Consider the following 94,289-nt stretch of genomic DNA (forward strand, 5'->3'; position numbering starts at 1 on the left):
TTGCCTCTCCTGCGGAACCATCGCATGGGCGGATAATAATGGCGGGGATCGGGACCCCTCCCCAAGCTGGGATAGGGCGTCAGATGGCGCGTTCGCAACTGCCGCCCACCGCTGCGTGGCCCTGTGACGAGCAGCAGCGCCGCCAGACGTCGGTAGGCGCCGGTTTCCTCGGCCAGCTGGGGGTTGCACCCTTCCGGGCAAGGCGCCTGGTCATGAGGCAGCTACTTCAGCGACGACGACACTTCGAACAACTGGAGCCGGAGCGGAACTGCTCCGCGCCCTCAAGACCCAGAACGTGCAGGACGTCACGCTCCAGGGAACAGGGCAGAGCCGCTCCGCCGACACCGCCACCATCCAGGGGCTCTTGGGCAGGCTGCAGTTCCTGGAGATTTCAGAGGACGAAGAGGTACGCGAACGCCTGAAGATACTCGGGCCGGCTCAGCGCGATGCGCTCAAAAAGGTCATCAGCGACACCGGCGTCCTGGAAGTGCTGGCAGACGCCACGCTACGCGATCACACCCGCGAGGCCGTCGCCCTCAACGCGGAACAGACGTCCGCACTCACCGCAGCAGCCCGGCATCCCGACCTCCTCGACGCCCTCCACTCGGACAACGTCCGCCGCATCGCCCTCCACGCCGCCGGCCTCTCCGAGCCCAGTCCCCGCCCCGTCTTCGCCATGATCGACCACCTGCGCCAGGTAGAGGGCTCCCCCGACATCACGAATTCAATCTCAGTAGCGGGGCATCACGTGCATTCGGCTTGGGGGTTTACGGGCGTCCAGTCTGACGGGCCTAGAGCGCCGACCGCCCGGACTTGGAAGCACGCTCTGTACACTATGGGCTGGTGCCAGCTGGTTTTAGTGGTGTTCGGTGCCAGGCGAGCGACCTGGCCCGTAGTGACATTGCGGACTTCGTAACCGGTCTCGTTGGTTGCCGAGTCAGCCCACTCCAGAGAAATCCTGTGACTATCTCCAGGGACGCGGCTGGCGACGAGGTTCGAAGGCTCAGGCGGTGGCCCGTAGTTATGGCGAATGATGAATGAGGCCGCTGCAGAATCAGGCGAGTTGAATTCATCGTTCGGCGCATACAGAGTCACAAACCGCCCTTCAGCCTCGCCCACTGATGAGAACCGATAGTCTTCAGCATCGAGATCGAGGTTGTCACAGTGAGTCTCTTCGAAAAGTCTTAGTCTTGCGCTTGCGACAACCCGTTCGGCGTTAGTGAGCTGGAAGTTGATGGATAGTTCAGCCGTAGCCTGATCGCCTGCGCATACCTTCTGTACCAATTTCCCTCTCGGTCGCTGGTGTGTAAGGTGGTAGGGTCGGGTGAAATTGAATTCTTTAGTGTCACTTCCTTCGAACAACGAGCAACAGTTGAACGCGCGCACCCAGCCTTGGATAGTGACGGTGTGGACTTGAGCTGCCGCAGCGCGCTCCGTCATGCCCACGAACGGGATCGGTGCCAGCAGAACCGCCGCCGACATGAGTCGTGCAAGCTTCATCTTCGAACCTCGCGGATCTTGAAACCTAGATAGGTGGACACCGCGTCGTCGACAAGGGCATTCGATGCAGCCGCTTACCGTCAGAATCCCACTGCGGCGATTCTTGTGCATCTCGGGCGTCGCACCAGGTCGTGAGGAGCACGAACCGATCCTCGATGCCGGCCAGGTTCTCGTTCATCGGGTACGGGAAGACGGCCCGCGCGGCCTTCCGCTACGGGCGCCCCATCGGCGGAGGAGGAGCACGCCGGGGCCAATGACCGGAGCCGCTACTCGTCGGTCTTCCGCAGAAAGAGGAGGTCGCGGAGTCGCCCCTCGACGGCGGTTATCCGGGCCGCCTTCCTCACGGCCGCGCCCTCATATGGCCTCGGCCCCCTCAGCGGGTGCAGTCCCTTCTCATCCTCCATGGCGACCTCGCCGAAGATGTCGGCTGGGAGTGTCGACTCGGGCATCTGAATAAAGGTCTCCAGTGTGATGGGCGCGATCCGTTTCGTCCCCGATGCGGCGAGGTGTGGTCCATGCACTGCCCGCGGTTGTGATCATTGCAGGGTCATCGAGGACCGCGGCCCCGGTGAGGTGCCACTCAACGACCGCCGTGCACCACACGTGTTCACCGATCTGGTACGTCTTGATGTCCGTCACGGACCTGAGGCACGCCACCGTCAGGAACCACCCGAGAGCCTGGGTATCGATGCTGTCCAGCCCGAGGTCACCGACAACCGCCGTGCACCAGAAGCGGGTCAAGCGCTTCCGCGCCTGGTTCACAAGGGTGCGGAGTGCGGGGTCTGAGGAGAGGATCGTACGGACGAGCTCCTCGTCAGTCTCTACCTCTTCCGTGAACCGGGAGACAACCTCATCCAGGCTCGTCAAGTGCACGAACCTCTCACCGAGTTCCGCAATGTCCCGGTCCATCGGGGCCCGGTAGGACGATCCGTCCGTGAAGTCTTTGGTGTTCGAGCTGACGAAGTAGACCGTCTCGGCAGGGTGCTCCCGCGCATACTCAACCGCGGAAAGCCAGATCGCGGCATCCCTGCCACCCTTCTTCGGATCCTTCGGCGACGACGACCCCTTGCACGGGGGTAGCGCGTTCGCCTCCCGGAACAGCGCTTCACGCAAGGCCGTTTCGCTCGTCGGGATCGTGGCAGCGATCTCCCCGTACACCTTGCACCAGTGCTCTCGATAGCGCTCCAGGTCGCACGGGGCGAGGGACGCCTCCAACTCCCAGGGCGTGAGCCGGGAGACCGAATCGATGGCCGCGGCTGCCGCCGCGTGCATTTCGGCGTACTTCACGGCCTTCTGAGCGACCAGCTCCTCCATCACCATCCACGGGACGGCAACGTCATCCGCGCCTGCGGAAACGGCGATTCCGTCGCTGGCGATGGCTCGGATGGTCCGGAGGAAATCAGCGCTGCTGTCCTCCAGGGAGAGGCCCCGGAGGATGCACGTGTCCAAGATGATCAACGCTAGCTCCCCGCCCTCAACACGAATTAGGGTCCGTCTTCAAAGATCATCGGGTGGTGGATCATGGTGGGATGATACGTCGTCATGAACTCACCGATCAGGAGTGGGAGTTACTCGCTCCGCTGATACCGCGGGCTGTGACGGGCCGGCCGCGGGTGTCGGACCGGCAGGTCATCAACGGGATGGTCTACAAGATCCGGACCGGGATATCCTGGCGTGACCTGCCGGAACGCTACGGTCCATGGCAGACCGTCTACACCCGCTTCCGCCGCTACGCCCTGGACGGCGTGTTCACCCGGGCTCTTCAGCAGATCCAAGCTGGTGCGGACGCGGCCGGCGACATCGACTGGCTCGTCCAGATCGACTCCACCATCGTCCGCGTCCACCAGCACGCGGCCGCCACCGGCCGAAAAGGGGGCACCATCGGCCGGACGAACCGGACGATCACGCCCTCGGTCGATCCCGAGGCGGACTGACCACCAAAATCCATCTCGCCTGCGACGGCAAGGGGCGCCCGCTCGCAGTCCTGGTGACGCCAGGGCAACGTCACGACAGCATCTGCGCGCGCCCTCTTCTGGAGCGCATCCGTGTCCCTCGCACCGGACCGGGCCGACCCCGTTGCAGGCCTGATCAGGTCATCGCAGACAAGGCCTACAGCTCCCGCGGCTTCCGCGCCTACCTGCGTAAACGCGGCATCGGGCACACTATCCCGGAGAAGACCGACCAGCAGCGACACCGGCACAACCGTGGCGGTCGCGGCGGGCGGCCACCGGTGTTCGACCGGCAGGTCTACCGTCAACGCAACGTCGTCGAACGCTGCTTCAACCGGCTCAAAGGCTTCCGTGGAATCGCCACCCGATACGAGAAGACCGCCGCCTCCTACGAAGCAGCGGTCACACTCGCGTCATTCCTGCTCTGGGCAAGATCCGTTTGAAGACGGACCCTAGTGCAGTCGTTGCGGTTCCCAATCCGGCCCCCGTGCTGACATGTCAGCACGGGCTAGCGATCCGTTGCAGTCATGATTCCTGGCCGTCTCACTCTGCGCGGCACCCTTCATATTCCAGGAATCGCACGTCGTTGGATCGCGAGTGCTAACGCAAACCCCGTCCGAGCCTTCGGGTACACCACCGCGACGCGTCACACCGAGCGCCAGGCACCCTACTTCGGCCATAACGGAGCAGATGTGGGAAGTTCGCCTGGGCAGAATGCGTGTCGGCGGCGATTGAATCATTCAGACGGCACCAACGAGTGATCGGCCGTCAGACTGGATGTCCACCGACCACCCGACGAGAGATCTCTCAAAGGCCGTTGACACGCAGAGTCCCCGACGCTCTACGCGACGTTTGGCTGGGACCATCCCCGCGGGTGCGGGGAGCACTCGCTCACAGGGAAACACACGCTGGCGGTGCTGGGATCATCCCCGCGCCCGCGGGGATAGCCCTCCGGCGAACTGGATGAAGAAGACCACGGGTTGGTGCTCCCCGCGGACGCGGGTCCCAAGGAAGACTCACACGGCGGTGACCCGAAGGCGTGCTCCCCGCGGACGCGGGGATGGTCCCTCATACCGGCCCGCATCCCGGTGCCACGGGTCGTGCCCCTCCGTTATCTTCTTCGCGGTCCTGCAAGAGGGCCGCTGGCCTCCGGGCCCGGCATGGCTGGTCCCCCCTGTCGAACGGATGACCTGGGGGGTGGTGCCACCGGGCCCGAGAGGTGCCGTTGGAGACGCTGATGAGTGCCTCTGTGTGTCAAGCGGCCGAAGTGAGAGCCTTGTGGCGGTCGCGTTTAAGGGTGCGATAGACCACGTTCGAGAGACGCCGCTTGAGGGCCCTCCGTGCCTCCGCCGGTGTCTTGCCCTCGGCGATCTTGCGCAGGTAGTACTCCTGTCCACGGCCGCCGTCACGCCTCTGTCGAGCCACACCGCGCGCGTGCCGGCCAGCGGCGGCAAACTCATCATGAGCCAGCCCGAGTTGGAGCGGCATGAGGTCACGCGAGCCCATGCTGACCGGCACCCTGGACGCTACGGCTGCAGACCGTGCGTCTGGGCCCGATTCAACAAGTCAGAGGTCCGACTACCGCCCCGCCGAGCGCAAGGCCCGGCAGTACGCGGGCGGCAGGTCTGCATAACGTGGATGCGCGCACGACGCCGACGCCCAGGCCAGCACGCACGACATCCGTTCGGGAGGACGGCTTGAACGACAGCGACGAGATAGGCGTCTTCCTCGGTCTGGACGTCGGCAAGACCGCCCACCACGGCGCACGGGCTCACCCCGGCCGGCAAGAAGGTCTTCGACAAGCAGTTGCCCAACACCGAACCGAAGCTGCGGGACGTCTTCGAGAAGCTCAAGACCAAGTTCGACACCGTCCTCGTCGTGGTGGACCAGCCCGCTTCCATCGGCGCCCTCCCGCTCACGGTCGCCCGGGACACCGGCTGCAAGGTCGCCTACCTGCCCGGGCTGGCCATGCGGCGGATCGCCAACCTCTACCCCGGCGAGGCGAAAACTGACGCGAAGGACGCCGCGGTGATCGCGGACGCGGCCCGCAACATGCCGCACACCCTGCGCTCGCTGGAACTCACCGACGAGATCACCGCCGAGCTGACCGTGCTCGTCGGCTTCGACCAGGACCTGGCGGCCGAGGCCACCCGCACCTCCAACCGGATCCGCGGCCTGCTCACCCAGTTCCACCCCAGCCTCGAACGGGTCCTCGGCCCGCGACTGGACCACCAGGCCGTGACCTGGCTGCTGGAACGCTACGGATCCCCGGCCGCACTGCGAAAGGCCGGACGCCGCAGGCTGGTTGAGGTGGTCCGCCCCAAGGCCCCGCGCATGGCGTCACGACTGATCGACGACGTCTTCGAGGCACTCGACGAGCAGACCGTCGTCGTCCCGGGCACCGGCACCCTCGACATCGTGATCCCCTCCCGGGCTCGTAAAGACCGGCGTGGATCGCCCGGAACAGGCGCCCACCCCGCTCACCGGGCGTACAAACCAGGTCAAGTAGGCGCCACACCCGCTCAACAATCGCAGGACGCCATCATGGTCATCGCGTATCGGGCCGCGGTAGCAACGGCCTCTGTAGCTCTAGCGTTCGGAACCGCGGCCTCTGGTATCAGCGCCGCACAGCTCGTCTCCCAGACAGACAGCACTGTCAATGAGGCCGCCCGGGACAAGCCACGCCCCACGCAGCCGCTACATCCTCCCGGGCTCGGGCAGTCTGCTGACAACCGCCCGGACCAGGCGAGCACCCCGGAAGAACCGCCCTTGACCGGGCGAATTAATCGGGTCTTCGATCATCCTTCCCAGGGCCACGGGGCAACTCCGTAGAGGCAGTGGCGACAGCAATAACGGGAGTGGCGCCAAGAGTGGAAATAGAGAAACCCCCGACCCAACAGGGTTCGGGGGTCTTCTGCGATGCGGCCTGCTGCTCTTCCAGGTCTTCGATCGGGATCACAGCGTGAGGGGGTCGGTGAGTGCGGCCCTTCCGCGCATCCTTCGGCTCAGGCTCGGTGCCGAGTTCGCACGCCTCGATGTCGCCACCGAGTGGCCATCAGCCGTGAGATTCTGCCACTGGATCTGAGGCCCCGCTGACCACATGCGGGGTGCGCGGGGCGCTCGTAGGCTGGAGCTGCTCGGGGTAGTCGCGGAGGTCTGCCATGCCCCGAACCGTGTGGTCAGGTGCCATCCCGTTCGGCCTCGTCACTTCTCTGAACTAACACTCGCGTCCGCTACGGTGGCGCTCGTTCAGGTGCGCACAGAATCCGTACCGCCGCCGACCCTGATCTCTGGACACTGCGACAACGGCCGCCTGCCACGGGGGATAGACGGGCGGCTTCGCTTTATTCGTCGGCCCCTTCGCGCTCCGGCGCGGCGAGTTCGATTCCGCGGATGCAGCGGAGCCAGCGCGCTAGCTGTGCTGTTCGGGCACGTTGGTGACGGCACCGTGGTCTTGCATGGGTGAGGGCCTTCTGGATTCGGTGGGGATTGCGACATCGTCCGCCGACCGCAGGAGGCCCTCATGTGCCACCGTAATGCCCCGCTGACGCCTACCGGCAGACTGCGTCTGGCCTGGTGCGTGGTCGAGGACGGCTGGCCGTTACGGCAGGCAGCCGAACGGTTCCAGATCAGCCACACCACCGCGAAAAGGTGGGCCGACCGCTACCGGCTGCGGGGATGGGCCGGCATGTACGACCGCTCCAGCCGCCCCCATCACTCCCCGCGCAAGACTGCGGCCGCGGTCGAAGAGCGGGTGGTGCACCTGCGGCAAGAGCACCGGATCGGACCGCTCAGGCTGGCAGTGCGCACCGGTGTGGCCGCTTCCACCGCCCACCGCATCCTGCGTGATCACTGTTTGCCCCCGCTGGCAAGTCTGGACCGGGCAACCGGCCGACCGGTGCGCCGCTACGAGCGCACACGCCCCGGCGAACTGGTCCACATCGACGTCAAGAAGCTCGGCCGCATCCCTGACGGCGGCGGTCACAAGGTACTCGGCCGGGCCACCGGCCGGAGCAACCAGGCCCGCGCAGGCCACGGTTACCTGTACCTGCATACCGCCCTCGACGACCACTCCCGCCTTGCCTACACCGAGCATCTGCCCGATGAAACGGCCCCGACCTGCGCGGCCTTCCTGGTTCGGGCCACCGCATGGTTCGCCAAATACGGCGTCGTCATCGAGCGGGTGCTGACCGACAACGCCTGGGCCTACACGAAGAACACCTGGCGCAAGATCTGCCACGAGCTGGGTATCAGCCCCCGGTGGACTCGCCCCTGGCGGCCCCAGACCAACGGCAAGGTCGAACGCTTCCACCGCACCCTGCTCGACGAATGGGCCTACCGGCAGCCCTACACCTCAGAAACCGAACGCCAAGCGGCGTTTCCCGACTGGCTGGACTGGTACAACTACCACCGACCCCACACAGGAATCAGCGGCCAAACCCCAGCCAGCCGCGTCACCAACGTGTCCAAGCAGCACATGCGGACCACGAGCCGCCGCCCGTTCTCGTCCCGCTGGTCAGCCAACTCGGCTATGTAGAAGTTGACTTTGGCCTCCAGCGCGGCGGCCAGCATCCGTCGTGCGCCCTCCCGGACGATCTCGTCGATCAAGGAGGAGCCGTTGGCGGCGATGCCGTCGTCGTTCACTACTCTGAGCACAGACGCGCCTTCCCGACCGGTGCTGCAAACACCGGTCCTGCTCGGTGACCAATCGATCAATCACCTGGGAAGGTACGTCCTTCCCAGGCTGATCCACAGGTCTTGAGCATTGCTCCCGCTTCCGATCGCAGAAACTCGTCATTGGCTGTACCCAACGTTCCTCAAGGTGGCCTGGCAGAGCTGTCCGCGTTACATGCGCCATAACACCGCCTACAGTTCGTGCACCGCCGCACTCATCCCCCCGGGTACGCGTCGCGCCGCCGAGTGCGTGCCTGCGCGGCCTGGGCCGCGTGTGTGGTGATCTCGGCCTGCATCCGCGCAGCCCTGATGGCAACCCGGCCAGTGACCGACTAGCGGGGCTCACCGTGAGTCCCACTCTCTGGCCGCGAGCGGTGTTCCGTGGGCTTGGCGTCCTGTCTGACGGTCAGTGGTCTTGGGTCCTTTTGTGTTCCGGCTTCTCCAGGTACTCGGGGCAGTCGGGGTTGTGGCAGGTGCCCGGGCCCCACACCGGCACGAAGATTCCTAGAGTCTTGTGCCGTCCCTTGATGGTCATCTCGAGGGGGTGCTTGCAGACCGAGCACACCTGCGTCCTTCGGGAATCGGTCTCGCGCGCGATTTTGCTCATTCTTTAACAATAGGCTGTGTGGCCGGGGAAGGGGACGGGCCGCAGGGCCGTTCACCGCAGCGATGATCAGTGCGTCGACCGGGGTGTCACCGGGGCGGATCATCCGGCTGCTGGTCCTGTTCACCATGTGCGCCGGCAGGTCCGGGGTTCTCGGTTGGGGGGTCTGACAGGGAGGGTGCTTTCTCATCCTGTGCGGCGGGTGTCAGGTGGAGGGGGGCGGGTCGCCGCAGGCTGAATATGACGGATGCGGCCAGAACAACGACGATGACCGCGAGGCTGATCGGTGAGGGGATTTCCGGGATGCTGGGGCTGATCGTCTTGTGGGATGCCTGGAGGATGAGCTTGACGCCGATGAAAGCGAGGATGATCGCCAGGCCCTTGTTGAGGTAGTGGAAGCGGTCCAGCAGGCCCGCGAGCATGAAGTAGAGGGCGCGCAGGCCCAGGATGGCGAACGCGTTACTGGTGTAGACGATGAAGGCGTCGTCGCTGACAGCGAGGACAGCGGGGACGCTGTCGACGGCGAAGATCAAGTCGGCTGCCTCGATCGCGGCGACTACCGCGAGGAGCGGGGTGGCCACACGTTTGCCGGCCTCCCTGACGAAGAACTTCATGCCGGCGTACTCGTCCCGGACCGGCATGATTTTGCGGAGCATCCGCACGGCGAAGCTCTTGCCCGGGTCGAAGCTCTCCTCCTCGTTCTTGAGGAGCTTGTAGGTGCTGTAGAACAGGACGGCGGCGAAGGCGAACAGCACCGCGGTGAAGCGGCTGACGACGGCGACACCGAGCGAGAGGAAGATCCCGCGGAAGACGAGGGCGCCCATCACGCCGAAGAACAGGACTCGGTGCTGGTAGGCGCGCGGCACCTTAAAGTAGGCGAAGATCACCGCGAACACGAACAGGTTGTCCACCGACAGGCTCTTCTCCAGCAGCCACGCGGTGGTGTACTCGGTGCCGGCTGTCCCGCCGAGAACGAGGAAGACGACACCGGCGAAGACCAGAGCGAGACCCACCCAAAGGGCGCTCCAGGCGGCAGCCTCCTTGAAGCCGATGACATGCGCGGTGCGGTGGGCCAGCAGATCCACCGTCAGCGACACCACCACCGTCGCCGCGAACGCCCCCCACAGCCAGAACGGGACCTCAGGCACAACCCGTCACCTTCTCAGTGGCCCACACCGATACGGGCCCCTATACGGGAGTCTGCGACATTTCACTGGACCAGGCGACATCAGGGCTGGAGGCGGAGCATGTCTGGCTCGCCAGCTTCGCGGTGAGTGCACGCCACGAGGCGAGCGGCGCTCGGTACCTGGAGGTCTCCTGTCGCCGGGCCGGGCACCCCGGAGGACTTGGCGGTCGCGGGCGGTCGCGGTACACGGGCTTCTCGCTGTCCGAAGTTGATCAGCGGCGTACCGCAGGCCACGGCGGTTGCCCTGCGGGCATGCGGGCGGTGGCGAAGAGAGGCAAGGGCAAAGAGCCGGGTATAGCCTGAATTGCCGATTGATTGGCATGCGTCACTCAACACGCGGGAGAGGCTCATGACCTTCGTCCAGCTCATCGACTGCAAGACCAGCAATGTCGATCAACTCAACCAGCTCATGGACAGCTGGGTCGAGGCGACCCAGGGCAAGCGGACCGCCACACACTCGATCGTCGGGCGGGACCGCGCGGACTCCGCCCATGTCGTCGAGATCGTGGAGTTCCCGTCCTACGAGGAGGCGATGAAGAACTCCAACCTCCCCGAGACCAACCGCATCTTCGAGGAACTTGTCGCCGCCTGCGAGGAGACGCCCACCTTCACGGACCTCGACGTCGTACGGGACGAGCAGCTCAACAAGCTCGTCGTCCGCCGCTTCTTCGACGAGGTCATCAACGCCAAGAACCTCGACCTCGCCGACGAGCTGTGCACTGGCAACTACCGGGAGCACGACCCCTCCCTCTCCTCTTACGACGTGGACCTCGCCCAGGCCAAGCGGGAGAACGGCGAGATCCTGGACGCCTTCAATCCCCGGCTCACAGTGGAGAGCGTGATCGCCGAGGGCGACCTGGTGACCTGCCGGATCACCTTCCAGGGCCGGCACACCGGCACCTACCAGGGGCTGGAACCCACCAACCGGGACGTCGCCGGAACCGGGCACGCCACGTTCCGCTGCCAGGGCGGCAAGGTCGCCGAGAGCTGGTGGAACTGGGACGACCTCGGCCTGATGCGGCAACTGGGGGCCGTGGAAGCCTGACCCGTCCCAGGCTCTGGTTGCGTGAGGCGGCACGCCGAGTAAGGGGCGGTCCTATGCAGGCCGCCCCTTACTCGTGTGCCGTGGCCGTCGGTTACGGCAGCGGCGAGGAAACTCGCGATGTGATCAGCGAGCGCTCGGCCGTCGCCCGGCACGCTGTAGCACCTGTCCTGCGACGACACCGAGGGCCGCAACGCCTTCGACGATCCCGCGGGCGCCTACGGCCTATGGCCCTTCGCCGGGTTCGTCGACCTGCTGGCGGACGCCTGCGCCGCGAACCTTGTCAGCGACGACCGGTTCGCCTGCGCCGGCCCCGGCCGGCTGCTGCGCGAACTCTCCTGCGCGGTCGCCCGCTTGCCCTGGCCTATCAGGAGGCACCGCCCAATTGTTCCAGCTCCTCCACATCGACCACATCGACTACGTCCTCAGATGATGGAGCGGTCGCCGAAAGGCTTGTCGTAATCGGCCAGCGTGAGATCGCCGGGCTCGTCCCCGCCTTTTGTGACGACCCTGAGGATGTAGGGCTCGTCCTCCGTGGCGACGTAGGTGTTCGTGGTGGCGCCGTCCTCTTCCTTGGTCAGTGTGATGGCGTTCTGCCGCCGCGCTGCTTTCGCTGACAGAAGGACAGGCTCGACTGCACGTTGGCCCGCCTCGCCGGTGAGCGGCGCGAGGCGGGCCAGGCGCGGCCGACGACGGCCCGGGTGGCGCGTCTCACTCTGGCACGGGCGCTGTGCGCGCCGCGGTACCTCCGGTCGCGGCACGCCTTTCGGCGATGTCTGTCACCTGGTCGGGCCGTGTCAGGTGGTCTGTCCGGCTGCCAGCCGGACAAGCTGTCGTCGTCGCCGACGTCGGCGGTCAACCGCATGCCCGGCAGGTCGCTGACAGAGACCCCAACCGCGGCGGCGATGACCGCCGGCGGATGGCGCTCCGGCTCGCCGCGCTCGGATGGAGGGGTCGGCGACAATCTCGGCTTGATCACCGAACAGCAGCAGGACGCGGACGGTGATGCGCTCGGTGGTCATGGACGCCATTCCTTTCGGTAGCCAGGGTGGTGGGCGTAGCGTGACGCGCGCAGCCGGACGGCGGTCTCCAGACGGAGCACCCCGTACACGCCAACACCGTCGGGCAATCGGGGCGCGCAAGGGGCAGTGGCGAGCACGCACGCCGGCGCTGGGCGGGCCGAGCCTTTGGGGCCTGTCAGCCCCAGTGCCCAGCGGCACTGAACCCACTTGGACTTGGCGGAAGGCCGAAACTGTGACGACCCACCAGACCGTTTGCGTTTCGGTGTGCTGTCGGCCACATTTAGGCAGGTCACACCTGGTTCTCCAGCCGGAAACGGTGCTGGCCTTCATTGTCGGCGCCAAGGTTCGGGACCTCGCCCTGGGTGTGGCCACCGAACGCCTAAACGAAGTGGCTTTGACCTGCGCAAACGCGCTAACAAAGGAGGCTGGCTGCGTTATTCGGGACGCTACGCGACCGGAAAAGAGCAACGGTCAAAAGACAGTGTGCGTTTTGGCGTGTGCGGACGCGAGTCCGGACATTTCTCCCGCGACGGTGGCCGAGTTCTGCCGAGTTCTTCGGGGGCGTCTGCGTCGACCTGGGAGCGGAGGAAGCCATCGCTCAAGCCCGTACCTTCGCTCCCGATCTCATCATCGTCGAATCGGCCGACTACCTGGGGCGCTTCGCGGCGGCCGTCCTTGATGTACCTGTGGTCACGCACGGCGTGGGCATCGCCATCGAGGAGCAGCTGGCGCACGCCATGGACGCCGCCGCGGGCGCCCGGCTGTCCTCGCTCGAACTGACCCTTCCTGAGCCTCGCGCCTCCGTGGACCCGTGGCCCGAATGCCTTCAGCGGGACACCTGGCAGCCCCCCGTCGGGCGAATCGCGATCCGGTCCGAGGCGCATGAATCGGAGCCTCACGCGTCCGAGGCTCACGAAGGGGAGGACGGAAGCGAAGGGTCGAAGCCGGCCTTCCCTGGCCCCGGCCGTCAACACCTGCCTCGCGTGCTGGTCACGCTGGGTACTGTCCTCGACGAGCCCGAACTCCTCGCCACGATCGTGGACTCGCTGGCCGGGCCGGAGGTCAATGTCGTTGTCGCGGTCAATCCGTCCGCGCGGGCCGACACCGCGCCGACCGAACGTACCGGGGTCCGGGTCGTCGGATTCGTTCCTATGCGCCGCCTCCTCGAAGGCGTGGACGTCGTGGTCGCCTCGGGCGGAGCCGGCACCGTACTCGCGGTCCTCGGCTCCGGGATTCCCATGGTGTTGCTCCCCATGGGGCTGGACAAGCCGCTGAATGCCGAACGTGCGTCAGCGGTAGGAGCCGCGATGGTGGTGGACAGCCCCGATCAGATCGGTAAGGCGGTGACGAAGGTCCTGAGCGATGAGTCCTTCGCACACAGCGCGTCCACGGTGGCACAGGAGATCGCGGACATGAACTCCGCGGAGACCGTCCTCACCCTGCTGCTCGACCATGTGAGCTGACTCCGACAGTCGCCGCCAGCGACGGCGCGGCTGCGCCGTCGCTGGAAGGTACCCCGCATCCGCGCCGGTGAGCCATCACAGGTGACCGTCCGGTTGGGCATCACGGTCAGCAAGAACCGTGCTCCGCATGGCCATGGAGGTGCCGCGCAGATGGTGGATCTGTTGCCCGTGAACTAAGAGCAACCAATGGTTGCGCATACTGGAGGAAGGGTCTACAGTGATGTGCAACCAAAGGTTGCGAGATGGTGGGAGAGTGCGATGGAGTACGGCAGCATCGAGCGGGAGATCCACATCGAAGCCACGCCCGAGGTCGTCTACGAGGTCATCAGCAGGCCCGAACATCTGCGGGAGTGGTGGCCGGACGAGGCAGAGCTCGAGCCGGTGCCCGGCGCTACTGGGGCCATCTCGTTCGGCGACAGGACTGCGCCGGAGGCGAAGGTCGTACCACTCACCGTGGTGGAGGCCGACCCGCCCCGGCGGTTCTCCTTCCGCTGGGTGTACGACGAGGGGGAGGCCGCGACGTCGGACGACTCGCTCCTGGTGACCTTCGAGCTGGTCCCGTCGGGTGCGGGGACACTGCTGCGCTTCACCGAGGAGGGGTTCAGGGAGAGGGGCTGGGAGGTCGCCGTGCTCGAGGAGCAGTACCGCGAGCACGTCACCGGCTGGGACTACTTCCTGCCCCGCCTCGTCTCGTACGTCGCCCGGCTGGTGTCGACGCCATGAGCGTGACCATCGACGACGAGCTCTGGTCGGCGGTGGGGGACCCGACCCGGCGGCGGATGCTCGACCTGCTGTTGACCGACGGCGGCGGGACGGCGACCACGCTGAGTGAGCAGCTGCCGGTCACGCGGCAGGCGGTCGCCAAACACCTCGGCGTACTTGACCGGGTGGGGCTGGTGCACGTCACGCCGTCCGGACGCGAGCGCGTTTACCAGGTCGATGAGGCCCAACTCACCCGCGCAGTCGCGCAGTTGTCGTCGGTCGGGGCTGCCTGGGATGCCCGACTGCAACGCATCAAGCGGATCGCCGAAGCAATCCAGCGCGGCCAGGAGGGCTGACCCGCACGAACGAGCGCGCCGCCTCATCCGGGGCTGCGCTGATGAACCGCGCCCGCATGCGGGCGCCTACCCGAGGAACGAGGCATCGAGATGGTGGACATCCTGCACAGGATCGGAGTCGAGTCGTCTCCCGACGACGTCTACGCGGCCTTGGCCACGGTCGACGGTCTGGCGGGCTGGTGGACGGAGGACACCGACGGCGACACCAACGTCGGGGGAGTGATCCGGTTCCGCTTCGAGCCCGGCGGGTTCGACATGAAGGTACTGGAGGCCCGGCCCGCCGAGCGCGTGCTCTGGGAGGTCGTCGACGGTCCCGAGGAGTGGATCGGCACCAACATCCGCTTCGAGCTCAAGCAGGAGGACGGCTTCACGATCGTGCTGTTCCGGCACGAAGGCTGGAAGGAGCCGGTGGAGTTCATGTATCACTGCAGCACCAAGTGGGCGACCTTCCTGATGAGCCTCAAGAGGCTGGTCGAAACCGGCAAGGGCGAGCCCGCACCGCACGACGTCAAGATCAGCAACTGGCACTAGACCTTGCCCGTCACGTCTGTGCGAGCGTCAGGTGGGACGGCCCACCGGCTCGGGCCGCTGATCGTCCCGGGGGGCCGTCATCGGGAGATCCCGGCGCTCGTCCGCAGCAGCAAGGTCCGCAGCACCAGGGCGGCATGACGGGCGTTGGCATCCCGGCGGACACCATCTGCCGCGTCCTTGCCGCTGGGCGTGTTGTACGCCGATCGAAGGCCCGAACGGCCGTCATCCGCGTGTCCTCAGTAGGGGTGGCCTATGGAGTGGCATGGTCCTTGACGCTCTTTGCCGCGAGGGCCTGAGGTCGCCACACTCGGACCCTCGCGGCAGAGGCCCGCGTGACGCCGGCAGGGGAGGGGAGACCGGAGAAAGGGCAGCGCGCTCCTGGCGCGGTGGACGCGTGGGAGATCATGGTTGTACGGACGCGCGTGAGCCATAGTCGCCAGTTGTGGATCAGGTGATGCGGGGCGATGCGCAGTCGGCCCTGAGGGCCTGCTGATTCAGGCGTGTGCGCCGTGGGTGCCCGGGTCGCTGGGGTGAGTGGTGGCGCGGCTGCCGTGGGTGCACAGCGTAGGTCAGGTGCGTCACCCGCGACGACGGCTCCGAACGGACCGGCTCCAGTGCGATCCTCGGCCTCGCGGGCCTGGTCGAAGGCGTGCTCGATGCCGTCGTTGACGAAGTGGAACGTGGTGCCGCCGGGCCGCTCCCACGGGTCACGCTTGGTGTGCGTGACGACGAAGACGGGGGTGTGGAACGGCGCCTCTTCCGGCCAGGACTGCTCGCCGAGGTCGAACATGCGCCTGCCCATGACGCTCGCGCCGGTGCGCTCGCACATCTCCCGCGCGATGTCGTTGTCGCGGCCCTCCTCGCCGCCCTCGCCCAGCTTCAGGTTCTCCCGGAAGAACCGCAGCGGAAAGGCCCACTGCTGCAGCTCCGTCCACTGCGCCATCCAGCGCTGAACGTCCGGGTCCTGCCGCTGATCGAGTGCGAACAACTCGTCATCGGGCACGGACTCGGGCGCGACGCAGCCGTCCAGCGACATCGACACGCTGAAGAACACCTTCCCGGCCATCAGCCCTCCACCCCCTTCCGAACGATCTCGGTGACGTAGGCCGCCAGGCCGCTCAGGGTCTGCTGGCCGCCCTCGATCGCGTGGTACTTCTCGACCGCCTCGTCGCGCAGGTCAGAACCGACTCGAAGGCGTTCGGGTCGTCGCGGGACTCACCGTGCAGCAGCACGATCCGCTCCGGCGGGGCGATCCGCAGCCAGCGGATCCACTCGGAGTAGTCGGTCCCGTCCGGCCCGTGCAGCACGAAGTCCCACTCCCCGCCCTCGCGAAACACCGCGTGGTGGTGGTGAACCCTCCGGACCCCACCACCGCGACAGGTGCCGGACCTCGGTGAACGCCTCGAACACCAGCTCCCGCGGGGCGTCGATGACCCGGGAGATCACGATCTCCCGGTCGGCCGTCGCCGGCTCCGCCCGTTCTTGTCTCGCCCCTGCCATGGGTCAGTCGTCCTGCCGTGTCTGCTTGAGGTCCTGCACGTAGGTGTCCAGCCGGTCGAAACTCTCGTTCCAGAACCGCTCGAATCCGCCGACCCACTCGTGGACCGGCCGCAGCCCGCGGGCATCCAGGCCGTAGAGGCGCTGCTTGCCCGCCCCGCGGACCCGCACCAGCCCCACCTCCCGGAGCACCCGCAGGTGCTTGGACGCCCGCGGCTGGCTCATCCCCAGCTCCTGTGCCAGGTCGGTCGCCGGCCGCTCACCCGCCCGCAGCAGCGCCAGGATGTCCCGGCGCTGCGGCTCGGCGATCGCGTGGAACGCGTCCGATGTCGTTGCTGCTCGTGCCATGCCAGCGATCACATTCCCATATAGGCATGCGTCGACCCGGGGTGGAGCGGACGATCGACAGGCCCAAGGAACGTCCGCGCACCTCGACACGTCGGCCTACCTGTGGCCTCGAGAGTCGGGGTGCACGCAGAGGAGTCCGTAGGAGCCAGGGGCAGTCGTCGCCACATGGGCCAACGGGCCCGCACCATCAGGCGACCAGCGGTGATGGGCATGGCCTTTCCGGTGGACGAGGCGAGGGGCCTGCCGTCTGAGCGGTGCGAAGCCGACGTGCATCGGCGATGTGCTCGCGATCGGGCCTCGGGCTCGTCAACTGCGCTCCCCTTGACGGTGATTCAGCCGCGAGTACTCGACGGTGGCGCTGATGCGGCCGGGCCGCCGCGCCCGGCCGCAGGAAGATCCGCCGGACACGCCTAGAGCGTGTCTCTTTGATGGGTTGGCCGGTTGATCGAAGGTGTCTGTCCGGTTAGTCATCACTGATGCAATGTGGGACCGGATCAAGCCGCTGATGCCGGCCGATCCGGTTCGCGGACGGCGGTGGGCCGAGATGGGCTGAAGACGGCACCTGGGAACGGATCTTCGCCGCGGTTCTGGCCGCGGCGGATGCGAGAGATGACGTGGCGTGGACTGTGTCAGTGGACTCGACAGTCTGCCGTGCTCACCAGCACGCGGCCGGAGCCAGAAAGAGGGGGGCGCTTCTCCGGCTCGAACCCGACGATCACGCACTCGGACGCTCCCGTGGTGGCTTGAGCACCAAGGTCCACCTAGCCAGTGACAGCGAGGCCCGACCTCTGGCCATCCACGTCACTGCGGGCCAGGCCGGTGACGCGCCAGCCTTTGAGGCTGTCATGGGCAGGATCCGGATTCCGCGAAGCGGGCTCGGGAGGCCGAGAACCCAACCTGCCGCTGTCCTCGCGGACCGCGCTTACTCTTCTCGCGCGATCCGCGGGCATCTCCGTCGGCGAGGCATCCGTGCCGTCATTCCGCAGCCGGCCGACCAGGTCGGTCACCGCCTGCGGCGGGGTCGAGCAGGAGGTCGCCCGCCCGGCTTCGATGCTGAGGCATACAAGCAGCGCAACACCGTCGAGCGATGCATCAACCGCCTCAAGCAGTGGCGCGGCCTGGCCATGCGAACGGACAAGCTCGCCATCGCCTACCAGGCAGCGCTGCACCTCGCCGCCATCCTCATCTGGACCCGACGCTGACTGAGGAGCCAGAACCTATGACAGTGGCTGACCGCCAAGGCCCGTCTTGTTGACGCCCCGGGGCGAGAACGTCATGGGCCCTATCCAGCCCTGGCGGATGAGGGCGACTTGGGAAGGCAGCGGTGACACCGGGTCGATTGCCCTCCCGCGTGACCAGTTCTCCAACAGCCCCTCCGTCGTCTCGACAGCGGACACCACCATGGTCACCTTCAGGTTCCCGTCGCGCCAGGTGTTCCACAGCGCCCAGCCCTCAGACCTCGGCTCCACACCGATCCGGGCGCACACCTTCTCGTACCCTTCCTCCACCCCGGCCGGCATGGCCCCGGGCTTCAGCACTGAGGCTCCGACGAGTCGGACCAGAGGCCGGTGCTCCTCCGTGCAGCCATCGCCCTTGAAGTGGTAACTGCGCAAAGTCCGCGCAAGCGCGTTTACGCTGCGCTGGAGTGGTGTTGACTCTTCCGGATCTGCCTGGAACGAGAGCCATCCTTCGTTGGATGCCTCCACGCTGACGCGGTTGGCGAGGCGCTCAATCTCCCGGAGATAGTCCAGTTCGCTGAGCTCGGGTGAGGTCATGGCCTGAAGTTTCGCACCAGGCCAGTCGGCGCCGACACAAATTATCGATCCAGCATGCATCACCCATGCACACCACAGGTTCCAAGAGACAAGCCTAGCGGTGGGTGAGGCCGTCGATGATCAGGGTGAGGGTGAAGTCGAAGCGGTCGTGGCTTTCGCCGGCGGTGAGTTCGGCGGCGTGGCGGGTGGTGTGGGGGAAGGTCTCGGCGGGCAGGGCGGTGAGGCGGCGCAGCAGTTCGTTCCGGTCGTGGACCCAGATGGTGTCGTCGTGTGCTGCTCTCTGCCGGGCGATGGATGCTTCGAGGCAGTGGGCCGCCACGTACAGCAGGAGGGCGTCGGTGGCCCAGGCGGCGGCCTGCGGGGGAACGCCGCCGGCGAGCAGGATCGCCAGCATTCCTTCGCTGACGCGCAGGGTGTCGAGGTCGGTGGGGGCCATGGCGAGCGCGGCGCGGGAGATGCCGGGGTAGGCCAGGTACTGGTCGCGCAGCTGGGTGCACACGCTGCGGATCTGCTCCCGCCAGGCCGCGGGGTCGGGCTCGGGCAGGGCGAGTTGGGCGCACAGCCGGCCGATGAGCAGTTCGTCGAGGTCGGCCTTGTTGACCACGTGGGCGTAGAGCGAGGCGGGACCGGTGTCGAGGGCGCCGGCCAGCCGGCGCATGGTCAGTGCCTCGTAGCCCTCGGCGGCGATGACGGCCAGTGCGGTGTCGATGACCTGTTCCACGGTGATCGGGGCCTTGCGGCGCCGCGGCCTGGGGCCGGCTTCGGCCTCGGGGGTGGGCGGCTGGTGGCGCGCCGCGCGTCGCTCTCTGGGGTTCACCAGGCCACTATAACTTGTCACGAACATCGTTCGTTTATAGAACGCTGTTCGTGACAGTGAATATGGATCAGGATGTGGACGTGACCGTGGTCGGAGCCGGGCCGGTGGGCCTCGTACTCGCCGCGGAACTGGCGCTCTGCGGGGCGACGGTGCAGATACTCGAGCGGCGGGCCGAGCCGGACGAGGCCGTGAAGGCGCAGTCGATCAACCTGCCGACGGCCGAGGCCCTCGACCGCCGCGGCCTGCTGCCGGCCGCGAGGCGGTGCAGCGGGAACTGCTCGACCGCGTGGGATCGTTCGCCCGCACGGCCGACGACCCACCACCCGGTGGCGGCGGGCGCGCGCCCGAGGCACGGTTCACCGGGCACTTCGCGGGAATGATCCTCGACGCCGACCTCGTGGACTGGTCAGATCCCGACCTCACCGCGCACACAGCGGCCGGCGGAGCGAGGATGGTGCCGCAGCGCGAGCTGGAGGCGCTGCTCGCCGGACACGTTGCGCGACTCGGCGTACCGGTGCGCCGAGGGGTGGAGGTCACCGCGTTGGACGACACCGGCGACGGTGTGCTCGTCGGTACGAGTGCCGGCACGGTGCGCACCGGGTGGCTGGTCGGCTGCGACGGCGGGCACAGCACCGTGCGCCGCCTCGCGGGCATCGGCTTCTCCGGCACCGACCCCGAACTCACCGGGTACCAGGCCGTCGTCGACGTCGCCGACCCTTCGATGCTCGGACACGGCTGGACGTGGACGCCCAAGGGGGCCTACCGCTACGGGCCGCAGCCCGGCCGGGTGGCCACCGTCGAGTTCGACGGCGCTCACGCCGACCTCCCACACGCTCGGCTTCGCTCGCGCGGGACCCCCATGGCGCCGGTCACGCTTGAGGAGGTGCAGGCCAGCCTGCGCCGGGTCTCGGGCACCCACGTCACGCTGGCCGCACTGCGCGCCACCTCGACCCGCTGCACCGATGGGCTGGCACGCCGTCGTCGTAGCCACGACGGTCTTCGCCGGCGCCCCCACTTCCCGCTGCATATCGTCCAGGCAAGCCACCTAGTCTTCTGAGTCAGGAATTCTGTTCAGATAGCTGGCGAGGCATTCGAGGATCTGGTCTGCGGTCTTCGTCCAGATGTAGGGCTTGGGGTCGGTGTTCCATGCGCGCTCGTAGCGGCGGATGACCTGCCCGGTGGGCCGGTCCAGGGAGGCGAGTCGGCTCAGACCGTGCCGGACCAGGATCCGGTGCACGGTCGAGGCAGGCAGGCCCAGGATCGGACCCAGGCGGGCGGGACCGGGTTTTCGCTCCCGGCGCAGTCGGCAGACGCGGGCCTCCAGCGCTGAGGCGGTTCGCTGGGGCGTGGTCCGGGGTCGGCTGGACCGGTCGTGCAGCCCCGGCTCGCCCTCTGCCCGCCAGCGGCGGATCCACTTGTGGGCCGTGGCGCGCGAGATGCCCATCTCCGCTGCGACATGCGCAACCGGGCGGCCGACGCGAACACGCTCGATGAGCAACCGCCTGCCGTGAACGGTCAGCCGGGCATTACGGTGGGACACGAAGACCTCCGTGCGGTGCAGTCCTAGACAGCTCCACCACACCGGAGGTCTTCGCCATGATCAAGCCCGCCCAGTGTCAACAACGCTCGTGATCAATACACCTAGGCGCGCTCGAACTTCCAGGTGATGCTGGAGGCGTCGGCCTTGACGACGGTGACGGGGATGGAGAGGTCCTTGCCGTCGCCGTCCTTCGCGGTGCACGTCACCTCGGTACCGGCCACCGCCTTGAGGGCGGGGCACTTCACGATGGACGTGTCACCGCCGATCCACGGTAGCGGGCTGTACTTCGACGAGGTGCGGCCTGTGACGGTCTCTCCGCTGAGCGCCTTGTGGCCGTCCACGGTCACGGAGGTGGACTTGTCGAGTCTGGTGGTCGACTCCGTACCGCTCATCGCGTACGTGAGGGCTCCGCCGCCGACGACCACCGCCGCCACCGCGACGCCGGTAATGATGAGGGGCTTGCGTTCCATAAGGTGCTCCTGGTGGAGAGAGGTGGGGTTGCGGCACCCAATCTCTCCCGGCGGCAGGGGCGCCCGCCTCGGCCGAACGGCCAGGCTTCACGGCCCTCCCGACGCATTCCCTCAGCCGTACGGTCGATACGGGGGCTACCGGAAGTAACCCGGATCCTCAACGACGTACGGGACCACACGGTGAAAGCCGCGCCCCGCTGACGGCCCGTCGTTCCACGGCCAGGTCCTGTATGGGGTGGTGATCTGGGCTCGCGGGCCGTGGCACGTGCGCTCGCCGCGTTGACGGAAGGTCCCTAGGTCGCATATTTGGTTGCGATCAAGGAGTGGCTGGCGTGAGGTCCTTGATCCACATCATCGAAGCGCGGAGGTGGAGGCCAGCGAGGTAGCTTCCCGGGGTTTTGTCGTAGCGGGTGGCGATGCCTCGCCATGCCTTCATCCTGTTGATGGCGCGTTCGACAGTGTTCCGTTCCCTGTAGAGCTCGGCGTCGTGACTGATGGGCCTGCCGCCCCTGCTGCCCTTCTTCCTCCGATTGGCGGCCTGGTCATTCTTCTCCGGGATGACCGCCTTGATGCAGCGTTTGCGCAGGTAGGCGCGGTTGCCGCGGGACGAGTACGCCTTGTCCCCGGCGACCGCGTCCCCCCGGGTGCGGGGACGGCCGACAGGTCCGCGCACCCGAACCTTCTTCAGGACGGGGATGAATTGCGGGCTGTCCGCCGCCTGGCCCGTAGTCAGGACGAACGCCAGCGGGCGGCACTTCCGGTCGGCGGCGAGGTGGACCTTGCTGGTCTGCCCACCTCTGGAGCGCCCGAGGAGGGCAGCCTTCAGCCGGAGTTTGTGCCGACGCCGGACACGCCGTCGCTCTTCCCGCCCGGGATCCGCTTCGGCGTCCTGCCCGTTTCGTTCTTCGGCACTGCCCCCTTTGACCTCGCTTTCTCCTCGGCGGCAGCCTTCTCCAGCGCGGTGATGACGTCCTCGCCCAGGTGCATCCCGGCAGCGTCGTGGTGGGCCCGCGCGGTGGTGGAGTCCACGCTGACCAGGGACAAGTTCACCTCACCTCGCTTCGCGGCCTCAGCGATCAGTCCCTCCAGCAGGGGCTTCGAAGACACCGGCGTCCCACCACTGCCGGAATCGGTTGTGGACGATCGACCAGGCGCCGAACTCCTGCGGCATCTCCCGCCACTGCCCGCCCGTCTTGAACCGCCAGAGCACTCCTTCGAACTGCTGCCGCAGCCGCTCGGGATACGGGCCGTACTCGCCGATCGGCAGGTACGGCTCGATCAACTTCCACTCTTCGTCCGTCAGTTGCACTCGCGTCACGCAAGAACGTCTACCGGTCCCGGCCCCGCCACGAGAGCAAATCCCCCAGACTGATCACGACTCGATACGCGACCTAGTGGCGGTGCGAGCCGCACGAGCGGGGCGGCCCCCTCCCGCACAATGGGGCTGTGAACGCTCTCAATACCGGCCGGGAACTGGCCTGGACGTGTTGTCGACACCGAGAGAGACGCATCAGGCAGCTTCCCGATCGGGCATGTGGCTGTCAACTGTTGCGCATCAAAAATCCGCTGCACTCACGAGTCCGCAGCAGCGATGCATACACCTTCTATGGGCAGCCGCCGAACCATCAGAGAGATAGGCGCAGTTCAAGGCGCCTTTCCCGCCGACTCGACCAGCGTGGCAGGTGATCCGAGGCATCCACGACGCTCGAATCCACACAGAGACGAACAGCGAATGCCGACACAATCCTTGACGATCCATCAGTGGGGTACTTAGCCTCACTGCTCTGGGAGCGTTCCCACAAACCGAGCGAACTGCCCTGTTCACGCCGCCTCTCCGGGCAACCCGCGGGCGTTCACGCCCCTCCCCCCACATGGAGGTCATGGTGACCCACTCGAACGGGCACTCCTGTGCAGCGCCCCGCTTCGCGTCCCTTTCCCGCTTCATGGCCTGGGCCGCGGTCGCCATTCTCGCGGCCGGCACTGTCGTTGGGATTGCGGCTCCCGCCCAGGCGGTCAACACGACGTACTACGTGGACTCCGCCAGTGGCGCCGACTCCAATACCGGCCTTGACCAGTCCCATCCGTGGAAGAGTCTCAGCAAGGTCAATGCGACGACCTTCGGCGCAGGCGACCGCATCCTGCTCAAGGCCGGTAGCGCGTGGACCGGGCAGCTGTGGCCAAAGGGCTCCGGGGCAGCGGGTTCGCCCATCGTGATCGACTCCTACGGCAGCGGTGCCAAGCCTCGGATCAACGGCGCCGGCACGGCCGCCGACGCGGTACGCCTGTTCAACCAGCAGTACTGGACGATCCGCAACCTCGAGGTGACCAATACCGCCCCGTCGACCGGCACCCCCGGGGCCAACCTGGGCGACTTCCGCGGCATTCACGTCGGCGGCAACAACAGCCAGACCCTCGATGGGTTCGTCATCGACGCCGTCAACGTTCACGACGTCACCGGCCAGGTGAACTGGATCGGCGGCGACACGGCCGACAACAAGCCGGGCATCACTTTCCAGACCGGTTGGGACGCCTCGAAGAAGACGGGCGGGATCGTCTTCGACACCACCGTGCCGAACACCGCCGCGCCGCCGAGCACGCCGACCATCCTCAACGACGTGACAATCCAGAACTCGAGGATCTCCAACACGTCGTTCGCCGGCATCGTCGTCAAGCAGTACACGGGTTCGAGTCCGGGCGCGGTCTCGACCGGATGGGGCACCCGCACCAGCGCCACGGACACGAGGTTCAAACCCCACACCAACTTCACGATCCGGGGCAACCACATCACCCAGGCCGGCACGGCGTATGGCTGTAATGGCATCTACCTCACCGACGTGCGCGGTGGCACGATCGAACGCAACGTCGTGGACAAGACCGGCACTTCCGGCATCGAGACGTACTTCGCCGACAACGTCACGATCCAGTTCAACGAGGTCTTCGGCACCTCGAAGAAGGCGGGCGGGGCCGACTCCAACGGCATCGACCCCGACAAGGGCACCACCGGCCAGGTCGTGCAATACAACTATGTGCACGGCAACGGCGACGGCATCCTGCTGTGCCAGTTCGCCTTCGGCAACGTCGTGCTGCGCTACAACGTCATCACCAGCAACACCCGCTACCAGATCTACCTGCACTCCGACGCCGCCGCCAGGGCGCAGATCTACAACAACACCCTCTACAACGACGCCAGTAACTATCTGATCTACGGCTACGGCAAGTACCTGGCCTCCACGTATGCCATCAGCAACAACATCCTCTACTCGACCAGGGCGAACGCCACCCTCTCGACCAGCTCCACCATCACCTACAGGAACAACCTCTACGGTGGAGCGACCCTGGCCGTCCCCGGCGGAGACTCCGGGGCCGTCGTGGCGAACCCGCAGTTCGTGTCCGCCCCGATCAACGCCCCCTCGGGCACGCCCGACACCGGTCCCGCTTTGGCCGCCGCGTACGAGCTCAAAGTCGCCGCGGGCTCCCCGGCGGTCAACGCCGGCGTGAGCATCGCCGGCAACGGCGGCCGTGACTATGAGGGGAACGCGCTCTACAACGGCGCCCCGGACATCGGCGCCTTCGAGCAGCCGAGCGGCGGTGGCTCGGCTACTCGTTATGAGGCGGAGACCTCGCCGGCGGTGTGCACGGGCACGATTGATGCCAACTGGTCGGGCTATTCCGGCAGCGGGTTCTGCAACGGCGACAATGCTGCCGGTGCGTACGCACAGTTCACTGTCAATGCGAGCACGGCGGGGACGGCGACGGTGAGCGTACGTTTCGCCAACGGGAGCACGACCGACCGGCCGGCTGATCTGGTGGTGAACGGCTCGACGGTGCAGACGGTGTCACTTCCGGGTACCGGGGCGTGGAGCACATGGGGCACCAAGACGGCTACCATCTCGCTCGCTGCAGGCAGTAACACGATCCGGCTCAGCCCGACCACGACCGGCGGCCTGGCCAACATCGACTACCTCGACGTCACGACGCCCTAGCCATACATCGCAGTCGAAGCGTCGGGTTCCCTTAGGTTGCGTATCGAGTCGTGATCAGTCTGGGGGATTTGCTCTCGTGGCGGGGCCGGGACCGGTAGACGTTCTTGCGTGACGCGAGTGCAACTGACGGACGAAGAGTGGAAGTTGATCGAGCCGTACCTGCCGATCGGCGAGTACGGCCCGTATCCCGAGCGGCTGCGGCAGCAGTTCGAAGGAGTGCTCTGGCGGTTCAAGACGGGCGGGCAGTGGCGGGAGATGCCGCAGGAGTTCGGCGCCTGGTCGATCGTCCACAACCGATTCCGGCAGTGGTGGGACGCCGGTGTCTTCGAAGCCCCTGCTGGAGGGACTGATCGCTGAGGCCGCGAAGCGAGGTGAGGTGAACTTGTCCCTGGTCAGCGTGGACTCCACCACCGCGCGGGCCCACCACGACGCTGCCGGGATGCACCTGGGCGAGGACGTCATCACCGCGCTGGAGAAGGCTGCCGCCGAGGAGAAAGCGAGGTCAAAGGGGGCAGTGCCGAAGAACGAAACGGGCAGGACGCCGAAGCGGATCCCGGGCGGGAAGAGCGACGGCGTGTCCGGCGTCGGCACAAACTCCGGCTGAAGGCTGCCCTCCTCGGGCGCTCCAGAGGTGGGCAGACCAGCAAGGTCCACCTCGCCGCCGACCGGAAGTGCCGCCCGCTGGCGTTCGTCCTGACTACGGGCCAGGCGGCGGACAGCCCGCAATTCATCCCCGTCCTGAAGAAGGTTCGGGTGCGCGGACCTGTCGGCCGTCCCCGCACCCGGGGGACGCGGTCGCCGGGGACAAGGCGTACTCGTCCCGCGGCAACCGCGCCTACCTGCGCAAACGCTGCATCAAGGCGGTCATCCCGGAGAAGAATGACCAGGCCGCCAATCGGAGGAAGAAGGGCAGCAGGGGCGGCAGGCCCATCAGTCACGACGCCGAGCTCTACAGGGAACGGAACACTGTCGAACGCGCCATCAACAGGATGAAGGCATGGCGAGGCATCGCCACCCGCTACGACAAAACCCCGGGAAGCTACCTCGCTGGCCTCCACCTCCGCGCTTCGATGATGTGGATCAAGGACCTCACGCCAGCCACTCCTTGATCGCAACCAAATATGCGACCTAGGTCCTGTCTCCCCGATCACAAGTGGTCCTCACGAGTGGGATGTTCCGTATGAACCGATCAAGCGGGCCAGCTGTCGGCTCGTCGCCCGTAGTGGTTCCTCACTGCGGTTGACCTGTGCCGTCACTTCGGCGCCTTCCAGGGCGCTGATGATGGTGGTCGCCAACTCCCGGGCGTCACGGGCCTGGAAGCCGGAGCGCAGGAGCTTGTCGGTGACGATCTGCTCCCAGCTGCGCAGTGCGTCGGCACATGCCTGCTGGATCCCGGATTCGGTTCCCAAGGTTTCCAGTGCCGCTGCCGTGACCGGGCAGCCGTCGGTCCAACCCGACGCGCGCAGTCCTTCGGCGAGGACCCGGGCGCAGGCCTGAACGCCCGCGCCCGGGTCCTCCTCGCTGTCCAGCGCGTCGCGGAGGACCGCCGCGAACTCCTGGTCGCTGTACTTGATGGCGGCGACCGCGACGGCCTCTTTGCCGCCCGGGAAGAAGTGGTAGACGGAGCCCAGTGTGGCCTCCGCCTCCTTGGCGATCTGCTTGATGCCCGTGCCGACATAGCCCTGGCGCTGCAGGAGGCGCGCTGCGGCGATGACGATCCGGTCCCGGGTGCTGGCCTGTCCCATGTGCACACCCTACTGGTTAGAGCGTTCGTTTTAGAGCCGTGCTACATTGCCTCCGCACTCTGGATAGAGCGTTCGTTTTAGTCGCCTCGTCACTCGTACCGCGGAGGTCTTCCCAATGAGCAGCAAGCAGTCCGTGACCGTCATCGGACTCGGCCCCATGGGGCAGGCCATGGTCCACGCCTTACTCGGCAAGGGGCACCCCGTCACCGTCTGGAACCGCACCCCATCGCGTGCCGATGCCCTCGTCGCGCGCGGCGCCGTACTCGCAAAGAGCGCCGAAGACGCCCTGACCGCCAATGAGCTGGTCGTCCTGAGCCTTACCGACTACGACGCGATGTACGCCGTGCTGGAGCCGGCTTCCCACGCCCTGGCCGGCCGCGTGCTCGTCAACCTCAGCTCCGACACCCCGGAGAAGACCCGCGCTGGGGCGCGGTGGGTGTCCGAGCACGGCGGGGTCCACCTCACCGGTGGCGTCAACGCCTCGCCTTCCGGCATCGGACAGCCCGGGTCGTCCACCTTCTACAGCGGGCCGCGTGAGGTGTTCGAGGCGCACCGGTCGATCCTCGAAGTCCTGACCGACACGGACTACCGGGGCGACGATCCCGGCCTGGCCGCGCTCCTGTACCAGATCGTCGTGGGCATGTTCTGGACGTCCGTGCTCGGATACTGGCAGGCCATCGCGCTCGCCGACGCCAACGGCCTCACGGCGGCTGACGTCCTCCCGCACGCCACCGAGCTGCTGACCGGGATGCCGGGCTTCCTCTCCTTTTACGCTGAGCGCATCGACGCCGGCGAGCACGGCGGCGACGCGGAGCGGCTGGCCATGGGCATGGCCAGCGTCGAACACGTTCTGCACACCAACGCCGACGCGGGCGTCGACACCACGCTGCCGGCCGCCGTGGCCGCTCTGTTCCGGCGCGGCATGGACGCCGGACACGGGGCGGACAGCGCCTCCAGCCTGGCGGAGCTGATGAAGACGGCCAAGGCATAGCAGCAAGTCGGCGAGATACCCGTTGGTCTGAACATGATCAGCAGGGGTGACTTGACCGACGTTGAGTGGGCCGTGCTGGAACCACTGCTGCCGGTGACCAACAATCGGTGCGGCCGGTGGCGGGACCACCGCCAGGTGATCAACGGGATCCTCCACCGGCTCAGCACCGGGGCGCAGTGGAGAGAGTTGCCCGAACGCTTCGGCCCGTGGAAGACCGTGCACAAGCGGCACTTACTGTGGTCGGCCGATGGCACCTGGGAAATGCTCCTCCAACACGTCCAGGCCCAAGCCGACGCCGAGGGTGACATCGACTGGGACATCAACGTCGACTCCACCTCTGTCCGCGCCCACCAGCACGCCGCTGGGGCGCCCAGGGCGGCACCGTCCACACCGCCGGGTTCTTCAGGGGCTCCGCGAAGATCAGTTCGCGGAGCCGACGAGGGCGAGTCCGCGGCTCCTCCTGGAGGAGGCGGTGCGGCGGGCGAAGCCCTCGGCAGGTCCCGTGGCGGACTGACCTGCAAGATTCATCTGAGCGCGGAGGGACACTGCCGTCCGCTGTCCTTGCTCATCACGCCGGGGCAACGAGCCGACTGCACGCAGTTCGAGCCGGTCATGGGCAAGATCCGTGTCCCCCGGCTGGGTCTCGGGCGTCCGCGCCGCACACCGAACAGCGTTGCTGCCGACAAGGCGTACAGCAACCGCAAGACCCGCGTTTATCTACGGAAGCGCGGGATCCGGCACGTGATCCCGGAGAAGAACGACCACAAGGTCGCCCGTCTCCGGCGTGGTTCACGTGGCGGACAGCCATCGGGTTTCGACAAGGACCGCTACAAGAAGCGCAACACGGTCGAGAGGGCGATCAATAAGCTCAAGCTGTTCAGAGCCGTGGCCACCCGCTATGACAAGCGCGGATACGTTTACCTGGGCACCGTCACCGCCGCGGCACTCCTCATCTGGCTCCGGTCGTGATCGGAGAGACAGGACCTAGTGCTGTGACGGCATAGCTTCGCCGGGTTGGTGTCGCTGATGGGGCTCTCTCTCCCATGCTCAGGTTCTCCTCATCCATGCTCGCCTTTGCTCCCCAGGTGGGACGGCGACCTGCGATTGGACGCCGTAGCTCTGGATTTACCTGAGAGCAGGTCGGGCCCCAACTGGCGAGCGAGTCTGGGAGACGTCCTTCTACTCCGAGCCGTCCGCGTCGCCTGTGGCACGGCTGGCCAGTCGTTCGTATCGCTGCCTGGCGGCTTGCGGAGTGCCAAGCCCGAGTCCGAAAGCGATCTCCTGCCAGGTCATGCCGCGGCCCCGTGCCATCTGGAGGAGTCCGGTTTCCAATTCGTCCATCTCCCCGCGAGCCAGTGGGACGAGGCTCAATGCAGCGGTGATATCAGCGTGGTCCACCTCCGGTTCGCCGTCATCGGGCTGTGCGGCTCCGCTGAGCAGGAACGACACAAGCCTGACGGCCTCGTGCGGCCCGATGACCGAAGGATGAACCTGTCGGCGGCGTTGCTTGTCAGTGGTCGCGTGGCGTTCGGCGATGCGAAACAGGGACGCGTAGACGCGGTCTGCTCGCGCCTGCTCCGGCTGCGGAGGCGTGAAGAGATCGGCCTGCTGATCAGGAGTCGAAGGCATGAGATGAGGATGAGATGCGCACGACTCAATGTCAACTATGCGTTGTAAACAATCTGTTTACTTGCTGCCGCTTCATGCGCCCGGTGCCCCCTTGGCTGAACCGGCGGGCGGAAACCCTCGTCATCGTGACGGCTGGATATACCGTGACGTCCGATCCGACCGCCGGAGGCGCGGCGGCTGAGCCTGTTCGTGTGCGCATCGCAGGACATTCAGCACCGCCCGGCCCCGGTTTGAATGCCGCACCCAAGCGGAGCGAGCGTATCCAGCGGCACGTCATCGGGCACCTTGATCGCGTTGCGCTCCGTGACAAGGGCATAGGTCGTGAAGGACGACTGACCGAAGAAGTGCCCATGCAGCGGTGTATCCCCCTGCCGCAGAGTGGGCTGCCGTCCGGACGGGCACCGGCAGCGAAATTGAGCGGCAGGAAATGGGCACACTGACTGGGCAGACCCATACGGTAGCGAGCGTAGGCACCACATGAGGCGAAGGTGAGAACCACCCTGTCGCCGTGGTGAAGAGAGGTGACGCCCGCCCCGACCTCCTCCACCACATGTCGACTCCTACCGTACGTCAGTTGCAGGTCGTGAAAACGGGTCGTAGCTCCCGACCCAACGGGACAGACGAGATTAAGGGCCCCGCTCTCTGACACAACGGGGCCCTTAATTGTGATGTTCGCTTCGTGGATCAGTACCAAAGGTACAAGATTCAATGGCCCTCTACGTCTGGGCGGCAGTCGTAGGGATAACCCAACCACTTGTAGAACCATTTACCATCGTCTATGCAGTCGTTGATATTTGGGTAGCCGCCGTAGAAATGCCAATCTGCGGGCACGGCCGAGGAAGCCTGAACGGAGCTCCGCTCTGCTGCCTGCGTCGCGTCCGCGGGTGTCGCCGCTGCTACTCCAGCACCCACCAATGGCAGCATGCCGACGGTGACTACGGTCGCCACGACCGTCACCACGCGGCGGGGCCATGTAGCTCTCTTCATGTCTTCGTCCCTTCATGTGGTGCCGGCCGGAACCGGTACCGTGACAGCTGGATTAGCGATGGAATGCCTTCAGACCGTCGCGGCTTCCCTCGATCAACCTGGCAGACAGCCGCCGATGCAGGGGCACGTCCACTATCTGGGTGGAGGTCAGCCCGGACTCGATGGGGGAAGCCTGCTCAGCCTGCACCGGCTGAGCAAAAGGGCGGCGGCCACTTCGTGTTGAAGCGTCAGACCCAGTCTTGGTACTGGCCCCCATTACACCTGGCGGTGCGGAATCCGCTGTCGTCACTGTCGTCGATACAGCGGTCGGTGGCCTGGTTCCTGAAGGTGAGGCGCCCTTGATGATGACGAATGACGCCCCAGCTTACGTTCTCTGAGCTGTCGCAGGATTGCGTGCTGAATCCCCGAGGGCCGTCGTAGATGCATCGTTGAGTCGCCACGTTCTGGAAACGGCGTGTGCCGTCGTTGAAAACGTGGACGTTCCAGTTTTGGAAATCGCTGCCGTTGCATGGGAAGGTCCGAAATCCCAGGTTGCTGTCGTCCATGCACCTATCTGTGCCCAGGCTGTGGAAGGTGTTCACGACGAGCACAGCGGTAGCATTGTCGCCGGACGCCCCTGCGGCTTCGGCGGTGCCCGGGGTTCCGAGCAGCGCGCCAGCACACAGTAAAGGCATCAATAATGCCGTGATCGATTTTCTCGTTCTCATCGAGTTACCCCGTCGTCGATGTCTCTGATGGCCGAGCGGCCCGAGGGCTCATTTGACTGTCTACCACCAGTCCGTGCACACGATCTGCCCGCTGGCCTCGCCACAAGCCCGCATCACGCGACTGTTGTCGTCGAAGGCGGCGGTATACAGGCCTGTGTCAGTTCCCAGCATGCTGAAGCCGAGTCGGGGCTCCCACCTACCGGCGCCCGCCTCGTGTATGTTCCGGGCGCGGTCCAGCCATATCGAGTCGTACTTGCGACCGTTCGAAATCCGACCCCAGGCACAGCCGGTGCCATCGTGGTAGCGCAGCTCGTACAGCACACCACTGGCCGACCGTACCGATCTCGCGGTCGTTGGATTGGCCAGCCCCGACGGATCGCTCCAATCCGTACAAGCCTGCTGCTTGGCTGGGGCAGCTTGAGCCGATGGCGCCATCAGCATGCCACCGATGGCGGCACTCGCCGCCAATGCGATTCCTGCACTACGAAACAGAAAACTCATCGATCCCCTCTACTTCGGTTCTGCCCTAGCCATGATCTTTGCGAGCTCTGAAGTGTTCGGCTCTCACCGAACGCCTGCCTGATTGATTCACCAGTTCGCATCGCGTCACCGGCCAGGGCGACTGATTCGGTCTTGAGGGAGACCATGACCACACGGCGGTTGTCAGGCAAGGGGGAGCGCCCCTCTCTGGACAATCAAACACTCCGGACAATTCTCTGACCAGGCGTTCTGTGCTTGAACGGGGTTGCGGACGTACCGCTCGGGATGTGCGGTCATTGACATCACGCTCGTTGTCGCGGACGCCGGATACGGTGATGCCTCTGCCTTTCGCCGTGGCCTGGAGGAGCGCAATCCGCCCTATGCGGTGGGAATTTCCTCCCGCCACACCGCCGACCGCCAATGTCCGGCCGGTCCAGCCTGCCTATGCGGGTACCGGTCGGCCACCGAAAATGCAGTATCTCGACCGGCCCCGGAGTGTGAAAAAACTGGTCATCCAAGCCGGCCGGGCGGCCGCGAGGCGGGTGTCCCGGCGGGAAGGCTCCCGGCGGGGCAACAGCCAAAGCGGCTTCAACCGCATCTACTCACGGTTCGTGGCCCTGCATATCCGCCCCGCCGGACGGGGCATCCCCACAGCTACCCATGATCCCGAGCTGCCCGAGCGCTGGCTGCTGGCGGAACGGCCGGCCGGCGAGAGCGAGTCGGTGCAGTTCTGGCTGTGCCCTTCTGGGCACGACTACCGCGAGACGAAACAGGCCCTGGGATTTGCCTACTTCGAAGGGCGCGCATGGAAAACGGCTGGCACCACCGCGTCATGCTCGTCTCCGCAGCCCACGTCTTCTGCACTCTGCAACGACTGGCGCACCGCCCAAAAGACACAGGACCGCCTGCCCCGCCTGCACCGCGACATACCCACATGCGTCAGGTGGAGACCGGGCCAAGGCGTGTCGCGTGCTGTGTCAGCGGTCGGTAGGGCAGGGCGGGTCGTACGCGATGGCGGGGAAGTAGCGGCGCCACTCGGCGCGCGTGATGCGGGGATGGGCCAGGACGCAGATCCGCGCTGCCGTCGGCTGCAGGCGGGTTGGCCACAGCCGGGCGGTCCGGTCCTCGCTCGATGTGAGTAGCGTGCCGTCGTGCGGGGCGAACGCGACGGCATATACCTGGCCGGTGTGGCCGGTGAGCACGGCGTCGGCCCGCGGATGGCGCAGGTCGCTGACGTCCCACAGGCGGGCGGTGCCGTCCTGGCCTGCGGTGGCGAGGGTACGGCCGCCGGGTGCGAAGGTCACGCCCTGGACACCACCGACGTGGCCGGTCAGCATGGCGAGGGCGCGAGGCCGTCCCGAATCGCCGACGTCCCACAGGCGGGCGGTGCCGTCGAGCCCGGCGGTGGCCAGCGTGCGGCCGTCGGACGCGAACGCCACGGCCTGGACCGTGTCAGTGTGTCCTGCCACCGTGCCCAGACGTCGTGGTTTGGAGGGGCGGCGGACGTCCCACAGGTGCACATCGTTCAAGGTGGTGACGGCCAGTACGCCTCCGTGCGGGCTGAACGCCACGGAGATGGAACCGGCGTCCTCTTCCAGTACGCCGGCGGCTCGCGGCCGGCGCGGGTCGCTGGCGTCCCAGAGCCGGATCCGGGGGACGCCGCCTCCGGCGGTCGCGATCAGGTGGCCGTCCGGCGAGAGCGAGACCGTCCGCACGTCCGCACCCGTCCGGACGGACGCCACGCGCATCGGTCGGGTGGGGGACGTGACGTCCCACAGCCCGACCGTGGTGTCGATGTTCCCGGTCGCCGCTGTGCGGCCGTCCCGGCTGAAGGCCACGGCTTTGACCTGCCCGGTGTGCCCGGTCAGGGTGGCCATCGGCACGGGTCGCCGGTCGGGGCCGTGGATGTTCCACAGTCGCGCGGTGTAGTCCTCGCTGCCGACGATGGCAAGTCGCCCGTCAGGACTGACGGCCGCAGTCGACAGGGCCTCTCCGTGGCCGCCCAGCACCGCCCCGGGTACGTCGGTGAGGGCGACGGTGTGATCCGAACTCGCCGAGGCCAGCGTCCGGCCGTCTGGACTGAAGGTAAGAGACCAGATGTTGTTGGTGTGGTTGGCGAGCTGTTCCAGGGGGCGGGGCCGGCGGCGGTCGGATAGGTCCCACAGCCGTACAGCCTGGTCCCAGCCGCCGGTCGCCACCGTCCGCCCGTCCGGGCTGAAGGCGACGGCAAGGAAGGGCGCGGTGTGCCCGGTCAGCGGAGTACGGGCAGCCGGCTCGGCGCGATCAAAGACGTCCCACAGCTGGACCTGGTGGTCCGCGCCGGCCGCCGCGAGCGTACGCCCGTCGGGGCTGAACGCGACCCCGGACACCGCGCCTTCGCGCGTCGGCAGCCAGGCCACTCGGCGTGGTCGGCGGGAGTCCGCCACGTCCCACAGCGCGGTACGGCCGTCATCCGAGGCGGTCGCCAGCGTCCGGCCGTCCGGCGCGAAGGCGACCGCGCCGACGGTCGCCGTATGACCCGTCAGCAGTGCCAGCCGGCGCGCGGAGCGCGGCCGGGAGACGTCCCACAGCCCTGCCGTGCCGTCCGCGCTCGCCGTGGCCAGGGTCCGCCCGTCCGGGCTCAGCACCACGCGGAACACGGCCTCGCGGTGCGCGGGGAGCCCGATCAGCAGCTCCAGTGTGTCTCCTGCGGCGACGTCCCAGATCCGGACCGAGCCGTCGTATGCCCCGCTCACCAGGATCCGGCCGTCGGCGCTGTACGCCAGCGACTCGACGTCCTCCGGCTGGTCCCCGGGGGCGGTCGCGATCACCTTCGGGGGTCGGGTGACGTCCCAGATGCGGATCTTTCGGTCGTCTCCTCCGGTGGCCATCCGCCGGCCGTCGGGGCTGAACGCCACGGTGTTCACCTCGTGCCGCAGACGGGTGGCCATGGGCGCGGCGAAACTGCTCAGCAGCGCGCCCCGGGCGGCGAGCGTGGGGGACAGGCGGTACGCGGCCAGGCTCAGCTGGGCCGCCAGCGCGGGGTCGACCCGACGCAGGTCGGCGGCCTCTTCGGCGACCTTCTCGGACAGGGCGCGATCCCGCTGGTCGTTCGCCGACCGCTCGGCCCGCACCGCAACCACGGCCGCGACGAGGGCCAGCACCAGCAGCACCGCCATACCGCCGGTGACCTGGCGGGAGCGGCGCGTGCGCCTGCGGTCGCCGACGGAGCTGGCAGCGAGGAAGGTTCTCTCCAGGTCGTTCATGCTGCTGCCGTGGCGCTGCGTCCAGCTCTGCGCGGCGGCGAGCCGGCCGCCGCGGTAGAGCAGCTCCCGGTCGTGGTCGAACTCGTCCCAGGAGATGGCCGCCTCGGTCAGTCGGCGATGGGTGAGCAGGTCCTCGCGGTCGTCGGCGAGCCATCCGCGCAGCCGCGGCCAGGCGCCGATCACCGCCTCGTGGGACACCTCCACGCTGTCCGCGCCGTGCTCGCCGAGGGTGACCAACCGTGCGGCGGCCAGCGTGTCGAGCAGCCTGCCGACGGTGCCAGGGTCGGCGAGTCCGGCCAGCTCGGCCCGGGAGATCCGGCGCCGAGTGTCCTCGGTGCCCTCACCGAGCGCGGTCAGCCGCAGGAAGACGGTGCGTAGGACCTCCCGCTCCCGCTCGTCGGCCGACGTGTACACCGCTTCCGCGCTCTGGGCCACCGCGCCGCGCAAGCCTCCGCTGGCCTGGTAGTCGGGCGCCCGCAGTGCCGGTCCGCTGCCTCGCAGCCAGGTCTGGCGCAGTACGTGCGACAGTAGCGGAAGCGATCCGGGTCGGCCGTCGGCCTCGGCGAGCAGGGTGCCGACCAGGTCCGGATCGACAGTCACGCCCAGGTGCGTGGCCGGTCCGGTGACGATCTCGCGCAGCTCAGCGCCAGAGGGTGCCGCGATGGGCAGCTGCCGGCTCTCGCGCAGCACGCCCGCAAGGCTGGGATGTGCACAGCAGTGGGCGTAGAAGTCGGCGCGCACGGCCAGCAGGACCCGGATCCCGTCGTCGGGGACACCGCCCAGGGCAGCCACGGCGGTGAGGAAGGCGTCCCGCTCGGCCGCGTCCGGGCACAACGTGAACACCTCCACGAACTGGTCGATGACCAGCAGGAGTCCGTCGTCCTGCGAGCCATGCCCGGCCGGCCGGATACTCAGTTCGGCACAGAGGGCAGCGGGGTCCTCGCTGAGGCGTGAGGCCAGTGACTGGACCGCTTCGTCGCGGGACCTGCCCGCTTCACGCCCGGTGGTGTCCGGCCGGTCTGCGGGTGAGTCCGCCACCGGCGCCCGGTCAGCGTGCTCGTCACGCTCATCCTCAGCCGGTCCGGCCGCCGCGTGGGTCAAATGCACGGCTGCTCGGGCCAGTTCGCTCAGCGGCCGGGCACCCGGCGTCAGGCGGTAGTGGCGCAACCGCGGTCGTAGCACAGGCAGCACCCCGGCATGGATGAGGGAGGATTTGCCGCTTCCGGAGGCCCCGAATACCGCGGTCAGCGAGGTCTGGCCCGGGCGCTCGACTGCCAGGACTGTCTGCTCGACCAGCCCTCGCCGGCCGAAGAACACCTCGGCGTCCCGCTCGGTGTAAGCGGCCAGCCCCGGGTAGGGGCAGGGCGGTCTCTCGTCGGCAGTCTCCTCGGGGGCCTGTTCGGGCACGTCACGGTTCAACGCCTGCGCGGCCGCAAGCCACCGCGCCTCCCACTCACCGGCATCGCCGCCGCAAGCCCGCACATACGCGAGCGTCACCTCCAGCGTAGGGAGCCGGTCGCCCTTGGCCGCGTCGGCCAGGGTGCTCGCCGCATAGTGCGCCTTCTTCGCCAGGACCCGATAGGCGGGCGAGCCCGCGAGCGCCCGTAACTCCCGCAGTCCCCACGCCAGTTTGGCCACCGGTCCGGAGGACGGGTCCACCGGACGCTGTGGTCGGCCGACCCGGGGGCGGTGCTCGCGGCCGGCTTCACTCATCGGTGCACCCGCCACGCCCCGGCTCCACGTGGTGTGGTGCCCCAAGTACCGCCGTCGCGTGCTCGGTGGCAGGGTCGCGGTCCGGCTGCGTGAGCTGATCGAGCAGAAGGCCGCCGAGAAGGGCTGGGAGATCACCGCCCTTGAGGTGATGCCCGATCACGTGCACCTGTTCGTCAAGCGCGATCCGAAGGCTTCCGCCTCCTACGTCGCGAACCCGTTCAAGGGGTTCACCTCCAGCGTGCTGCGGGAGGAGTTCCCGCACCTCAAGAGCCGTATGCCCACGCTGTGGTCGTCGTCGTTCTTCGTCGCCTCGGTCGGCGCGGTCAGCGCGGACACGGTGGAGAAGTACATCAACACGCAGTGGGAACGGCCCTGGACGAAGAAGCAGAAGGAGGGCAACGCGTGATACGCGCCTATAAGTTCCTCCTTCGCCCCACCACCCGCCAGGCTCAAGCCTTGGGCGAGATGCTGCGGGATCACTGCTCCCTCTACAACGGGGCCTTGCAGGAACGCCGCGACGCCTACCGGCACGCCTCGAAGACCTCGATCAAGTACGGGCAGCAGTCCGCGCCGCTCAAGGAGATCCGGGCGGTCGACCCCGAGCGTCAAGGCCGCTGGTCGTTCTCCTCGCAGCAGGCCACCTTGCGCCGCCTGGACAAGGCGTTCCAAGCCTTCTTCCGCCGCGTGAAGGCCGGTGAGAAGCCCGGACATCCCAGGTTCCGGGGCGTGAACTGGTTCGACACCGTGGAGTTCCCGAAGGACCGGGACGGCTGCCGGTGGGACTCCACCCCACACGACCCCGTCACCCGAGTACGGCTGCAAGGCGTCGGGCACGTCCGCGTGCACCAGCACCGGTCTGTCAAGGGGCGGGTCAAGACCGTCAGCATCAAGCGCGAGGGGCGGCAGTGGTACGTCGTCCTCGCCTGTGACAACGTGCCCGCCGAACCGCTCCCGGCCACGGGCGCGGTGACTGGCATCGACATGGGTGTCACGCACTTCCTCACCACGTCCGAGGGCACGCACGTCGAAAACCCTCGGCACGGCAAGCGCAACGCCGACGCCTTGGCCGAAGCTCAGCGCGCCCTCAAGGTGTTCCCGCGCCGGAAGCGGGAGAACCGCACCGCCAAGCACCGCCGGGCAGTGGAGAAGGTGGCCAAGCTGCACCGCAAGGTGCGCCGTCAGCGCACCGACCACGCGCACAAAGCCGCGCTCGCCCTGGTCCGCGACTACGACCAGATCGCGCATGAGCGGCTGAACATCGCGAACATGGTTCGCACCCCCAAACCGAAGCCCGACCCCGAGACCCCCGGCGCGTTCCTGCCGAACGGCGCCGCCTCGAAGGCCGGACTCAACCGCAGCATTCTTGACGCGGGTTGGGGGGTATTCCTGGGATCTGCCCGAGCGGCGCGAGATCAAGAAGATCGCGAAGTCCAAGCCGACCGAACACGACCTGCCCTTTTCGACCTGGAGCCTGACCAAGCTGGCGGACTTCCTGGTCGCCGAGGGGGTGGTCGACGACATCAGCCACGAGGGACTGCGCATCCTGCTCCGCGAGGAAGGCGTCTCCTTTCAACGCCTGAAGACCTGGAAGACCTCCCGCGACCCCGACTACGGGGCCAAGAAGGCCCGCGTCGAACACCTCTACGCGATCGCCGACGGCGAGGTGATACCCGAGGAGGACGAGCCCGAAGTCGTCTTCTGCATGGACGAGTTCGGACCGCTCAACCTGATGCCCCACCCGGGCCGGCAGTGGGCCGAACGCGGGGGCAAGCACAAGGACCCCGACCGCGAACCACGCCACAGGCGGCGGGCGACCTACAACCGCTACGGCGGAGTACGTCACCTGTTCGCCGCCCTGGACCTGGCCAAGGACAAGCTCTACGGCCACATCAAGCCGGTCAAAAAGCGCACTCAGTTCCTGGAGTTCTGCCGCTACCTGCGTAGCCTCTACCCGCCCGAGGTCCGTATCGCGATCGTCTGTGACAACTTCTCCCCGCACCTGACCACGAAGAAGTGCCAGCGGGTCGGCACCTGGGCGGCCGCGAACAACGTCGAGATCGCCTACACCCCGACCAACAGCTCCTGGCTCAACCGCATCGAAGCCCAGTTCACCGCCCTGTGCTACTTCACCCTTGATGGCACCGACCACGCCAGCCACAAGGAGCAGGGCAGCATGATCCGCCGCTACATCATCTGGCGAAACCACCACGCCGACGACCGGCGCCTGCGCGCCGTCGTGGACAGGGCCAACGTCGCCTGAAACCGCATGAAGGCAGGGAAGATGACCACACACACCGACTGTGTCGACCACGAACTGATCCGGGCAGCGGCGCACGTCGCGGCCACACGCTGCGGGGGCGACAACCACACCATGGCGGCTGCGGCCCGCGCCCGGGACGGCCGGATCGTCACCGCGGTGAACGCCTACCACTTCACCGGAGGCCCCTGCGCGGAGCTGGTCCTGATCGGCACCGCTGCCGCCCAGGGTGCCTATGACCTGGACACCATTGTCGCCGTGGGTGACCGTGACCGAGGCGTCGTGCCCCCATGTGGCCGCTGCCGCCAGGTCCTTCTTGACTACTTTCCAGCCCTCAAGGTCATCGTCGGGACAAAAGACGGACTCCGAACGGTGCCCGTCACTGACCTGCTTCCCGAAAGCTACATATGGGCGGACCACCAGCTCGACGCGGAGGAGAGCGCACCACTCAGCACGAACTGAGGCCCCAGGCGGTTACAGGGCAAACGTTGCCTGCGGCGGCACTAGCTGCAGGATTGCTCGCACGCTGAAGGTGGGGGAGGGGAGCCCGGCTCCCCGGGACGCCGCGACCGTCATCCGCCGTACCGCCGCCGCGAGTGGTGTTCCTGCGCAAGCCGCCTCAGAGCCAGCAGTGCGGGCTCCAGCAGGACGGTCAGCAGGACGGCGCGCTCCGCCTGCTCCAGCGGATCGCCCGCGTCCTGGAGCTGGTCGAGGTCCAACGCGGCGGTGCGGTCGGCGAGTTCGGCATACGGCAGCAAGGACCGCCAGTCGAAGTCCACTCCGAGTGCGCGCAGCGTCTCAAGCGTCTCGGCGACGACGAGGGCCGCGGGCGGGTGCGGGGAGGTCTGCCAGCCCATCTCCGCGGTCAGCGCCGCGACTTCGGACAGCCCGGCCGTATCGGCGCCACCCGAGTCATCCGGTTCGTCCGGCGTGCTGCGGCGCTCGGCGGGCACGACCCCCAGCACCAGCCCGAGCAGCACATGCACATCCCCCAGATGCTCGTCCACGGCGGCCAGTACGTCCTTGGTGGCACTGACCGACAGTCCGCGCACCCCGATCAGCGAGCGGATCAGACGCAGTCGGCGCAGATGGCTCTCGTCGTAGTCGGCCTGGTTGGCGGCCGTGGCCCGGCCGGGCGGCAGCAGCCCGTCCCGCAGGTAGTACTTGATCGTGGGGATGGAGACACCACTGCGACGGCTCAGCTCGGAGACCCGCATCAGGCACCGCCCCTTCCCTGTCCCGCTGGTGATTCCACGGGGTCCTGAATCCCGCTGGCTAATGGATAGTGTCGCTGCCTACTATGGATAGTGTCACTCACCACTCCCTGAAGGCGAGGCCACCGTGCCGACACTGCCCTGGACCATCCCGAATCCGCCCCCGCCGCACGGCACCGCGTTCGTCATGGCATCCCGCTTCGAAGTCCGGTCGGCCACAGACGTTCCCCGCTTCTTCCTGCGCTCCCTGGCCGCCTGGAGCCAGGTACGCAACGCCCCGGGCGCATACGGCGCCTCGCTCATCGCCCGGCCGCTCAAACGCGTGTTCTGCACGCTGTCGGCCTGGGAAGACCGCGATGCGCTGTACACGTACGCCAGAACCGAACCGCACCGCGGCATCATGACGTCCCTGCGCCCGACGATGCGCACCTCCACCTTCACCTTCTGGGAGGTCGACGCCGGTCAGCTGCCCCTTACTTGGGCCGAGGCCGAACAGCGCCTGACCGAGCAGGCCCGCAACGACGCGGCGGGCAGCGGAGCCGCCGGCTGATCAACCAGCCCTCGGCTCCGGGGTTCCCGCACCCGGGCACCGCCGACGCCCGGCGTGCCCTTCGCGTCGTACCGCACACCGTCTGCACGCTGCCGAGGGTCCGCGGGCATCGTCCTGCGCCTGACCGCAGCCACACAGGCCCTCGCGCCGCGCCCGTGGACACTCGCCCGGGCGGCGGCGCACCCGGGCACCTTCGGGCGAACGCCTCGAACTGGCCCGCGCCTACGCCGATTTCGCCCCCGCTCCCGGTCTTCCCGGCGACCCCGAGCGGCCGCGACCTCCATCAACGCGCCCGTCTCGATCACCAAGATCCCGCGCTGGTGCATCACCCGAGACCGCCGTATCAGCTCCCGTCATCGGGTTTTTGGGCCAGGAAGCCGGCGACCGTCCTTTTCGCACCGTCGCCGGGTGCCTGTACGAGCCGCGCGGTGACGACGAGCCCGGCCTGCTCGAGCAGTTCGGCAAGCTGGTCCGCGGGCTGCAGATACGACGTGAACGACACCGGATGACCGCCGTATGCCGTCTCCGGCCGCAGCCGCTCACCGTCTCCCGCGTATCCGGCCATGAACAGCCGGCCCCCGGGTGCGAGGGTGCGGTGGAACTCGGCGAACACGGTCGGCAGCAGTTCCGGCGGCGTGTGATGGGTGGAGTAGTAGGCGAGGATCCCCCCAAGCCCACCGTCCTCGATCTCGAGCGCGGTCATCGACCCCACCAGAAAGCGGAGCTCCGGATAGGCCTCACGGGCCATTTCGACCATCCTCGGCGACACATCGACACCGAACGCCGGCACGCCCAGCCCGGCCAGATACGCCGTCACCTTCCCGGGCCCGCACCCCAGATCCGCGACCGGTCCCCGCCCGCCGCCCTGCATGAACTCGGCGAAGACCCCCAGCATCGCCCGCGACAACGGATCCAACTCACGCGGGTCCGGGACGCGTTCGGTATAGGCGGCGGCGACGGTGTCGTACGACTCACGGACAGCAGCGAGGTAGGACGGCTCATTCATGAGGGGAATCTAGGCGACAGCACTGACACCCGACCGCCGGCCCATGCCTTCCCGCCGTAGCCCGCTTCAGTCGATGGCCGCGCCCGGCATCAGTCGATGACGGCGACGGCCTCGACCTCGACCAGATGCTCAGGCACATCCAGTGCCGCGACGCCCAGCAGTGAGCCCGGCGGGACCGGGGTGATCCCCAGCCTCGCCGCCGCCCGGCCGAGCCCGTCCAGGAGGAGAGGCATCTTGTCCGGGACCCAGTCGACGGCGTAAATGGTCACCTTCGCCACGTCGTCGAAGGTGGCGCCGGCCGCGGCCAGGGCGGTGGCGATGTTGAGGTAGCACTGCTCGACCTGAGCGGCGAGATCGCCTGCGCCCACCGTGACCCCGTCGGCGTCCCAGGCGACTTGACCGGCGATGAAGACCAGCTTCGACCCGGTCGCGATCGACACCTGCCGATAGGCGTCGACCTTCGGCAGTCCGTCGGGGTTCACCAGAGTGATGGCCATGCTGCCTGCCTCCGTTGCGAGAAGAAATGCTCTCTTGTGGTTACTCAGGCACCGTAGGAGAGTGAGCGATGACTTGGAAGAACGCACTTTTCGGTGACTGGGGAACCTGATGGTGACCAAGCGGCTGCTCAAGGGCTTGCCCGAGGACGCTGACCTGCGGCGCGCGGACTCCCTGGCGCGGCAGACCTTCTCGGACGTCGCCAACAAGATCGAGGGTGTCGGCACCAAGATGCTCACCCACGCTCTCGGTGCGTGCTTTGGATGGCTGCGCCGCAAACACCGCCGCGCCACCTGGAAGGAACTCCGCCGCAGATTCGCCTGCGACGGATAGTGGCCGCCACCGGCGATGTGGTCTTGTTCGACCCGTCCGCGGTGAAGATCACTTACTACCGCTACCGGGGAACGAAGTTCCCACCGCCGTGGCCGAGCACTGCGTGAGGAACACCGGCAGGTTCGCCGGGACTTGTGGAGAGCCCGGTGCTCGGTAACGGGCACGCCGGGTTCGGGAGGTTCGGGGAAACCCACCGGTGGAAACACCGACAGGGTGCCCCGAACCGAGCTCACCTGCTGCTGGATTCGTTGTTACGGCAGGGCGGTCGACGGTCCGAGTCCGACACGATCGCTCCGTGCGCCCGCCAGGGCACCTGCCCTGCGCTGAACGCGGCGGGTGGCTACCGGGAGCGCCAGTAGTCGCCGGTGCGGTCGGTGGTCTTGAGGACGCGGTACGGTCCCGGTTCGGCCGGCCAGACCTGCAGCAGGTGCTCTTCCGGCTCGTCGCCCTCACCCGCGTCGGTGTCCGAGCCCCACAGGGTCATGGCATCGCCGGACCAAGGGAGGGAGGCTTCCGCGACGTTGTCCCAGGAGGCGTCGTCGACCGGCGGTGATACGGACCAGGTCTCCGCGGTGATCCGGACGTCGCCGATGTGCGTGCCACAGGTCACCGATGCCGCCGTCGCGCCTTCCTCGGTGACGGCCACGACGCCGGCCTCCACGGGATTGACGAAACGCCGGGGTGGGTCTTACGGGTTGACGATCGCATAGGTGTTGCTCTCGACGAACACAAGCTCGCTGGCGCGCGTGAGTGGTCCTGTGCCCTCAGATCCCCCGGGCATGGTCTCGGCCATGGCTGCGCACCTCCTTGCCGGCTTCGAGGGCCGGGACGCACCGCGAGTGGCACGTCCCGGCCATGAGCAGTGTCTCGGTCGTCCCGGCCTCGGCCGGGTCCCGCCGGGAGCGTACGGTCAGCTCTTCGAGGGGGCAGCCAGTCGGGAGCCGCGGCCGCGCCGCCGGGTGGGAGGATGACGCGCACCCAGAACCGGTCGTTCTCCAGCAGGCGGTTGTCGTTGTACCAGGGTCTGCGGTAGTCCCGGCCCCCCGCGACGTTCTGGCCCGCGTCGATCATGTGCCAAGAGAAGTCCGTGGCCGAAGGCAGCGCCCACAGGCGCACTCCGCGATCGGTGCCGACACACACGCGGGAGCCGTCCGGCGTCACCACCAGGCTTCGCACGCTGCCCTCGACTCCGGACAACGGGTCGGATCGGCTGGAACCCATCCGCAGTCCAGTACCGCTCGGCTCGCGCGGGCGAGGGCGCTCAACTCGGCGAACGCGCGCTGCTCGACGGGGTCAGCGGGTGTCCACTCCGCCTCGTCGAGCATGCGCAGCATCCGCCCTCCCCAAGCCGGCGGTGCTGCGAACGCCAGCCGCCACAGGGACTCCCACCGCTCCGTCGCGCCGAGAATCCCGGCGATGGCCGACCAGTCCCGGTCGGTCACCATGGCAAACCGCCTGGATGGCCGCCCGCCCACGACCGCCCGTACCCACTGCAGGCACGTCTCGTCGCGGGCGCGTTCGGCCAGGTGGAAACGGAGCATGTCGTCGCCGCGCTCGTGCACCTCGCGCAGCGCCGTCCCCGTCGCATCGAGCCTGCGGTATCGCTCGACGTCGCCGGTCAGGAACGACAACACCGCATCACGCTGACCATCCGAATGCCGGTGGCCGGCCTCCTTGACCAGACGGGCGAGCCACGGATCGCCCGTCTCCAGCAGCGCATCGCAGGCCGCATCCACCAGGGGCTGCTCGGCAAGCCCGGTGAACGCCGTCCGCGCGCTGTCCGCGACCTTGGCGTCCCTGTGAGACACCAAGAGGGACACGGCGATCACCGCAAGAGCCCGGACCGAGGTCGGCGTTTGAAGCTTCGAGAGCCGCCGCACGGCTCGGCGGCGCTCCCACCAGCCGCCCGACTCCACCCGCTCGACGAGGACCCCGACACTGTCCATCCCGCTCCGTCAACTCGCTGAACACGAACCCACGTCACTGACGCTATGGCCGTGTCTGCGGGACCGGTCCCGCAGACAGCCGAGCGACAACTTGCCGAGCACCGTCCCGTCCACGCCCTGATCTGGGGCATGGCCGGGAAGGGAAGCCTGCGCCACCGGCGCGCCTTACGGGACGCGTTCCTGGCCGCCGTGAGCACCGGCCTCGCCGCGGAGCCGGACGGGCATCGTCATGAGCTGGTCACGGCCACAGGCCGCGGGCGCGGAACTGCATCACCCGGTAGGGCCAGTTGTCCTCGCTGTGCCACTGGCTGACCGCCAAGTGCAGGTCGTTCAGCGTGGAGCCCGGGATGACGTATCCGCCGTACAGCTGCGCGACGTGCGTGTCGTCCTCGTTGCCCCAATCCGTGCCCCAGATAAGGGTCTGGCGGAGGGCAGTGGTGAGGTCGGAGGTCGGGGTGTCCATGACGATGGCGTCGATGCGGTAGTCACCGGCGTTGAACCAGGTAAGGATCCACTTCCCTTCTGCCGGCATCGGGCGCAGGCACAGCTCGCCGAAGGCGCCCTCCAGGATGGGCGTGGGCGGGTTCCCCCAGGCCCATGCTCCGTTCAGGAAGCCCCAGGTCTCGTAGGCCGCCGGGTCGGCGATCGCCTCGGCGCGGACCCGTTGCAGGATGATCGGCTTGTCGCGCTGGAAGCCGGTGGAGTAGAGATACACGAACCCGTCGTTCCCCAGGCTCCAGCTGAGCTGCTGGAACAACCCGCCGTGCACGTCCGGGGGCCATGTCGCGCCGGTGAAGGCCCAGGTCGCGCCGTAGTCGTCCGAGCGCCAGAGCTCCGTGCGCACCACGTTGCCCAGTTCCCCCTGGTTCAGGATGACGTGCAGGTAGGTGGTGCTGCCGATGGTGATCCCGTCGGTGGGCAGGATGGTGGAGTACTCACCGTTGTTGTGGTCGTACGGCCACAGCTGCTGCGCGGCCTCACCACCGACCGCGCCGGACCAGGTGACCCCGGCGTTCAGGTCCGTGGTCGTCGAGTACAGCGCCACCGGGGAGCGCCACCAGCCGGCGCCGACGGCCGGGCCCTCGAAGGTGTCGCCGAAGAAGAACAGCAGACGGCCGTCGGCCGTGGGGACGGGGATGCCCAGGTCGGTGGCCTCCATGCGGAAACGGGTCGTCAGGCCCGGACCGGTGAGGTCGGCGATCTTGTTCACCTGCAACTGCCGCGGGGACGACGCGGCCCGGGCGGTAGCGGGGGCCAACGACCCCAGCGCGCCCGCGACGGCGGCTCCCGCCGCGGTCCTTAAGAACGTAGCTCGTTTCATGTTGCCTCGTTCCTCAGCTCTGTCGTGTGGTCAGCCCTTGGCGGACCCGTGGACACCCCCGATGCGCTACAGCCGCCCGGACCGGTCATGACGATGACAGGCCGGACCGGGGACCCCTCCCGAGCGATACGATCACCGCCGACACCAGCAAGCTGACGTCGGGCGTCCATCACACGGCGGGCACGCTCAACCAGCCCCGCAACATCATCAAGTCCGGCATCCCGCTGGGCGAGATCACCGCATCTGGTCTGTATGCCCCGTACAACTCCGCGGCCGGCGGCGGCACCCAGATCCTCGCCGGATTCCTCGTTGCCGAGACCGCATTCACCCCCGGCTCCGCGAAGACCGCGGGCGCACTGCTCTGGCGCGGCGAGGTGTATGCGGCGAAGCAGCCCGTCGCCTTCGCGCCCCCGGCCGCCGCGAGCACGACCGCCTTCATCAACGCTCCAGGTAGGCGGCGCATTTGAACCGTCTCGCATGCACAATCAAATCCGCGGCGGGTCGAAGAGAGTCAAGGAGAATTTCCTCCCCAGAATTCGGGGCGGGTTCGCGGGCGGGCTGGTCTTCGGAGTCACCTTTGGGCTCGCAAGGGCGGTCTATGTGGGTTGCCCCGCTTACCCCTGGACCGTGATCGCCTCGACGCTCGGGTTTTGGCTCCTGGCCGGGCTTGCACTCGGACTGGCGGTCGGGCTCGTACTCGCTCTCATGGCCGGGCTTGAGGCTCTCATCGAGACAGAATCCTCGGTAAGCCCGTCGGATCTGTTGAACACGAACCGCAGGACCGTGCTCGCCCAAGTGCTTGCGGTCGAACTGACGATCGGGCTCGGGTATGGAATCGTCGTCGCGCCTGCGAACGGGTTCGAGAAGGGGGTCACGACTGGGCTCGCGAGCGGCTTTGCGGTCGGCCTTGGGGTCGGCACGTTGACGGCTTGGGGCCGGTGGGTGGTCCTGGTCCGAGTCTGGCTACCCCTGACGGGTCGGCTCCCCTGGGCGGTGAACGCCTTCCTGGACGACGCCTACCAGCGAGGCGCGGTCTGCACGATCTCCAGCCAGATGCGGTGCTGGGCGGTGCGGTGGAGGGGGGGCGGGTCCGCAACCCGGTGGCCCGGGCGGCCCGGATGCGGTCCTCGGCCCGGGCCCGCAGCCGGCGACGGAGCTCGAGCTCCGCGATTGGCCGGCCGGATGTGTTGGTGGGGAAGCAGGTAAGCCACATGCCGTCCGCATCGGTCAGCCTCAACTGGGCTCCCGGGTGGGGCCGTTCCTTGCGGACGATCAGCCGCCTCCCCTTCGGCCAACCCTCCAGGACGTCGCCGGTGAGTTCGGCGACCATGCGCCGTCACGGATCTCGCCGCCTGCCTCGACGGCCGGTATCCAGGCGGATGCCGGAACTTTGAGCACCTGCTCGTGAATCGCATCCGTGATCACCATGCCGACCGAGTAGGACAACCACCGTCCTCGCCGGGCCAGCCAGGCCACGAAGTCATGGGTGCTGCTCGCGGAGTTGGTGCGGATCAGGGTCTGGCGTACACGGCCTTCTCGCGAGCTACTGCTGATCGGCGGTGCTCCGAGCGAGTTCTGCCGCGAGTGGGTGAAGTCCTCGTTCGACGCGTCGGCGGGGAGGAACAACAACTGGCACAAGAGAATCCATGACCTGCGACTGCACGTACGCGGGGCGCGCGGTCTGTGTCCCGCGTGGCGGTTGTCCATCGAGGACGTGGTGCACATGGTCGGCAGGCCGACCATCGGCAAGACCACCTTGCTCGCCGTCCTGGCGGTGTGGGCAACAGGACGCCCGCTACACGATTACACGATGGCGTTGGTATCGGGCGATGTGCTCTCGGTGCTGAACCTGGTGGGTGTGACCTGAGTCGGCGTCTACCGGACTCTGCAGCGCCGATCTTGGGCGCGTGCACGCGCGGGCAGCATCTGCACCAGCTGCATCGGCCCGCCAATCCCCGGGTAGCTGGGGTGGAGTCGCTTCGCGACGAGCGGCTGCGCTGGGTGGTCGACGGCGTGTCACCTCCAAAGTGCGATGCCACAGCTGACGCTTCCGGTGAACCTTGGCGATGCTCCTTGTTACGGACGTCTCGAGACCGAGCAGGGCGAGGTCGAGAAGGCGAACGCCCGAGATGAGCAGTGTGCGTGCCCGCTGCCCTTCCGATGCGGTCGGCACGAGGTGGCACGTGCTCTGGTAGACGCCTCGATCTGGGTGGCCACCGCTCCGAGCCTGTTGTACTGCTGTGTCCCTGCGCACCAGCGGTATCTCGAACTGGCTGACGAGCGCTCCCCACCCGCCGAGCGGATGGGGAGCGCCTGCCGTCAGGTCCTGGGTCTGTGGAGAGCGTCGATGGCCTTCGCGACCAGCGCCCGCGCCTCCACTCCATACACCGCCATGCTTCGCATCCGCTCGAACACGTCCGCGCACACCACGATGTCAATGGCCGGTGGGACCGTCACGCGCGCTGACCCGACGGACGATCTACCCCACAGGGTGCATCCGCCACCAGCATGAGACCCCGGAACTGAGTCACGCGAGCCCCTGTGAACAGCCGACTTCAAGATGGCGCTCGCTCAGTGGTATTTCATCTTGCGGTCTTGGTTCTCATGCCGTCATCGGGCGGCGACCATCTCGATGTCCTCTGCCTCCTCCGAGGCATCCGCGGGGATGGCATTGCTCGGACCGCGGAGGAGGATGTAGACGAGCAGCACGCCCATGACGACCACGCCTGCCCACATGGACTGCTGCCATCCGTCGACGTAGGACTGCTTTGCGGCGTGGACCAGGTCCTGCGCCTGTGGGCCTGCGTTGCCCGACGCCTCGATGGCGTTGGCGATGCCGTCCCGTGCGGTGTCCGCGGTCCCCTCGGGGATGCCGTCCAACCTGTCGTCGATGGCGTTGCGGTAGCCGGCCGTCAGGATTGCGCCGAGCATGGCGACGCCGAGTGCGGTGCCGAATTCGCGGGTGACATCGTTGAGGGCGGAGGCGACGCCTTGCTTCTCCTGCGGCAGAGAGCGGGTGATGGCCTCGGTGGACGGCACCATGGACAGACCCATGCCGACGCCCATGAGAATAATGCCGGGCAGGATCTTCAGGTATCCATCGTCGACGGAGACGAACAGGGCCATGAGCGCCAGGCTGACGCCGGTCAGCGCGATCCCCAAGGCCATGGTCGAGCGGGGGCCGATGCGCACGGCCATCTTGGGGGCCACGTTGGCGGACGTCATGATCCCGATGGCCAGGGGCATCAGCGCCGCCGCGGACAGCAGTCCCGACCAGTCGAGCACGGCCTGGAGGAACGGGAAGAGGACCACTTGGACGCCCCCCTGGACACCGAAGACCACTACCAGCGTGATCGAGCCGCCGGACAGGCCGCGCTCACGGAACAGGCGCATGTCCAGCAGCGCGGCGTCCCGGCGGCGCAGCTCCCAGAGCACGAAACCGACCGCGGCGATGAGGCCGACGGCGAGGCTGATCAGAGTCAGAGGTTCGGTCCAGCCGCTCTCCGGTCCCTCCTGCAGGACGAAGATGAGGCCGACCACAGCGACGGTGGATGCCAGTGCGCCGACGGCGTCGAAGGCGTGGGCGGAGCGCTCATGGGAATTGGGCACCGACTTCAGGGTCAGGGCCAGGGCCACGACCACCAGGGCTACGGGCAGGGCGAACAGCCAGCGCCAGTCGGCGACGTCGGTGAGAAAGGCGGAGAGGAACATGCCCAGGACGCCGCCGCCTCCGGCGACGCCGGTCCACACGCCGATCGCCTTGCCGCGCTGCTCCTCGGGGAAAGTGGAGGTGATGACGGCCAGGGTGATGGGCATGATCATTGCTGCGCCGACACCGGCGACCAAACGCGCGGCAAGCATCAGCTCAGCGGTCGGGGCCACGGCCCCCGCAATGCTCGCGACGCCGAAGACGGCCAGCCCGGCGATCAGCATGGGCTTGCGGCCTAAGCGGTCACCGATCGCACCGAGCGGCAGCAACAGCGCGGCCAGGGCGAGGGTGTAGATGTTGATGATCCACAGGACCGTGTCCTGCGAGGCGTCGAACTCGACGGCCATTTGCGTCTGGGCGACGATCAGCCCGGCCACTGACGCGATGACGGCCATCAGCGCTATCGAGACGGCGGTCAGGATCGCGCGCAGCTGACGCGCATCCGGCACGCCCCCGCCGCTCCCGTCAGGGGGTGCCGCCTTTGCAGGGTTCGTACTCATGGATTCCTCTCAAAAAGGGCATGCAGAATCAGTGCTGGAGGTCAGGTTGTGGTGGCGCCCCGTGTTGCAGCGAGGGCTGTGTCGGTGTCAGCAGCGCCGACAGAGGGAGTTGATCTGGGAGGCGGCCGGCGCCCCATGTTGTCGGGCAGCTCCTCCATCGGCAGCTTCAGGCCGTCCAGGCCCTCGGTATGAGCCTGCATCTGGGCCGGGCACCGCGAGGATGTGGCGGGCCGCGACTGTGCCGTCGGTGAGATGTACTCATGCGATGCCGCCGCCCTCGCTGGTCATTGGCTTCCTGTACCGAAACTGATGACGAGGATGTTGATCGTCAGACCAATCAGCGCCGACCAGCGACTTTTGACAGCCATAAGTAAATGATAGTCAATCTCGCTTGAGAGTCAGTCGAGATTGGGTGGAACTCGCCGTTCCGGCGTCGGCGCGGATTGGTGTGACGCTGGAGGAGCACCAGGTCAGCGCCGTCCCGGCTCGCTCTTCCGTGACCGGAACTGCAGGATCCTCAACGGCACCGCGCTCGACGTCTGCGGAGGCCGGATGAGGCGATTGCCCTCGTCGGCGGAGGGGAGTCAGTTCTTGACATTGCCCTTGACGTGCCGCTCTACGAACTCGTGGGCCAGGTCGCCGAACTGCTCACCGAAGGCCAGGGACCTCTCGGTCGTCTCCCTGAAGTGGACGCCGCCATCCACCCGGCTCCTGGCACACGCCTTGTTGAATTCGGAGAAGGTGGCGAAGTGCACCTTGACGTCCTTGGCAGGGGTGATCCCCGGCTCCACCCGCGACGTGCCGGCCGGGAAGTCGATCGTCCAGTCCAGTTCGTCGGAGCCGAAGTAGCGCCGTGCCGCCTGCGCCGCGGCGGCACACAGCGACGTGCTGCCCGACGGGTATTCCGGGTGGTCGCCCGTCGGCAGGTAGCCGACCCACTCGTTGGCCGGAAGGTCGTTGACCGTGCCCTTGCCCGGACCGCCCCAGGCCGTCAGTTTGCTGCGGCCGTACACGTGCCGAACCGCGCTGACCGGCCGCACGGCGTCGAACCCGGCCTTGTGGTGCCAGGCGGCGATCAGCGTGTCGAAGGTCGCCAGGATGTGCCGGAGCGACCACTGAACCCAGCCGTGCACGCCCATCTCGTCGTTCTGGTCGTGCTTGCGGGCGAGGACGAGGGAATGGTGCCCGATCCCCCAGAGCTTGTTGTCCATGATCTCGGCGATCGCCTTGCGCTCGTCGGTGAGCGAGGCCGACGCCTCCACGATCTCGTCCACCGCGCGCTTGTAGGCGCGGGGGTTGGTGTGGTCGCTGAAACGGGGCGCGGCGAGCTTGAACTGGTCCGGGTGCCGGAAGATGTGGGGCTTGGTCAGCCCGATCTGCGGTGTCACGAAGTGCTGAGCGACGAAGATGCCCATATCCCCCGGGCCGCCGCCGACACGACGGCCGTTGTGGGCGCCCAGCTGCGGCTGCCAGCGCGAGGGGTCGACCAGCTTGTAGGGCGTGTTCACGGGCACGTAGCCCGTGTAGTCCGCCCACGGCTTGGGGTGGTACTTACGGCCGCCCTCGTGGCCGAGAACGTTCATGCCATCGTTCTTCAGCGCCTCCCAGGTGGCCTTGGCCGCCACATTGCCGATGCCGACCGGGGTGGTCAGGTTCTCCGACTCGTCGTCGGGGTTCAGGCCGAGCCCTGTCATCAGCTGCCGCAGGCCGCCCGCAAACTGCGGCAGCAGACGCTTCCAGATGCCGAGCTGGACATAGAGGGTGGCGATGTTCAAGTTCCGGTTGGTGGCGGACTCGCTGGAGGGGCGGCGGGGGATCCTGGAGTAAACGCCGACCGCGGTCTCGTGGTACGGCGCCAGTGCGTCGAAAGCCGCCAGCATCGCCACGCGGCTCGTCCACAGGAAGATGGTCGCGTCCATCGGGCCGATGAGCGCCAGCCTGCCCTCTTCGCCGACCGGCGCTTCAGTGGGCTGGGTCCACTTGACGTAGTTGTCCTTGTCGAGGTCGAAGTCGATCTCGGCTGCCTTCTCGCCGGTGGCGGCACTGGCCGTGCGGGAGAAGGCCAGCATGGACAGCGCAGCTGCCGAAGCACCGCCGACCAGCAGCGGTCGACGGCCCAAAGAGGAACCTGAGCCAGGAGTGTGTCCGGAAGTCGTCATGATGATGCTCCTTGTCCTGCCTCTAAAGAGGAGGGAAGAGGGATTAATGACCGTGCCATGGGCCCTCTGGGCTCTTGGGACCAGAGGAGCGGGGGGAGGCTGAGCGCGGCGGTGGGCTGCGGTGCTGGTGCCCGTCGCCGTGGCAGTAGGCGATGCCCCACAGCCTGTTGTCGAAGACCTCCGCGAGCACCTTCTGCTCGTCGGTGAGCGAGGCCGGCGCCTCCAGGATCCCGTCCACCGAGCGCTGGTAGGCGCGGACGTTGGTGTGGTCGGTGTGATCGGGCGGACGCAGTGGGAATTGGCTCGGGTCGGTGAAGGTTTAGGGCTCGACCAGGTTGTCGCCGGTGTAGTCCTCAAAGGGCTGGCCGTCGTACTTCCGGCCCTCGTTGCCAAGGAAATTCATGCCGTCCCTCAGCCGGGCCTTGACGGCGGCTGTGCCGGCTACGTCGCCGATGCCGACAGGGCTGGTCAGATTCTCCGACTCGTCGTCGGGGTTCAAGCCGAGCGCGGCGAACAGGCTCCGGACGCCCGGCACCTGCTTCGGCAGTATGACCCTGATCACCTGGTACTGGGCATGCAAGCAGGCGATGTTCATGGTCCGGTTCGTGGACTCGCTGGAGGGGCGGCGGGGGATCCGGGCGTGCACGCCGACCGCGGTCGGGTGGGAGGGCGTCACCGCGTCGAACCACGAAACAAGGACGACGTGGGCCATCCAGAGGATTACGGTCACGTCCATGGGGCCAGAGATGCGCCAGGGCCGTCCCCTTGGTGTCCTGGTCCTCTTCGCTGGGCCGGGTCCATGCGATGTAGCTGCCGGTGCCGAGATCAAAGTCGATCTTGGGCGGCTCGTCGCCCTGTCGGGCAGCGGCCGTTCCGCCGAGTCCCATAGCCGGCGCCGCCGCACCGTTGGCTCTACCGAGCAGAAGCGACCTGCGCGGTGGTGAAAAAGCTGATACTGGAGCGGGTCTTCGTCCAGACGCCGCCATGGTGCGCCCCGTTTCTTTGAGGAGCTGGATTTCCAGAAGTGTGTGGTCGGTGTCCTGGTAGGGGCGCCCACGAAGGGTGCGGTCGCAAACTCCTTTTCCTCAGCCGGCTTGAGCTTGTCAGATGCAGGCTTGAGGATTCCTTGGATAACGCTCGAATTCCGCTGTCCATGTTTAGGCTTGCCCGCGACCCTCGATGAGGGGACGAGTTGCAACCTGTAGCGTTACGAACTCCCGCCACGGGCCGACCCGTCAGCCGGATGACTCCAGAAGCGCCCACCGTCGACGATCCCGCAGTCAATCTAGTGCTTCCTCGCGGGGGCGTCAGGATCTCCGAGTCTTGCTGTCCTGGAGAGGGAAGATGACACCACAGTTCGCCGGGAATCCACCCTCTTAGGTGGACAGAATCGGCCAGACATTATGACGCGAAAACGTCGCATCGACCTGTCGGGCTGATTCCTCGATGGTCGAGTGCATCCCCCAATGCCTTCGGACCTCAAGTACTCCAAGCAGTCGATGTCGATCATTTATTCTAGGGAACCTCTTGTTCGCGAGCGGCCTTACCAGCCGCCGCTCGAAAGTCACTCGGCGTGCATTAGGGAAAGGAATCTTCTTGGTATGCCGACTGCCCGGCGCCGAAATTCGCGGGGTGACGAAATTGGGGCGTACCATGCCCGTGTGCCTGCTCATCATAGGCAAGAAAAATGTCAGACCGACGTCCTGATCACGAACGGTAGTTCGTCATACCTGCAGTAGCGTGGGCTGGCGGCTGGGTGGTTCGGTCGAACAGCGGCGCCAAGAGTCAACTGCCGTGCTGGGGGCCGAAGATGACCGCCCTCCGTTCGTGTCCGCACGCGCCAGGCCCGTTGGGGGAGTACGCGGCCCGGTTTGTACTCCAGTTGTAGATCGTGATCTCGATGGTGAGGGGCGCCGAGGAGACAGGTGGTCAGTGTCGATCATCCGGACGAGATCGACCACGCCACCGAGGGTGTCCGTTCCTTCTCGCCTACCCGACTACTCAAGTCCACCGAGACGGAGGGCGTCCCTTAATGCGCTGAGCTTCTCGGTCGTCGCCGGGGTCCGCTCCTTCGCCTGTCCAGCGAGTCGGAGGGCATCCTCAATCTCGTTGAGTTTCGCGTAGGGCAGGGCGCCCGCCCGCTCGATCAAGTCGTCCCGGGACACGGTGGTCAGCCACGTGCAAGGGGTAAAGCCCGGACACGGGAACGCGAACCGCAGCACGCCTTCAAAGGGCAGTCCTTCCATGGCGCCTACTGCCACTTCGACGCCCAGACCGCTGATGTCGACGCCCGCCGGAGCCACGACCTGCATCACCCGGATCCCGGACGCGTCGCCTTCCGACAGCAGTACGACCGGCCGCCGCTCGTCGAACTCGACCCACCAGACTTCGCCACGTTGCACATGTCCTCCTGACACAGGACGGCAGGCGGACGCTGCGCGACCCTGACGCGCTGTGGAGACGGGTGCGGCCACGTTGATCATCGGTGTGTGAAGACAAACGATCACGCAGTGGCCGCAGTCACAGCGTAGACCCTCCCCGCTGGCAGGAGGCGTTCGATGGCCTGATGAGCCGGATAGCCGGGCGGTTCGCGCGGGTCGAACCCCGCCTCCGGGCCAAGCGCTTGGCGCTGGGCCTGCTGTCGGATCTGCCGCGCAAGAACTGCTGGACGATCGCAGAGTGGGCCGGGGAGGCCACCCCTGGCCTGGTAGAGGCGTAAAGGGCCTCTGAACAGGTGCTTTGCTGTCTCGGTACAGGTTCCCGTTTTCCGTCTAGCTCGGTCCTCATCTGGGTGATTCCGGCTGTTCCTGACCGCTACTGGTCACGCGCTGGTCACGTGACCAACCGTCGGGGGCGGCCCCTGCGAAGCTTCTCGACGACGTCCTCGTCGAGCTGCGACGGCTCCGACCCGCCTGCCCCGACCCCCCCAGCGACCACTCTCCTGCTCATGCTGTACGAGGCGTACGAGGGTGGCAGCGACACCGTCAAAAGCGGCGGTGGTGGCCTTCGGGATCCACCCGCGAGTGGTCGGGGACGTGGCAGCCGCCGTCTCTACTCTGCACCGTGGGCCGGAGATAGGACGCCGGGGCCAGGGGATGGGCGGAAGCCCAGTGCGTAGCTCCGCCGAAGGCGTCCTTGACGGCTCGGCACGGCTCGCACACTCCACGAGCGGGCGGCCCTGGCTCGCCACCTGCGAGGTGCTCGCTTTCGCTCCCCACTCGGTTTGGTAACGGAGCAAGTGAGGCGACGAGTAGTCCTGGCCGAATCCAGAGATGCTCATCAGGATCATGCGCTCAGGGTTACTCGGACGCCTGCCTCCCGCTGCCCGTACGGTCCACTCGGGCGCGGCCGCCCGTGCCCGCTTGGAGGGGGCAAAGGCAGACCATGACCAACGTCGCCATCGATGGGTGGACTGGTGCCGGGAGGCCGCCGACGTGTCGGTGGCGGCCTCCCAGTGTTCATGCGCTCTGATCAGCTCAGCTCGTCGGGGTAGAACGGTCCGAACCTGTTGTTCACCTTGCTGGTGCTCCAGTTGATCTGGTCGACCCACTCGGAGATACGGGAGGCCACCTTCTTCTGGGTGGTGGTGACTCTTTCGACGGCCCCGACGAGAAAGCCGGCGCGCAGCAGCGGATGCTGGTCACCCGATGCGAGTTCGCGGTCGAGCCACTGAGATGCCAGCGGACGGTAGTCGCCGCGCATGCCGGAGACCAGCAGGTGCGGCGTACTGATGTAGTTCCCGGCGTCCTCCTGGACGAGCAGGCGCAGGTTCTCGAAGCGCTCCCATGCCTCGGTGAATGCGCTCTCGTTGGCCACCACGTGCCCGGTGAAGATGGGCTTGAGGTACCCGTGTACCCGTGCCGCGGAGGTGCGCAGGCCGAGAACCGTCTCGGGCCCGAGCAGGGCCGCCGCGGGCATGTCGGCCCTGCGCATGATGTCCTCGGCACGGGTGCCGGTGAGCAGGCGGGCCGCCAGCGGCCAGCGCTCGGCCGCGATGGCGGCGATACCGGCGCTGTGCAGGAGCAGGGTGGCCGGCGCGCGGCGCAGGTCGTTGAGCGCCCTCTGCCCGTTACCCCAGGTGACGGTTGCGAGGCGCTCGATGTCGGCGAACCAGTACCGGTCTGTGGTGTCGTTGCCCCAGTAGGCGGTGACCGCGGCGAGGGCGGCCAGCGTCTCGTCTCGAACTTTGCCTCTTGGAGGCGGTCGACGAGGTTGGCTTGGATCTCCTGGAGGCGTGGCATCTGGGCTGGATCCACGAGCAGTAGGGGGCATCTGACACAGGCTTCTCTGAACTAGCGATCGCTACTCGAGGCTCTGTGTAAACCGCTGGCAGCTGGGTCCTCGCCGGGCAAGGATGCAGCCATGCGCTATGCCAGCACCGACCCCGAGCTCATGGACCTGGTCCGACGATTCGTCACGCCCGGCCGGCGGTACCTGCGGCTGGGTGGAAGCTCGCTGCGGTTGAGCGGGCCTGAGCGCGACCTTTTCATGAGGGAGCTGGTCCAGGCTGCCGGGGAGATCACTCCCGCTGAGCTAGGCATCCTTTTCGAAGGCGGTTGGCGAGAGCGTAAGACTGCCTCCTGGCTGGTTGTTGTAGCCGGCAGGACCGAGTTCCGCAGCCGCATCGGCGAACTCCTGCTGGCCAGCGGAGGCCCCTACGGCGGGTCCTACTGCATCACTCTTGCCACTTTCGGCACCAGCGCGGACGCCGATCTGGTCTGCAGATACCTTGATCGCTACTTGCCTCAACCCGACCTCGTCTACGACCAGACCTTTGCTCTCAGCACACTGCTTCACCTCGATGCCGTCCTCGGGACCGAGCGAGCATCCCGATACCTTGCCGCCGGTGGCCTGTGGCAGCAGTGGACCGATGCCACGTCGAACATGGTGCGAGATCCGCAGGAGTACCGGCAGGTCGTGGACCAGCTCTGTTCCTTCGCCAGCGAGTGCGCTGAACTCTTCGCCAGAATGGAAACCAGGCGCTGATCCTCCCGGCCTGACCGCTGGACGCCGACTGCTTCGCACCCCTCGGTAGAGTCTGGACAATGACAGGAAACCAGGGCCGCTGGCCAAAGATCGACCAGGATGGTGGCATCGAGGACGTGACACTCCTCATCCTGGAATGGCTGGGTGAGCAGGGCGTGAATGCCATGATCAGGATTGACGCCGAGAGGGTGGCTGATAACGCGCCGGCGCGGACGTTCGCAGCCAGCGGCGGTCCCTTGGAGCACGGCATGCGTGCTGATGGGAGGACTGTGCAGCAATGCATGTCCACAGCCCTGTCCCAGCTGCGTGAGGCCGGGCTGTCGGTTCCGTTTTGATCCTCGTCTTCGCTCGCCTCTGGGTTCGATCATGACGTTGGTCTCGGCGTCCCAGCGGTTCCTGCGGACCGGCTGAAGCCCGGCATGCCGAGCTGGACCGCAGCCGACTGTCTCTCGGCTAGTGCGTCGACCTGGGCGAGCTTGTCTTTGGCACCGGCCAAGCTGACACGAAGCCCCTCAACTGAAGTTTCCCCGTGATCTTGGATACTCGTCGGTTATGCCGCGAGGGCGTGTTGGTGCCGCTGCCTGGTCTCGGCCGGGGTGAGGTAGCCGAAGGTCTTGTGCTTGCGCAGGCGGCGGCGGTTGTAGAAGGTCTCGATAAAGGTGAAGACTTCGGCGCGGGCGGTGGCCCGGTCGGGCCAGATGCGGGTGCCGATCTCTTCCTTGAGCAGGGCCCAGAAACTCTCCGCGGCCGCGTTGTCGAAGCATGATCCGGTGCGTCCGCAGCTGTTCCGCAGTCCCAACTCCCTTATTCGGTCGCAGAATTGGGTCGAGGTGTATTCGCTGCCGCGGTCACTGTGGATCACGCAGCCAGGCTCCAGGTTCCCTCGGCCGTAGGCCATGTCGAGGGCGTCCACGACGAGTTCTGCGCGGTGGTGATCAGCCATGGCATAACCGACGACCTCGCGGGTGGCCAGGTCCAGCCAGCGGGCGAGGTAGAGCCAGCCCTCGGCAGTGGGCAGGTAGGTGATGTCGCCGACCAGCTTGATCCCGGGCCGCTCGGCGTGGAAGTCGCGGCCGATCAGGTCAGGGGCCGGCTTCGCCTTCTTGTCGGGCCGGGTCAACGAGCGGCGCTTGCGCCGGGTGACGCCTCGGATGTCGCGCTCGCGTATCACGCGGGCGATGCGCTTGCGGTTCACTCGCCGCCCCAGACGCCGCAGTTCGGCGTGGATGCGCGGGACACCGTAGGTGTGGCGGGAGGCGACGTGCAGCACTGTGATCTCGTGCGCGAGCGCGTCGTCGGCGGCCTGCCGGGCATGGCGGGCGGTCTCGCCCTCGCGCCACGCGTAGTAGGAGGAGCGGGCGACGTGCAGCACCCGGCACAACAGAACAATCGGGTAGTTCGCCTTCTCCGCATGGATGAACCGGCACAACTCGCTCACCGGTCGTTCTCCTTCACGAAGAAGGCGGTCGCTTTTTTCAGGATCTCGATCGTCTGCTGCTGCTCGCGGTTCTCCCGCCGCAGCCGCTTGAGCTCCTCGCGCTCGGCACTGCTCAATTCACCGGGAGTGCCCTCGCCCTGCTCCGCCTTCGCCTTGCGGTACCAGCCACGCAGGGACTCGGAGCTGATGCCGAGTTCCCGGGCGACTGCCGTGACCGTCTTGCCCGAGGAGTCGACGAGCGCGATCGCGTCCCGCTTGAACTCTTCGGTGTACCGCTTCGTGTACTTGCTTCCCACCTGGTGCTACTTCCTCTGGAACCTCAGGTCCCAGTCTCCAGGTGTCCACGATCAAGGGGAAGGTTCACGGTTTTGATTGACCCCGCCTGCCGCACGTCGCACCGCTCCATGCGGCCCCACGCCGCGAAGGAATGACCGGCAGCCGAGCACGGCCCTGCCGTCACCCCATCAAGGGCTGGAGAACAACGACACCCACAACCTCATCCCCACCGGGCCATCCCACACGCCCGCCGTCACGCAGCTCGCTGACGGCGAGTTGCTCCATGCTGCCCACAACCGCCCGACAACCTGCACAAACACGGCACTTGACGTTCCTCGCCCCTTCAGGAATGACAATTACTCCCCTGGTCATGGCCCCGACCATGCGGGAGGACGACACCTTGGTCAACACGCGCTTACGCCCGGCCCGCTGGTTGTCCTTGATCGGCACCTTGCCGATACGGACACGCTCAGCAAGGTCGACCCGCTGGTGGTGACCCAGGTGACGGCCGACCAACTCAAGAACCTCAGCATCACGGCCGGTGACGCGCAGCCGGTCCTGAATCCGGGCCCCGGACGGGGCCGCGACGGTGAACGGGTCAGCGAGTACACGAAGATGCTCCTTCTTCCGCCTGCGCGCCACTCGCTGACCTCCTCTCAACTCGACTACCGAAAGTATCTATCTTGGCCAATACTGGCCTACAAATCGTGTTCGCTGACCGTGGACTTGACCGCTCTGGTGAGTGCGCGGGCCTTCGCGGAACGCGGCCCGTACAGGCGCCCAGAGAACGACGTGACCACTGCGAGCATGTCCCGCACCAGATCCCCATCGCCGACACCATCCAGCTCCTCGTCCCCGCCCACGATCTCCAGCCGGCAAGCCCACGACGGCAGCACCACCTCAGCCAACAGGCCCGTACCAAACCGCGCCAGCCGCTCATCATGCGTGACCAGCAGCGCAGTCACGCCCTCCTGCTGGCAGGCCCGCAGCGCCCGGCGAAGACTCTTGCGCTTGTCCGACAGTCCCGAGGCGACATCGAAGAACTCCCCAGCCACCGGCCGGCTACCGGCAGCGTCCCGAAGCCGGGCAAGCTGTCGGTCCAGATCCCCTTCGCCCCGCTGACGGTGCGAGGACACACGCCCATACAGCACCACCGAGCCATCGCGCTCAACCGGTCGGCCCCGCGTCCGCGCAACCCCGTCCAGGTCGCCCACGCGGAAGATCCGCCGACCGCCCGGAGACCTCCGGTCCTCCAGCAGACCTTCGAGGGTGTACGGCCGAAGCGTCCGCGTCGACACCCCAAGCCGCTTCGCAGCCCGCCCAAAGAGATGATCCCGACAAGGGCAGCGAGCCCCACGCCGACGTCCGGGCATCCACGTCCGGACGTCCGGAGACGCATCTGGACACGACAAAGCCCCCCGAACGCGACGAACACAACGGGGGACGGCCTGCTGAGCAGCACTAATACTGGCAATATAGGTGGTATGACCGATTTGTTTAGCGGTGGAGGCTTCACCGCCCCCACTGTGTGCGGGTGAGCAGGAGGCGCGGTGACGGCTGACAAGGCTGGCTCCGTGAGCGACGCAGAGCCGCCCGAGCTGCTGCTGTTCGGCTCCCCGGCAGCCCCTGGCGAAGACGCCTGGGGGGAAGGAGCGCCGGTCACGGAGACGCTGGACCTCGTCCTCCACCATGCGACAACATGCCTGGACGGCCTGGGCGCCCTGGTGCACCGGCATGATCCTGCCGCCGGTCGGCTGCGCCTGGTCGCGGCCAGTGGGCTTGCCCGGGCAGGCGTGGGGGAGTGGGCGGATCTGCCCGACGAGCAGGACGTGGCGCCCGCGCACGCCGTGCGGCGTGGTGCCTTCGTCTGCGTTGCCGGGGACAGCCTGGGGATCGGCGCGGCCGGCACGGCGGCAATACCTCTCCCCGGCGCCGATGGGCCGGTCGGTGTGCTGTCCGTGCTCACGGCAGGGCCCGGTGAGCCAGATGAGGCGCAACGGTCCCTACTGCATGCGTTGGCGGCGTGGGCCGGTGCGCGCCTAAGTGGCGGGGCGGCCACGTCGCCCGGCCCTGGTCCGGTGGCCGGGGCCAAGCGATCTGTACGCATGGGTGAGCTGACCGCCGCGCTGGCTGAGGCCGTCACCTCCCACGACGTTGTGCAGGCAGTGGCTGAGTTCGTCCTGCCCCCGTTCGGTGCCGACGGGCTGGTGTTTCAGATGCTGGAAGGCGGCCGCCTGAAAGTCGTCGGCGCCGCCGGATATCCGCAGGAATTCCTCAGTCTGGTCGACGGGATCCCGCTCGCCGCCCATGCCTCTTTCCACGATGTGGTGCGAACTCGTACTCCTCGGTTCATCGAGTCGACGGCCGAGGCTTTCAGACGCTATCCGGCGCTGAGGCATGTGCACGAGGTGTCACCGAAGGAGGCGTGGGCGTTTCTGCCCATGATGGCCTCCGGACGCGTCATCGGCTTGTGTGTGGTGTCCTTCAGTGAGCCGCGTTCCTTCAGCGACGAGGAGCGCACCTTGCTGACGGCGCTGAGCGGCCTGGTCGGTCAGTCCCTGGAGCGGGCCCGCCTCTACGACCTGGAGCACGCCCGGGCCCAGGAACTGCAGCGCGGACTGCTGCCCAGGACGCTGCCCCGCCTGCCCGCCGCCAGCGCCGCCGCCCGGTACCTGCCCGCGGGCCGGGGCGAGGAAGTGGGTGGCGACTGGTACGACGTGATTCCGCTGTCCGCCGACCGGGTCGCCATGGTGATCGGCGACGTCATGGGGCACGGCATCACCGAGGCGGCCATCATGGGTCGGCTGCGTACCGCCGTACGCACCCTCGCCGACCTGGAGATGCCCCCCGACGAGTTGTTCAGCCGTCTCAACGACCTGGTCTCCGAGCTTGGCGAGGACTTCTACGCCACCTGCCTGTACGCCATTTTCGACCCCGTCGCGCGCACGTGCACGTACTGCCTGGCCGGTCACCCCCCGCCGGTTGTCGTCCACCCCGATGGCACCGTACACAGCCCCGAGGGGACTCCCGACCCTCCGCTGGGGGCCGCCAGCCCGCCCTTCGCCACTCACCAACTGCACTTGCCAGACGAGAGCCTTGTCGTCCTGTGCACCGACGGGCTCATCGAATCCGCCACCCGGGACATCGACCAGGGACTCGCTCAACTGCGGCAGATCCTCTCCCAGGGCACGGCCCACACCGCCTGTTTCGAGGCCGCCGACGAGGACGACGATGTCCGATGCCTGGAGGAGCTGTGCGACAGGGTCGTCTCGGCTCTGCTGCCCGACCAGGGGCAGACCAATGACGACGCCGGCCTCCTCGTCGTCCATACCCGGTGCGCCGCCGCCCGTGATGTCGCCTCCTGCAGCCTTCCCGACGATCCCCGGGCAGCCGGACAGGCCCGCGAATACATCCGCAAACAGCTCGACACATGGGGGCTGGGCGACCTCGCGCTGACCACGGAGCTACTGGTGAGCGAGCTGGTCGGCAACGTCGTCCGGCACGCCAAGGGCCCCATCCGCCTGCGCCTGCTGCGCAGCCGCTCACTGATATGCGAGCTCTACGACGGCAGCCTCACCACCCCCCGCATCCGCCACGCCAGTTACACCGACGAAGGCGGACGCGGCCTGCAACTCATTGCCGCCCTTTCCCGGCGTTGGGGCGCCCGCTATCTCCAGGACGGCAAGTGCATCTGGACGGAGCAGGACCTCCCGCTTGCGCATGCCTCCGGAGAACCTGGGCGCACAAGCGTTCTCGCGTAGCGGCAGTCAGTGTCCCTCGAAACAGTTATCCGGGCAGGCGCCCGGCCGGGGCCCCGGGGCTGCTCGGTGTGTTCAGCAGTCGATGGTGATGGAGGCTCCTGCAACGCGGGAGGCGCACGCGCACATCGTTCGGCCGTCGGCGTTGACGTTCCGAGAGAAACACGTCCTGGTCGTCGACCTTGCCGGCCACGTCGAGTATCGAGACTCTGCACAGGCCGCATTCGCCGCGGCGGCAGTCGTACATCATCTCCACTCCGGCGCTTTGCAGGGCGTCCAGGAGTCTGGCGCCAACGGCTACGTCGATGCGCACCCCGTGTGCGGGAGCCTCTACGCGGAACGGGCTGCGGGCAGGGCTCCGCTCGCGCCGAACGTTTCGAAGCGGAGCCCGCCGGGTGGTCTGACGGCGTGCTGCCAGGCTGCTCACAACGGCTGTGAGCAGGCCCATCGGGCGTCAGACGTTGCCCTTGCCGAAAATCTCATCCGACCTGGTGGGGGCCGGTGTGCGGGATGCATGGGAGCTTGGCGGCGGTTACCCGATGCAGCGCTGTGGCCGGATGTCCTTCGGGTCGGTGGGCTCGTCGTCGCCGGCGCCTACGCCTTGCCGGCGCGCGGGCGGACGTGGGGCGCGTGTGCAGCCCGGGCCAAGCGCAGGATGTGGTTTCGGTCGTACGGAGAATGCTGCGCGATCTCACCCTGGGAGTCACACGGCCGTCCGGCCGCAGTTCGCAGAGGCCGAAGCCGGTGTGCACGCTGCCGTCGTCCTCACCGACCAGCGTGCGCCGCCGATGGCCGAGTTCGTCGTACGGCGGCTCGGGCACCTCGGCGGCCCGGCGCACCAGGTGGCTGGTCATGCCGTGGGCTTCGCCTCCTTCGCTGCCAGGAGCCGGTCCCGGGACTCCTCGACGAGCCGCAGCGCCCGTGCGGTGTCGGCGGTCAGCCTGCCGTCGCGTTTGCGGATCACGCCGTCGACGACAACGGTCTCGACGTTGGACACGTCCGCGCACAGCGTCACGGCGGCCGCGGCGTCGTGCACGGGGGCGACGTTCAGCGCGGTGGCGTCGATCGCGACGATGTCGGCGCGCTTGCCGGGGGTGAGCGAGCCGGTGCGCTGTTCCAGGCCCGCGACGTGGGCGCCGTTGACGGTGGCGATCTCCAGCATCTGGCGTGCCGTCAACATCGTCTCGGGCACCGGCAGGTTGGCCTGCCAGCAGTCGGCGTTGACCCGGGCGCGTTCGGCGCCGAAGGCGGCGCGGATCTGGGTGAACATGTCGCCGGGCACGGTGGTGACGACGTCGATGCTCAGGGACGGCCGCAGCCCGTGCTCGATGGCCTTCATCACGGGCGGCCAGCCGTGCCCCATCTGCTCCTCGACCTGCGGCGCGATCGAGACCGTACCGCCGCTGTCGGCGACCATCCGCCACTCCTCCTCGTGGAGGTAGCAGCAGTGGATGTAGGTGGTGTCGGGGCCGAGGAGCCCCAGGTCGTGGAGCTGCTTGACCATGCCGAAGCGGCCGGCCAGCCGCCCCATGGCCACGTGCACGGTGATCGGGATGCCGAGGTCGCGGGCGAGTGTCCACTCGGCGGTGACGACGTCGTTGGTGCAGAAGCCGGGGCCGCGGGTGGCCAGCGCCATGGTCAGCAGGCCGTCGTCGGAGGCGAAGTACTTGGCGTGGATACGGCGTACGTCGTCGGCCGGCATCGCGATCTTGCTGTCGAACAAGTAGTCGGCGAGGGAGGTGTTGGCGCTGCCGTACGCGTACTGGGCGCGGATGCCGGTCTCCGTGAGCGCCTGGATCGCGGCGTCCGGGTGGGCGGGCGTATTGTTGATGTGCGACCAGTCGACCAACGTGGTGATGCCGGCGTTCAGGCATTCCAAGGCACCGGCGAGGTTGCCCGCGTAGACGTCTTCGGGCGTGTACAGCGGCGCGAACGTGTCGAGGATGTCGACGAAGTAGTCGTCCAGCGTGGCGTCGGGGGCGACGCCCCGGATCGGGGCCTCCCAGGTGTGCCGGTGGGTGTCGACGAAGCCGGGGATCACGATGCGGCCGGTCATGTCGAGGACCTCGGCGTCGGCGCTGATCTCGCGCTGCACGGCCGTGATCCTGCCGTCCTCGATGAGGACGTCCCCCTGGGGCAGCTCTCCGATGCCGGGATCCATCGAGATCACGTGGCCGGAGCGCAGGAGCATCCGATTGGTCATCGCCCTTCCTCCCATGGGGTGTTCAGTACGCGGCGAGTGCGCGGACCGTCGTCACGACCGCCGAAGCAGTGGCGCGGCTCCTCTGCTTCCTCTGGGACCGTCCGTCCCAGTATCAGGCTGTCCGGGCAGCGGGGGAACTTCAATCGCGCTCGTCGACTCCTTGGGCAAGACGGTCACGGCAGTCGCCCGGGAACTCGGCATCAGCTCCGGGTCCCTGCGTGGCTGGTACCGCAAGGCGAAGGCGGAGCAGGGCGAGGGCACTCCGGTGAATTGAGCAGTGCCGAGCGCGAGGAGCTCAAGCGGCTGCGGCGGGAGAACCGCGAGCAGCAGCAGACGATCGAGATTCTGAAAAAAGCGACCGCCTTCTTCGTGAAGGAGAACGACCGGTGAGCGAGTTGTGCCGGTTCATCCATGCGGAGAAGGCGAACTACCCGATTGTTCTGTTGTGCCGGGTGCTGAAGGTCGCCCGCTCCTCTACTACGCGTGGCGCGAGGGCGAGACCGCCCGCCGTGCCCGGCAGGCCGCCGACGACGCGCTCGCGCACGAGATCACAGTGCTGCACGTCGCGTCCCGCCACACCTACGGTGTCCCGCGCATCCACGCCGAACTGCGGCGTCTGGAGCGGCGAGTGAACCGCAAGCGCATCGCCCGAGTGATGCGCGAGCGCGACATCCGAGGCGTCACCCGGCGCAAGCGCCGCTCGTTGACCCGGCCCGACAAGAAGGCGAAGCCGGCCCCTGACCTGATCGGCCGCGACTTCCACGCCGAGCGGCCCGGGATCAAGCTGGTCGGCGACATCACCTATCTGGCCACTGCCGAGGGCTGGCTCTACCTCGCCCGCTGGCTGGACCTGGCCACCCGCGAGGTCGTCGGTTATGCCATGGCTGATCACCACCGCGCAGAACTCGTCATGGACGCCCTCGACATGGCCTACGGCCGAGGGAACCTGGAGCCTGGCTGCGTGATCCACAGTGACCGCGGCAGCGAATACACCTCGACCCAATTCTGCGACCGAATAAGGGAGTTGGGACTGCGGAACAGCTGCGGACGCACCGGATCATGCTTCGACAACGCGGCCGCGGAGAGTTTCTGGGCCCTGCTCAAGGAAGAGATCGGCACCCGCATCTGGCCCGACCGGGCCACCGCCCGCGCCGAAGTCTTCACCTTTATCGAGACCTTCTACAACCGCCGCCGCCTGCGCAAGCACAAGACCTTCGGCTACCTCACCCCGGCCGAGACCAGGCAGCGGCACCAACACGCCCTCGCGGCATAACCGACGAGTATCCAAGATCACGGGGAAACTTCACATGCATCAGATGGCGGGCTGCTGGAGCGGGCTTCGGCGCTGCTGCGACGCTTCTCATCGCAACCTGTAGTTCGTCCGGTACCACGCCTTCGGGCTCGGCCGGGGGCGTCGCGGTGTCCGCCACCACTTCGAGCGCGCCAGCATCCGCCAACACGTCCTCGGCGGCTCCGGCCCACGCAGCGGCCGAGCAGGCCAAAGCGGCGTACGTCGCGATGTGGCAGGACATGGCGCAGGCGGGGAGGACCTCGAACTGGAAGTCTCCGAGGCTGGCGGCTCACGCCACCGGAGACGCGTTGTCGGCGATGTCCCGCATTCTGTACGCGGATCATCTCAACGGACTTGTCAGCAAGGGGGCACCGAGGAACCGTCCCGAAGTGACCTCGGCGACCCCGACAGCCAGGCCGACCACGATGATGATCGAGGACTGCGGAGACTCGACGCACTGGCTGCAGTACCGGAAGGACACCGGCAGGCTCGCCGACGCAACCCCGGGCGCCCGACGTGCGATTACAGCTGAGGTGCAGCAACAGTCGGACGGCACTTGGAAGGTGACGCGCTTCGCAGTCGAGGGGCTGGGCTCATGCGGAGGCGCTCAGCGGTGATCTTCGGCCTGGCGCTGGCAGTCACGGCAGTCGGCGCGGGAACCGCGGTTGCCGGTGATGAATGGGGAGCAGCGGACTGTTCCCAGAACCCGTTGCCCGGATGCGAACTCAGCGCCGGGAGGGACGGCCGTCAGGGTGCACCTCGGCACGACAGTGGTGAGGCCTCGCCAGGCGACGACAGCAGGGGCGGTGGCGGAGACACCGGCGGTGGCCAAGACGTGCCGACGAGCCGAAACCCGGATCTGAACCGGGCAAACTGCTCCTACCGACGGAGCGACTACCAGCCCCCGCCCGGGGCGGTACAGGCCGCGTACGTTCAGCCGTCCGGCGGGGCGGCGGTGGCCCAGCCTGCGGTGTACACGCCGACCTCGCCGAGCACTGTGCTGTCGGTCGCAGATCCAAAGCCAGGGGAGTCCGGGGCTTGGTACGTATACAAGTGCGCCGCCGGAGGGGTACGGGACGCGCTTTACCGTGCGCCGGTGTGGATCCCGGATGGGCCACAGCAAGCTGCCGAGGCTCCTCAACCGAGTCCGGCGGAGCTCGCCCAGATGGCACGTGACCAGCTGCGGTTGCCGTCGCTCGCAATCGAGTCGAGTCCGGCGGGTGAGCAACTGGTAAGTCTGCCGACCTGGTTGTGGCTGGACCGTGGCGACTGGGGCTCGGTGTCTGCAACGGCTTCGATGCCTGAGGTCTCGGTGACAGCCACAGCGCGACCGACGTCGGTGGACTGGGCGATGGGCGACGGCAGCTCGGTGACGTGCAAGGGCCCAGGGACGCCGTACGGCACGAAGCGCCAGTCGTCGGGCAGCCCTCAGAGCGCATCTCCGGATTGCGGCCACACCTACCACACTTCTTCCGCCGAACAACCGGACAACGCATTCCCCGTGTCGGCGACCGTGCACTGGACGGTGACCTGGGAAGGCGCCGGCGAGAGTGGTGCCTTCCCCGATCTGATGACTACATCGCAAGCGGCGTTCCGCGTCGTAGAGAGTCAGGCGCTGAACAGCGGTCGGTGACCTCGAGTCCTCTCCTTCTTGATCTGCGGAAGAAGAGACAACTTCCACGCAGTCGTGATCGCCGCGTCGGTGGCGTGGTGCTGAGCAGTCCTGTGCCACTAGGAGGAATTTGATGAGCACCCGTGCGCCAACGCACTCGGATCCAGAGACGAGGGATGGGGCGTTCCCGGCCGGCCGCTGGGCTGGCCGTCGTGACGGACAAACACCTGCCCGAGGGGTCGGAATCTCACGGCTCCGCAGCACGCCGTATCTGCTACTCGGAGTGCTCCTGGTCGTCGGCTGCACGACCGGCGGGGTGGTGGTGGCCACCCAGATGGGGCACCGCGAGGCAGTGCTCGCTCTGGCCCGCCCCGTGACCGTCGGCCAGGAACTGTCTGCCCGGGACGTGCGAGAGGCGAGCCTGTCGGTGGACAGTGGACTTGCGGTGATCCCCGCGCGCTCCCGAGCATCCGTGGAAGGGCGCGCCGTTGGCTACTCCATGCCGGCGGGGACGCTGCTGACAAAGGACGTACTGGGCGAAGCTCGAGTTCCCCCAGCCGGGCAGGCTGTGGTCGCAGTGGGAATCAAGCCTGGTCAGTATCCCCCGGACCTGCGGGCAGGCAACCGCGTCACGGTGGTCGTGGCGGCGACGAGTGATCAATCCACCGGTTCGGCTTCTTCCCGTTCCTCGGCGTGGGACGCGACGGTGACGGGCGTCCACTTGGACACCGACGAGCTGACTACCACGGTGTCCCTGCAGATGGCTCAAGACGACGCCCGCGAGCTGGCTGCGGAGCCAACTGGGCAGGTCAGCGTCCTCATGGTGCATGGAGGCGCACAGTGACGCTGGTGGCGTTGTGCAGTTTGAAAGGCTCTCCTGGCGTCACGACGGCCGCGCTCGGCCTGGCATCACGGTGGCCAGCTGGAGAGCAGCCGGTGGTGGTGGAGTGCGACCCGGCCGGAGGCGCCCTGCTCGCCCGCTTCGGCTTGGATACGTCTCCGAGTCTGGTGAGCCTGGCCGCTGCAGTACACCGAGGCGCGGAGCCTGGGCTCGTGTGGCAGCACACCCAGCGACTGTCCGGGGGCCTGCCGGTCGTGGCCGGCCCGGCCGGACCGGAGCAGGCGCGCTTCGCTCGTACAGATCACCGGGGCCGGAGCCGCCCCGCTGCGGTGCGCCGCGGACCGGCCCGGCACGGTCGTGATCGCGGATTGCGGCAGGAACGACCCAGGCTCCGCGGCCCAGGGCATCCTGCGAGCGGCAGACATGACGCTACTGCTCGCCCGCTCCCAGAACGACGCCCTGATGCATGTGGCCGCCAATCTGGACAGGGTCTTGCGCTGGTCGCGCCATCCCCGCTTCGTGCTGGTAGGCGACGGCTACCCCACCGCCGAGGTCGCCCACACGCTGGGGATCGAGGTGATCGGCCGCATCCCGCACGATCGCAGTGGTGCGGCAGTGTTGAGCGGACGGCCCGCACGGCGCTCTGCCCCGGCACAATCCCCGCTCGGCCGGGCCTTGGCCCGCATTGCCGCCACTTGCGCCTCCGCCCCACCTCAGAGGGAGCAGGAGAACGCGGCGGAGTTGCCCGGCAGGGGTAGCGGCAGACCTCCCGAATCGAGGCGGTGCGATTCGCCGGGCTCTCAGGAAGAGGTGCCGCGATGAGTACACCAGGAAGAGGACATGCCTCTCTTCCGTACGGTGGCGCCTTTCCCCCGCATGGACCCGCTGGGCAGTCGTCAGCAAGTGGCACTGGGGCTCGCTCGGTGGGTGTCGATGCCGGCGAGATGGAGATCGGTTCTTCCTCAGAGCAGCTGCGACACCGCTTGATGCGCGAGCTTCCGACGCGGCTGGCTGCTCTGGCTCGCGCCGACGAAGCCGATGGCCGCCCCGCGATGGAGGATGCCCAACGCCGTGCTCGGGTGGAGAAGACCCTCTCGGACGTCGCGGAGGAGCACGCCCGGATGTTGCTCACGCGCGGGGAGAGTCTCGTGGCCCCGGATGTCGAGCAACAGGTGATCGCCGCCGTGCTGGCGGAAGTGCTTGGGCTGGCAGGGCTGGAGCCGCTGCTGCGGAACCCGGACATCGAGAACATCAACATCAACGGTGATCGCGTCTTCGTGCGCTACGCCGACGGCCGGCGCGAGTAGCTGCCGCCTGGGTGGTGCGGGTTTCGGGGAGGGGGTTGTGGGTCTGTGTGTGGGTGGTCGGTGGCATGGGTGTGGGGTGTGGGGTGTGGGGTGTGGGGTGTGGGGTTGGTTGTGTAGGTCGGTCAATGGCTTGCAAAGAACCGTCCAACCGGTATATTTCTTGTTCGTTGGTGGGTTCGTTGGTGGGTTCGTTGGTGGGTTCGTTGGTGGGTTCGTTGGTGTGGGTGGTTGGGGGGGTGGGGTTGGTGTGGGGTTTGCGGGTGGAGGTGGTGGTTGTGGGTGGGGGGCCGGTGGGGTTGGTTCTTGCTGCGGAGTTGGCGGGGTTTGGGGTGCGGACGGTGGTGGTGGAGTCGGCTGTGGGTGTGTCGGGGTGGCCGAAGGCGACGACGTTGCATGCGCGTGCGGTGCAGTGTTTGGTGAGGCGTGGTTATTTGGGGGGGTTGGTGGGTGGGGGTGGTGTGGGGGGTGGTTTGTTTCATTTTGGGGGGATTCCGGGGTTGGTGATTTCGGTTCCTGCTGGGGAGCCGGAGGCGGTGTTGAAGTGTTCGCAGGAGGAGTTGGAGCGTCATTTTGAGTGGCGGGCGCGGGTGGCTGGTGCGTGGGTTTTGCGTGGGTATCGGGTGACGGGGGTGTGGCAGGGGCGGGAGGGGGTGGGTGTTACGGCGCAGGGTCCGGGGGGGCGGGTGGGGTTGGTGGGTGGGTATTTGGTGGGGGCGGATGGTGCGCGCAGTGTGGTGCGGGAGCAGGGGGGTTTTGTGTCGCGGACGTGTCCGGCCACGGTGTCGGCGTTGGCGGGTGATGTTCGTGTGGTGGGGGGTGGGGTTCTTGAGGCGGGGTGGCATCGTACGGAGCGGGGGTGGATTGTTGCCAAGGAGGTGGCGGGGGGTGTGGTGCGGTTGCGGACTCTTAATTGCGGGGGTGCGCATGTTGAGCGTGGTGTGCCGCTGACTTTGGAGGAGTTGCGGCGGGAGGTGTGCTGGATCGCGGGGCGGGATGTCGCGTTGGGGGAGGGGAGGTGGTTGAGCAGGTTCAGTGATTTCTCCCGGTTGGCGGTGTCCTACCGCAGGGGGCGGATCTTTTTGGCGGGGGATGCGGCGCATGTGCATTTCCCGATCGGTGGGCAGGGGCTGTCTACCGGGCTGCTGGATGCGGTCAACCTCGGCTGGAAGCTTGCGTTTACGGTGCGTGGCGGTGCGGGCGCGGGGCTGCTGGACACCTATGATGCCGAGCGCCGGCCTGCTGCTCAGCGGGTTATCGACAGTGCGCGGGCCCAGTTGGCTCTGATGCGGCCGGGGCCCGAGTTCGACCGGCTGCGTGTGCTGTTCGGCCGGTTGCTGGCCGGTGGCGGGGAGGGTGGCGCGCTGGCGGCCATGGTCAGTGCCCAGGACACGGTTCTTCCGCCGCGTACCGCGCGGCCCTCTCCGTGGGAGGGAAGGTTTTTGCATAATGTCCAGCTGGCTACCCGTGAGGGTCCTGCTGATGTGATCGGGCTGCTGCGTGAGGGCCGGCCCCTGCTGCTGCTGTTCGGTGAGCGGGGCGGCCGTTATCTTCGGCAGGCGCGGGGCTGGGGCTCGCTGCTGCGTATCGTGCGGGCGGCGCGGACGCCGCAGCTGCCGTGCGAGGCGCTGCTGGTGCGGCCCGACGGGTATGTCGCCTGGGGGCCGGGGGGTGAGGGGCTTGAGGCGGCGCTGGGGCAGTGGTTCGGCGGCCCCCCGGACACCCCGGACACCCCGGACACCCCGGTCACCCCGGTCACCCCGGTCACCCCGGGCATCCCGGCTGCCCCGGCTGCCCCGGCTGCCGGGGGTGCCCGGGGTGTGGTGGCGGGGGGTCTGGCTGGCTGGGGTGTCTAGGGCCGGCGTGCGGATGTGGCCAGTGCCTGAAGTTCCTCGAAGACCGCTGCGCCGCGGCTCTCGGTGAGGTCTGCGGAGGTCAGGACGGAGGACAGGACCACGCTGGGCAGCAGGTGCCGCAGCAGGGCGGCGACCCTGTTCAGCAGGTCCTGGTAGTTGCACATGGCCTGGGACATGGCCTGGACGCCGGCGAAGGAGCCCACCATGACGTCGGCGGTTTCCTTCGGCTGGACGTGCGGGAGCAGTTCGCCTTGGGTCTGTGCCTTTTCCAGCAGTTCGGTGACGACCTCGGCCCAGCGTACGAAGGGGCCGCTGCGGTCGAGTCCGTGGGCCTGCTGGTCGAGTGAGAGCCGCACGCCTGCCCGTACCATCGGGTCGGTCTGCAGCCGGTATGCCTGCAGCAGCACGGTGTCCACGATCTGCTGGATCTTGCAGGCGCGGTCGGGGATGGGCAGCTGCTGGTCCTGCTCGTGGAGCACTCCTTGGGCCAGGTGTTCCTTCGAGGGGAAGTGGAAGTACAGGGCCCCCTTGGTCACGTCGGCCGCGGCGAGGATCTCGCTGATGGTCGCGGCCTGGTAGCCGCGTTCCTCGAAGATCCTGGCCGCGGCGACGAGGATCGTTCGCCGTGTCCGGATTGCCCGGTCCTGCTTGACCATGTCGGCCTCCTCCAATCGATGAGCCCGGAGACCCCTTACAAAAAAACCGTCTAGTTTGTATCTTACAGGTAGTCGCGTGGTGCGCAGCCCTCCGGTCGTGCCGAATTCAAGGAATGGCGTGAAGCCTGCAGGCGGACGACGGACGACGGACGACGGACGACGGACGAGGGACGAGGGGGCTGTGGGGCGCGGCAGGTGCGGTCGGTGTGTGGCAGGCAGGCGGGCATGCGGGCAGGCATGCGGGTGGGTGGGGAGGGGTGTGATGATTCTCGTGACGGGGGCCACCGGGACGGTGGGCCGGGAGGTGGTCCGGCTGCTGGGGGCGGATGTGGGCGTTCGTGTCATGGCCCGGGATCCGGCACGGGTGAGGGGGGCGTCTGAGACTGCGGAGATAGTTGCGGGGGACTACAGGGATCCGCGGTCGCTTGGCCGGGCTCTGGCGGGGGTTCGCACGGCGTTCCTGGTGACCGGTGATGTCGCCGGCGGTGACGATGTCCGGTTCATTCGTGCTGCGCAGATGGCCGGTGTCGGGCGGGTGGTGAAGCTCTCGGCGGCCGCTGTTGTTGACCGCTGTGCCGATGACCTGGTCACCCGGTGGCAGCGTGCCGGTGAGGAGGTGTTGTGTGCCTCGGGTCTTCAGTGGACTGTGCTGCGTCCGCGCGCGTTCATGTCCAATACGCTGTCCTGGGCGCGGTCCGTGCGCTGCGAAGGCGTGGTCCGGGCGCTGTATGGGTCGTCTGTCAATGCCTGCGTGGATCCCCGGGACGTCGCGGAGGTGGCCGTGCGCGTCCTGACCGAGGACGGGCACGCGGGAGGGGCCTACACGCTGACCGGGCCGGAGGCGCTCAGTGCGGCTCAGCAGGTGGATCAGCTCGGCCGGCTGCTCGGGGTGCCGTTGCGCTTGGAGGAACTGAGCCCGGGCCAGGCGCGCCTCGCGCTGGGCCGGCGCTATCCGGTGCCGGTCGTCGAGGCGCTGCTGCAGAGCGCGGAACGTCAGCGGGCGGGAGCCAAGGCGCAGGTTCAGGACACGGTGCGCGCGGTGACCGGCCGCCCGGCCAGAACCTTCCGTGTCTGGGCGAAGGACCATCTGGCGGCGTTCGTGCCCGGCGCGGCGGATGAGGCGGGGCAGTCGCCGCGCCGGGCGGGTCATGGCACGGGCCGCTGGCTCACTGGGTGAGGCAGGCCATGGTGACGGTGGAGCGGGTCACGAGCCGTGCCGGAACTTTCGGTGTCTGGGCGATGGGCCGTGTGGCGGTGTTCGCGTCCGGCGCGGCGGATGAGGCGGGGCGGCCGCCGCGCCGGGCGGGTCATGGCACGGGCCGCTGGCTCACTGGGTGAGGGGGGCCATGGTGACGGTGGAGCGGAACACGAGCTGCCCTTCCTGGTGTCCGGTCACGAGCACGGACTGCGGCCGGTCCGTGTCCGTGCCGGGCGCAGGGCGCGCTTCGATCAGGCAGGGCGTGTGCAGTTCGGCGTAGCGCTTGAACTCGCTGGTGATGTCCAGGGGGATGACCGGGCGCCCCGCGGTGGCGGCGGTGGCCTGGCGGGCGGCCTCGAGCAGCACCATGCCCGGTACGTGGTCGGTGGGGTGGTCGAAGAGGACGGGGTGGCGGGTGTCGACCCTGAGCTGCCAGGAGTTGGGCTGCCCGATGGGGGACAGGACGACGTCCATGGGGGAGACCCGGCCGACGTCCTGGGGTGCTATCGGGGCGGTGAGGGGCAGCGCGGGCCGCCCCCCGTCCAGCTGCTGGGTGCGCAGGCGGTTGTATGTCGCCGGCTGCACACAGGTGAAGTCGGCGCGTCCCGTTGCGGCGATGTGAGGGCCCCGGCGGATGGTGACGTTGTAGTGGAACCCTGCCAGGTTGCCGCGGCGCCACTTGACGTCGTGGCAGGTGATGTCCAGCTCGAGCGAGGCGGGTGCGCTGCCGACCCGCAGGTGCGCGGGCCGGACGTCGATCGCGAGGTCCCACATGAGGAAGTGGTGGCCGAGCGGGACGCCGTACTCGGTGTGCGCCAGGAGGATGCCGGCCTGGCGGATCGTTTCGGCAGCGATCAGCGGGTCGTGGCAGTCGTCCACGTTGACGAAGAAGCTGTGTCCGCGGGGCCACTGGGCCTCGACGCAGAAATGATCGTCGTCCATGCGCGCCCAGTCGGTCAGCATGACCTCGGCGACGCTCGCGCGGTGGACGAATTCCTTGGGGACCGTGGTGGTCAGGGACCGGTGGGGCAGGGCACCGGTCCCGGTAAGGGCCGTGTCGCTCCCGGTGTGTGCCGCGCTGCGTATCGCGCGGTTCCTGTGGAACGTGCTCGCAGACATGATTCCCCCTGAGCCGCTGTGGCTTGAATGTAAGTGGCAGAGCCCTCAGGAGAGCGAAGATACATACCACCCGGTTTAATTTCTAGAAGGAACGCGGCACTCCGCCCGGCGCGAAAAGGAGCGGCGCATTCCCCGATGTGCGGGTGATCGCCTGGCGGCCTGTGGCCCGCCCGGGACCCGCAGGTCGTCCCCGCACGCCGGGCCGTGTGACGGCTGGTGTCTGCCGGGGCGGGTCAGGGGCGGCCCGCCGGCGCACCTCAAGTGATCTCAAAGCCATTCTTGAGCGGCCTGCCCGACCGTGTCCCTAAGGCCCGAGGTGAAGGGGGAGCGGTCGGATGGACGGGAGGGAAGTCCTGATCAGGGTGGAGCGGGGCCGGCCCGACGAGGCGGAACTGGCCGCCGTGGTCGCGGTGCTGCTCGCCGTGCGGGCGCCCGCACGCCAGGCGCCCGGGCAGCCGCCGGTCGCCGGGATGCGGTGGTGGCGCACGCCGGACGCCTACGCGGCGCCCGACGGCTGGCACTGAGGCCGGGGGCCGGCGCTGAGGCCGGCGGCGGCCCCCGCAATACGTACAATAGAAACCGCGCGTGCGGTTTGTTATTATGCTGTCACGATCCGGGACGGGGCCTGAACGGTCTTGTCCCAGGAAGGCACCTGACATGGCGATGACGACTGCCCTGGCACCGGCCGGACCGGGGCCCACCGATATCCGCGGGCGGGTGGCGGAACTGCACGGCATCCGTGAGCAGGCGCTGGCCGGTCCCGGTGGGAAGGCGACCGCGGCGCAGCACGCCAAGGGCAAGCTGACCGCGCGGGAGCGGATCGGGCTGCTGCTGGACGCGGGTTCCTTCCGGGAGGTCGAGCAGCTGCGCCGGCACCGGGCGACCGGTTTCGGGCTGGAGATGAACAAGCCGTACACGGACGGTGTGATCACCGGCTGGGGGACGGTCCAGGGCCGTACGGTCTTCGTGTACGCGCACGACTTCCGCATCTTCGGCGGTGCGCTGGGCGAGGCCCACGCCACGAAGATCCACAAGATCATGGACATGGCGCTTGCCACCGGGGCGCCGCTGGTGTCGCTGAACGACGGCGCGGGGGCCCGTATCCAGGAGGGTGTCTCGGCGCTTGCCGGGTACGGCGGCATCTTCCAGCGCAACACCAGGGCTTCGGGTGTGATCCCGCAGATCTCGGTGGTGCTGGGCCCGTGCGCGGGCGGCGCGGCCTACAGCCCGGCGCTGACCGACTTCGTGTTCATGGTCCGTGAGACCTCGCAGATGTTCATCACCGGCCCGGACGTGGTCAAGACGGTGACCGGTGAGGAGATCACGCAGAACGGCCTGGGCGGCGCGGACGTGCACGCCGAGACCTCCGGTGTGGCCCACTTCGCCTACGACGACGAGGAGACGTGCCTGGCGGAGGTGCGCTACCTGCTGTCGATGCTCCCGCAGAACAACCGGGAGGCCCCGCCGAGGGCGCTGGGCGGTGACCGGGCCGAGAGGCGCTCGGAGGTGCTGCTGGACCTGGTGCCGGCCGACGGCAACCGGCCCTACGACATGGCCGCCGTCATCGAGGAGATCGTCGACGACGGCGAGTACCTCGAGGTCCACGAGCGCTGGGCCCGCAACATCATCTGCGCGCTGGCCCGGCTGGACGGCCAGGTCGTCGGCATCGTCGCCAACCAGCCGCAGTCCCTGGCCGGGGTCCTGGACATCGAGGCGTCGCAGAAGGCCGCACGCTTCGTCCAGATGTGCGACGCCTTCAACATCGCGCTCGTCACCCTGCTGGACGTCCCCGGATTCCTGCCCGGCGTCGGCCAGGAGCACGGCGGGATCATCCGGCACGGCGCGAAGCTGCTGTACGCCTACTGCAACGCGACCGTGCCGCGGATCTCGCTGATCCTGCGCAAGGCCTACGGCGGCGCGTACATCGTGATGGACTCGGCGTCCACCGGCGCCGACCTGACCTACGCCTGGCCGACCAACGAGATCGCCGTGATGGGCGCCGAGGGCGCGGCGGGCGTCATCTTCCGCCGGCAGATCGCCGAGGCGGAAGACCCCGAGGCCATGCGGCACAAGATGGTCAAGGAGTACAGGACCGAGCTCATGCACCCCTACTACGCGGCCGAGCGCGGCCTGGTCGACGACGTCATCGACCCGGCCGCCACCCGCGAGGTCCTCATCCGCTCCCTGGCCATGCTCCGCAGCAAGCACGCCGACCTGCCCTCCCGCAAGCACGGCAATCCCCCGCAGTAGCACCACGCCCACGGGACGCGGGACGCCGGTGCGGCGGCGGCCCCCGGTCTCCCGCTCTGTGTAGGAGAGTGCACATGGTCAAACAGGAGCGAGCGGTGCGCACCCGGCACGCGCTGATCCAGGCCGCGGCCGCGGTGTTCGCCGAGGAAGGCTTCGTCACCGCCTCGCTGAGCACCATCAGCGGCCGGGCCGGTGTCAGCAACGGTGCGCTGCACTTCCACTTCGCCAGCAAGAACAGGCTCGCCGAAGCGGTCCGGGCCCAGGCCGCCGAGGCCCTCGGGCGGATCACCGAGACGGCGCGGGCCCGCCACGGCGACTCCCTGCAGACGGTGGTGGACGCCACGCACGAGCTGATGGACAGCCTCGCCCGCGACATCGTGGTCCGCGGCGGCTTCGAACTCGCCGGCGACGCCGCGCGCCGGGGCGGGCCCTCCCTGCGCAGGCAGTGGCAGCGCTGGGTGGAGGACAGCCTGCGCCGGGCCGAGCGCAGCGGCGCCCTGGCCCAAGGGGTGTCCGCCGCGGACGGCGCCCGCGTCATCGTCGCCGCGACCGCGGGCTTCGAGATCCTCGGCGGCGAGGACGTCTCCTGGCTCTCCCGCCGCAGCGTCACCCGCTTCTGGGAGGTCCTGCTGCCGCTGCTCGCCGGCCGGCAGAACCTGGACGGGCTGGTGTGCGCGGGCTCGAACCTGCTGACCGCCGTCCCCCCGCAGGAGCAGTCCGCGCGGGCCAGCCCCCCAAATTTGCATACCAAGAGGTCTGTTTAAGACCTGGGCCTCAGTTGCATCTTCCCCGCTACCCCTTGAGGATCCCTCAAGGATGCCCCGCGAACGCCTTGAGTTCCACTGGAGATCGAGCATCCGGCCTGCTCGGGGGACGCATGACCTCGACTCGGAGCGGAAGAGATACAGGATGCGCGGTTTGATATTGACATACCGCACGTGCTGTTTTTAGTCTTGGCAGGGAGCCGGACTGGCCTTTGCTGGCGGCCACGGACTGACCGGAGCTCGTGCATAAGACAGGGGAGATCGCGTGGACATCAAGGTACTGGGCGCACTGGCCGTCACGGAGAACGGCGTCTCCATCACGCCGACGGCCCCCAAGCCGCGCCAGGTTCTGGCTCTGCTGGCACTGCACGCCGACCGGGTGGTGCCCGTCTCCGCCCTCATCGAGGAGCTGTGGGGCCTCACCCCGCCGCGCAGCGCCCGCACCACCCTGCAGACCTACGTCCTGCAGCTGCGGGAACTCATCGCCGTGGCCCTGGAGCAGGACGGCCACGGCGGTGCGGACGGACCCGGCGCACCGCGCACCGCCAAGGACGTGCTGGTGACGATGCCCGGCGGCTATCTGCTGGCCAGCGGCGGCGGACCCAGTGACGTCCGCCTGTTCGAGCGTCTTGCGGGCATGGGATACCGGGCCATGGACGCGGGTGACTTCCCCGGCGCCGCACGCCAGCTGCGCGAAGCGCTCACGCTGTGGTCCGGCACCGCCTTCGCGGACGTGCAGGTCGGGGAGCAGCTGGAGACGGAGATCAAGCGTCTTGAGGAGAGCCGGCTGTGCGCTCTTGACCAGCGTATCGAGGCCGATCTGCGGCTGGGACGCCACCGTGAACTGCTGGCCGAGCTGACGGTTTTGGTGAACCGTTACCGCACGCACGAGAGCCTGCACGGCCAGTTCATGCTCGCGCTGTACCGCTCGGGGCGGCGCGGAGAGGCCCTGGAGGCCTATCAGCGGCTGCGTGCCACGCTCGTACGCGACCTCGGTCTGGAGCCGTCCGCGGGGCTGCAGCGCCTGCAGCGGTCCGTCCTGACGGCCAGCCCCGAGTCCACGGCGGCACCTCACGCGGCCAAGGAGCGGCTCGTGTCGACGAGCTGAGTGCCCGCGCCCGCCCCCGGGGGCCTGCGCGCAGCGGGTGGCACCCGGTGGCCGGCGCCCCGGAACGCGGCAGGCGCCGGCCCCCGAGGCCGCCGAGCCGTCCACGCCGCCCTGATCCGCGGGCGCGCCGCCGCCCCTGGTGCACGGCCCGAACACGCCGGCGCCCCTGGGGGATCCGGCAGTGGCCCGGCAGCGCGGCCCGCACGGACCGTACGCCGGCTCTCCCGCCACGGCCGCCACCGTCTGCGCCGTCACGGCCCTGAGCGCGCAGAAGGACACCGCAGCCCGCCCCGCCCTGCCCCGGCCCGGCCCGCCCGCCTTGCCGCCGGTGCCGTCCCCCGGCCGCCGAAGCCGCGGTGCACACCGTGGCCGGCTTTCGCCGCCCTGCCCCCGGACGGCCGGCCCTCCCGCCGCCCGGGCCGCTGATCACGCATCCGGGCCCTCCCCCCACCGGCTGCGCCGGAGCCGCGCGCTTCCCCTGACGCGGGGACAGACGGCACCCGTCCCCGCCGGGCATGCCCGGCGGGCGGAGCGGCCGGGTTCCCGCATTTCGGTTTCTCTGCAGCAAAACTCCACGGGAGCGGGGACCGGAAAGAGTATTCCGTGATACGCCGGACGCGTCCGGTGCCAGGAGGCGTCCGCTATTCCTGAGCGGATCAATTGTGCGGATCCAGGTGTTCCGCTGAAACATCCTCGAGCTCTGGTCGAAGAAAGGAGGGTGTGGCGCGATTTTGGCTAGTGTGCTGACGGTGACGGAATTCAGCCATGAGAGGAACTCGGCGAGCTACGGAGGAAAGCAGTGAAGATTCAGGTTCTGGGTCCGTTGAGTGCCGAGGTCAATGGGGGATCGATTGTCCCGACGGCCGGTAAGCCGCGGCAGATTCTTTCCCTGCTGGCCCTCTACCCGGGACGGGTGATGCCCGTTCCCATGCTCATGGAGGAAATCTGGGGAACCGAGCCGCCGCAGAGCGCGCTCACCACGCTGCAGACCTACATCCTCCAACTGCGCCGGCGCCTGGGCACCGCGATGGGGCCCGACGCCCCCGGCACGGCCAAGGAAGTGCTGGCCACCCGCCACGGCGGCTATCTGCTGCAGATACCGGCCGAGAGCGTCGACGTGCACGAGTACGAACGCATGGTCACCGAAGGCAGGTCGGCTTTCGAGACCGGGGACGACGCGACCTCGGCCGCCCGTTTCCGGCAGGCGCTGGAGCTGTGGCGCGGCCCCGCGCTGGTCGACGTACGGGTCGGACCGATCCTCGGGATCGAGGTCATGCGCCTGGAGGAGAGCCGGCTCGGCACCGTCGAGCGGCGGATCGACGCCGATCTGCGGCTCGGCCGGCACGCCGAACTCATCGCGGAACTCGCCGAGCTGACGGCGCGCTACCCGCAGCACGAAGGGCTGCACTCGCAGGCCATGGTGGCCATGTACCGGTCGGGGCGGCAGGCATCGGCCCTCGCCGTCTACCGGCAGCTGCGCAACCGGCTGATCGACGAACTGGGCGTCGAGCCCTCGCCGCAGGTGCAGCGGCTGCACCAGGCCATGCTGGCCGTCGACCCGCAACTGGACGTCGTCGCCGGAGTGCGGCGCAGCTCGACCTTCGATCTTTACGCCGCCTGAGGCCGGCCGGAGCGGGGGCCTGCGCCGTCCTCAGTGCCTATGGGTGAGCCCGGATTCTGAGAGGCCTGGTGGCCTGAGCCCGGTGGGAATTTGCGAGGAGGCCGGGCGTGTGTGCCCGGGGCTGCGGCCGGCGGCTGCAGCCCGGCCACACGCTCTGACACCCTGCATGGCCCGGCAGTGTGGGCGCGCGCACTGTCCACGTCCCGAGCCGGCGCGGCCCTTTTGCCGCCCGGGGCGGCGGGCCACCTGCAGGGCGGGTGAGCCGTGCGCGAGGCGGTGCACCGCCAGGTTTCGAACGGGCCACCACCGCACCCGCGGATTCCCCGGGCGGGAGGGGGCACTGCCCGAAGGCTGCGGTCATCTTCTCGGCCCTACCGACCGCAGGAGCATCGGATACCGGCTCTGAACGGTGGAGCCGCCCGGTTCCGCGCTCGCTGCGTCCTGTGCAGGTCGTGTCTCGTTGTGCCGGGAACACGCCGCGGGCTGGTCCGCCTCGTGCCTCACGCAGCGTTCGTACCAGATGCCCGTGAGGCGTCAGTTGCGTCGTACGGCCGCTGTTACTTCACCGGCTCCGGCTCCGGCGTGCTCTGCGTCTTGGCCGAGTCCTGCGGATCGGCCGGGGTCTTCACGCAGTCCAGCAGGAGCTGGGCGACGTCGACGACCTGGATGGACTTCTTCGCCTTGCCGTCGTTCTTCTTGCCGTTGACGGAGTCGGTCAGCATCACGAGGCAGAACGGGCAGGCGGTGGACACGATGTCCGGGTTCACCGACAGCGCCTCGTCGACCCGCTCGTTGTTGATGCGCTTGCCGATGCGCTCCTCCATCCACATCCGCGCGCCGCCGGCGCCGCAGCAGAAGCCGCGCTCCTTGTGGCGGTGCATCTCCTCGTTGCGGATGCCGGGACGCTGGCGATGATCTCGCGCGGGGGCGTGTAGATCTTGTGACCGGGGTGATGGGGACCAGCCTGCCCGCATCCACGAGGTGCTGGAGCAGCTGGGTGTGGTGGATGACCTCGTAGTCGCCGCCGAGCTGCGGGTACTCGTTGCCGATCGTGTTCAGGCAGTGCGGGCAGGTGGCGACGATCTTCTTCGAGGACTTCGGCTTCTTGGTGCTCTCGTCCTCGTCGTCCTCGCCGAACGCCATGTTCAGCGCGGCCACGTTCTCCATGCCGAGCTCCTGGAACAGCGGCTCGTTGCCCAGGCGGCGGGCGGAGTCACCGGTGCAACCAGTGCGCCACACCGACGACGCCCCACCGGTTCATCCGGGTGTGGCCGAGGAACTCCTTCACCAGGGCCGCGCCGCGCCGGCAGGGGTGGTCGGTCCGGGCGCGGGCCGGCACCGGCTGTCCGAGCTTGAAGTACCGGATGAACTCGCCGATGGCGCGTGCGAACAGCGCCGAGCCGACGACGGCAAGGGAGGAGCGCAACAATGATCGCGGCGAGTTGCATGGGCGGGCTCCCCGTACCGGCGAGAACGGGCCTACTGGGCGGTAACTTGTGGGCTCGGTCGGAGAGTACCCACTTCGGACTCCGCAAGGTGGCCAGGCCGCGGTGATCGGTGTCGCGGGCCCCGCCCCGGCTGCGGCGGTTCCGGCAGCCCGGCTGCACGCCCCAAGGGCCTGCACGGCCAGGGGAGTTGCGGTGCGCAGCGGTGCGGTGCCCGCCGGGCCGGCAGGTCTGGCACCGCTGCGGGCTCCAGAGGCAATCGAGGGTCTTTCACCTTGCCCTGCACCCGGGGGCTGTGCGCGGCTGCTCGCCTTCGGGCGGGCCTCAGCCCGCTCTCCAGGGATGCTTGAGGCTGTCCGGCGATTCTCGAACCGCACCCCTGCGCCCCAGGGGGAGGCCAAGGAGGATGCCATGCCGGACGACCAGCCAGTGCGGCTGCACTGTTTCGCGCACTCCGCGGGGGTGTCTCCGTCTTCGACGGCTGGGCGGAGCGCGCCGGACCCGGGGTGGAGGTCAGGGCGCTGTGCCTGCCGGGGGGTGAACGGCGGCGGTCCGAACCCCGGGTGACCACGCACGAGGCGCTGCTCGCCGATGTGCTGCCCCAGTTCACCGACCCGTGCTCGGGCCCCTACGTCCTGTACGGGCACGGTCTGGGCGCCATGGTCGCCCTCACCGTGACGCGCGCCCTGCACGAGGCGGGGATGCCCGGCCCCGCGCTCCTTGCCGTCAGTGCCTGCCCGCCGCCCCACGTGCCCTGCGCGCTGGCGGATGTCCGCGGGGCGAGTGATGCCGAAGTGCTGCACATCCTGGGCGGCAACGGCGCCGTGCCGCCCGGCAGCGACGAAGGGATCTGGCTGCGGGCCATGCTGCCGGTGCTCCGCGCCGACCTGGAGCTGGCAAAGGCCCTGGAAGAGGCGGCCCGCACCCCCTCGTCCAGGGGTCCGCTGAGCACACCGGTCCTCGTCCTCGCCTCGCAGGCGAACCCGCTTGCGCCGCCTGCGATCACCGACGGCTGGTGGCAGTGGACCGAGGGGCCCGTCCGCTCGCGCACCGTCCCCGGACGTCACTTCTTCGTACGCGGCGGCCGTGAACTGCCGCGGCTGCTGGGCCGGGCCTGCCGCGTCGCCGGCCGCCTCGCCCGCGAGCGCGTGCCCGTCGGCTGAGCCCGCGCTCCGGCCACCCGGTGCGGGCAGGAGCGCCTGCGCCCTCGGAATCACAGTGCGATGCACGTCAGCCGGCGGATACGGGGGCAGCGCTTCACCCGCTCATGCTCCAGCGGTTTTCATCCGGCCGTCCGAATTCTGTTCGCGTCCCCGTCCCGTCCGCGTAAGGCAAGGAGAGAGGTGTCCAGATGTCTGCTGAGCTCGCGGACAAGACCGCGCACACGGTGCACGTGTCCGCACCCGCCGGTGTGGTCTACGCGCTGATTACCGACGCGGCGAAGTGGCCGCTCTACTTCTCCCCGGTCATCCATGTGGAGCAGCTGGACTTCGACGGCGAACGGGGGTGGCTGAGGATGTGGTCCCTCATGGACGGCCTGCTGAAATCGTGGACCTCGTGGCGGCACCTGGACCCGGTGCAGCGCCGCGTGGACTTCCGGCAGGAACTGCCCGCGTCCCCGTTCGACTCGATGGGCGGCACCTTGAACGTGCGTTCGCAGGGCCCGCACCGTACCGAGCTGGAACTGCTGTACGACTACAGCATCACCGGGGACCGGCCCGATGACGTGGCGTGGGCGCAGCGGGCCACCGGCGGCAACAGCCGCGCCCAGCTCGCCGACGTGAAGGCCTTCGCCGAGCGGTGGACGCGCCTGGACGAACTGGTCCTGTCCTTCGAGGACTCGGTGCGCATCCACGGCCCGGCCGAGCTGGTCTACGACTTTCTCTACCGGGCCGGGGCCTGGCCCGAACTGGTCCCGCACGTCACCCGGGTCGACCTCACCGAGGACGCGCCCGGAGTGCAGCGCATGACCGTACAGACGCTGACCGAGTCCGGTTCGCACAGCGCCGAGTCGGTGCGGATCTGCTTCCCGCACGCGGGCCGCATCGTCTACAAGGAGACCGCGACCTCCCCCCTGCTGGGGGCACACACCGGCGAATGGTCCGTCGTCCCGGACGAGACGGGGGTGACCGTCCTCGCGCAGCACAGCGTCGTGCTGCGCGAGGAGAACATCACCGCCGTGCTGGGCGAGCAGGCGGGCCTGGCACACGCCCGCTGGCATGTGCGCCAGACCCTCGGCCGAAACTGCCGGGCCCTGCTGGCCCTGGCCAAGCAGCACGCGGAAAGCGCCGTCCGCATGCTGTGACCGCGGCCGGGCGCGGGCGGCCGCGCCCAAAAGCAGCCCTGCGCACGGGAAACGGCAGCGGTGTGCTGCGGGAATCCTTGGAAAGGAGTCGAGCCGCGGCACAAAGGAAAGCAGTGCCTCGCCGGGCACCCCGTACCGTGGTTTTTGCCCGGACATGGCGAGGAGCTGCAATGTTCAATGACATAGGCGCGCTTGAGCTGGTGATGCTCGCGATTCTTGCCGTGCTCATCTTCGGCCCGGACAAGCTGCCGAAGGTAATTCAGGACGCGGCCCGGATCATCCGGAAGGTCCGTGCCTTCTCGGACCAGGCCCAGCAGGACATCCGCGAGGAACTCGGCCCCGAGTTCAAGGACGTCAACTTCGAGGACCTGAATCCCAAGACGTTCATCCGCAAGCAGCTGGGCGACGACGAACTGGGGCTCAAGGAGATCCGTAACGGCTTCGACCTGCGCACACAAGCGGCAGAAGTCGCCGACGCGGTGAACGGCCAGGAGAGCGAGTCGCCCCGCAGGCCCGGACCCCCCTCGCCGCCGTAGCCGCCACCTGAACGTCCCCGCCCCGCCCCCCCCTTTTTGAGGCAACGCCCCTTGGCCGGGGCGCCGGCCCGCCTGGGCCCGGCGCGGCCGGGCCCGGCGCCCCGGCTGGTGTGGTCACGGGCCCTGCCCTGGGGCACCGCTCGGCCCCCGCTGCACACCCGCTTGGGAAAACGGACGCCGGCGCCGTACGGCAACTAGCGTGCTTAGCCCGACCGTTGTGGACGTCCAGGCCAGGAGGCCGTCATGGGGGACAGGCACGACAGCCCGGCCCGGCCCACGCATACGCCGCCCTGCGCCGCCCGCGCCGCATCCACCCCTGCCAGCCCCGCCTGCCCGGGCCGGTGCGTGGCCTTCCACCGTGCCGCCGCCCCGGCCCCGTACGGCGCGAGGGGACGTGATCCGTCCGCCGCCCCGGCCGGGCCGCCGCCGCCTGGCCCGGCGGCCGGGTCGTTCTAGGAGCCCGCATGCCCGTTCAGCGCCCGCAGAAAGGAGAGAGGGTACCCGGCCCTCGCGACGGACCGCACACCCCGGCCACCATGACTGTTCACCGTTGCCCCCACGCGCCGATCTCCGTGCTCGTCGCCCCCGGCCCCGCCCCGTACGCGAGCCGGTGGGACCTCGAGCTGCGCGGGCCGCTCGACCGTGCCGCCCTGGACCACATCCTGGGCGAGCTCAGCGCCGATGACCTGGATCGGCCGGTGCCGCAGCACCAGCTGCTGCGGCACGGCCCCGACCACCACACGCTGCGGTTGTGGGCGACGCAGGCAGGGCCCGCCGCCTTGGTTTCGGGCCGCCTCGCCGATCGGCTCACCGAGCCGCCGCCGGCCGCCGGCCACCCGCTGACCACCGCCCAGCGCGCGGTCCTCGCATCCGGCGCAGCGCACCGCTATGAGGCGGTGCTGCTCGCAACGGACGCTGTGCCGGACGCGAGCGCGCTGCGCGAGGCCCTGGGTGCCGTCCTGGCCGCCCACCCTCAGCTGCGCTCCCGCATCTGCGGCCCGGACGGCCGGCTCACCGCCCAGGCCCAGGACGGGGCGGCAGGTCACCAGGATCCGCTGGTGGAGAGGGAGTTCACCAACGAGGCCGACTTCGGCGCGGCTGTGGACTTCACCGGCCGCACGCTCGACGCGCGCGCCGGCATCCAGCTGCGGGCGCTGCTCGCCAGGGACCGCCGTCCGGCCGGACCGCGTGCCGACCGGCTTGCCGTGGTCGCGCATGAGCTCGCCGTGGACGCCGCGTCCTGGCGCATCCTGCTCGACGACCTGGCCGCCGCCCTCGACGCGGTTGGTGCCGGACGTCCGGCGCGGCCGCAGCACCGGCCCGACGGCCTGGCCGACTGGATCGGCGAACTGCGGGAGCTGGCCCGTGACCCCGCCGAGGCGCGGCACTGGAGCCTGGTCGCCGGGCGCAGGCAGCGGGCGGGCGTTTCCCGCCGGCCCGCCCCGCCGGCCAGGCCGGGCGATGCGCCCGACGCCGCCCCGGCGCCCGCCCGCACGGCCGGGCTTGGGGAGGCCCGCCGCACCGGGTTCGTCCTGGACGAGGACCACACCGAGCGGATCGTCCAGGTCCTGGCCCGGCGGCTCGCGCTGACCCCGCAGAGGCGCTGACCGGCGTGTTCGCCCTCGCCCTTGCCCGCTGGCAGGGATCCGATGAGGTCAGCTTCGACGTACGCAGCGACCCCCGCAGCGGCCGGCGGAGCCTACGACACCACGTGGGCCGGCTCACCGACCCCTACCCGGTCCATCTCACACCGGACCAAGGCCTCGACCCGCTTCGCCAACTGACCGCTCTGGCCGGCCCCTTGGCCGACTGCGCGGGCGGCGCCCCGGCGGCGCCGGCTTCGGAGCCTGCCGCGAGCGGAGCCCCGATCCGCCGCTGCGGCGCCGGCTGCGCGAACTGCCGCCCGCCCGGACGTGTCGTGACCGTGCCCGGCCCCGGCGAACTGCTGCCGCGGCTCCGCCCGCCCCGCGCGCGCCGGCGCACCGGGCCGGCCCCTGCACCGTGTCGAGGCGGGGGCCCGAGCTCGCCGACGGCCGGCTGCACATCACTCTCGACTGGGCCACCGCCCCGGCCCACGGCGTCACCGACACATCGGTGGCCGCCCTCAAGGACCTGCTGCAGGATCTGCTGGCAGAACTGGCCGACGAGCCCGCCACCCCGGCTCCGCTCGTCTTGCGGGCCACCCCCCAGCAGTCGGCGCTGTACACGGGCGGCGAGGGACGGCCCGGCACCGGACGCCATGTCGAGCAGCTCGTATGGCTCTGGCACGGCCCGCTCGACGCCGGCCGCTTCGCCGCAGCCTGGCAGTCGGTCTTCGACTGCGAGACGGTGCTGCGCACCGCGTTCACCGGCGGCGGCGAACCGCTGCTCGTGGTGCACGACCGGGTCACGCCCGAGATCACCCGCCGGGCCATCAGCGACGACGACTGGCACCCCTTCCTCGAGCGGGACCGGCTGCGCGGCTTCGACCTGCACTGCCCCGCACTGCTGCGCCTCACCCTGCTGGAGGCGCAGCGGACCCCGCCCGCCCCCGCCATCGCCCCCACCCGGATCCTGGCTGAGCTACCACCGGGCCCTGCTCGACACCTGGAGCGCGCACATCCTGCTGCGCGAGTTCTACCGCGCCTATCTCCGCCGGCGGCATCCTGCCCGGCGGTGAGCGCCGCCCCGACCTGCGCGACTACACGGCCTGGGTCGCGGCCCAGAACCCGGAGCCCGCCCGCGGGTTCTGGGCGCGCAGCGCGCCCCCACGGTGCGGCTCCACGGCCCGGCCGGCCCGCCGCCACCGGCCTGACCGGCGCCGGCCGCGCCCGGCTCCGCCTGGATCCCGCCGACACCGCCCGCCTCGCCCGCTGGGCCGGCACCTGGGGCACGGCCGAGAGCAGCGTGCTGCAGGCCGTCTGGGCCATGCTGATCTACTGGGCCTCCGGCGCCACCAAAGCGGCCCCCGTCTGTTTCGCGGTGACCGTGTCGGGACGCGGCATACCGCTGGACGGCGCGGCCCGGATACCGGGGCCGCTGCACAACCCGCTCCCCATGACCGTCGAGGTGGACCCGGCGGGCACCGTGCCGCGTCTGCTGCGGCAACTGCGCGACCGCGCCATGGAGATGTCCGCATACGAATGGGTACCCGCCGACTGGATCCGCGCCTGGAGCCACAGCAGCGTGGACGCCGACACCGTCATCGCCTTCGAGGATCCGCCCCATCCGGTGGAAGGCCTGGAGGCCGAACTCGCCGCCCACGGTCTGCGGGCCGAGTTCCCCGGCATCCTGCCCGCCCACTCCGTGCTCCCCGTCGGGCTGCTGGCCCACCACGACAGCGCGGGCGGCCTGGTCCTCACGGAGGTACACGACCGGGCCCAGCTCGGGGAGGAGGCGGCCGGCGCGCTGCTGGCGCACAGTGCCCTGCTGCTGCGTGAACTTCCCCTGTGGGCGGACGAGTCCACCACGGTCGAAGAAGCCCTGCAGTTCCTTGAGGGCAGCACCGTACCCCTCATGGCCGACGCCTTCAGGGACGGCCAGGACACCCCCTTGGTCACCCTGCGCGCGGCGCGCCAGGACCAGGCGGGGACGATCTGCCTGATACCGCCGCCGGGCGCCCCCCTGACCTGCTACGACCTGCTGGCCCACGCCTATCCGGGCCCCCAGGAACTGCTGGTGCTCCCCGCCGAAGCCGACCCTGACGGCGCACAGCCCGCCCTCACCGCGCTCGGCAGGGACCAATCCCTGCTGCTCGGCGGATTCTCCGGAGCCGGCGCCGGCGCCTGTGACATCGCCCGGCGCATCGCGGCGGACGGCGGCCGCCCGCCGCGGGTGGTACTCGCCGGTGCGACGGCAGACGAGTGGGAGCGGGCCCGCGATCTGGCCGGAGCCCTGAAGGCCGCCACCGAAGGGGCCATCGACGACGCCGACGGCGCGAGGGGCACCCCGGGGGGCGGCCCCGCAGCCGCGTGCCCGACGGCCGCGGCTGCGGGGCAGCCGCACCCCGGGGTGCGCCCGGTGCCCGCCGGGGCGCCGCCTGCCCGCCGTTTTCCCCACCGCTCCGCAAGGCGTTTTCCCCACCGCTTTTCGAGCGTTTTTCGTGTGACGTTGTGCAGGGTGGCTGATGCACGGGCGGCCCCCGCCCGGTTGCCGCGGACTCGTCCGCAGGAGCTCTGAGCCGTCGGGAGCCTCATGCACGCGCCGGCGTCATGGCTCGGTGGCTCGTACAAGCCCGGCCGCCACCCCACGCGAGCCGGCCGGACAGGAGGATCGGATGTACGACACCGAAGAAGAGGGCAGCAGGATGCCCAACGGAGCGGATGGATCTTTCCCTGCCGCACGTCCCGCCGCTCCGGCTTGCCGGAATCGACGAAGACGACACCTTGGAGCCCCACGTCGTGCGCGGTATCGACTGATTGCCAGGACGGCCCGGGCGGCGAGGCGCGTCGCTGCGGCCCGGGCAATCCTCGACCGAGGTGCGAGTGGACCTTGTCTGACAGCCTGCGAAGACAGCCGCGAGGCGAAGGTGCAGGGAGCGGTCATGAAACGGTCAGTGTTCGCGTCGCGGCCGGCAGGCGATCTCACGGCGGACCATTGCGCCGCGCCCGCTCGGTGGCGGTCCCTGGTGACCTTCGGGGCCCACCCAGCCGCTCGGCCGAGGCGTATCACGCGGCGGGCGGCCCCTCTTCGGCCTCGTGCACTCAGGATCCCTTCGCACACGCCCGGCAAGGCCCGCCGCCCGCCCACCCCGAGCGATTGCGCTGCGGCACCTGCCGCTCTCTGAAGACGGAGCGGCAGCTCGCCCTGTGAGCTGTGGCCGGGCGTACGACGCCGGACGGCGTGTTTTTGACGGCAGCTGACGACGCGGCCGGGCCGGCCGGTCGAGACGGTGGTGATGACCTCGTCGATGTCCAGCCGCGGGGAGCGCGGCAACCAGGCGTCCGGGCCCGGCTTGCCGATGTTGACGATCATCAGCGGCCGCGGTCGTCGTCCAGGAAGCTCCTTCCGGACGCCGGCGAAGTCGAAACCGGTCATCGGGCCGGCGGCGAGGCCGGCGGAGCGGACGCCCATGATGAAGTACGCTGGCCCTGCAGGGCGCCGTTGACCAGGGCGGACCGCTCGCGGACCGGGCGCTCGGCGTAGAGCATGTCCTTGACCTGCTGGGGAAGCCGGAGAGAGCAGCTTGGGCAGTTCCTCGTGGAAACTCGTTGTCCACGGAGAGGATCGCGACCAGCGGGGCAGTGGCGGTCTTCGCGCGTGTTGGCCCTGGCCATGTGCTGCGACCAGGCGGCCGCGGGCTTCTCTTGGCGGAGCGGACGAGGGCGATGCGCAGCGGGGCCTGGTTGAAGGCGGTCGGGCCGTACTTGACCAGGCGCGCGCGCGCGCGCGCGCGCGCGCGCGCGCGCGCGCGCGCGCGCGCGCGCGCGCGGCTTGAGATCGCCTGGACCCGCCGCTGGGTCACCGGCTCGTCGGTGAACGTGTTGGCGGTTCTGGCCTCCCGGAACAGGAGGTTCTGGGGCGGTGGTGCCAAGGACAAGCGACATGGCTGCAACCTTTGTGTCAGGGGCGGTGGACCAGCGTGCGGGCACTGCGCGGAGCACGCCCGTGTCTCCCGGGAACCCCCGGTCGTGCGTGATCGCTCGACACCGCGCGGCCCCGGTCGCCTGAACGCGCCGGCCGGATTGCGAACGTGCCGGGGCCGGCGGCGGCCGGCGCACGAGGACGCGGCACGGCGAACCGTCCGATCCCGGCGAGCGCGGCACGCCTCGGCGGGCAGGCGAGCTGTCCGAGCAGCATCCCGGGCGCAGCGACCAGCAGGTGCGGGGCGGACACGGCGGTGCAGGTCGTGACATGGCGGCCGCTGCGCAAGGCGTGACCCCTTCGGCCGCCCGGGCCACGGGGCGGCCTTGCTCGTCTGCGCGCGGGGAGCTGCTGGTCACCGCCGCGGCCCGTCAGGTGATGTCGTCGTGGCCGTTCAGCCGCCGCTCCTGGTCCGGGCCGGCCTGCGCGGTGACGTGCGGTGCCGCGTACACCGTAGCTCGGCCGCGTCCACGTCCTGCGGGCAGAGGCCGAGGGGGGACGCTTCGTCGTCGCCGAGGCCGGCGTCGGGGTCGTTGCGGGCGCGGCGTCTGTCGTTGAGCAGGCAGATGACCAGCGCGATGACGCACAGGAGCGGCGTATCGGGGCGGCCAGCGACAGCATGGTCAGCGGGTCACCGGTCGGCGTGGCGAACGCGGAGAACAGGGCGATGCCCATGAGCATGCCGCGCCACCAGCCGGCCAGCCGCTTCCCGGGTCAGCACTTTGGTGATGTTGAGCAGCACGAGCAGCAGCGGCAGCTCGAAGGCGAGCCCGAAGACGATCACCATGCGGGTGACCAGGTCGAGGTAGTCGTCGACCGGGAGCAGATTCTGACGGTGTCCTGGGCGAGAAGCCGACAAGGGCGGTCCGCGGTCTGCGGGAAGAATCACGTAGGCGAGCACGGCACCGCCGAGGAACAGCGGCACACCGGCGCCGACGAAGGCCAGCGCGTACTTCCTCTCACGGGTGTGCAGGCCGGGAGCCATGTGAAGGCCCACAGCTGGTAGAGCCAGATCGGCGATGCCAGGACCACGCCGGACATGAGCGAGACCTTGAGCGCGATCGAGACGGGCGCGCCGAGCCCGTTGACGGTCATGTCGGCGCACGGCACGCCGCCGTTCGCCTGCCGGCGCGAGCGGTCCGCACAGCCCACGGAGTCCAGGATCGGCCTCAGCAGGAAGTCGATCAGTTCCTTGTAGAAGACAGCGGCGACGACCGTGACGACCAGGACGCCCAGGACCGACTTGAGCAGCCGGTTACGCAGCTCACGCAGGTGCTCCGCGAGGGGCATGCGCCCCTCGGCCGTCTCTCTTGTCCTGCTTGCTGTAGTCTTCAGCACCCCACGTTCCTCCGTCGTGCGGCGGCCGTCGGAACGCGGCGTCAGCTGTGGATGGTGTGGCGCGGCTCGGTCACCGCACGGGAGCCGGTCACGTCCCCTGGCGCGGCCTTCAGGGTGCGGGGCGCGGCCTGCCCGGCGGCCTCAGCGGGGTTGTGCGCGGTCGCCGCCGCCTCGTCGTCCTTCTTCATCGCCTTGGCCTCGCTCTTGAGAACGCGAGCGGACTTGCCGAGCGACCGGGCCATTTCCGGCAGTTCTTCGCGCCGAAAAGCAGCGCGATGAGAGCAACTATCAGAACGATCTCCAGGGGCTTCAGATTGCCTGTCATGTGCCACTTCCTTCTTGCCGAAGCAGGGATCTGTTGCTCATGTGGAGGTACCGGCCAAATGGAGCACGACGAGAGGAGAATATGATGCGAGGAAGGCCGTCGGGTGGCCGTGCAACTGTCTCGAGCCGTTTTCCAGGGCCTCTTCACCATTCGACCAGCGCGAAACTCGCCGCCATGCCCCCGCCGAAGCCGGCCAGGAGGATCAGCTCGCCCGGGGCGGAAGGCGCCCGCGCGGGCGGCCGCGTCCAGGGTGATCGGGATGGAGGCGGCTCCCGTGTTGCCGTAGTGGTCAGCGTGCGGTGCATGGTGGCGCGGGGCATGGCCAGGTCCGTGAGGACTTCGTCGAGCATGACGCCGTTGGCCTGGTGCGGGATGACGTGGCTGATGTCGGCGGGCTCGACACCGGCCTCGTGGAGGAATCCCTTGACCAGCTGCGGCAGCTGCTCCACGACGAAAAGCGGCGCATCTGCCTGTCCATCGCGAAGTACTGCAGGCCCGCGTCGAGGCCGGCCCGGTCCAGGGCAGCCGGCTGCCGCCCGCGGGCACCTGGATCAGGCCCGAGAGGTCACCGAACGTGTGCAGCGCGACATGCCGCACGAGCGGGCCCTTCTCGGTCGTGCCCAGGACCATCGCGCCGGCGCCGTCCCCAACAGCACGACCGTCTTGCGGTCGGCCGGGTTCAGGATGCGCGAGTACACGTCCGCGCCGATGACCAGCGCATAGCCGCCCCGCCGCAGGATCACGCTGCCGACCGCGGAGAGCGCGAACACCGTGCCGGAACACACCGCGTTGACGTCGAACGCCGCGGTGCCGGCCGCGCCGAGGTTTTGCTGGACATAGGCCGCCGTGGGCGGCCTGGGGCTGGTCCGGCGTGGACGTGGCGACCGCGATCACGGACAGCTGCTCGGCGGTGATGCCGGCCGACTCCATCGCGGCACGCGCCGCGGCCGTCGCCAGATCCGAGGTGGCCTGCCCGACGGCGGCCCAACGCCGCTGGCGGATCGCGGTCTTACGGGTGATCCAGGCGTCGTCCACCCCGGCCGGCGCACCGACTTCGTCGTTGGAGACGACCCTTGGCGGCACGTAGGTGCCCGTACCGAGAATCCTGACATCGATGGCGCCGACGATCCGGTCCGGCCCGTCGGCACCCGGACCGAGGTTCTTGACATCCCTCATGCGCGTGCCCTCCCCTACTCTTAAAATGGGTCTGTGAACACAGGTGTGAAAGGCCGGCAGGTATGCGGCCATGACTGACCCGTTGCGCGGGCAGCCCGCGAGAAGGCTGCCCACGCAGCGCAACGGGTGCTCAAGGTGCTGCTAGCGCGTCTGGTAGAGGCGCTTGTGGCCGCTGAGCCCGGCCAGCCGAAGGGCCCGGTGGTCTGTGCCTCGGTGGCGTGGTGGCCGCCGTCGGTCGGGAAGGACCGCGCGTGCAGCGCGCGGTAGCCGGCGAGAGTCGACGGGCTTGCGCTGGGTGATCGCCTGAGCTTGGCCCGGTGCGCAGGTGCTCGCGGTAGCCGGCGACCACGGTGGCGGCGAAGAACTCGGCGACGCTGCCGGAGCCGTAGCTGAACAAGCCGACGGGCCGGCCGGTCAGGTCGTCTGCCTGGTCGAGCAGCGCGGCGAGGGCGAGGTACACCGACGCGGTGTAGCTGTTGCCGATCACGGTGTTGTAGGCCGTGGTGCGGGCGATGGCGCGCGCGATGTCGTCCTTGTCGGTGTCGTAGCCGCAGTAGTTCAGCAGGTGGCGGTGCGCCTTGTAGGCCATCTTCGTGAACGGCTGGTGGTAGCAGAACGCGGCGAACTCCTCGAGCGTGCGGCCGCCCTGCTCCGCGTAGTCCTTCCAGGTGCCCTCGACGGCCTGCAGATACGCGTTGATGACTCCTGCCCGTCGACCAGGGCCGCATCCCGGGCGTTGGGCCGCCAGAAGTCCATGACGTCGGCGGTGAACAGGCCGGAGGGGTCCTCGATGCGCACCAGGGCGGGATCCGCGCCGACCAGCATGGCCACCGCCGCCGCGCCCTGGGCGGCCTCACCGGGGCTGTCCAGCTCGT

At 68.5% G+C, this 94,289-nt stretch carries 81 protein-coding genes and 18 pseudogenes; 48 read left to right on the forward strand and 51 right to left on the reverse strand.

Features of this window, described 5'->3' with window-relative positions:
- The first annotated feature begins 295 nt into the window (after positions 1-295).
- The gene (locus QQY66_RS48410; protein ID WP_301986983.1) at positions 296-916 is read left to right on the forward strand and encodes a hypothetical protein; all 621 of its coding nucleotides are present in this window, start codon (positions 296-298) and stop codon (positions 914-916) included.
- A gap of 977 nt (positions 917-1,893) precedes the next feature.
- On the opposite strand, the gene QQY66_RS48415 is transcribed toward QQY66_RS48410, so the two are convergent.
- On the reverse strand, positions 1,894-2,958 hold the full coding sequence (locus QQY66_RS48415) for a PIN domain-containing protein (protein WP_301986984.1): 1,065 nt from the start codon (positions 2,956-2,958) through the stop codon (positions 1,894-1,896).
- A gap of 71 nt (positions 2,959-3,029) precedes the next feature.
- On the opposite strand from QQY66_RS48415, the gene QQY66_RS48420 reads away from it, so the two are divergent.
- Positions 3,030-3,892 (forward strand): IS5 family transposase gene (locus QQY66_RS48420; protein WP_301987750.1). Its coding sequence is split into 2 segments (ribosomal slippage): positions 3,030-3,386 and positions 3,389-3,892, totalling 861 coding nucleotides; the frame shifts between segments, so codons are not numbered across the junction.
- 811 nt (positions 3,893-4,703) lie between these two features.
- On the opposite strand, the gene QQY66_RS48425 is transcribed toward QQY66_RS48420, so the two are convergent.
- A complete protein-coding gene (locus QQY66_RS48425) occupies positions 4,704-4,874 on the reverse strand; it encodes a hypothetical protein (protein ID WP_301986985.1) in 171 nt (56 codons plus the stop codon).
- Positions 4,875-5,146: 272 nt separating this feature from the next.
- On the opposite strand from QQY66_RS48425, the pseudogene QQY66_RS48430 reads away from it, so the two are divergent.
- Positions 5,147-5,879: pseudogene (locus QQY66_RS48430) on the forward strand (IS110 family transposase); the annotation flags it as partial.
- A 1,093-nt stretch (positions 5,880-6,972) separates the two neighbouring features.
- Complete coding sequence (locus QQY66_RS48435; RefSeq protein WP_301986987.1) at positions 6,973-7,986, forward strand: IS481 family transposase; 1,014 nt, start codon at positions 6,973-6,975, stop codon at positions 7,984-7,986.
- Here QQY66_RS48435 and QQY66_RS48440 read toward each other — a convergent pair.
- The 3 genes and pseudogenes from QQY66_RS48440 to QQY66_RS48450 form a co-directional block, all read right to left on the reverse strand.
- Positions 7,929-8,105: pseudogene (locus QQY66_RS48440) on the reverse strand (IS256 family transposase); the annotation flags it as partial. The gene QQY66_RS48435 and the pseudogene QQY66_RS48440 sit on opposite strands and share 58 nt — an antisense overlap.
- Positions 8,106-8,529: 424 nt before the next feature.
- Complete coding sequence (locus QQY66_RS48445; protein WP_301986989.1) at positions 8,530-8,730, reverse strand: hypothetical protein; 201 nt, start codon at positions 8,728-8,730, stop codon at positions 8,530-8,532.
- A gap of 86 nt (positions 8,731-8,816) precedes the next feature.
- Positions 8,817-9,875, reverse strand: coding sequence for a TerC family protein (locus QQY66_RS48450; protein ID WP_301986990.1), 1,059 nt, complete (start codon positions 9,873-9,875; stop codon positions 8,817-8,819).
- A gap of 387 nt (positions 9,876-10,262) precedes the next feature.
- Here QQY66_RS48450 and QQY66_RS48455 point away from each other — a divergent pair, with 387 nt between their 5' ends.
- On the forward strand, positions 10,263-10,958 hold the full coding sequence (locus tag QQY66_RS48455; RefSeq protein WP_301986991.1) for an ester cyclase: 696 nt from the start codon (positions 10,263-10,265) through the stop codon (positions 10,956-10,958).
- A 422-nt stretch (positions 10,959-11,380) separates the two neighbouring features.
- On the opposite strand, the gene QQY66_RS48460 is transcribed toward QQY66_RS48455, so the two are convergent.
- Positions 11,381-11,716 carry a hypothetical protein gene (locus tag QQY66_RS48460; protein WP_301986993.1) on the reverse strand — a complete coding sequence of 112 codons (336 nt, stop codon included), beginning with the start codon at positions 11,714-11,716 and terminating at the stop codon, positions 11,381-11,383.
- A gap of 33 nt (positions 11,717-11,749) precedes the next feature.
- Between QQY66_RS48460 and QQY66_RS48465 the strand changes: the two genes are divergently transcribed.
- The 5 genes from QQY66_RS48465 to QQY66_RS48485 all read left to right on the forward strand — a co-directional run bounded on the left by QQY66_RS48465 (position 11,750) and on the right by QQY66_RS48485 (position 15,029).
- Complete coding sequence (locus tag QQY66_RS48465) at positions 11,750-11,998, forward strand: hypothetical protein (protein WP_301986995.1); 249 nt, start codon at positions 11,750-11,752, stop codon at positions 11,996-11,998.
- 476 nt (positions 11,999-12,474) lie between these two features.
- Positions 12,475-13,440, forward strand: a complete 966-nt coding sequence (locus QQY66_RS48470) for a glycosyltransferase (protein WP_301986996.1) — start codon at positions 12,475-12,477, stop codon at positions 13,438-13,440.
- A 258-nt stretch (positions 13,441-13,698) separates the two neighbouring features.
- Positions 13,699-14,163, forward strand: coding sequence for an SRPBCC family protein (locus QQY66_RS48475; RefSeq protein ID WP_301986997.1), 465 nt, complete (start codon positions 13,699-13,701; stop codon positions 14,161-14,163).
- On the forward strand, positions 14,160-14,498 hold the full coding sequence (locus tag QQY66_RS48480; protein WP_301986998.1) for a metalloregulator ArsR/SmtB family transcription factor: 339 nt from the start codon (positions 14,160-14,162) through the stop codon (positions 14,496-14,498). The genes QQY66_RS48475 and QQY66_RS48480 overlap by 4 nt, the downstream gene beginning before the upstream one ends.
- Before the next feature lie 90 nt (positions 14,499-14,588).
- A complete protein-coding gene (locus tag QQY66_RS48485; RefSeq protein ID WP_301986999.1) occupies positions 14,589-15,029 on the forward strand; it encodes an SRPBCC domain-containing protein in 441 nt (146 codons plus the stop codon).
- 447 nt (positions 15,030-15,476) lie between these two features.
- On the opposite strand, the pseudogene QQY66_RS48490 reads toward QQY66_RS48485, so the two are convergent.
- From QQY66_RS48490 to QQY66_RS48500, 3 genes and pseudogenes are all read right to left on the reverse strand, one after another.
- Positions 15,477-16,095 (reverse strand): annotated as a pseudogene (locus QQY66_RS48490) (dihydrofolate reductase family protein).
- A gap of 52 nt (positions 16,096-16,147) precedes the next feature.
- On the reverse strand, positions 16,148-16,366 hold the full coding sequence (locus QQY66_RS48495; protein WP_301987001.1) for an SRPBCC domain-containing protein: 219 nt from the start codon (positions 16,364-16,366) through the stop codon (positions 16,148-16,150).
- 166 nt (positions 16,367-16,532) lie between these two features.
- Positions 16,533-16,874, reverse strand: a complete 342-nt coding sequence (locus QQY66_RS48500) for a helix-turn-helix transcriptional regulator (RefSeq protein ID WP_301987002.1) — start codon at positions 16,872-16,874, stop codon at positions 16,533-16,535.
- Between the two features lie 451 nt (positions 16,875-17,325).
- Between QQY66_RS48500 and QQY66_RS48505 the strand changes: the two are divergent.
- Positions 17,326-18,076 (forward strand): annotated as a pseudogene (locus QQY66_RS48505) (IS5 family transposase).
- Positions 18,077-18,091: 15 nt separating this feature from the next.
- Here QQY66_RS48505 and QQY66_RS48510 read toward each other — a convergent pair.
- Together QQY66_RS48510 and QQY66_RS48515 are read right to left on the reverse strand one after the other, a co-directional pair.
- Positions 18,092-18,649 (reverse strand): hypothetical protein, encoded by a 558-nt coding sequence (locus tag QQY66_RS48510; RefSeq protein WP_301987003.1) that lies wholly within the window; start codon positions 18,647-18,649, stop codon positions 18,092-18,094.
- Between the two features lie 94 nt (positions 18,650-18,743).
- Entirely contained in the window at positions 18,744-19,466 is a 723-nt protein-coding gene (locus QQY66_RS48515) for a TetR/AcrR family transcriptional regulator (RefSeq protein ID WP_301987005.1), read from the reverse strand.
- Between the two features lie 80 nt (positions 19,467-19,546).
- Here QQY66_RS48515 and QQY66_RS50750 point away from each other — a divergent pair, with 80 nt between their 5' ends.
- Together QQY66_RS50750 and QQY66_RS48520 are read left to right on the forward strand one after the other, a co-directional pair.
- Positions 19,547-19,846: an FAD-dependent oxidoreductase gene (locus QQY66_RS50750; RefSeq protein WP_367667060.1), complete on the forward strand. Its 300-nt coding sequence runs from the start codon at positions 19,547-19,549 to the stop codon at positions 19,844-19,846.
- On the forward strand, positions 19,843-20,523 hold the full coding sequence (locus QQY66_RS48520; RefSeq protein ID WP_367667061.1) for an FAD-dependent monooxygenase: 681 nt from the start codon (positions 19,843-19,845) through the stop codon (positions 20,521-20,523). The genes QQY66_RS50750 and QQY66_RS48520 overlap by 4 nt, the downstream gene beginning before the upstream one ends.
- A 90-nt stretch (positions 20,524-20,613) precedes the next feature.
- Here the strand turns inward: QQY66_RS48520 and QQY66_RS48525 are convergent.
- The 3 genes and pseudogenes from QQY66_RS48525 to QQY66_RS48535 all read right to left on the reverse strand — a co-directional run.
- A pseudogene (locus QQY66_RS48525) lies at positions 20,614-21,006 on the reverse strand (leucine zipper domain-containing protein); the annotation flags it as partial.
- Between the two features lie 101 nt (positions 21,007-21,107).
- Positions 21,108-21,476 carry a hypothetical protein gene (locus QQY66_RS48530; protein ID WP_301987007.1) on the reverse strand — a complete coding sequence of 123 codons (369 nt, stop codon included), beginning with the start codon at positions 21,474-21,476 and terminating at the stop codon, positions 21,108-21,110.
- 316 nt (positions 21,477-21,792) lie between these two features.
- Positions 21,793-22,794: pseudogene (locus QQY66_RS48535) on the reverse strand (IS5 family transposase).
- A gap of 562 nt (positions 22,795-23,356) precedes the next feature.
- On the opposite strand from QQY66_RS48535, the gene QQY66_RS48540 reads away from it, so the two are divergent.
- On the forward strand, positions 23,357-25,459 hold the full coding sequence (locus QQY66_RS48540) for a carbohydrate-binding protein (protein ID WP_301987008.1): 2,103 nt from the start codon (positions 23,357-23,359) through the stop codon (positions 25,457-25,459).
- Between the two features lie 108 nt (positions 25,460-25,567).
- Positions 25,568-26,568 (forward strand): annotated as a pseudogene (locus tag QQY66_RS48545) (IS5 family transposase).
- A gap of 51 nt (positions 26,569-26,619) precedes the next feature.
- On the opposite strand, the gene QQY66_RS48550 reads toward QQY66_RS48545, so the two are convergent.
- Positions 26,620-27,204 (reverse strand): TetR/AcrR family transcriptional regulator, encoded by a 585-nt coding sequence (locus QQY66_RS48550; RefSeq protein WP_301987010.1) that lies wholly within the window; start codon positions 27,202-27,204, stop codon positions 26,620-26,622.
- Positions 27,205-27,319: 115 nt separating this feature from the next.
- On the opposite strand from QQY66_RS48550, the gene QQY66_RS48555 reads away from it, so the two are divergent.
- On the forward strand, positions 27,320-28,195 hold the full coding sequence (locus tag QQY66_RS48555) for an NAD(P)-dependent oxidoreductase (RefSeq protein WP_301987012.1): 876 nt from the start codon (positions 27,320-27,322) through the stop codon (positions 28,193-28,195).
- A gap of 36 nt (positions 28,196-28,231) precedes the next feature.
- Positions 28,232-29,164, forward strand: coding sequence for an IS5 family transposase (locus QQY66_RS48560; RefSeq protein WP_301987751.1), 933 nt, complete (start codon positions 28,232-28,234; stop codon positions 29,162-29,164).
- Positions 29,165-29,374: 210 nt separating this feature from the next.
- Here the strand turns inward: QQY66_RS48560 and QQY66_RS48565 are convergent, their stop codons facing one another.
- The 4 genes from QQY66_RS48565 to QQY66_RS48580 form a co-directional block, all read right to left on the reverse strand.
- A complete protein-coding gene (locus QQY66_RS48565; protein WP_301987013.1) occupies positions 29,375-29,824 on the reverse strand; it encodes a DNA-binding protein in 450 nt (149 codons plus the stop codon).
- Between the two features lie 705 nt (positions 29,825-30,529).
- Positions 30,530-30,772 carry a hypothetical protein gene (locus QQY66_RS48570; protein ID WP_301987015.1) on the reverse strand — a complete coding sequence of 81 codons (243 nt, stop codon included), beginning with the start codon at positions 30,770-30,772 and terminating at the stop codon, positions 30,530-30,532.
- Between the two features lie 266 nt (positions 30,773-31,038).
- Positions 31,039-31,518, reverse strand: a complete 480-nt coding sequence (locus QQY66_RS48575; protein ID WP_301987017.1) for a hypothetical protein — start codon at positions 31,516-31,518, stop codon at positions 31,039-31,041.
- Between the two features lie 60 nt (positions 31,519-31,578).
- Positions 31,579-32,019, reverse strand: a complete 441-nt coding sequence (locus QQY66_RS48580; protein ID WP_301987018.1) for a hypothetical protein — start codon at positions 32,017-32,019, stop codon at positions 31,579-31,581.
- 244 nt (positions 32,020-32,263) lie between these two features.
- On the opposite strand from QQY66_RS48580, the gene QQY66_RS50755 reads away from it, so the two are divergent.
- Positions 32,264-32,662 carry a transposase gene (locus QQY66_RS50755; RefSeq protein WP_367667062.1) on the forward strand — a complete coding sequence of 133 codons (399 nt, stop codon included), beginning with the start codon at positions 32,264-32,266 and terminating at the stop codon, positions 32,660-32,662.
- Between the two features lie 313 nt (positions 32,663-32,975).
- Here the strand turns inward: QQY66_RS50755 and QQY66_RS48590 are convergent, their stop codons facing one another.
- The gene (locus QQY66_RS48590; protein WP_301987020.1) at positions 32,976-36,956 is read right to left on the reverse strand and encodes a hypothetical protein; all 3,981 of its coding nucleotides are present in this window, start codon (positions 36,954-36,956) and stop codon (positions 32,976-32,978) included.
- Between QQY66_RS48590 and tnpA the strand changes: the two genes are divergently transcribed.
- From tnpA to QQY66_RS48610, 4 genes and pseudogenes are all read left to right on the forward strand, one after another.
- Entirely contained in the window at positions 36,955-37,362 is a 408-nt protein-coding gene (gene tnpA, locus QQY66_RS48595) for an IS200/IS605 family transposase (protein ID WP_301987752.1), read from the forward strand. The two genes, QQY66_RS48590 and tnpA, sit on opposite strands and share 2 nt — an antisense overlap.
- A pseudogene (locus QQY66_RS48600) lies at positions 37,359-38,348 on the forward strand (RNA-guided endonuclease InsQ/TnpB family protein); the annotation flags it as partial. The gene tnpA and the pseudogene QQY66_RS48600, both read left to right, overlap by 4 nt.
- Positions 38,341-39,216: pseudogene (locus QQY66_RS48605) on the forward strand (IS630 family transposase); the annotation flags it as partial. The pseudogenes QQY66_RS48600 and QQY66_RS48605, both read left to right, overlap by 8 nt.
- Before the next feature lie 21 nt (positions 39,217-39,237).
- Positions 39,238-39,675 (forward strand): cytidine deaminase, encoded by a 438-nt coding sequence (locus tag QQY66_RS48610; RefSeq protein WP_301987023.1) that lies wholly within the window; start codon positions 39,238-39,240, stop codon positions 39,673-39,675.
- Between the two features lie 110 nt (positions 39,676-39,785).
- Here the strand turns inward: QQY66_RS48610 and QQY66_RS48615 are convergent, their stop codons facing one another.
- Positions 39,786-40,430, reverse strand: coding sequence for a MerR family transcriptional regulator (locus QQY66_RS48615; RefSeq protein ID WP_301987024.1), 645 nt, complete (start codon positions 40,428-40,430; stop codon positions 39,786-39,788).
- 124 nt (positions 40,431-40,554) lie between these two features.
- Here QQY66_RS48615 and QQY66_RS48620 point away from each other — a divergent pair, with 124 nt between their 5' ends.
- Positions 40,555-40,977, forward strand: coding sequence for a DUF3291 domain-containing protein (locus QQY66_RS48620; protein WP_301987025.1), 423 nt, complete (start codon positions 40,555-40,557; stop codon positions 40,975-40,977).
- A gap of 343 nt (positions 40,978-41,320) precedes the next feature.
- Here QQY66_RS48620 and QQY66_RS48625 read toward each other — a convergent pair whose 3' ends face one another.
- Both QQY66_RS48625 and QQY66_RS48630 read right to left on the reverse strand, forming a co-directional pair.
- Complete coding sequence (locus QQY66_RS48625) at positions 41,321-41,983, reverse strand: class I SAM-dependent methyltransferase (protein ID WP_301987026.1); 663 nt, start codon at positions 41,981-41,983, stop codon at positions 41,321-41,323.
- Positions 41,984-42,072: 89 nt separating this feature from the next.
- Positions 42,073-42,480 carry a RidA family protein gene (locus QQY66_RS48630; protein ID WP_301987028.1) on the reverse strand — a complete coding sequence of 136 codons (408 nt, stop codon included), beginning with the start codon at positions 42,478-42,480 and terminating at the stop codon, positions 42,073-42,075.
- A gap of 109 nt (positions 42,481-42,589) precedes the next feature.
- Here QQY66_RS48630 and QQY66_RS48635 point away from each other — a divergent pair.
- Positions 42,590-42,688: pseudogene (locus QQY66_RS48635) on the forward strand (transcriptional regulator); the annotation flags it as partial.
- A gap of 463 nt (positions 42,689-43,151) precedes the next feature.
- Here the strand turns inward: QQY66_RS48635 and QQY66_RS48640 are convergent.
- From QQY66_RS48640 to QQY66_RS48650, 3 genes are all read right to left on the reverse strand, one after another.
- Positions 43,152-43,457 carry a hypothetical protein gene (locus QQY66_RS48640; protein ID WP_301987030.1) on the reverse strand — a complete coding sequence of 102 codons (306 nt, stop codon included), beginning with the start codon at positions 43,455-43,457 and terminating at the stop codon, positions 43,152-43,154.
- A gap of 511 nt (positions 43,458-43,968) precedes the next feature.
- Positions 43,969-44,757 carry a hypothetical protein gene (locus tag QQY66_RS48645; RefSeq protein WP_301987032.1) on the reverse strand — a complete coding sequence of 263 codons (789 nt, stop codon included), beginning with the start codon at positions 44,755-44,757 and terminating at the stop codon, positions 43,969-43,971.
- 238 nt (positions 44,758-44,995) lie between these two features.
- On the reverse strand, positions 44,996-46,015 hold the full coding sequence (locus QQY66_RS48650; RefSeq protein WP_301987034.1) for a DUF4185 domain-containing protein: 1,020 nt from the start codon (positions 46,013-46,015) through the stop codon (positions 44,996-44,998).
- 89 nt (positions 46,016-46,104) lie between these two features.
- On the opposite strand from QQY66_RS48650, the gene QQY66_RS48655 reads away from it, so the two are divergent.
- Positions 46,105-46,545, forward strand: a complete 441-nt coding sequence (locus tag QQY66_RS48655; protein ID WP_301987036.1) for a head decoration protein — start codon at positions 46,105-46,107, stop codon at positions 46,543-46,545.
- Positions 46,546-47,106: 561 nt separating this feature from the next.
- Here the strand turns inward: QQY66_RS48655 and QQY66_RS48660 are convergent.
- Positions 47,107-47,602, reverse strand: a pseudogene (locus QQY66_RS48660) (transposase); the annotation flags it as partial.
- Here QQY66_RS48660 and QQY66_RS48665 point away from each other — a divergent pair.
- Entirely contained in the window at positions 47,565-47,945 is a 381-nt protein-coding gene (locus QQY66_RS48665; RefSeq protein ID WP_301987797.1) for a hypothetical protein, read from the forward strand. The pseudogene QQY66_RS48660 and the gene QQY66_RS48665 overlap by 38 nt on opposite strands.
- Before the next feature lie 743 nt (positions 47,946-48,688).
- Here QQY66_RS48665 and QQY66_RS48670 read toward each other — a convergent pair.
- The 5 genes from QQY66_RS48670 to QQY66_RS48690 all read right to left on the reverse strand — a co-directional run bounded on the left by QQY66_RS48670 (position 48,689) and on the right by QQY66_RS48690 (position 54,848).
- The gene (locus QQY66_RS48670; protein ID WP_301987038.1) at positions 48,689-50,287 is read right to left on the reverse strand and encodes an MFS transporter; all 1,599 of its coding nucleotides are present in this window, start codon (positions 50,285-50,287) and stop codon (positions 48,689-48,691) included.
- A gap of 584 nt (positions 50,288-50,871) precedes the next feature.
- A complete protein-coding gene (locus QQY66_RS48675; RefSeq protein WP_301987039.1) occupies positions 50,872-52,446 on the reverse strand; it encodes a DUF6851 domain-containing protein in 1,575 nt (524 codons plus the stop codon).
- Positions 52,447-52,489: 43 nt separating this feature from the next.
- The gene (locus QQY66_RS48680) at positions 52,490-52,684 is read right to left on the reverse strand and encodes a hypothetical protein (RefSeq protein ID WP_301987041.1); all 195 of its coding nucleotides are present in this window, start codon (positions 52,682-52,684) and stop codon (positions 52,490-52,492) included.
- A gap of 81 nt (positions 52,685-52,765) precedes the next feature.
- Entirely contained in the window at positions 52,766-53,182 is a 417-nt protein-coding gene (locus QQY66_RS48685) for a DUF6851 domain-containing protein (RefSeq protein WP_301987042.1), read from the reverse strand.
- Positions 53,183-54,443: 1,261 nt separating this feature from the next.
- Positions 54,444-54,848, reverse strand: a complete 405-nt coding sequence (locus QQY66_RS48690) for a type II toxin-antitoxin system PemK/MazF family toxin (RefSeq protein ID WP_301987043.1) — start codon at positions 54,846-54,848, stop codon at positions 54,444-54,446.
- 164 nt (positions 54,849-55,012) lie between these two features.
- On the opposite strand from QQY66_RS48690, the pseudogene QQY66_RS48695 reads away from it, so the two are divergent.
- A pseudogene (locus QQY66_RS48695) lies at positions 55,013-55,147 on the forward strand (IS701 family transposase); the annotation flags it as partial.
- A 770-nt stretch (positions 55,148-55,917) separates the two neighbouring features.
- On the opposite strand, the gene QQY66_RS48700 reads toward QQY66_RS48695, so the two are convergent.
- Positions 55,918-56,718 (reverse strand): hypothetical protein, encoded by an 801-nt coding sequence (locus QQY66_RS48700; protein ID WP_301987044.1) that lies wholly within the window; start codon positions 56,716-56,718, stop codon positions 55,918-55,920.
- 90 nt (positions 56,719-56,808) lie between these two features.
- Here QQY66_RS48700 and QQY66_RS48705 point away from each other — a divergent pair, with 90 nt between their 5' ends.
- Together QQY66_RS48705 and QQY66_RS48710 are read left to right on the forward strand one after the other, a co-directional pair.
- On the forward strand, positions 56,809-57,432 hold the full coding sequence (locus QQY66_RS48705; protein ID WP_301987045.1) for a DUF6000 family protein: 624 nt from the start codon (positions 56,809-56,811) through the stop codon (positions 57,430-57,432).
- A gap of 59 nt (positions 57,433-57,491) precedes the next feature.
- Complete coding sequence (locus QQY66_RS48710) at positions 57,492-57,767, forward strand: hypothetical protein (RefSeq protein WP_301987046.1); 276 nt, start codon at positions 57,492-57,494, stop codon at positions 57,765-57,767.
- A 215-nt stretch (positions 57,768-57,982) separates the two neighbouring features.
- On the opposite strand, the gene QQY66_RS48715 is transcribed toward QQY66_RS48710, so the two are convergent.
- The 4 genes from QQY66_RS48715 to QQY66_RS48730 all read right to left on the reverse strand — a co-directional run bounded on the left by QQY66_RS48715 (position 57,983) and on the right by QQY66_RS48730 (position 60,837).
- Positions 57,983-58,870: an IS3 family transposase gene (locus QQY66_RS48715; RefSeq protein WP_301987047.1), complete on the reverse strand. Its 888-nt coding sequence runs from the start codon at positions 58,868-58,870 to the stop codon at positions 57,983-57,985.
- Positions 58,867-59,166, reverse strand: a complete 300-nt coding sequence (locus QQY66_RS48720; protein ID WP_046428639.1) for a transposase — start codon at positions 59,164-59,166, stop codon at positions 58,867-58,869. Before QQY66_RS48720 ends, QQY66_RS48715 begins: the two co-directional genes overlap by 4 nt.
- A 160-nt stretch (positions 59,167-59,326) precedes the next feature.
- Positions 59,327-59,788, reverse strand: a complete 462-nt coding sequence (locus tag QQY66_RS48725; protein WP_301987049.1) for a hypothetical protein — start codon at positions 59,786-59,788, stop codon at positions 59,327-59,329.
- A 56-nt stretch (positions 59,789-59,844) separates the two neighbouring features.
- Positions 59,845-60,837, reverse strand: a complete 993-nt coding sequence (locus QQY66_RS48730; RefSeq protein WP_367667063.1) for an IS607 family transposase — start codon at positions 60,835-60,837, stop codon at positions 59,845-59,847.
- Between QQY66_RS48730 and QQY66_RS48735 the strand changes: the two genes are divergently transcribed.
- The gene (locus QQY66_RS48735) at positions 60,721-62,907 is read left to right on the forward strand and encodes a SpoIIE family protein phosphatase (protein WP_301987052.1); all 2,187 of its coding nucleotides are present in this window, start codon (positions 60,721-60,723) and stop codon (positions 62,905-62,907) included. The two genes, QQY66_RS48730 and QQY66_RS48735, sit on opposite strands and share 117 nt — an antisense overlap.
- 25 nt (positions 62,908-62,932) lie before the next feature.
- Here QQY66_RS48735 and QQY66_RS50760 read toward each other — a convergent pair whose 3' ends face one another.
- Genes QQY66_RS50760 through QQY66_RS48745 form a run of 3 tightly spaced genes read right to left on the reverse strand, consistent with a single transcriptional unit; the run spans position 62,933 to position 65,107 of the window.
- Positions 62,933-63,352 carry a 2Fe-2S iron-sulfur cluster-binding protein gene (locus tag QQY66_RS50760; protein ID WP_367667064.1) on the reverse strand — a complete coding sequence of 140 codons (420 nt, stop codon included), beginning with the start codon at positions 63,350-63,352 and terminating at the stop codon, positions 62,933-62,935.
- Between the two features lie 31 nt (positions 63,353-63,383).
- Positions 63,384-63,758 (reverse strand): hypothetical protein, encoded by a 375-nt coding sequence (locus QQY66_RS48740; RefSeq protein ID WP_301987053.1) that lies wholly within the window; start codon positions 63,756-63,758, stop codon positions 63,384-63,386.
- On the reverse strand, positions 63,755-65,107 hold the full coding sequence (locus QQY66_RS48745) for an amidohydrolase family protein (RefSeq protein WP_301987054.1): 1,353 nt from the start codon (positions 65,105-65,107) through the stop codon (positions 63,755-63,757). Before QQY66_RS48745 ends, QQY66_RS48740 begins: the two co-directional genes overlap by 4 nt.
- A gap of 160 nt (positions 65,108-65,267) precedes the next feature.
- On the opposite strand from QQY66_RS48745, the gene QQY66_RS48750 reads away from it, so the two are divergent.
- The 6 genes from QQY66_RS48750 (at position 65,268) to QQY66_RS48775 (ending at position 72,011) form a co-directional block, all read left to right on the forward strand.
- Positions 65,268-65,381: a transposase gene (locus QQY66_RS48750; protein ID WP_301987055.1), complete on the forward strand. Its 114-nt coding sequence runs from the start codon at positions 65,268-65,270 to the stop codon at positions 65,379-65,381.
- Between the two features lie 171 nt (positions 65,382-65,552).
- Positions 65,553-66,380: an IS3 family transposase gene (locus tag QQY66_RS48755; RefSeq protein ID WP_301987057.1), complete on the forward strand. Its 828-nt coding sequence runs from the start codon at positions 65,553-65,555 to the stop codon at positions 66,378-66,380.
- A gap of 1,183 nt (positions 66,381-67,563) precedes the next feature.
- Positions 67,564-68,031, forward strand: a complete 468-nt coding sequence (locus QQY66_RS48760; RefSeq protein ID WP_301987059.1) for a hypothetical protein — start codon at positions 67,564-67,566, stop codon at positions 68,029-68,031.
- Between the two features lie 295 nt (positions 68,032-68,326).
- On the forward strand, positions 68,327-68,854 hold the full coding sequence (locus tag QQY66_RS48765) for a hypothetical protein (RefSeq protein WP_301987060.1): 528 nt from the start codon (positions 68,327-68,329) through the stop codon (positions 68,852-68,854).
- A 920-nt stretch (positions 68,855-69,774) separates the two neighbouring features.
- Positions 69,775-70,158 carry a hypothetical protein gene (locus QQY66_RS48770; protein WP_301987061.1) on the forward strand — a complete coding sequence of 128 codons (384 nt, stop codon included), beginning with the start codon at positions 69,775-69,777 and terminating at the stop codon, positions 70,156-70,158.
- A 125-nt stretch (positions 70,159-70,283) separates the two neighbouring features.
- Positions 70,284-72,011, forward strand: a complete 1,728-nt coding sequence (locus QQY66_RS48775; RefSeq protein WP_301987062.1) for an FAD-dependent monooxygenase — start codon at positions 70,284-70,286, stop codon at positions 72,009-72,011.
- On the opposite strand, the gene QQY66_RS48780 is transcribed toward QQY66_RS48775, so the two are convergent.
- Positions 72,008-72,667, reverse strand: coding sequence for a ScbR family autoregulator-binding transcription factor (locus QQY66_RS48780; protein ID WP_301976970.1), 660 nt, complete (start codon positions 72,665-72,667; stop codon positions 72,008-72,010). The genes QQY66_RS48775 and QQY66_RS48780 overlap by 4 nt on opposite strands.
- Before the next feature lie 262 nt (positions 72,668-72,929).
- Between QQY66_RS48780 and QQY66_RS48785 the strand changes: the two genes are divergently transcribed.
- The gene (locus QQY66_RS48785) at positions 72,930-73,844 is read left to right on the forward strand and encodes an NAD(P)H-binding protein (RefSeq protein ID WP_301976969.1); all 915 of its coding nucleotides are present in this window, start codon (positions 72,930-72,932) and stop codon (positions 73,842-73,844) included.
- 150 nt (positions 73,845-73,994) lie between these two features.
- Here QQY66_RS48785 and QQY66_RS48790 read toward each other — a convergent pair whose 3' ends face one another.
- Positions 73,995-74,984, reverse strand: a complete 990-nt coding sequence (locus tag QQY66_RS48790; protein ID WP_301976968.1) for a ScbA/BarX family gamma-butyrolactone biosynthesis protein — start codon at positions 74,982-74,984, stop codon at positions 73,995-73,997.
- 335 nt (positions 74,985-75,319) lie between these two features.
- Between QQY66_RS48790 and QQY66_RS48795 the strand changes: the two genes are divergently transcribed.
- The 5 genes from QQY66_RS48795 to QQY66_RS48815 all read left to right on the forward strand — a co-directional run bounded on the left by QQY66_RS48795 (position 75,320) and on the right by QQY66_RS48815 (position 80,727).
- On the forward strand, positions 75,320-75,508 hold the full coding sequence (locus tag QQY66_RS48795) for an acyl-CoA carboxylase epsilon subunit (protein WP_301976967.1): 189 nt from the start codon (positions 75,320-75,322) through the stop codon (positions 75,506-75,508).
- A 139-nt stretch (positions 75,509-75,647) separates the two neighbouring features.
- Positions 75,648-77,234, forward strand: coding sequence for an acyl-CoA carboxylase subunit beta (locus tag QQY66_RS48800; RefSeq protein WP_301987078.1), 1,587 nt, complete (start codon positions 75,648-75,650; stop codon positions 77,232-77,234).
- Positions 77,235-77,308: 74 nt separating this feature from the next.
- On the forward strand, positions 77,309-77,998 hold the full coding sequence (locus QQY66_RS48805) for a ScbR family autoregulator-binding transcription factor (RefSeq protein WP_301976966.1): 690 nt from the start codon (positions 77,309-77,311) through the stop codon (positions 77,996-77,998).
- Between the two features lie 265 nt (positions 77,999-78,263).
- The gene (locus QQY66_RS48810; RefSeq protein ID WP_301976965.1) at positions 78,264-79,106 is read left to right on the forward strand and encodes an AfsR/SARP family transcriptional regulator; all 843 of its coding nucleotides are present in this window, start codon (positions 78,264-78,266) and stop codon (positions 79,104-79,106) included.
- 799 nt (positions 79,107-79,905) lie between these two features.
- Positions 79,906-80,727 (forward strand): AfsR/SARP family transcriptional regulator, encoded by an 822-nt coding sequence (locus QQY66_RS48815; protein WP_301976964.1) that lies wholly within the window; start codon positions 79,906-79,908, stop codon positions 80,725-80,727.
- Between the two features lie 557 nt (positions 80,728-81,284).
- Here QQY66_RS48815 and QQY66_RS48820 read toward each other — a convergent pair.
- Together QQY66_RS48820 and QQY66_RS48825 are read right to left on the reverse strand one after the other, a co-directional pair.
- A pseudogene (locus QQY66_RS48820) lies at positions 81,285-81,951 on the reverse strand ((Fe-S)-binding protein); the annotation flags it as partial.
- Positions 81,941-82,153, reverse strand: a complete 213-nt coding sequence (locus QQY66_RS48825) for a hypothetical protein (RefSeq protein ID WP_301987064.1) — start codon at positions 82,151-82,153, stop codon at positions 81,941-81,943. The pseudogene QQY66_RS48820 and the gene QQY66_RS48825, both read right to left, overlap by 11 nt.
- Before the next feature lie 525 nt (positions 82,154-82,678).
- On the opposite strand from QQY66_RS48825, the gene QQY66_RS48830 reads away from it, so the two are divergent.
- The 5 genes and pseudogenes from QQY66_RS48830 (at position 82,679) to QQY66_RS48850 (ending at position 89,171) form a co-directional block, all read left to right on the forward strand.
- Positions 82,679-83,335, forward strand: coding sequence for a thioesterase II family protein (locus QQY66_RS48830; RefSeq protein WP_301987066.1), 657 nt, complete (start codon positions 82,679-82,681; stop codon positions 83,333-83,335).
- Between the two features lie 188 nt (positions 83,336-83,523).
- The gene (locus tag QQY66_RS48835) at positions 83,524-84,477 is read left to right on the forward strand and encodes an aromatase/cyclase (protein ID WP_301987068.1); all 954 of its coding nucleotides are present in this window, start codon (positions 83,524-83,526) and stop codon (positions 84,475-84,477) included.
- A gap of 170 nt (positions 84,478-84,647) precedes the next feature.
- Positions 84,648-84,980, forward strand: a pseudogene (locus QQY66_RS48840) (sec-independent translocase); the annotation flags it as partial.
- Between the two features lie 569 nt (positions 84,981-85,549).
- Positions 85,550-86,620 (forward strand): hypothetical protein, encoded by a 1,071-nt coding sequence (locus QQY66_RS48845; protein WP_301987069.1) that lies wholly within the window; start codon positions 85,550-85,552, stop codon positions 86,618-86,620.
- A 394-nt stretch (positions 86,621-87,014) separates the two neighbouring features.
- A complete protein-coding gene (locus QQY66_RS48850) occupies positions 87,015-89,171 on the forward strand; it encodes a condensation domain-containing protein (protein ID WP_301987071.1) in 2,157 nt (718 codons plus the stop codon).
- Between the two features lie 708 nt (positions 89,172-89,879).
- Here QQY66_RS48850 and QQY66_RS48855 read toward each other — a convergent pair.
- From QQY66_RS48855 to QQY66_RS50770, 5 genes and pseudogenes are all read right to left on the reverse strand, one after another.
- Positions 89,880-90,531 (reverse strand): annotated as a pseudogene (locus QQY66_RS48855) (malonic semialdehyde reductase); the annotation flags it as partial.
- A 415-nt stretch (positions 90,532-90,946) separates the two neighbouring features.
- A pseudogene (gene tatC, locus QQY66_RS48860) lies at positions 90,947-91,865 on the reverse strand (twin-arginine translocase subunit TatC).
- 89 nt (positions 91,866-91,954) lie between these two features.
- A pseudogene (gene tatA, locus QQY66_RS48865) lies at positions 91,955-92,238 on the reverse strand (Sec-independent protein translocase subunit TatA).
- A 143-nt stretch (positions 92,239-92,381) separates the two neighbouring features.
- Positions 92,382-92,687, reverse strand: coding sequence for a 3-oxoacyl-[acyl-carrier-protein] synthase III C-terminal domain-containing protein (locus QQY66_RS50765; protein ID WP_367667065.1), 306 nt, complete (start codon positions 92,685-92,687; stop codon positions 92,382-92,384).
- Between the two features lie 102 nt (positions 92,688-92,789).
- Positions 92,790-93,023 (reverse strand): hypothetical protein, encoded by a 234-nt coding sequence (locus tag QQY66_RS50770; RefSeq protein ID WP_367667066.1) that lies wholly within the window; start codon positions 93,021-93,023, stop codon positions 92,790-92,792.
- Between the two features lie 86 nt (positions 93,024-93,109).
- Here QQY66_RS50770 and QQY66_RS50775 point away from each other — a divergent pair, with 86 nt between their 5' ends.
- Positions 93,110-93,325 (forward strand): hypothetical protein, encoded by a 216-nt coding sequence (locus QQY66_RS50775; RefSeq protein ID WP_367667067.1) that lies wholly within the window; start codon positions 93,110-93,112, stop codon positions 93,323-93,325.
- A gap of 219 nt (positions 93,326-93,544) precedes the next feature.
- On the opposite strand, the gene QQY66_RS48875 is transcribed toward QQY66_RS50775, so the two are convergent.
- Complete coding sequence (locus QQY66_RS48875) at positions 93,545-94,003, reverse strand: hydroxymethylglutaryl-CoA synthase (RefSeq protein WP_301987073.1); 459 nt, start codon at positions 94,001-94,003, stop codon at positions 93,545-93,547.
- A pseudogene (locus QQY66_RS48880) lies at positions 93,973-94,289 on the reverse strand (hypothetical protein); the annotation flags it as partial. The pseudogene QQY66_RS48880 and the gene QQY66_RS48875, both read right to left, overlap by 31 nt.

Source organism: Streptomyces sp. DG2A-72 (genome assembly GCF_030499575.1).
GTDB lineage: Bacteria > Actinomycetota > Actinomycetes > Streptomycetales > Streptomycetaceae > Streptomyces.

Coding starts and splice junctions, on each gene's coding strand:
- QQY66_RS48795 (WP_301976967.1), top strand. CDS start 75,320: ATGGACGGGAGGGAAGTCCTGATCAGGGTGGAGCGGGGCCGGCCCGAC.
- QQY66_RS48610 (WP_301987023.1), top strand. CDS start 39,238: ATGACCACACACACCGACTGTGTCGACCACGAACTGATCCGGGCAGCG.
- QQY66_RS48500 (WP_301987002.1), bottom strand. CDS start 16,874: ATGGCACGAGCAGCAACGACATCGGACGCGTTCCACGCGATCGCCGAG.
- QQY66_RS48780 (WP_301976970.1), bottom strand. CDS start 72,667: ATGGTCAAGCAGGACCGGGCAATCCGGACACGGCGAACGATCCTCGTC.
- QQY66_RS48710 (WP_301987046.1), top strand. CDS start 57,492: ATGACAGGAAACCAGGGCCGCTGGCCAAAGATCGACCAGGATGGTGGC.
- QQY66_RS48445 (WP_301986989.1), bottom strand. CDS start 8,730: ATGAGCAAAATCGCGCGCGAGACCGATTCCCGAAGGACGCAGGTGTGC.
- QQY66_RS48760 (WP_301987059.1), top strand. CDS start 67,564: ATGGCACGTGACCAGCTGCGGTTGCCGTCGCTCGCAATCGAGTCGAGT.
- QQY66_RS48845 (WP_301987069.1), top strand. CDS start 85,550: ATGACTGTTCACCGTTGCCCCCACGCGCCGATCTCCGTGCTCGTCGCC.
- QQY66_RS48805 (WP_301976966.1), top strand. CDS start 77,309: ATGGTCAAACAGGAGCGAGCGGTGCGCACCCGGCACGCGCTGATCCAG.
- QQY66_RS48590 (WP_301987020.1), bottom strand. CDS start 36,956: ATGAGTGAAGCCGGCCGCGAGCACCGCCCCCGGGTCGGCCGACCACAG.
- QQY66_RS48745 (WP_301987054.1), bottom strand. CDS start 65,107: ATGACCAATCGGATGCTCCTGCGCTCCGGCCACGTGATCTCGATGGAT.
- QQY66_RS48645 (WP_301987032.1), bottom strand. CDS start 44,757: ATGGACAGTGTCGGGGTCCTCGTCGAGCGGGTGGAGTCGGGCGGCTGG.
- QQY66_RS50760 (WP_367667064.1), bottom strand. CDS start 63,352: ATGGGCCTGCTCACAGCCGTTGTGAGCAGCCTGGCAGCACGCCGTCAG.
- QQY66_RS48575 (WP_301987017.1), bottom strand. CDS start 31,518: ATGAGAACGAGAAAATCGATCACGGCATTATTGATGCCTTTACTGTGT.
- QQY66_RS48630 (WP_301987028.1), bottom strand. CDS start 42,480: ATGGCCATCACTCTGGTGAACCCCGACGGACTGCCGAAGGTCGACGCC.
- QQY66_RS48625 (WP_301987026.1), bottom strand. CDS start 41,983: ATGAATGAGCCGTCCTACCTCGCTGCTGTCCGTGAGTCGTACGACACC.
- QQY66_RS48875 (WP_301987073.1), bottom strand. CDS start 94,003: ATGGCCTACAAGGCGCACCGCCACCTGCTGAACTACTGCGGCTACGAC.
- QQY66_RS48800 (WP_301987078.1), top strand. CDS start 75,648: ATGACGACTGCCCTGGCACCGGCCGGACCGGGGCCCACCGATATCCGC.
- QQY66_RS48520 (WP_367667061.1), top strand. CDS start 19,843: ATGATCCTCGACGCCGACCTCGTGGACTGGTCAGATCCCGACCTCACC.
- QQY66_RS48790 (WP_301976968.1), bottom strand. CDS start 74,984: ATGTCTGCGAGCACGTTCCACAGGAACCGCGCGATACGCAGCGCGGCA.
- QQY66_RS48550 (WP_301987010.1), bottom strand. CDS start 27,204: ATGGGACAGGCCAGCACCCGGGACCGGATCGTCATCGCCGCAGCGCGC.
- QQY66_RS48480 (WP_301986998.1), top strand. CDS start 14,160: ATGAGCGTGACCATCGACGACGAGCTCTGGTCGGCGGTGGGGGACCCG.
- QQY66_RS48785 (WP_301976969.1), top strand. CDS start 72,930: ATGATTCTCGTGACGGGGGCCACCGGGACGGTGGGCCGGGAGGTGGTC.
- QQY66_RS48435 (WP_301986987.1), top strand. CDS start 6,973: ATGTGCCACCGTAATGCCCCGCTGACGCCTACCGGCAGACTGCGTCTG.
- QQY66_RS48530 (WP_301987007.1), bottom strand. CDS start 21,476: ATGGAACGCAAGCCCCTCATCATTACCGGCGTCGCGGTGGCGGCGGTG.
- QQY66_RS48700 (WP_301987044.1), bottom strand. CDS start 56,718: ATGCCCCCTACTGCTCGTGGATCCAGCCCAGATGCCACGCCTCCAGGA.
- QQY66_RS48670 (WP_301987038.1), bottom strand. CDS start 50,287: ATGAGTACGAACCCTGCAAAGGCGGCACCCCCTGACGGGAGCGGCGGG.
- QQY66_RS48540 (WP_301987008.1), top strand. CDS start 23,357: ATGGTGACCCACTCGAACGGGCACTCCTGTGCAGCGCCCCGCTTCGCG.
- QQY66_RS48775 (WP_301987062.1), top strand. CDS start 70,284: ATGGCTTGCAAAGAACCGTCCAACCGGTATATTTCTTGTTCGTTGGTG.
- QQY66_RS48705 (WP_301987045.1), top strand. CDS start 56,809: ATGCGCTATGCCAGCACCGACCCCGAGCTCATGGACCTGGTCCGACGA.
- QQY66_RS48835 (WP_301987068.1), top strand. CDS start 83,524: ATGTCTGCTGAGCTCGCGGACAAGACCGCGCACACGGTGCACGTGTCC.
- QQY66_RS48475 (WP_301986997.1), top strand. CDS start 13,699: ATGGAGTACGGCAGCATCGAGCGGGAGATCCACATCGAAGCCACGCCC.
- QQY66_RS48740 (WP_301987053.1), bottom strand. CDS start 63,758: ATGACCAGCCACCTGGTGCGCCGGGCCGCCGAGGTGCCCGAGCCGCCG.
- QQY66_RS48555 (WP_301987012.1), top strand. CDS start 27,320: ATGAGCAGCAAGCAGTCCGTGACCGTCATCGGACTCGGCCCCATGGGG.
- QQY66_RS48485 (WP_301986999.1), top strand. CDS start 14,589: ATGGTGGACATCCTGCACAGGATCGGAGTCGAGTCGTCTCCCGACGAC.
- QQY66_RS48675 (WP_301987039.1), bottom strand. CDS start 52,446: ATGACGACTTCCGGACACACTCCTGGCTCAGGTTCCTCTTTGGGCCGT.
- QQY66_RS48615 (WP_301987024.1), bottom strand. CDS start 40,430: ATGCGGGTCTCCGAGCTGAGCCGTCGCAGTGGTGTCTCCATCCCCACG.
- QQY66_RS48565 (WP_301987013.1), bottom strand. CDS start 29,824: ATGCCTTCGACTCCTGATCAGCAGGCCGATCTCTTCACGCCTCCGCAG.
- QQY66_RS48685 (WP_301987042.1), bottom strand. CDS start 53,182: ATGGACGTGACCGTAATCCTCTGGATGGCCCACGTCGTCCTTGTTTCG.
- QQY66_RS48510 (WP_301987003.1), bottom strand. CDS start 18,649: ATGACCTCACCCGAGCTCAGCGAACTGGACTATCTCCGGGAGATTGAG.
- QQY66_RS48730 (WP_367667063.1), bottom strand. CDS start 60,837: ATGGTGGAGGACGAGGTCCAGCGTCTCCGTGACCGGCGCTCCTTCCCC.
- QQY66_RS48580 (WP_301987018.1), bottom strand. CDS start 32,019: ATGAGTTTTCTGTTTCGTAGTGCAGGAATCGCATTGGCGGCGAGTGCC.
- QQY66_RS48455 (WP_301986991.1), top strand. CDS start 10,263: ATGACCTTCGTCCAGCTCATCGACTGCAAGACCAGCAATGTCGATCAA.